This is a genomic window from Ignavibacteria bacterium (assembly GCA_025612375.1).
Lineage (GTDB): Bacteria > Bacteroidota > Ignavibacteria > Ignavibacteriales > SURF-24 > JAAXKN01.
Genome location: JAAXKN010000002.1, coordinates 173,014 through 288,356 on the forward strand (window position 1 = coordinate 173,014; position 115,343 = coordinate 288,356).

At 42.9% G+C, this 115,343-nt stretch carries 91 protein-coding genes, 1 tRNA gene and 2 pseudogenes (2 of these 94 only partly in view); 49 read left to right on the top strand and 45 right to left on the bottom strand.

What is annotated here, in order from left to right:
* The 4 genes in view from HF312_02505 to HF312_02520 are tightly spaced (at most 17 nt apart) and all read left to right on the top strand, a layout consistent with a single transcriptional unit that may run on beyond the window.
* A protein-coding gene (locus HF312_02505; protein MCU7519058.1) for a D-alanine--D-alanine ligase crosses the window boundary here: on the top strand, positions 1 to 249 show its final stretch. It extends 825 nt beyond the left edge of the window; 249 of the gene's 1,074 nt are visible here — the last part of the coding sequence; the start codon falls outside the window, past its left edge; the stop codon is at positions 247 to 249.
* Positions 246 to 1,304 (top strand): ATP-grasp domain-containing protein, encoded by a 1,059-nt coding sequence (locus HF312_02510; protein ID MCU7519059.1) that lies wholly within the window; start codon positions 246 to 248, stop codon positions 1,302 to 1,304. Before HF312_02505 ends, HF312_02510 begins: the two co-directional genes overlap by 4 nt.
* The gene (locus HF312_02515; GenBank protein MCU7519060.1) at positions 1,282 to 1,752 is read left to right on the top strand and encodes a GNAT family N-acetyltransferase; all 471 of its coding nucleotides are present in this window, start codon (positions 1,282 to 1,284) and stop codon (positions 1,750 to 1,752) included. Before HF312_02510 ends, HF312_02515 begins: the two co-directional genes overlap by 23 nt.
* A gap of 17 nt (positions 1,753 to 1,769) precedes the next feature.
* Positions 1,770 to 3,002, top strand: a complete 1,233-nt coding sequence (locus HF312_02520) for a KamA family radical SAM protein (GenBank protein MCU7519061.1) — start codon at positions 1,770 to 1,772, stop codon at positions 3,000 to 3,002.
* A 49-nt stretch (positions 3,003 to 3,051) separates the two neighbouring features.
* On the opposite strand, the gene HF312_02525 is transcribed toward HF312_02520, so the two are convergent.
* The 9 genes from HF312_02525 to HF312_02565 all read right to left on the bottom strand — a co-directional run bounded on the left by HF312_02525 (position 3,052) and on the right by HF312_02565 (position 13,192).
* Positions 3,052 to 3,612, bottom strand: a complete 561-nt coding sequence (locus HF312_02525; protein ID MCU7519062.1) for a thioredoxin family protein — start codon at positions 3,610 to 3,612, stop codon at positions 3,052 to 3,054.
* Positions 3,613 to 3,636: 24 nt separating this feature from the next.
* On the bottom strand, positions 3,637 to 4,524 hold the full coding sequence (locus HF312_02530) for an NAD(+)/NADH kinase (protein MCU7519063.1): 888 nt from the start codon (positions 4,522 to 4,524) through the stop codon (positions 3,637 to 3,639).
* 59 nt (positions 4,525 to 4,583) lie between these two features.
* Positions 4,584 to 4,844 carry a DUF1844 domain-containing protein gene (locus HF312_02535; protein MCU7519064.1) on the bottom strand — a complete coding sequence of 87 codons (261 nt, stop codon included), beginning with the start codon at positions 4,842 to 4,844 and terminating at the stop codon, positions 4,584 to 4,586.
* Between the two features lie 57 nt (positions 4,845 to 4,901).
* On the bottom strand, positions 4,902 to 6,047 hold the full coding sequence (locus HF312_02540) for an FAD-binding protein (GenBank protein ID MCU7519065.1): 1,146 nt from the start codon (positions 6,045 to 6,047) through the stop codon (positions 4,902 to 4,904).
* A gap of 19 nt (positions 6,048 to 6,066) precedes the next feature.
* A complete protein-coding gene (locus tag HF312_02545) occupies positions 6,067 to 6,750 on the bottom strand; it encodes a methyltransferase domain-containing protein (protein ID MCU7519066.1) in 684 nt (227 codons plus the stop codon).
* Positions 6,750 to 7,841: a type III polyketide synthase gene (locus HF312_02550; protein MCU7519067.1), complete on the bottom strand. Its 1,092-nt coding sequence runs from the start codon at positions 7,839 to 7,841 to the stop codon at positions 6,750 to 6,752. The genes HF312_02545 and HF312_02550 overlap by 1 nt, the downstream gene beginning before the upstream one ends.
* A 174-nt stretch (positions 7,842 to 8,015) precedes the next feature.
* A complete protein-coding gene (locus HF312_02555) occupies positions 8,016 to 10,145 on the bottom strand; it encodes an ammonia-forming cytochrome c nitrite reductase subunit c552 (protein MCU7519068.1) in 2,130 nt (709 codons plus the stop codon).
* 451 nt (positions 10,146 to 10,596) lie between these two features.
* Entirely contained in the window at positions 10,597 to 11,817 is a 1,221-nt protein-coding gene (locus HF312_02560; GenBank protein MCU7519069.1) for an Nramp family divalent metal transporter, read from the bottom strand.
* A gap of 157 nt (positions 11,818 to 11,974) precedes the next feature.
* Positions 11,975 to 13,192, bottom strand: a complete 1,218-nt coding sequence (locus HF312_02565; GenBank protein MCU7519070.1) for a magnesium transporter — start codon at positions 13,190 to 13,192, stop codon at positions 11,975 to 11,977.
* Positions 13,193 to 13,998: 806 nt separating this feature from the next.
* Here HF312_02565 and HF312_02570 point away from each other — a divergent pair.
* Both HF312_02570 and HF312_02575 read left to right on the top strand, forming a co-directional pair.
* Positions 13,999 to 15,630 carry an ATP-binding cassette domain-containing protein gene (locus HF312_02570; GenBank protein MCU7519071.1) on the top strand — a complete coding sequence of 544 codons (1,632 nt, stop codon included), beginning with the start codon at positions 13,999 to 14,001 and terminating at the stop codon, positions 15,628 to 15,630.
* 304 nt (positions 15,631 to 15,934) lie between these two features.
* Positions 15,935 to 16,006, top strand: a tRNA-Asn gene (locus HF312_02575).
* Here HF312_02575 and HF312_02580 read toward each other — a convergent pair.
* The 4 genes and pseudogenes from HF312_02580 to HF312_02595 all read right to left on the bottom strand — a co-directional run bounded on the left by HF312_02580 (position 15,968) and on the right by HF312_02595 (position 19,597).
* A complete protein-coding gene (locus HF312_02580; protein MCU7519072.1) occupies positions 15,968 to 16,831 on the bottom strand; it encodes a hypothetical protein in 864 nt (287 codons plus the stop codon). The genes HF312_02575 and HF312_02580 overlap by 39 nt on opposite strands.
* A gap of 306 nt (positions 16,832 to 17,137) precedes the next feature.
* Positions 17,138 to 17,590, bottom strand: a pseudogene (locus tag HF312_02585) (recombinase family protein).
* A 79-nt stretch (positions 17,591 to 17,669) separates the two neighbouring features.
* Positions 17,670 to 17,822 (bottom strand): hypothetical protein, encoded by a 153-nt coding sequence (locus HF312_02590; protein ID MCU7519073.1) that lies wholly within the window; start codon positions 17,820 to 17,822, stop codon positions 17,670 to 17,672.
* 389 nt (positions 17,823 to 18,211) lie between these two features.
* Positions 18,212 to 19,597 (bottom strand): ATP-binding protein, encoded by a 1,386-nt coding sequence (locus HF312_02595; protein ID MCU7519074.1) that lies wholly within the window; start codon positions 19,595 to 19,597, stop codon positions 18,212 to 18,214.
* A 249-nt stretch (positions 19,598 to 19,846) separates the two neighbouring features.
* Here HF312_02595 and HF312_02600 point away from each other — a divergent pair, with 249 nt between their 5' ends.
* The 4 genes from HF312_02600 to HF312_02615 all read left to right on the top strand — a co-directional run bounded on the left by HF312_02600 (position 19,847) and on the right by HF312_02615 (position 23,829).
* Positions 19,847 to 20,296: a helix-turn-helix transcriptional regulator gene (locus HF312_02600; protein ID MCU7519075.1), complete on the top strand. Its 450-nt coding sequence runs from the start codon at positions 19,847 to 19,849 to the stop codon at positions 20,294 to 20,296.
* Between the two features lie 38 nt (positions 20,297 to 20,334).
* Positions 20,335 to 20,628, top strand: coding sequence for a hypothetical protein (locus HF312_02605; GenBank protein ID MCU7519076.1), 294 nt, complete (start codon positions 20,335 to 20,337; stop codon positions 20,626 to 20,628).
* Entirely contained in the window at positions 20,594 to 22,639 is a 2,046-nt protein-coding gene (locus HF312_02610; GenBank protein MCU7519077.1) for a hypothetical protein, read from the top strand. The genes HF312_02605 and HF312_02610 overlap by 35 nt, the downstream gene beginning before the upstream one ends.
* Before the next feature lie 668 nt (positions 22,640 to 23,307).
* The gene (locus tag HF312_02615) at positions 23,308 to 23,829 is read left to right on the top strand and encodes a hypothetical protein (protein ID MCU7519078.1); all 522 of its coding nucleotides are present in this window, start codon (positions 23,308 to 23,310) and stop codon (positions 23,827 to 23,829) included.
* A 301-nt stretch (positions 23,830 to 24,130) separates the two neighbouring features.
* On the opposite strand, the gene HF312_02620 is transcribed toward HF312_02615, so the two are convergent.
* From HF312_02620 to HF312_02645, 6 genes are all read right to left on the bottom strand, one after another.
* Entirely contained in the window at positions 24,131 to 24,814 is a 684-nt protein-coding gene (locus tag HF312_02620; GenBank protein MCU7519079.1) for a hypothetical protein, read from the bottom strand.
* A gap of 104 nt (positions 24,815 to 24,918) precedes the next feature.
* Entirely contained in the window at positions 24,919 to 25,440 is a 522-nt protein-coding gene (locus tag HF312_02625; GenBank protein MCU7519080.1) for a hypothetical protein, read from the bottom strand.
* A gap of 58 nt (positions 25,441 to 25,498) precedes the next feature.
* Positions 25,499 to 25,906, bottom strand: coding sequence for a hypothetical protein (locus tag HF312_02630; GenBank protein MCU7519081.1), 408 nt, complete (start codon positions 25,904 to 25,906; stop codon positions 25,499 to 25,501).
* Between the two features lie 52 nt (positions 25,907 to 25,958).
* Positions 25,959 to 26,186, bottom strand: a complete 228-nt coding sequence (locus HF312_02635; GenBank protein MCU7519082.1) for a hypothetical protein — start codon at positions 26,184 to 26,186, stop codon at positions 25,959 to 25,961.
* Between the two features lie 242 nt (positions 26,187 to 26,428).
* Positions 26,429 to 26,581 (bottom strand): hypothetical protein, encoded by a 153-nt coding sequence (locus tag HF312_02640; GenBank protein MCU7519083.1) that lies wholly within the window; start codon positions 26,579 to 26,581, stop codon positions 26,429 to 26,431.
* 1 nt (position 26,582) lies between these two features.
* Positions 26,583 to 26,954 carry a hypothetical protein gene (locus tag HF312_02645; protein MCU7519084.1) on the bottom strand — a complete coding sequence of 124 codons (372 nt, stop codon included), beginning with the start codon at positions 26,952 to 26,954 and terminating at the stop codon, positions 26,583 to 26,585.
* 129 nt (positions 26,955 to 27,083) lie between these two features.
* On the opposite strand from HF312_02645, the gene HF312_02650 reads away from it, so the two are divergent.
* Entirely contained in the window at positions 27,084 to 28,178 is a 1,095-nt protein-coding gene (locus HF312_02650; protein ID MCU7519085.1) for a hypothetical protein, read from the top strand.
* A gap of 165 nt (positions 28,179 to 28,343) precedes the next feature.
* On the opposite strand, the gene HF312_02655 is transcribed toward HF312_02650, so the two are convergent.
* The 9 genes from HF312_02655 to HF312_02695 all read right to left on the bottom strand — a co-directional run bounded on the left by HF312_02655 (position 28,344) and on the right by HF312_02695 (position 36,062).
* Complete coding sequence (locus HF312_02655) at positions 28,344 to 29,333, bottom strand: ATP-binding protein (protein MCU7519086.1); 990 nt, start codon at positions 29,331 to 29,333, stop codon at positions 28,344 to 28,346.
* Between the two features lie 32 nt (positions 29,334 to 29,365).
* Entirely contained in the window at positions 29,366 to 29,620 is a 255-nt protein-coding gene (locus tag HF312_02660) for a hypothetical protein (protein ID MCU7519087.1), read from the bottom strand.
* 149 nt (positions 29,621 to 29,769) lie between these two features.
* The gene (locus tag HF312_02665) at positions 29,770 to 30,144 is read right to left on the bottom strand and encodes a hypothetical protein (GenBank protein ID MCU7519088.1); all 375 of its coding nucleotides are present in this window, start codon (positions 30,142 to 30,144) and stop codon (positions 29,770 to 29,772) included.
* A complete protein-coding gene (locus tag HF312_02670) occupies positions 30,110 to 31,162 on the bottom strand; it encodes a hypothetical protein (protein ID MCU7519089.1) in 1,053 nt (350 codons plus the stop codon). Before HF312_02670 ends, HF312_02665 begins: the two co-directional genes overlap by 35 nt.
* Before the next feature lie 201 nt (positions 31,163 to 31,363).
* Positions 31,364 to 32,278, bottom strand: a complete 915-nt coding sequence (locus HF312_02675) for a restriction endonuclease (protein ID MCU7519090.1) — start codon at positions 32,276 to 32,278, stop codon at positions 31,364 to 31,366.
* Positions 32,279 to 32,492: 214 nt separating this feature from the next.
* Positions 32,493 to 33,401: a hypothetical protein gene (locus HF312_02680; GenBank protein MCU7519091.1), complete on the bottom strand. Its 909-nt coding sequence runs from the start codon at positions 33,399 to 33,401 to the stop codon at positions 32,493 to 32,495.
* Positions 33,402 to 33,683: 282 nt separating this feature from the next.
* On the bottom strand, positions 33,684 to 34,493 hold the full coding sequence (locus HF312_02685; protein ID MCU7519092.1) for a hypothetical protein: 810 nt from the start codon (positions 34,491 to 34,493) through the stop codon (positions 33,684 to 33,686).
* Between the two features lie 148 nt (positions 34,494 to 34,641).
* Positions 34,642 to 35,604, bottom strand: coding sequence for a hypothetical protein (locus HF312_02690; GenBank protein MCU7519093.1), 963 nt, complete (start codon positions 35,602 to 35,604; stop codon positions 34,642 to 34,644).
* A 20-nt stretch (positions 35,605 to 35,624) separates the two neighbouring features.
* Positions 35,625 to 36,062 (bottom strand): hypothetical protein, encoded by a 438-nt coding sequence (locus HF312_02695; protein MCU7519094.1) that lies wholly within the window; start codon positions 36,060 to 36,062, stop codon positions 35,625 to 35,627.
* 745 nt (positions 36,063 to 36,807) lie between these two features.
* Between HF312_02695 and HF312_02700 the strand changes: the two genes are divergently transcribed.
* A complete protein-coding gene (locus HF312_02700; protein MCU7519095.1) occupies positions 36,808 to 37,065 on the top strand; it encodes a GIY-YIG nuclease family protein in 258 nt (85 codons plus the stop codon).
* Positions 37,066 to 37,175: 110 nt separating this feature from the next.
* On the opposite strand, the gene HF312_02705 is transcribed toward HF312_02700, so the two are convergent.
* On the bottom strand, positions 37,176 to 38,147 hold the full coding sequence (locus tag HF312_02705; protein MCU7519096.1) for a fatty acid desaturase: 972 nt from the start codon (positions 38,145 to 38,147) through the stop codon (positions 37,176 to 37,178).
* A gap of 284 nt (positions 38,148 to 38,431) precedes the next feature.
* Complete coding sequence (locus tag HF312_02710) at positions 38,432 to 40,288, bottom strand: cellulase family glycosylhydrolase (protein ID MCU7519097.1); 1,857 nt, start codon at positions 40,286 to 40,288, stop codon at positions 38,432 to 38,434.
* A gap of 539 nt (positions 40,289 to 40,827) precedes the next feature.
* Here HF312_02710 and HF312_02715 point away from each other — a divergent pair.
* Positions 40,828 to 41,340, top strand: a complete 513-nt coding sequence (locus tag HF312_02715; protein ID MCU7519098.1) for a hypothetical protein — start codon at positions 40,828 to 40,830, stop codon at positions 41,338 to 41,340.
* Between the two features lie 42 nt (positions 41,341 to 41,382).
* On the opposite strand, the gene HF312_02720 is transcribed toward HF312_02715, so the two are convergent.
* A complete protein-coding gene (locus tag HF312_02720; protein MCU7519099.1) occupies positions 41,383 to 41,523 on the bottom strand; it encodes a hypothetical protein in 141 nt (46 codons plus the stop codon).
* A 210-nt stretch (positions 41,524 to 41,733) separates the two neighbouring features.
* Here HF312_02720 and HF312_02725 point away from each other — a divergent pair, with 210 nt between their 5' ends.
* Together HF312_02725 and rsgA are read left to right on the top strand one after the other, a co-directional pair.
* Positions 41,734 to 44,226, top strand: coding sequence for a T9SS type A sorting domain-containing protein (locus HF312_02725; protein MCU7519100.1), 2,493 nt, complete (start codon positions 41,734 to 41,736; stop codon positions 44,224 to 44,226).
* A 168-nt stretch (positions 44,227 to 44,394) separates the two neighbouring features.
* The gene (gene rsgA, locus HF312_02730) at positions 44,395 to 45,477 is read left to right on the top strand and encodes a ribosome small subunit-dependent GTPase A (protein ID MCU7519101.1); all 1,083 of its coding nucleotides are present in this window, start codon (positions 44,395 to 44,397) and stop codon (positions 45,475 to 45,477) included.
* Between the two features lie 23 nt (positions 45,478 to 45,500).
* On the opposite strand, the gene HF312_02735 is transcribed toward rsgA, so the two are convergent.
* The gene (locus HF312_02735) at positions 45,501 to 46,118 is read right to left on the bottom strand and encodes a LysE family translocator (protein ID MCU7519102.1); all 618 of its coding nucleotides are present in this window, start codon (positions 46,116 to 46,118) and stop codon (positions 45,501 to 45,503) included.
* Positions 46,119 to 46,650: 532 nt separating this feature from the next.
* Between HF312_02735 and HF312_02740 the strand changes: the two genes are divergently transcribed.
* From HF312_02740 to hrpB, 13 genes are all read left to right on the top strand, one after another.
* The gene (locus tag HF312_02740) at positions 46,651 to 48,240 is read left to right on the top strand and encodes an ABC-F family ATP-binding cassette domain-containing protein (GenBank protein ID MCU7519103.1); all 1,590 of its coding nucleotides are present in this window, start codon (positions 46,651 to 46,653) and stop codon (positions 48,238 to 48,240) included.
* A gap of 111 nt (positions 48,241 to 48,351) precedes the next feature.
* Positions 48,352 to 48,987, top strand: a complete 636-nt coding sequence (locus tag HF312_02745; GenBank protein MCU7519104.1) for a flavodoxin family protein — start codon at positions 48,352 to 48,354, stop codon at positions 48,985 to 48,987.
* Between the two features lie 11 nt (positions 48,988 to 48,998).
* Positions 48,999 to 49,301, top strand: a complete 303-nt coding sequence (locus tag HF312_02750; GenBank protein ID MCU7519105.1) for a YciI family protein — start codon at positions 48,999 to 49,001, stop codon at positions 49,299 to 49,301.
* Positions 49,302 to 49,514: 213 nt separating this feature from the next.
* A complete protein-coding gene (locus HF312_02755) occupies positions 49,515 to 49,898 on the top strand; it encodes a DUF4440 domain-containing protein (protein MCU7519106.1) in 384 nt (127 codons plus the stop codon).
* On the top strand, positions 49,895 to 52,054 hold the full coding sequence (locus tag HF312_02760) for a TonB-dependent receptor (GenBank protein MCU7519107.1): 2,160 nt from the start codon (positions 49,895 to 49,897) through the stop codon (positions 52,052 to 52,054). Before HF312_02755 ends, HF312_02760 begins: the two co-directional genes overlap by 4 nt.
* 141 nt (positions 52,055 to 52,195) lie before the next feature.
* Positions 52,196 to 52,504 carry a hypothetical protein gene (locus tag HF312_02765; GenBank protein MCU7519108.1) on the top strand — a complete coding sequence of 103 codons (309 nt, stop codon included), beginning with the start codon at positions 52,196 to 52,198 and terminating at the stop codon, positions 52,502 to 52,504.
* A 41-nt stretch (positions 52,505 to 52,545) separates the two neighbouring features.
* On the top strand, positions 52,546 to 56,205 hold the full coding sequence (locus HF312_02770) for a DEAD/DEAH box helicase (protein ID MCU7519109.1): 3,660 nt from the start codon (positions 52,546 to 52,548) through the stop codon (positions 56,203 to 56,205).
* 134 nt (positions 56,206 to 56,339) lie between these two features.
* Entirely contained in the window at positions 56,340 to 57,353 is a 1,014-nt protein-coding gene (locus HF312_02775; GenBank protein ID MCU7519110.1) for an aldo/keto reductase, read from the top strand.
* A 94-nt stretch (positions 57,354 to 57,447) separates the two neighbouring features.
* Positions 57,448 to 58,524 carry a protein DA1 gene (locus tag HF312_02780; protein MCU7519111.1) on the top strand — a complete coding sequence of 359 codons (1,077 nt, stop codon included), beginning with the start codon at positions 57,448 to 57,450 and terminating at the stop codon, positions 58,522 to 58,524.
* Positions 58,525 to 58,617: 93 nt separating this feature from the next.
* Complete coding sequence (locus HF312_02785) at positions 58,618 to 58,974, top strand: hypothetical protein (GenBank protein MCU7519112.1); 357 nt, start codon at positions 58,618 to 58,620, stop codon at positions 58,972 to 58,974.
* A 3,109-nt stretch (positions 58,975 to 62,083) separates the two neighbouring features.
* Positions 62,084 to 62,485 (top strand): T9SS type A sorting domain-containing protein, encoded by a 402-nt coding sequence (locus tag HF312_02790; protein MCU7519113.1) that lies wholly within the window; start codon positions 62,084 to 62,086, stop codon positions 62,483 to 62,485.
* 340 nt (positions 62,486 to 62,825) lie between these two features.
* Positions 62,826 to 64,085, top strand: coding sequence for a DEAD/DEAH box helicase (locus HF312_02795; GenBank protein ID MCU7519114.1), 1,260 nt, complete (start codon positions 62,826 to 62,828; stop codon positions 64,083 to 64,085).
* Between the two features lie 193 nt (positions 64,086 to 64,278).
* Positions 64,279 to 66,801, top strand: coding sequence for an ATP-dependent helicase HrpB (gene hrpB / locus HF312_02800; GenBank protein MCU7519115.1), 2,523 nt, complete (start codon positions 64,279 to 64,281; stop codon positions 66,799 to 66,801).
* 2 nt (positions 66,802 to 66,803) lie between these two features.
* Here hrpB and HF312_02805 read toward each other — a convergent pair whose 3' ends face one another.
* Entirely contained in the window at positions 66,804 to 67,310 is a 507-nt protein-coding gene (locus tag HF312_02805; GenBank protein MCU7519116.1) for a hypothetical protein, read from the bottom strand.
* 248 nt (positions 67,311 to 67,558) lie between these two features.
* On the opposite strand from HF312_02805, the gene HF312_02810 reads away from it, so the two are divergent.
* The 7 genes from HF312_02810 (at position 67,559) to HF312_02840 (ending at position 79,384) form a co-directional block, all read left to right on the top strand.
* Positions 67,559 to 68,326, top strand: coding sequence for a hypothetical protein (locus HF312_02810; protein MCU7519117.1), 768 nt, complete (start codon positions 67,559 to 67,561; stop codon positions 68,324 to 68,326).
* 108 nt (positions 68,327 to 68,434) lie between these two features.
* Entirely contained in the window at positions 68,435 to 70,348 is a 1,914-nt protein-coding gene (locus HF312_02815; protein ID MCU7519118.1) for a HAMP domain-containing protein, read from the top strand.
* 140 nt (positions 70,349 to 70,488) lie between these two features.
* On the top strand, positions 70,489 to 71,997 hold the full coding sequence (locus HF312_02820; protein ID MCU7519119.1) for a tetratricopeptide repeat protein: 1,509 nt from the start codon (positions 70,489 to 70,491) through the stop codon (positions 71,995 to 71,997).
* A 77-nt stretch (positions 71,998 to 72,074) separates the two neighbouring features.
* Complete coding sequence (locus tag HF312_02825) at positions 72,075 to 73,550, top strand: hypothetical protein (protein MCU7519120.1); 1,476 nt, start codon at positions 72,075 to 72,077, stop codon at positions 73,548 to 73,550.
* A gap of 143 nt (positions 73,551 to 73,693) precedes the next feature.
* Positions 73,694 to 74,146 carry a peroxiredoxin gene (locus HF312_02830; GenBank protein ID MCU7519121.1) on the top strand — a complete coding sequence of 151 codons (453 nt, stop codon included), beginning with the start codon at positions 73,694 to 73,696 and terminating at the stop codon, positions 74,144 to 74,146.
* Positions 74,147 to 74,343: 197 nt separating this feature from the next.
* Positions 74,344 to 77,133, top strand: coding sequence for a PAS domain S-box protein (locus HF312_02835; GenBank protein MCU7519122.1), 2,790 nt, complete (start codon positions 74,344 to 74,346; stop codon positions 77,131 to 77,133).
* Positions 77,134 to 77,296: 163 nt separating this feature from the next.
* On the top strand, positions 77,297 to 79,384 hold the full coding sequence (locus tag HF312_02840; protein ID MCU7519123.1) for a T9SS type A sorting domain-containing protein: 2,088 nt from the start codon (positions 77,297 to 77,299) through the stop codon (positions 79,382 to 79,384).
* Positions 79,385 to 79,387: 3 nt separating this feature from the next.
* Here HF312_02840 and HF312_02845 read toward each other — a convergent pair whose 3' ends face one another.
* Positions 79,388 to 80,971 carry a glycosyltransferase family 39 protein gene (locus tag HF312_02845; protein MCU7519124.1) on the bottom strand — a complete coding sequence of 528 codons (1,584 nt, stop codon included), beginning with the start codon at positions 80,969 to 80,971 and terminating at the stop codon, positions 79,388 to 79,390.
* 527 nt (positions 80,972 to 81,498) lie between these two features.
* On the opposite strand from HF312_02845, the gene HF312_02850 reads away from it, so the two are divergent.
* The 8 genes from HF312_02850 to HF312_02885 all read left to right on the top strand — a co-directional run bounded on the left by HF312_02850 (position 81,499) and on the right by HF312_02885 (position 97,248).
* Positions 81,499 to 83,340: a hypothetical protein gene (locus HF312_02850; protein MCU7519125.1), complete on the top strand. Its 1,842-nt coding sequence runs from the start codon at positions 81,499 to 81,501 to the stop codon at positions 83,338 to 83,340.
* Positions 83,341 to 83,703: 363 nt separating this feature from the next.
* Positions 83,704 to 85,662, top strand: coding sequence for a T9SS type A sorting domain-containing protein (locus tag HF312_02855; protein ID MCU7519126.1), 1,959 nt, complete (start codon positions 83,704 to 83,706; stop codon positions 85,660 to 85,662).
* A gap of 94 nt (positions 85,663 to 85,756) precedes the next feature.
* Complete coding sequence (locus HF312_02860) at positions 85,757 to 88,597, top strand: TonB-dependent receptor (GenBank protein ID MCU7519127.1); 2,841 nt, start codon at positions 85,757 to 85,759, stop codon at positions 88,595 to 88,597.
* A gap of 26 nt (positions 88,598 to 88,623) precedes the next feature.
* Positions 88,624 to 92,199, top strand: a complete 3,576-nt coding sequence (locus HF312_02865) for a hypothetical protein (protein MCU7519128.1) — start codon at positions 88,624 to 88,626, stop codon at positions 92,197 to 92,199.
* Between the two features lie 141 nt (positions 92,200 to 92,340).
* A complete protein-coding gene (locus HF312_02870) occupies positions 92,341 to 93,372 on the top strand; it encodes a PorV/PorQ family protein (GenBank protein MCU7519129.1) in 1,032 nt (343 codons plus the stop codon).
* A gap of 136 nt (positions 93,373 to 93,508) precedes the next feature.
* A complete protein-coding gene (locus HF312_02875; protein MCU7519130.1) occupies positions 93,509 to 94,144 on the top strand; it encodes a M15 family metallopeptidase in 636 nt (211 codons plus the stop codon).
* A gap of 10 nt (positions 94,145 to 94,154) precedes the next feature.
* Complete coding sequence (locus HF312_02880) at positions 94,155 to 96,419, top strand: T9SS type A sorting domain-containing protein (GenBank protein ID MCU7519131.1); 2,265 nt, start codon at positions 94,155 to 94,157, stop codon at positions 96,417 to 96,419.
* A gap of 97 nt (positions 96,420 to 96,516) precedes the next feature.
* The gene (locus HF312_02885) at positions 96,517 to 97,248 is read left to right on the top strand and encodes a hypothetical protein (protein MCU7519132.1); all 732 of its coding nucleotides are present in this window, start codon (positions 96,517 to 96,519) and stop codon (positions 97,246 to 97,248) included.
* An 86-nt stretch (positions 97,249 to 97,334) separates the two neighbouring features.
* On the opposite strand, the gene HF312_02890 is transcribed toward HF312_02885, so the two are convergent.
* From HF312_02890 to HF312_02910, 5 genes are all read right to left on the bottom strand, one after another.
* Positions 97,335 to 98,264 carry a DUF3667 domain-containing protein gene (locus HF312_02890; GenBank protein MCU7519133.1) on the bottom strand — a complete coding sequence of 310 codons (930 nt, stop codon included), beginning with the start codon at positions 98,262 to 98,264 and terminating at the stop codon, positions 97,335 to 97,337.
* Positions 98,265 to 98,372: 108 nt separating this feature from the next.
* Positions 98,373 to 99,290, bottom strand: a complete 918-nt coding sequence (locus tag HF312_02895) for a putative sulfate exporter family transporter (GenBank protein ID MCU7519134.1) — start codon at positions 99,288 to 99,290, stop codon at positions 98,373 to 98,375.
* Between the two features lie 88 nt (positions 99,291 to 99,378).
* Entirely contained in the window at positions 99,379 to 100,281 is a 903-nt protein-coding gene (locus HF312_02900; protein ID MCU7519135.1) for a LysR family transcriptional regulator, read from the bottom strand.
* An 81-nt stretch (positions 100,282 to 100,362) separates the two neighbouring features.
* Positions 100,363 to 101,313, bottom strand: coding sequence for an L-histidine N(alpha)-methyltransferase (gene egtD / locus HF312_02905; protein ID MCU7519136.1), 951 nt, complete (start codon positions 101,311 to 101,313; stop codon positions 100,363 to 100,365).
* A gap of 124 nt (positions 101,314 to 101,437) precedes the next feature.
* A complete protein-coding gene (locus tag HF312_02910) occupies positions 101,438 to 102,787 on the bottom strand; it encodes an ergothioneine biosynthesis protein EgtB (protein MCU7519137.1) in 1,350 nt (449 codons plus the stop codon).
* A 220-nt stretch (positions 102,788 to 103,007) separates the two neighbouring features.
* On the opposite strand from HF312_02910, the gene HF312_02915 reads away from it, so the two are divergent.
* The 4 genes from HF312_02915 (at position 103,008) to HF312_02930 (ending at position 106,524) form a co-directional block, all read left to right on the top strand.
* A complete protein-coding gene (locus tag HF312_02915; GenBank protein ID MCU7519138.1) occupies positions 103,008 to 103,658 on the top strand; it encodes a cyclase family protein in 651 nt (216 codons plus the stop codon).
* A 17-nt stretch (positions 103,659 to 103,675) separates the two neighbouring features.
* Positions 103,676 to 104,671: a decarboxylating 6-phosphogluconate dehydrogenase gene (gnd, locus tag HF312_02920; GenBank protein ID MCU7519139.1), complete on the top strand. Its 996-nt coding sequence runs from the start codon at positions 103,676 to 103,678 to the stop codon at positions 104,669 to 104,671.
* A 2-nt stretch (positions 104,672 to 104,673) separates the two neighbouring features.
* Entirely contained in the window at positions 104,674 to 105,552 is an 879-nt protein-coding gene (locus tag HF312_02925) for an oxaloacetate decarboxylase (GenBank protein ID MCU7519140.1), read from the top strand.
* Between the two features lie 150 nt (positions 105,553 to 105,702).
* Entirely contained in the window at positions 105,703 to 106,524 is an 822-nt protein-coding gene (locus HF312_02930) for a hypothetical protein (protein ID MCU7519141.1), read from the top strand.
* A 98-nt stretch (positions 106,525 to 106,622) separates the two neighbouring features.
* Here HF312_02930 and HF312_02935 read toward each other — a convergent pair whose 3' ends face one another.
* The 5 genes from HF312_02935 to HF312_02955 all read right to left on the bottom strand — a co-directional run bounded on the left by HF312_02935 (position 106,623) and on the right by HF312_02955 (position 111,410).
* On the bottom strand, positions 106,623 to 107,150 hold the full coding sequence (locus tag HF312_02935; GenBank protein ID MCU7519142.1) for a transposase: 528 nt from the start codon (positions 107,148 to 107,150) through the stop codon (positions 106,623 to 106,625).
* A gap of 206 nt (positions 107,151 to 107,356) precedes the next feature.
* Positions 107,357 to 108,133, bottom strand: a complete 777-nt coding sequence (locus HF312_02940) for a slipin family protein (GenBank protein ID MCU7519143.1) — start codon at positions 108,131 to 108,133, stop codon at positions 107,357 to 107,359.
* A 37-nt stretch (positions 108,134 to 108,170) separates the two neighbouring features.
* Complete coding sequence (locus HF312_02945) at positions 108,171 to 109,454, bottom strand: nodulation protein NfeD (GenBank protein ID MCU7519144.1); 1,284 nt, start codon at positions 109,452 to 109,454, stop codon at positions 108,171 to 108,173.
* A 118-nt stretch (positions 109,455 to 109,572) separates the two neighbouring features.
* The gene (locus HF312_02950) at positions 109,573 to 110,046 is read right to left on the bottom strand and encodes a YbaK/EbsC family protein (GenBank protein MCU7519145.1); all 474 of its coding nucleotides are present in this window, start codon (positions 110,044 to 110,046) and stop codon (positions 109,573 to 109,575) included.
* Positions 110,047 to 110,264: 218 nt separating this feature from the next.
* Positions 110,265 to 111,410: a saccharopine dehydrogenase gene (locus HF312_02955; protein ID MCU7519146.1), complete on the bottom strand. Its 1,146-nt coding sequence runs from the start codon at positions 111,408 to 111,410 to the stop codon at positions 110,265 to 110,267.
* A 279-nt stretch (positions 111,411 to 111,689) separates the two neighbouring features.
* On the opposite strand from HF312_02955, the gene HF312_02960 reads away from it, so the two are divergent.
* Positions 111,690 to 112,433 (top strand): thioesterase, encoded by a 744-nt coding sequence (locus HF312_02960; protein ID MCU7519147.1) that lies wholly within the window; start codon positions 111,690 to 111,692, stop codon positions 112,431 to 112,433.
* Positions 112,434 to 112,930: 497 nt separating this feature from the next.
* Here the strand turns inward: HF312_02960 and HF312_02965 are convergent.
* Positions 112,931 to 114,202, bottom strand: a pseudogene (locus tag HF312_02965) (DEAD/DEAH box helicase).
* An 830-nt stretch (positions 114,203 to 115,032) separates the two neighbouring features.
* On the opposite strand from HF312_02965, the gene ilvD reads away from it, so the two are divergent.
* Positions 115,033 to 115,343: the start of a dihydroxy-acid dehydratase gene (gene ilvD, locus HF312_02970; protein ID MCU7519148.1), read on the top strand. Its footprint extends 1,399 nt past the window's final position; only the first 311 of its 1,710 coding nucleotides appear in the window; its start codon is at positions 115,033 to 115,035; its stop codon lies beyond the right edge, outside the window.

Genomic DNA, 115,343 nt, shown 5'->3' on the forward strand with positions numbered 1-115,343 from the left:
GAGAAGATCAAGAGTGCTGCATTAAATACATATAAGACTCTGCGCTGCCGCGACTGGAGCCGTATTGACGTAAGGCTTGACGCGGAAGGTGAGCCGAACATTATTGAAGTAAACCCTCTGCCGGGTATACTGCCCGACCCGAAAGACAATTCCTGCTTCCCGAAGGCAGCACGTGCCGCAGGAATGAATTATGAAGAGATGCTAAACCGTGTTTTATATGTTTCAGCTAAAAGGCATAACCTTATATGAGCAGTGAAGCTAAAATATTAGTCTGTTATAATGAACCCGCAAAGGTATATAAGAACTATGTAGGGAAAAACATTTCCTCGGATGATGAGAATGTCGACATGTCTGAAACGGGAATGCTGGAGCATATAAATGATATTGTAAGCGGGCTTCAGCTTTACTTTAAGAACGTGGATACTTTTGCATTCAGTTCAGACGTTGAACGTGCCATCACCTCAATAGTCGCATATTCGCCGGATGTGATCTTTAATTTTGTGGAGTCTGTTGAGGGCAAGGCGAACTATGAAGCCTACACGGCAGGTCTTTATGAGCTCCTGGGGTATAATTATACGGGCAATGTTCCATTGTGCCTGGGGCTGTGCCTCAACAAGGCAAGGACAAAGCAGCTTCTTCAGTCCGGAGGGATCAAAACCCCGGGCTTTTACATAGCAAAGTTTAATGGTGTCATAGATCCTGAAAGTTTTGGCCTGAAATTTCCGGTTATACTGAAACTTCTTAACGAAGATGCCTCGATAGGTATCTCCGAGTTCTCGGTTGTAAACAACATTGATGAAGTAAACAGGCGCCTCGGATTTTTATTTAAGACTTACAGGCAGGATGTAATTATTGAAGAGTTTATCAACGGCAGGGAATTCAACGTCTCGATCTTAGGAGGAGATGTCCTGCCGATATCTGAAATTATTTTCAACGGTTTACCAAAAGGTTTACCAAAGATTGTTACTTATGAAGGTAAGTGGTCTCCTAACAGTACTTATTACAAGTATACGAATCCGAACTGCCCGGCAGATATTGATGATGAGCTTAAAGAAAAGATTGAAACTGCTGCCCGGGAAGCTTATGAGCTGATGAACTGCCGTGATTATGCGAGGATAGATATTCGTCTTAGCAAAAGCGGTGTTCCGTATGTAATTGAGGTTAATCCGAATCCGGATCTCTCACAGGATGCCGGGTTTGCAAGAGCTGCAAGAGCCAAAGGTCTTTCGTATCCGGAATTGTTATACAGCATAGTCAGCCTGGCATTGGAAAGGAAGGAACATGATACGAAAACTGAAGCCTGAGGACAGGGATACAATAGAGGAAATGCTGCGGCGTATAGAGCAGTTTAATCCGCAGGAGGTAGAAGTTGCCATGGAACTGGTGGATGTGGCTATACTGAGGCCCCTGCAGGAGGATTATCTCATTTATGTTTACGAGCTGGATGGAAAAGTAAACGGCTATCATTGCACCGGAAGAAGACCTCTAACTGATGGAGTTTTTGACCTTTACTGGATTGTGGTGGATCCATCCATCCAGTCGAAAGGAATAGGGCGTCAGCTGTTGAAGCATGCCGAGGGCATTGTTTCAGAGAACAAAGGCAGGTGGCTTCTGGCTGAGACCTCCTCAAAAGAGAGTTATCTGGCTACAAGGAGTTTTTACATGAAAAACGGCTATTCCGTTGTGGCAGAAATAAAGGATTTTTATTCGTTAAAAGATAACCTGGTAATCTTTGGTAAGTACTTTCAATAATTTAAAGGGTTAATTAAATGGAACTATGGCAACAAATGCTTAGAGACAGTGTCCACACCGTGGATGAGCTCGTCGATAAATTTCAAATCGATAGAGCAACTGCCGAACAAATAGACCAGTTTTTTCAGGCCCGAATCAATCCTTATTACATGAGTCTGATAAAGTATCCTGGAGACCCGATCTGGAAGCAATGCGTTCCCGACAGGGTTGAACTGGAAGACTTCGATGCCTTTGAGGACCCGCTTAATGAAGATGCTATGAGCCCTGTTCCAAACATTACCCACCGCTACCCTGACCGCGTACTGTTTCTTGTGACAAGCCAGTGCGGAATGTATTGCAGATTCTGCACAAGAAAAAGAAAAGTTGGTAATTCCGACAAGATTTCCATGAAAGGGCTGGAATCGGCCTTCAAATATATCGAATCGCATACTGAGATCCGTGACGTCATCCTTTCGGGAGGCGATCCTCTGATGCTCACAGACTTAATGCTGGAGAAAATACTTGCACGCCTGCGTCAGATACCTCACGTGGAAATAATCCGCATAGGCACCAAAATGCCATGTGTGCTTCCGCAGAGAATTACACCAAAACTCTGCAACATGATAAAAAAATACCACCCTGTTTATATAAATACACATTTTAACCATCCCTGGGAAATTACCGCTGAAAGTTCACGCGCATGCCAGATGCTGGCCGATGCAGGATGCCCCGTGGGATGCCAGACCGTACTGATGAAAGGCGTTAATGACGACCCCGACGTAATTAAGGAACTGATGCATAAACTCCTTATGATCAGGGTTAAACCTTACTACCTCTATATGGCAGATGAGACCAAGGGGGCAAACCACTTCAGAACATCCATCAGAACGGGCATTGAGATCATGGACAAATTAAGGGGACATACGAGCGGACTTGCAATTCCCTACTTTGTAATTGATGCCCCGGGCGGCGGCGGAAAAATTCCGATTCTGCCGGAATATGTCCTTCATCATGACGATGAAAAAATTATACTCAGAAACTATAAAAATCAGATCTATGTCTATAAGGATGCTATAGATAAAAACCATCCCGAAGTAAAACACCCCGTGGAGGTGCCAGCTAAGGAAAAAGTACACCTTGCTGTACCCGTAAACGGGAATGGTAAAAACGGTAATGGAAAGAATGGAAACGGTAAAAATGGCAAGCATCCTGAAGAGATAACTAAAATTTCATCAAAAGAAATTAAGGAGATGACGATTATAGACAACTGATACTTTAGAGACAAAAAAAGGCGCTCATTTTTGAGCGCCTTTTTTTTACTCATTTCCCGCCTGTTTCAGTACTATCCTTGTCCCCTGATTCATTTTCCTTTTTTGCGGCTCCCGTAACTATGTTATAGGTGTCTTTTTCCAGCGTTTCCTGCGGGGCCTCTGTAATACGCCCTTCTTCTTTCCCGTCCTTATAGAAAATAATTGTAGGCACAAGTTCAATATTCAGGCTGTCCGATTCTCCGGTAAGGTCCTTCCTCTTTTTGTCTACAAGTATCAGCTTTAGCCTGCTCCCCGGAAACTTCAATGTATCCAGTATCTTATAGAACCTTGGTATTTCGCGGTGGCTGTCGCTGCACCAGGTTCCCATTACAATTGTAATATCGTAATCTTTAATTTTGTCTGAAAGGCCCTCAAGGTCCTTTGTCTTTACGCGGTAGTTCTCATATTCAGGGTCAAACCACCTGGAGTAGCTCGTATCCCGGAAAGCGCTTCTGTCTGCAACTCCAACAAGCATAGGCCTGCCGGACTTCTCGTCGACTACAGTTCTTACTTTATCCTGTGCATTGAGGCTAAGCAGAGCTGCAAAAAACAAAATAACAAATGTTTTCATTTTATCTCCCTTAATTGGGCAATATTATGGGTGCATTATTCTTCTTAAGTCCATTCCCCAGAAGAGTTTTTCTCTTAAAGTCTTAAAGTAATTGGTGGAAAATGTATGTACAAGGCGGACATGCTTTTTGCTTTTCCTGACCGTAATATCTATCGGCGGAGTGTAGTTATAAACCCTCTGCCCGTCGCAGTTGATCTGAACCGAAGTATGCATTGAGCTTACATGTATATTAATTGTATGGCTGCTGGCAAGAACAAGAGGGCGCATTGTAAGGCTGTGAGGCGATATTGGGCTCATTGTAATAACGTCGGCCTGCGGGCTTACAATGGGGCCTCCGGTTGAAAGAGAGTATGCCGTTGAACCGGTGGGGGTTGCAAGTATAAGGCCGTCGGCGGCAAAAGTAGTTACATAATCATCATCCACTTTAAGCGAAAGCTCAATCATCTTGGGCCAGCCGCCCTTTTCAATAACAATGTCATTTATGGCAAACAAGTACTTGTTGTCGCAGCCTGAACATTCACCTTCAAGCACCATGCGCTCGTCAATTGTAAACTTGCCTTCTTTAATTTCCTTTAAGAGCTGGTCCATGTGGTTAATGTCAAACTCCGCCAGGAAGCCCAGTTTACCGAAATTTATACCAAGAATTGGAGTTTCCCATTTTCTTGCCTGGAAGGCTGTATGAAGCATTGTGCCGTCGCCTCCTATGGAGGCCACCATGTCGCAATGGCTGAAGATCTCTTCAACGTCCATATACTCACAGCGCCTGAATTCATCAGGGAGTTCTTTTAATGAATGGTTAAAGTTGCTGCTGATTGCATAATCAAAGCCATTCTCCCTCAGGCTTTTGACCAGAATTGCAACTACTTCTGCAATATTCTCCTTTGAGGTGTTTGGCAATATACCAATAGTCATATTTTTACGATCTGCCCGCTATTTGAAAATTAAGCCTCACGGCATCAAGGGCCTGAAGGCTATTTACTCTCATTAACATAATTAAGTTTTAAGTCTCTTACAACGTCCTGTATGAATTTTTCTTCATTCGGGCTTAGGTTCCCCTTCGTTTTAGTGATAAGCATATCGAGCATGTCGATTGCCAGCTTGGCCTGTTCCAGATTTTTTTCAGTCTTATTGGAAACAGGATTCATTATTTTTCCCAAACCCATCATGCCAAGCTGCTGATTCTGGTAAATTAGCTGCATAAACAATATTTCGTTAAGCTGATTTGCTTCCATTTAGCATCCTTTTTTGTTTTACGCAAGATACTAAATAACGGTGTATTTTTGAAATCTTTATCCTCGTGTGGAGTTTATGAGGTATTGTAAGATGCCCGGGAACATTTTCCCCGCGGCATACGCAGGAAGAGATAATGCGGAATTAAGAACAGCTTTTTGGATAAGCCCTGCGTGCCTGATGCGCCTGGAGAACGTCCTCTTCCACATCAGGCGGTAGAATTCCTCTGCATGGGGCACGCTTAACTCCTTTCTGTGCAATTTTATCAGTGCCTCCGAGGCGAGCCCTGCGCTTTGAAGTGCCATTGCAATGCCGTCGCCGGCAAGGGGTGCAATTACACGCGCCGTGTCCCCGGCCATGAAGACGCCATGTTCAACAGAATTCCTTCTCCCGAAATAAATATTCCCGGTTCCGTAAACAGGAAGTGAATCTATGAGGTCAAAGATTCCGGGAGAGAAGATTTCCTTAAAGCTGCCATTTTGAATTAAGAGATCCTTAAGGTGCATTTTGGGGGAGGCCTCATATCCCCTTCTGTCTTCAAGAAAGCAGACTGTTAATATTCCGTTATCCACCCTGTTTACCCCGCAGTAGATTCCGCTTCCGGCATAAATATGAATTTCATCTTGCGGGAATCCTGGAGCGTACTTTGCCGGGATGTGCAGCTTTACCCCGTTAATGCGGCTTTTTATTCCGGCGAAATCGCGGTTGAGGACCCGGTCCAGTGGGCTCTGCCTGCCATAGGCTGCGATCAGATGGGATGCATGGAGTTCTTTCTGGCTTTCCCCGGAAAGTGCAAGGTGGAAGAGCTCATTAAGGCGCTTTACATCTTTTACTTCCATAGGCTGGAAGCATGTTGCCCCTTCCTTAACGGCCTGAGTTAAAAGAAAGTTATCAAAGGCTCCGCGGCTTAAGCCGTATGCTGTAAAGAAGAGCGGGGCTTTAAGCGTCTTTCCGTTCTTAAATATAAATTTCAGGCTATGAATTGGATTTGGACAAAGTGCCAGGAAGCCATCCCAAAGCCCCAGCTCCTGCAATATAGCTACAGCCTCTTTTGAAATAAATTCCCCGCAGAGTGTCTCTCTGGGGAAGATTTTCTTTTCAATAATTGAGACATTAAGTCCTGCCCTTGCGAGGTGCAGGGCTGAGGTTGAGCCTGCGGGGCCTCCGCCAATAACTGCGGCATCAAATATTTGTGTAGTGTCCATTTTTATCCTGCAGCCTGGATTATTCTTTTATGCAGTATATGAGCCACCTGAAGGCCCATTTGCGCCTTATATGGACCCTGCATTGTTTTATTCCGGAAAGAATTGCCATAAGCTCACTTTTGATAAATCCTCTTCTTACAGAAAGCGGCCCGTCATTTTTCACCATCCGGCTTTTGGAAAAGAGCTGAGTCAGGATTTTAATTCCGATAAGGGCAAAGACCGAACGCCTGAGGTCGTTTATTATTATTCCATGTCTGGCAATTAAACTGCACTGCCTTAAAACCGCCGCCATATCCTCCTCTTTGAAGTGATGAAAAAATAGAGAGGCGTGGATTATGTCAATTGTACTAACTTTGAAGGGGAGTTTTTGGGCATCGCAGCAGACAACCTTTGCCTCCGGGTGTAGCAATTTAGTATAACGGCATGCCCGGATATTCATGTCGGCACTAATGGGCTCCACGTTTCTGCCCTTTATCTTCATCTTAAAAAACAGGTCGGATCCTCCCGATCCTATGTCCAGAATTAGCGGAGTATTCTTAAAAGTGCAGGCCCGGTTTATAGCTGATAAACCAGCACGGCTTACAGAATTTCCCCCAAGGAAGAAGTTAATAACTTGTAACTCATGCAGTGCAAGGTCCAGGCGTTCATCAGTAATCGAAAGATCGTCAATTATTTCTTTGGCATAACTTCTTTTAAGAAGCATCAGACTCCTCTGAAGAAAGCCGCTTCCATTGTAAGTCCGGGCCCGAAGGCAGCAGCCAGGAGTATATCCCCTTTTTTTATTTCGCTGTTTTCAAGCAGTTCTTTCATGACAAATAGTATTGAGGCCGAAGACATATTGCCGTAGTTTTTAAGAACGGTTCGTGAAGGTGTCATTTCTCTATCTGTCAGGCCCAGTCCCGTCTGCATGGCATCCAGAATTGCGCGTCCTCCGGGGTGAAGGGCCCAGTGTTTAATTGAGCTTTTACTGAGGTTCATGCCGTCAATAATTCTTAAGAGGGCCGGGGCGGCCTCTTTGAGTATAATATTCGGAAGTTCGGAAGAAAGCAGCATTTCAAAGCCGTAGTCGCCAATTTTCCACCCCATGAGCTCATCTGAGTTATCGAAAAGTACCGACCTGGTTGCCAGGAGTTCCAGGCGGGGATTCCGGGGTAAGGTGCTTAAATCAGAGAACAGTGCGGCAGCGCATCCGTCGGCAAAAATTATGTTTGAAAGGATGTTATCCCGTGAAGCTTCTGTCTGAAGGTGCAGGCTGCACAATTCCACCGATACCAGGAGTGTATTTGGTGCAGGGTTCCCCTTTTGGGAATTCATGGCTTCAAGTACTGAAGTAAACCCTATAATTGAAGCAGCGCATCCCATAAAGCCTATATTCGTTCTTTGTGTGCAGGCCGGCATTCCGAAGGTTTTCATCAGGTGGTAATCCAGCCCGGGAGCAAAAAAACCAGTGCAGGAGATAGTAATAAGGCGCCCGATATCAGAAGGCTTAAAGCCTGTCTTCTCAAAAAGGTCTCCCGCGGCTTTTACAGTCAGCTCTTTTGACCACTTCTCATACTCCTGCATTCTTTGCCTGGTGCCGGGGTGCGGGACGTCTTTTGCATAAAATCTCTTCTGGGGATTATCTTCGGCGTCGGGCACAACAACGTACCTTGAGTCAATGCCTGAGTGTGCGGCAGCCATATCTATCATTCTGGCAACTGCAGGCCGTTCAGCCATTCTTTTTTTTAGTTCCTCAGCCGCCTTTGACTGGCTTACTTTGAACGGGGGAAGTGCGGTTGCAATATCTATCAGCATAATATACCTGAAGTATTAAAAATGTCTTTTATCCAATTTAACACATCCGGGCATATAGTCAACGAAGGAATATTTGAACATGGGAAATGGAGCCTTGAGGCTGGGGAAACGTTTAAAAACAAAAAAGCCGGTCTTTTCAGACCGGCTTTGAAAACACTTCAAAGAAAGAAACTCTTACTTTGTAAGAACCATCTTCTTAGTCATGTTGAAGTTCTGACCGTTCTGGCCAACGCCTTCGATGCGGTAGAGATAGATACCGCTGGCAGCCATTGAACCGCTCATGTCTCTTCCGTTCCATGTAGCAGTATAGTTGCCGGGAACGAATTCACCGTTAACCAGTGTAGCAACCAACTGGCCTACGATGTTGTAAACATTCAACTGAACACGGGCTGCAGAAGGAACGCTGAATGCAATCTGTGTTGAGGGGTTGAACGGGTTAGGATAGTTCTGGCTTAAATCGAATGATTTAGGCATTTCGTTATTTCTAACTGCAACGCCAGTTGGATTAAAGCTAGCAATAGCTGCTCTTAAAATGGCAGTTGTATATTTAGTATTGTGCATACCGCCAGATTTATCATTCAGAACATACAGGTAGTCGTAAAGAGCGCCCATAACTTGTTTGCTCAGTTTTATTCCTGCTGTATCAGCAACGTTAGCAATAACATCACCGTTCTTCTGAGGCAGTTTAGCTTTCAGTGTAGCCATCATGTTGGCAACTTCAGTCTTAACGCCTTCAACTTTACCGTTACCATCATAATCCAAGCCCTTGATATCACCGAATTCTTCAATAGAAGAACCATGGCATCTCTGGCAGATTTCAACTCTATCCTTACCCTCGCTGGTAGTCATAGTCCATTCATGGTTAGTGATTGTAGCGCCGGCTTCAGTACGTTCCTGCATATGGCAGGTAGCGCAAGCATCATCCATGAAAGCGTGAGTTGTGTAGTTATCCATAGTCTGTCCAAACTGATAAGCATTCTGTCCGAAGTACATATCAGCCTGTGGGTTTCCGTGAGGGCCATAGTGAGCTGCAAATCCGTATAATGGAGCCTTGTCTGTAACTTTAGTAGCAACGTCATAACGTGAGCTATGGCAGTTCATACAGATAGCGCCTTTACCGCCGCCGTTAATGACGAATCCGTTCTTAAGAGGAGGAGTTGACATGGTACGGATCTGATTCGGGTTGCCGTTTCCGTGAGGATCGTGGCATGCAGCGCAAGTTAAAGCAACGTTACCTTCTTCAACACCATTAGTGCTGTACATGGATTTATCTGTCATAGCAGGTTTGCCTTTATCAACCCATTTCTGGAATGCAAGACCGCTGTGGCAGGGATAGCAGCCAGTCTGGGCTGTGTGTGAACCGTTCTCCCACATAGCGTGAGCTGAAGCGTTGTAATAGTAACCGAGTCTGTGATGAGTCATAGCGTCGTGGCAGGTTAAGCAGACGCCGGCGTCGATTGAGTAAGAGATCTTGTTCACGTTGCCGTTATGATCAGCGCCAGCGCCGTGGCAGCTTTCGCATCCGATAGTGGCAACGCCTTCCATGTTAGGGTCCATTGCTTTCATTGAGTTCCAGTTGGTCAGATCACCAGAAGTTGTCCAGTAGTCACCGCCTCTGTATTCAAGAGTCTTGTACCATGTGGTATCGAAACCTGATTTATGAGCAAGGAAACCGAAGTTACCGTTATCAAGTGTCTGGTCATAGCCCTCTGTATGGCACTTGAAGCAATTGCCGCCATAAGCGCCTTTGCCGGCTTCAACTTCCAGCTGACCAGAAATACCGCGTTTGAAAATAGTAGCGTGGTTTGTCTGTTTCCATGCATCATACTTATCCTTGTGGCAGGTACCGCATCCGGGCTGGATATTGCCCTCGGCGTCAAGGAGCCTGCTATAGAAAGTACCCATAAAGGTGCTGACAAAGAAAGTATCTATGGCAGTTTTTCCGGCACCTTCCAGTTTCACAATATAACGTCCGATAACATCGGGAGTGAAAACGGTCGGCTTTCCAGCTGCGGAAATAAAATTAGCCTGTGAGCCATTAGGTTTTTCAACGAAAGACCATGTAAGGCTGGGAACTGTACCGGTTGTGTCGGCATTTAAGTAAATGTTCTGACCCTTTCCAACAGTACGAAGGCCGGTGTAGACCTGGAATGTACCGGCAGGAGCCTTACCAGGAGCATAAAAGGCAGTAAGCCCGGTAGAGGACATAGGTACTCTCTTAATCTTTACTGTCTGAGCGAAGCTTTCCATTGTAAAGAAGCTTGCCAGCAGTACGATCGTACATAAAAGTATCGATCTTTTCATAAAACGAACCTCCAATTAATTAAAGAAATAATAACCATGCGCATGTTATTAGACAGAAAGCCTGAAGCTTTCCGTTCCTGCTATTTATAAATAGCTTCTATGGTCGTGCTTACATCCTCAAATTGCATACCAGTGCCCCAATTGGGAAAGTGTTGAATATTGAAATAGATCTTTCCAACTATTCCCAATATTAGTAAAAACGGGTTCTTCTTTCTGGAAAAAATTGTGTTAAATGTAAACAGTCAAGTGTTGAAAAACTAAGCATTTACGCAATGGAGTGAGGTGGTGAAGTGCTTAGAATGTTTACAGGGGAAGAACGTGGGAAACAGGACGAAATTATGCATGGAAATTCCTGTCCCTTTGGGCTTTTCTAAGAATCGGGAAAATCTTGTTTAAGATTGCGAGGTAACGGAGAAAAACTCTGCCGGCGTATTGGCCGGCAGAGTAAAATTCAAAAGTTTATGATCGGTTCGAGTGTGAGTATAATGGTCAAAATTACCAGTATTGTTATTGTTGACCATCCTATAAAATTCTTAAGCGGGGTATTTGTAAGTGCCCCCATGATTTCTTTCTTATTGACAATGATCATCATGGAGATCAGTACTACGGGCAGAAGAATGCCGTTTATCACCTGTGTCCAGATTGTGATCTCAATTAATGGAGCGCCCGGGATCAGGATTATTAGCACCGAAATAATGATGATTGAGGTAAAGAAAGTGTAGAATTCAGGGGCCTCTCGCGGTTTTTTATCTATTCCTGCTTCAAAGCCGAATGCCTCGCAGATATAAAATGCTGTTGCAAGGGGCAGAATTGTAGCGGCAAAAATGGAGGCAATAAAAAGGCCGAAAGCAAAAAGCTGGCTTGCAAAGGCTCCGGCCAGAGGGGCCAGGGCTTCTGCGGCATCCTTGGCGTCGTTGATCTGTATGCCCTTCTGATGCAGTGTGGCGCCGCAGGCAACAATTATGAAAAATGCAACAGCTACCGTTGCAATACAACCGATAACCACGTCCCAGAGTTCGTACTTGTACTCATCGAGCTTGATGCCTTTTTCAATTACAGCCGACTGCATGTAAAACTGCATCCATGGGGCAATTGTGGTACCTACGATACCGATCACCATCCCGATAAAACGGGTATCCATATCAAATGATGGCCTTGAAATGGCTGTCCCTATCGCAGCCCAGTCGGGCTTGGCCAGCACGGCGGAGACCACGTATGAAAGCAGGAAAACACTGAAAACGAGAAATATTTTCTCGGCCGACTGGTAGGTGCCGTGAACCACAAAGAACCATACCAAAAGTGCAGAAACCGGTACCGAGATATACTTACTGACCCCGAATATCTGGAGGCTTCCTGCAACACCTGCAAATTCAGTTGTCGTGTTGCCTATATCGGCTACAATAAGGCCCAGGAAAATAAAAAATGTAACCTTTACGCCAAAATTCTCGCGAATCAGGTCGGCCAGTCCTTTGCCGGTCACTATACCCATTCTGGCATTCATCTCCTGAACTACCAGCAGGACTACAAAGGCTGGAATTAAGGTCCACAATAGCCTGTAACCATACATTGCGCCGGCAACCGAGTAAGTTGTTATTCCTCCGGCGTCATTATCAACACTCCCGGTAATAATACCGGGTCCCAGTATGCTTAAGAATACCAGCAGTGTAGAAATCCACCCTTTTTTCTTTCCGTTTTTTTCGACAGTCAGAACCTTTATCCTCCATCTTTGAAGTGCGGAAACCAGTGATCTCCGCCCAACCAGCCCAAAAAAATCATTTACTTCAATTTCTAAAACCAGCAGCCCTGCGGGGCTATTGCCTGAAAGGATCTTATCTTTCCTTCAGGATTTCGTACATAATATCGTTAATAACAACGTTTCCCACCAGGTTCATTTCCTTGTCCACAATAGGAATTGCAAACAGGTTGTATTTTGTAACGATCTTGATCAGTTCCTCAATTTCATCATTATCATACATAAAGATTATATCCTTATGCATAATGCTTTTCAGCGTTACGTTGGGGTCGGAGATAATAATATCTCTTAAGGAAACTTTACCAATCAGCTTATTTTTCTGGTTTGTAATGTAAATATAGCTTGTTGTTCCCTCTTCGGGCTTCTGTTCCCTTATGATATTTATAACCTGTCCCACGCTTGTGTCGCTTCTGAAGGCAACAAACTCCGTGCTCATAAGGCTTCCGACAGACTTTTCATCGTACTCCATGAGTTCCCTAACCTCATCGGAAGCTTCTTTTTCCATATTGCTTAAGAGTTCTTCAACCCTTTCCTTGTCCATTCCGTCCAGTATGTCTGCCACCTCATCGGCAGGCATTTCTTCCAGGATATCGGCGGCCTTATCGGTAGAGAGGTTCTCCAGAACTTTAACCTGTGTTTCCTCTTCCATTTCCTCTAAAACGTCGGCGCCGCGGGCCGTATCCAGGTGTGCGAAGATGGTCATACCGGTCTTCGTGTCAAAATCCTCAATAATATCGGCCAGGTCCGACGGGTGCAGCGTGGAAAGTTTATTATATGTCTTTGAAAGGACTATATTTTCACTTCCCGAGAACACGGTTTCAACGTCATTCCACAAAATGAGCTTTGAGGGGACTTTAATGCCGAGCTTAAGGATCGGTTTTGCAATTCCAAGGCGTCTTAAAAGTCCCTCGGTGCCGATATCTACGGCGACCACAAACATTCCGGCAGAAAGAAGAGCAAGCCTGATATCATTAACGCGGACGACCTTGCGTCCGTTGACGTCAATAATCTGTTTATCCATAACCTGCTTATTGAGCATTATGAGGTCCTCTATAGGGATTTCCTCCAATTTTGCGCAGGAAAGGTGGTACTGACCGTGTTGTTTGGTAAGGGTAATATAGTCCCAGTTAATGAATTTTATTCCGTCTTTGGTTTTCACCTTAGCGGCTCTCACGCGCGGATTTCTGACATCGTTAGTAACTGCCACATCTTTGAGCTTACCAATAATCTGGTAATCGTGAGAAAAGATATTAATGTCTAGTATTCTGCTGAAATCAAAACTAATAAACTGCATTTTAACCTCCCCTTTAGAGAGAAATTAAGCGTTAAGAAATAAATCCTTGTCATTTAATCCATGGCATTGATACACCGTATCCCGGCTTAATTACAAAACCAATAGCAGCAAGAAAAGGCACTGGAAAACAGGTTCCCAATATGTCTTTTTAAGCAAAACGCCTGGAGACAGAAGAGATGTTACACTTGTAAAAATTGGAATTGGAACAAAAAAGATTATTCCTGCTCCGAAATTTTGATAGATGCAATCTTTACAAATTCGCTGGAAGCACTAACCGGGGATTAAAATAGGGAGTTCAGAAAAAGATCAGCCTCAAACCCGGAGATTGTACTTCCCTGGAATATCGGGATAAATTCTTCGAGCAAAATAAGCAACGCTTATCACCGCCAGAATCGTCCACAGTATCTCCTCTGTTTGTTGCTAAAATTTTTTTCCTGCATGTAATTTTAATTAAAATATTAAGTTTTGTCAATTATTTTTTGAAGCAATGCGGAATAAAATTCACGTTCGCAACAAAAAATCCCGGTCTGGCAGACCGGGAATCCGTAATGCAGTGAATTCCGGATTGTAACCGGGTGTAATATTTAGTATTTTAGAACTGCAAATTTTTATAGTCTGCGCGATTAGCAAATGAATTCTGGTTTTTCCCTCTTCATTTTTATAGTTGACCTGGCCTAACCTGCTCTTAATCCTCTTTGCAGATAATCTAACATGCAAAATTACCTGGTGAGAAAAAGTTACCAAAAGCTATGTGCTGATCAGTATGAACAAACTATCTTTAACCTTAAATACAACAGAAAAAATATATGATAAGTACTAGTAATCTGTCACTCAGATTTGGTAAAAGGGCATTATTTGAAGAAGTTAATCTGAAATTTACTCCCGGCAACTGCTACGGCATTATTGGCGCCAATGGCTCAGGCAAATCCACCTTTATTAAAATCCTTTCAGGTGAGATCGAGCCAAGCTCAGGAGAAGTCATTATTACTCCCGGGGACAGGCTTGCCACATTAAAGCAGGACCATTTCCAGTATGATGAGTTTCAGGTAATTAAAACCGTACTGATGGGGCACCAGAAGCTGTTCTCAATTATTGAAGAAAAGGACAAACTGTACGCTAAGGCTGAATTCAGCGATAAAGACGGAATAAGAATTTCAGAACTTGAATGTGAATTTTCAGAATTAAACGGCTGGGAAGCTGAATCCGAGGCGGCTGAACTGTTAAATGGACTTGGGATCGGCAATGACCTTCATGAAAAACTCATGAAGGACCTCTCGGGAAATGAGAAGGTAAAGGTCCTCCTGGCGCAGGCATTATTCGGGAACCCCGATATACTGCTTCTGGATGAACCTACAAACCACCTTGATATTATTTCCATACAGTGGCTTGAAGAGTTTCTTGAGAAATTTAAGAACACCGTTATTGTTATTTCGCACGACAGGCACTTCCTTAACCAGGTATGTACGCATACAGCCGACATTGATTTTGGAAAAATTCAGATGTACACCGGGAATTACGATTTCTGGCTTGAAAGCAGCCAGCTTGCGGCAAAGCAGGCCAGGGATGCAAACAAAAAAATTGAAGCAAAGAGGGCTGAACTTCAGGAGTTTATTTCCCGGTTCAGCGCCAACGCTTCAAAGTCCAAGCAGGCAACTTCCAGAAAAAAGCAGCTTGAAAACCTTACACTTGAGGACATAAAGCCCTCCTCGCGCAAGATGCCTTATATTGCTTTTAAGCAGGAACGTGAAGCCGGAAACAACCTGCTCGATATTAAGGATCTCACCAAATTCTACGGCGAAGAGATACTTCTGAATGATATTTCCTTAAAGGTGGATAAGGGGGATAAGATTGCCCTTGTGGGGCCCAATGACCTGGCAAAAACTACGCTGCTTAATATTCTTATGGAGAAAGAAAAAGCTGATAAAGGCAGTTTCGAATGGGGAACTACAACCAGACAAGCCTATTTCCCCAAGGACAATGCTGATTTTTTTAATGTTGATTTGAACCTCATCGACTGGCTGCGCCAATACTCGGCAGAAAAGGAAGAGACTTACATAAGGGGATTTCTTGGACGAATGCTTTTTAGCGGAGAGGAATCCTTAAAAAAAGCCAATGTACTCTCCGGAGGTGAGCGAGTACGCTGCATGCTTGCCAAAATGATGCTTACAGGCGCAAATGTCCTGCTGCTTGACGGCCCGACAAATCACCTTGATCTTGAATCGATCTCTGCATTGAATAAAAGTCTGATAGATTTTCCCGGGACCATCCTTTTCAGTTCACACGATCATCAGTTTATTCATACAATTGCAAACAGGATAATTGAAATCATACCAACCGGAATTATTGACAGGAACATGACATTTGACGAGTATTTAAATGACCCGGAAATCAAAAGGCTCCACATTGAAGTATACCAGGCTTCTGCGATTGACCTCTGAGAAACAGCTGGTCATGTGCTTAACGGCAAATATTCCGGGAAAACAAAATTTTTCAATAGATTCTAAAGAAAAAAATAATTAGCTTAAATTTATCTGAAGAAAATTGGGATTAATTAAAAAATTAATCCTTTTATAGCTTGACAAGTAGCGATTAATTACATATTTTTATAACTCAAATTTTTGCTCGACATAAAATTTGATTTACACTCCGCGATAGCTCAATGGCAGAGCATTCGACTGTTATCCCGAAAGCTTTCGGGATGCAGGTTCGAAAAGCGGAAAACATAGATTTTGATTTTTACACTCCGCGATAGCTCAATGGCAGAGCATTCGGCTGTTAACCGAAGGGTTGCAGGTTCGAGCCCTGCTCGCGGAGCACCAAGGGATTTATGGTGATAGAATCACTGTAAGTCCCTTTTTTTATTGGTACTTGCACAGGTTCGAGCGGACTGTTTTCAGCCTCATTACCCTTTAGTGAATCATTGATTTCTTTTATCAGCAAAATTGGTTTTTCTAGCGAAATTATAAGCTTTCTGTCCTTTAAGAGGAGGTTCGAGCCAAGTGACTTTAAAATCATACGCTTCTGTTCAATCGTCCCATTTTTAAATGCTTCGTTGGCTGCCTGGCCAAACCTCATCAGACTTTCTACCGATTCCATATCGGCCGATTCATCCTTCTCAAGCTTACTAACCAAAGCTTGCAGCTCTATTTCCCTGTCCTTAAACTGCGCCTTTTTCTGCAGAAATTCTGAGTCACTGAGTGTCCCGCTTAATTTCAGATCAATAAGCTTATCCACATTTCTCTGGATAACTGATAATTCAGTGCGATGGGCCTTAAGCAGATTCTTTCTGTCACTTATAGACTTCATAGCATCCTTTTTTAGCATTTCCATAGCCCACGAGATGAAGTCCTCTGGAATAGTGATGCTTTCAAGCACATCAGAAATCTGGGCTTCAAGGCTTTTTACTTCAACCGTCTTCTGCGAGCAGTCTGGTTTTAACTTCTTGGTGCAGTGATAGTATGTATAGCTGTGGACATTCCCGTTTTTCTGGTGCTTTACTTTGTCCTCGGCTGTTATCGATGATCCGCATTCTGCACACTTAATAGCACCTGTAAAAGCAAATTCTTTTGCTTCTGGCTTCTGCTTGTATCTTTGATCGAGAAGCCTTTGAATTTTGTCGAATTCTTCTTTTGTAACCATAGGTTCATGTTTTCCCTTTATCCAGTTACCGCTTTTTTTGGGGTATTCAAAGTAGCCATAATAGAAGGGATTCCTTAAGATCTGATAAACAGTTGTTTTACCTATTTTCCTTCCGAACCTGTTTCTGAGCCCCATTTCGCTATCGACCAACCTTACAAGCTGTGATGGCAGGTAGGCTCCTGTCAGCATCAAATCAAACATCTTTCGCGTGGCATCAAATGTAACGGGATCTTTAACCATTTCTTTGTCACCTTTTCTCTTTAGGGGATTATGCAGGTAGCCAAGCGGAGGTTGCGCGGGGTACCATCCGCGTTCTGCTTTTGCCTTAAGCCCCCTTTGGGTATTTTTGCTCAGGTCTCTTATAAACTGGTTTGCCATTCCCTGCTCAACGCTCATCAGAAGAACATTGTCCTCTGGGTAGTAGCTTCTGTCGCTGCACTGTATGTGTTTTATTATACCCTGCTGAAGCATCCAGCTTATACTTCCAAAATCAATTGGGTTTCTAAATAGACGGTCCAGTTTCCAGCACAAAATTCCCTGGGCCTCTCCTGCGTGAACTCTTGCAATCATCTTGTTAAAGACTGGACGCCCAGGCGCCTTAGCCGACTTTGATTCTGTCAGGACGTCAGAAATTTCAAGCCCTCTCTCCTGTGCAAGTTCTTTTAGAACTTTTAGCTGCGAATCGATGGACGCTACCTGCCTGTCCTCAGTTTCCGAGGACTTACGGGCATATAAAAAATATTTTACTTTGTTACCCATTTACTTTTCTCCCACATACTTTTATTGAAATTTTAATTATAAGGTGATGGGCCGCTCAAAAACCCATCACCTAATTCAATTACAGAGCTTTGTTCTTTGTGGAAACAACCGCCTTAAGGAGGCTTAACAATTTTGAAGCCCTATCAGTTGCTTCTGAAGCGGAAATTTCTTCACCAAAATATTTTTTATATAATTCCTGAAATTCCCTTAGCTCATTATCCTTAATAATCATTGTTGTCTTCTGGAAATACCGTCAGTATAAGTGCTATCTGACTCCTGTATAATGACGGCCCATTTGTAGGCGCTATGACTATCCGCACTTATCATAATGCACCTGGGTTCTAAGCTGGTCTTTTTCTTTCAATGCGGCGATAGCACAAAAAAGCCAGCCTATCAGGTTAAACTACTTTCTTTATTTTAACCCTGCGAATAATAGCCAATTAAAGGTTACATCTAAATGAAAAATTTTATATTGTACTTTTATAACATATATCCTCCTTACGATTACTGTACATAAATGAGTCCTTTAGTTTAAGTTCTTACCGAAAAGAGCATAGAATTCCCTTGTAGAAGCCTACCAATTTTTCAAACAGAATATTTTAATGTTACTTGAAAAGGGTTTTAAGCTACAAGATCAACTGGTACCCTGTAGACGATTACGGCATCTGGGAAATTAGGAGCAAACCGCTGTCTGGAAGACTGTATCCCTGCTCTTTTCAAGGCTTTTGTCACATCTGCCTGGTGTGTGTAAGAATTCACTTTGTCTTTCTCAGTTACTTCGACGGTAAACTCCTCTGCCAAGACATAGTAAAAGTTGCTGTCCATTTTGGGGACTTTATTTACATCGGTCTTGTTCGACTTAATAAAGTCAATTATCACGCATTTGCATACATTTTCAGGTTTAGTGGCCTGGGCCTCACTCTTTTTCATAATTATCTCTCTCGCATAGTTATTCAGCATGGCGAGATAATCGTTTCCTGGAGAGCTTAAGATCTGTGACAAGACAAGCAAGGGAAACCATTTATCCAGGTCTCTGTTTTTAATTAGGGGGTTAATATAGATGCCGCTCTGCAAAGTTGAGTGCTCATAAACCGCCTTCCCATTTTCTTTTAGCCACGAATAGATAAAGGCTTTTATTTTGGTGGTTTCTGCCTGATCTGCCGCGGTGTTAAGAAATGGTTTGATCTGGGCCCCTTTAGCCGAATGCATATTTAGGATATGGCACCTGTCTTCGATTGTAGGGATAAGGCGGGCTATTGCTCCCAGTATTTTGGGGCAGTATGTCGAGAACTCGACTGTATCGCCTTTTATGGTCCTTACCGCCTTGCCATTTTTCTCATACCCAGAGTTGATTATTTGGAAGGTCTGAAGGTTGGTGCTGACATGGCTGCCTAAATTTTCCACCTCATCTAAAAACAGGGTTGGCTTCTGCTCATTAACGACTCTGATAATTGAAGCGTCGGTTGTATTAGAAAAGAATTGCGGCTTTGCAACTAACAATCCCATAACGTGCATAAGTGTGGTCTTGCCTGTGCCCTGTTCTCCAGTGATGTTCAGATATGGAATGCGATTGAACATTTCAAAGCAGTAAGTCAGCACCGAATAAACAGAAACCAAGAAATACTCTTCCTCTCTTTCGAGATAAACGTACTTTTTAATGAAAGAGGCAATCATCTGAAGTAAATCTTTGCCGTCACTTTGATCAGTTCCATCTTTGTCTTCAATGTCCGATGCCTCCTGCCCTGATGCTTTTGATAAAGACTTTGCATATTCCATCGCCGAATCATGGTCGCTGAATTCTTTGTCGATTGTAATTACCGACTTATACTTTTTTACCCCGCTTCTAACCGTCACATGGAACGGCACCCCAAATAACATTACCAGAGAGGCCTCTTCGGGAGATTCCTCCTCGGCAGATTCTTTCTTGGCAGATTCTTCCTGAGGGTTCTTATCTTTCTGTTCATCTGAAGTTTCATTCAGATCATCGGTAGTAAAATTATCACTCATATGTTCTCCTTTCTTGTACAAGCTGTACACTTGTACAGATTTGTGTTGTTATGTTACTATCCCTTCATTACAATCAAATTGATTTTGCGAACGATAGTTTTTGAATTAAAACGTTCAACTCACATGTACATAAGCAATATTTTTATTGAAATAGTTTCATCGATTTAAAAAATATTTAAAATTTTATAAATGTGCTTGACACATTCATAATAATTTATTATATTTATTAAATAAACATATAAAAGTTCTATGTCACTAATGACCATAAGAAAACAGAGAAAGCTGACGGGCGAGCAGGTAGCAAAACAGCTCGGCATTTCAAGAGCGCACTATACTCATCTTGAGAACGGTACCCGACCTCTTACTAATGAGCTTATTGCAAAGATAGCAAAGGTGCTTGAGGTTAGTCCTAAAATTGTCAGGGCCGAGACAGAAGTTCAGAGGTTGCGCAATCTTGTCCCGAACAGTTGGATTTTTAAAATAAAAATAAACGGGCAGCCTTTCATTAAGGCCTTCCTTGAATACTTAAATGAGTCAGGCAGGTACTCATCCTTAAATAATGATGAGCTTTCCGAGAGACTCATTAAATTTATTTTTCTTCACATTGAGCATTCCTTAAGCCAGGAGCTCATGGAGAACAGTGAGATAATTGGATTTATCTCTCGAAAGTTAGGGCACAACCAAAATACCCCTAAATAACCCGAACAGGGTTTATTAACTTCTAATCAAAATCACAGATGGAAAGACACTTCGTTACGCAGGATTTCTACCTGGCCGCGGCGGCAATGGCCAAAAACTACGACCTGGTAGATTATTACCGTGAAGGCGGTTTTACCACCTTCCTATTCAGAGAGACACCAGAGCTCCATCAGTTTATAAAGGAATATTATTCCGAACTGACTACAATTGAGCCCGTAAAGCATGCAAGAGCAATAAAATCCTTAAAATCTCTTTGCCACAGTCTCTCTTTATCAATATCTAAATCAACATCTAACAATGAATTACACAACAAAAAGAAAGGATTCAATTGAATTATCTGTAAAAGAAAAAACATACGACACATGGGATAATATTCATTTTAAAAGTGAAGTCACCCCATATTCAGATCTGGAGAAGACTTTCAAATCGAAGAACTTCAGCCCAATAATATGGAATGGAACAAGGGCGCAGGGCAATTACTCTTATGCCACGGCTTTCGTCGTCGACATTGACAAGCACGGCTGGACAATCGAAAAAGCCGAGCAAATTCTTAAGGACCACAATCTAAATTATGCTCTTATCACGAGCAAGCGCCACACAGATGAAGCACACCGCTTCCACATTCTCCTACCATTTAGCAGACCTGTATTCACACTAAAGAATTATGAAGAAATAACTGCAAGGATCTACAAAGACCTTTTCCCGAAGTCAGACGACCAGGTTCTAGGTGGTGAAAGATTCATATTCGGAAGCAGGGAGGACTCTTATTATTCAGCCCATTTCAGCGGAGAGAATTATCAGGTCGATGTAGGACCCCAAATAAATAATGCCTGGGATGACGAATTTGAAGTGACTCTGCCTACGGGAGAAAGCAAAAGGGCAACAGACATTGAATTAGCCGACGGTGAAACAAAGCCCATTTACTGCCCATTCCACGATGACAACAGCCCCTCGGCATTTCTGGCATATTCAGGGGACAGTTTTAATCACTTCATTCATTGCTCATCCTGCGGAAGAACTTACTGGAAAATACAGAGCAAAGATATAAAGGAATTAAGGTGCCGCGATTTCTGGTCCACAGGTACGGGAATTTTTGAAGCTGGCATCGTGAATGATACCTTTTCACTGGAGCTAATCGGGGAAAAGAAATTCTACAGCAAGGTTAAGGTAAAGACAAAAGAGCAGAAAGACAGCTATTATGATTATCTGGTTCAAAACAAAGACCTTCACCGCCTGGACCGCATTGACTATGTGGGTGATCTCACGGTAGATGAATCGGAATATTCAGCTGATGCAGGATCGGGGATTTTTACGGTGAAAGTTAAGGCCATTGCTGAAAGGACAAGAGATAATCAGTTTATTGAGAACTATCTTGAAGAGATGTTTGGTCGGCATAAACAGTTCATCAAAGAATGGCTGGCTGTATTCTGCTACACTAATTATGAAAAACTTCCGACCATTATCCTGACTGGTCCGCGCGGCGCTGGGAAAAATACCTTTGCTGAGATGATACAGGCAATTTATCCGACGCTGTCTACCGTGGCTGGCGACATTAAGGGCAGTTTCAATCCCTTTGCAGAAAAAAAGTTCGTCTACATCGATGAATCTGCTTCCGACGGTAAAGTCCAGTACCAGATGCTGAAAAAATTCTCGGGACAGGGTTTCGTTGAGGTGAATAAAAAATATATACCGCAGTATCTGGTCAGAAATAATTTGAATATAATGCTTCTGTCAAACGATGATCTGCCCATTTATGTCTCACGGGATGAACTGCCGACAGACGAAAAAAATAATCAGTTCTTCGTCTTTCAGGTTAAATCCAGAAATACATTTGATCCGAGAATAAAGGAAAAGCTAATTGACAGGCTGGGGTATTATATTCGCACCGAACTGAAAAATGTCTTTGAGAATCTAAGCACAGGAGGTTACAGGTACTCAATTAGTGTGCCGATTACAGATGAAGAGAAAAAGCTCTTCAATAACAGCCTTACTGACATTGAAGCAGAAGCTGACAGGGTGATAGACCTTTTTGAAAGCAGGATAACTGACCCGTCATGGCAGTACAATGCCTTCATAAAATCAGGGCTAATTCCTTCAGAATTCTTTGATGATGCCGTCAGGAATTATAATGTAAATAAGGTAAAGGTAATCCAGTACTTTCAGAAAAAGCAGTATCTGGCAAATGAAAAGGCTGACAAGTACCAGCAGATAAACGGAAGGCGCCCTTATTCATACAAACTGGGGAAGATTTGGTTGGATTTAATAAGCAGACAGCCCAACTACCAAACCCCTAAAGTGCCTGTTGACCTTTTTACCGACAGGCATCTGAACGGGCAGTCATAGCCATAACAGGCGCCAACGCAACAAAAAGCGTCTGAAATGTGCCTGTCCTGTCTGCTGAAGTGCCTGCCTATTAGGTGACGGGCAGGCACTTTATGCTTTGAAAACATGTCATATTCAAAGAATTTACCTAAAATGCCTGTTGTGCCTGTTGAAATACATAAAAATGGGAAAAAGTAAAATATGTGTATTTAATGGTGAAAATAAGAGCAAACAATATAGTTATAGAAAGGTTCCACTTTTGGACAGGCACTATAGGCACTTTGGGTGCGCTTGTTGCGCAGGGAAAGCAAGCCGATGCCGATGATGCACAACAAAACCCCCCTATTAATGACATGTACAGCTTGTACAGCGTGTACATGGGTTAGCAGGTATTGACCATTTAAGGCCATGGAAAAGATAATTCTTACCATGGTAAATTTTTTGAGGAGGTAAATAACAATGAAAAAATTAGATTTAACACCCAAGCCTTAAACAGCAAAGCTGAACAGGCTTACCTTAAACTTAAAAAACTTTACAACCGCCCGCCAGACTTTCAGTTCGGCAGCATGGAGAGCAAGGTGTCTCAGTATGCAAGGGCGGAAAAAGAGAGAGTAGAGGAACAAACAAACACTTCTACTCCAGAACTTATACATGATTGGATATACAACAAATAAAAGGAGGTAAAATGAATGGTACTGGCAGAAGCCTATTCGGTCATAATAAGAACACACGCAATAAAAACTAATTTCAAGGGAGGCTATGAAGCTTTCCTATACAACCTACCCAACAAAACCCACTGCTCGGATAGTGACGAGCTGGATCGTATTGGATTTATGGTATGGGATGACATGATGATCTACGTGAAATCCCTGGTGGAGAATAATCTTTCGCTCTCAGCCGACTTTACATTATTCCACATGTTAGATGGTCCGATCATAAAAGCAGACTGGCTTGAATGGGCAAGACTAGCATGGTTTGAAGAGTCTATTGATGAATTCACCTTTGCATGGTTAAGCCCAAATTACGGCGGCGAAGAGGAACTTCTCTTTGCATACCCAAACGACTGGACGCCCGAGAAGAGCATCAAAGCGACGGACTACACGCCAGAAGGAGAATTAAGGAAGAGATTCCAACTGCTAAAGAATGATAAAGGATTCTGCACTTACTGGGATCCATTGTCAGGAAAGGTCAGATATGTCGGACGGTCATAGGTAAAAGGCTTTGTCAGAATTTACGCTGGCAAAGCCGAACTTTTCTTTTGCGGGAATTGTGAAGGGGTACCCGTACCTTCTGTTTGCACCTGAGCAATCAAATGGAATTACATACCCCCTATTTAGCTCCTCCAATTTTTTGGTGCCCTAACATTTTTGTCTTCTTTTAGCGCTCCAGCAAAAGTTACTGTGGTTTTAGGATTATAAAACCCAAATAGAAAATTTTTTAGGTGATCATAAAATGTCTATATAGAGCTCAAAAATAATTTAGATTACGGTGAATTCAATTTCAGGGATTATTTCACTCACGAATTATTTTACCTCTGGTGGATGGATCTTTATCTATGTAATCTGTTAAATTTTTTAGTAGGGATATTTCATGAGTATCCAAGTTAGGGAAATTTGAAAAATAAAACTTGTAATCGATTAAATCGGTTTTGTACAAATGTTCCATCTTTCCTAACCAGGAATTGTTACTTTTATCACATTCACCATATGTGAGCTTGAAAGCCTTCTTTAGAACATACTGTATTTGGGTTTCAAGATATTTAGCCACTTCTTTAGTCTTAAAGTTTTCATTATTCTCTACAGGGCACACCCAAAGCTCTACCTTTGATAGAAAGTCATTTATTTCCTTTCTTTCCCAGTCCCCGAAGGTATGAGGGTAGGCGGGAGAATATAACTGTCTTTGATGGACTAATGCAAAAAAATCACTTCCAAGTTTTTTATAGTATGTATATGGGTCCTCAGTTTCAACTAGTCTGAAAAAAGATCCTAATCCAAAGTAAGCATTCCCCACATGCTGTGCGGTCCTACCTCTGAAGCCTAAACCTGAACATGCTGTCCCTACATAAATGATCCTGTTTGGGTTCCCTATGTAAATCCATAAATAAACCCCAAATTTGTTAAACAATGGATCTGATGTTATGGGATTATTAAGAGTGCCAAGAGGGTGCCAGGCAAGGTTAAAATTATGAATTGACATAGAAACTCCTTGTAACTAAAAGATAAAACGTGAGAGGAAGATATTATTTTAAGGATATTAAAGCAAGAATACTGCGTTTATTTATGTTTAACACTCATTGCTGGTTATAGCTCTTTATTGTATGCAGCTCTTATCAGGTCATACATGCAGGCATCAGGAATAATCTTCTCATGGGTTTTTCTGTTAATCACCGCCGAATAGGTGTGATAACCTAACTCGGGGGATAGTGAGCCTAACCAGAAATTCCCTATGCGTGTGCGGCAGGAATGTTGTTCGGCGTACCAGTCCTGAATCTTATACTTCTGGAGCAGATAAGTGATGACCGCCGCCTGCAAAGATCCATACCCTAGGCAGTTTACATTTCTGGTCTGCCAGGCAAGGTTCGGATTGCGCACTGAAGAAGAGTATCGGTAGCTTAGATGCTCCGATACAATCTGGTTGGAGAAGTCACAAATGTCTTCAATGCCAGCAAGCTGTTTCCCGTGGGCCTCCTTTTCGATCCAGGCTATGACCTCGGGGCTTATTTGTTGTGCAGGGTAGGTTTTGGTGTGCTGGTAGTTTACTTGGCTTAAAATGAGCCAAATGCCAGGCGGCAAGAGAAGTAAGAGCAGAAAAAGCCTCTTCATAAATCCTCCTTTTATAATTATAATAAAAAAGAGCAGGAACTATCCTGCCCTAAAGTCATCATCTGGACTCAACCAATTTGCCCTGCCAGGACTTTGGCTCCTCGATAATACGATCCAAGAGTCCGTCATAAATGAAGCTTTCTATACTGTGAAGTGTATCATTTTGCTGGGGACCAAATATGGCAATGCAGGGGCTGTTCAGGTGATAAGCATTGCTTTTAACACCAGTGCCTTTGGACCCATACGCCCAACAAATGTCATATTGTGAGACATCGAGTGCCCTTTGATATATTTCTTGGACTCTCCTGGTAATGCGGTTTACCTTAGGTCCGCCAATTGAGATGATGAAATATCCGTTTGACCTGTAGCTTCTAATAAACTCCTCGTCTGTTATGACAGAAGCTTCAATGTTTCTTTGTCTTAAGCTGTTGCATACAAGTTCAGCTGCATCCACATCACAATCCATATGTCCGTGAACGATTAAAAAGTGCATGTTAAACCTCCAGTCTTTTTATTTATTATTTCCAGATAGAATCGCTATCAGTATCTCGATTACGATAGTAGTCATCGGGCGGATTATATTCCTGCAATCTATTCTCATTTTTAGATTTCCTTTCTTCCAGTTCATTTTCTACGACGGTCAGGACCGCCTTAATAATTCTTATAACTACGAGTGCCATTTTCACTTCTACTTCCTCTAAGCTTTCCCAGGTATCCTTTGGCGGCCTCATAGGTTGAAGCTGCAAGGGGTTTACCTGCTTCAATGATACACTCACCTAATTTGCGTAAAGTCTGTTTTAAGACCTTCGGCATTGGCTGATAAATACACATATACATTCCTTTCTAAAACCTTAATAAATCCGTTAACTAAATACCAGTATATACAATCAGTCCAGGCGGAAATCTTCTGTCCACTCCTGAACAAGATTCTTATACCAAATCTGGGGTAAAGGAAAGGCGTGTGGGCCTTATCCTTTACCCAGTATTATTACTTGGGACCGCCCTTCGATTTATCCTCTTCTCTCTGGATATACTGTTCTATTGCCTCCTGGACTAATTCTGTAATGGGTTTTTTCTTCGTCTGTTTTAGCTGGTACAATTTTTTAAGCAATTTTTCATTTGATATTTTGGGTGAATACATATTACTCCTCCTTACATGATTTTAGAAACTGGTGCGCTGCATCAAACATTCCTGGTATTCCCTCCAGACCAAATGGACGTATAAGGAAGAGTATGCTGCCCGATGCCTTTTTGAGTATGCTATTAAACCCAACTGCCTCACATAGTATTATGGTTGGGATGGACCTGATATAAGGGAATATTTCAAATCCAGCTTGCATGACAATGCCGTCTCCGACCATCAAAAGTGAAACCTGCTCGGATTTAATTATCTCAAGAGCTTCAGTAGCTGAGTTGCAGAATATTAAATTAAAAGGCAGTGCCTGGAAAGAAGTTATTTCTTTTAACATCGTATTATTTGCTATGCTGTCGAGTATAAGAATGTTAGAACCCAAGTTATTCTCCATTGTTTGTTTACTAATTCTCTTATACCGAATACATTAGAGGATTTTACTAATGAGAGCAAATAAGTTTATGTTTTTTATAATAAAATATCTAATTTGGGTTCAAAAAGGAGAGGAAGCATGGCGACGTTTCATATTTTACCTGGCCAGACTTTAATTGATGACTCCTGGCTTAACAGGATGAATGATTTTGAGCGGACAGAAACTATTAAACAGTGTGAATTCAAGGAAAAGCATTTTGGACAAGTCTCGTACGGCAAATTTATTAAGAAGCCAGAGCATTTTTATCCACATATATTGCCCGATGGATATGAAGATAAAGTTTATTATGGAAAATATGAGGAAATTGAGAACTATTTTAAGACAAATAACATTGAATTTCACAGCGAGTCTCTGAACCTTAGGAGTTCCCAGGTTTGCTGCATTAACTTTCTGTTTCCATTATTCCTTGATCATAATTTAGCCACCAAGTCCCTTTCTAATCTATCCCAAAGTCATAAGAATATATTTACAAATATTAAAAATGTATCAAGAGTTGAATTTGAGTATACAGGAGACAATAATGAATATAAGATTCTTGGAGAATCAGACAATGGCAAGAGAGGACAGAACAGGACAAGTATCGATGTCGCCATATTTTGGACGGATGACGCGAAAAATCATCTGACATTAATTGAATGGAAATATACCGAGAAGAATTTTGGAGGTTGTAGAGCCTGCGCCGACGCTAAAAAGAAGGGAAATTACGCCTGCCTCAAAGTTGACGTATTAAGTAATCCCAGTAATAATTGTTTATTAGTAGGTAATCCTCCTTTAAGAAATCGTACTTACTGGCAAATTATGGACAAAGCTGGAATTGATCTTAATAAGTTAGTATCTGATAATGGCTGCCCGTTTCAGGGACCATTTTATCAGCTGATGCGGCAGTATCTTCTGGCTTATGCGATAAAACAAAGCAACCCAACACTGGAAATTGATTTAATCTCGATCGGATTTAAGAATAATATAAGTTTGCATAAAGTTCCAGATCATTTATTAGAATTACAGCAGATAGTAGGCAAGAAGACAGACATAATCAATTTATGGAACAATTGTTTAAGTAATGTTGCTCCACTTCAACATATCTATGTAGAGGATCTTACTAAAGCTATCGAACAAACTAAAGCTTTTGATGATGATTGGAGAAAATATATTGCCGCAAGATATTCCCTTTGAAAGGAGAATAATGTAGTCATATTTATGATATTTGCATTAAAAAGGAAATGTAAAAGAATACAGAATGATTTCCTAATCGGAAACATACTATAATCTACTGTTCAATAAACAAGGCAGGTTGGTAAATTTCCACCTGCCTTAACAACTTAAATTATTTCATAGAAGTCATGCCGTTTCTTTTTTAGTCCGCCTTTCATTGCGAAATTCTTTTCTTAGTATTTTTAGAATGTGGGGCTTTCTCTTTAATAAATTTTGTATACGACTCAAAAATTCTTCCGTATACTTATGGAGACAAGATTTTTTACCAGCTTTAATTTTAGTATGGTATTTGGGGTTTCCTTTTACTTTATATTTCCAAATAATCGCTTGAAAATCATACTGATTGATTTTGCATTTTTCTTGAATGTCATTTGAGCTATATGGATATGCTTTATCTGGGGGAAATATTGTCTCAGTATTAACCAGGCCTGATATTTCACCCATTAATGTTAAGGTAGGAGCCCCACCTTTTTCAATAAAATGGCCCTCCTTGACAAATTTTATTTTACTTAATAACTCTTCTGAAAGGAGTATTTTTTTGTTGTCAGTTAAAATCTCACCATTATAAGTGTCTAAAAGATTAATATTCTGTGGCCCTATCCTTGCAATTCTTTCAATATGCTGCATCCATAACAGCCGTTCCTTTTCTCTTTCTTTGGCTAAAATATTTATTAATTCGGGGTACTGGATTTCTCTTGTTTGTCCGCGGTAGCGATAGTAAATTGCACTTTCACGTAAAGTATTATCGCCATTTTTCTTACATACAACAGGCTTGGTAGCAGCTTCCTCAACGGACAGACTTCCAAACTTCTTCCCCTGAAATTCCACAGTATTCATTTCCCATTCAAGTGAAGGTGAAAAGTATTCAAGTAACAAAGCGCTTATTTTGGCTGGGTCACAGGTTACAAATTTATCATTGGTCATACCAACAGGAATTCGGGGCTTATCTTTTATTCCGAAGATGATTCTCCCACCATGATTATTTGCCATTCCGACTAATGAGCGAAGGTATTCAAGTAGGTTATTCCCAAGATGAAAATTTTCCTTGAACTCCAAATCATCAGATTCCCTTCTTTTGATATAACCCTTTTCATTTGTTTCTAATCTTAGGGGCATATTATTTTATTAAATTATTGGATAAACGATTATTAAAGTTCATTTTCTTTTCCAGCATTATAAACCATGCAGAGAGAGGATATTAACTCAATAAATCTTTCAGACGATGCAATTGGTAATTCAGCACCAAGATGCAAAGAATTATCCTCGTTATTTCTTTTTGCCTGAATACGTATGACATCACATCCAGCCCAGTCCCGATTGGGTGCTCTATCTTGAGATGGAATATAAGTAACTCTTATGTTATCAACCTCTAAATAAAAATGGTTTTTACTGTCTCGGTCCATGCTATTCTCCAGTAGAACGAGGAGGATGATCTGTTGTTTAATTTGCAAAATGCTATTGTTTAGAAAAACTCTTATTCATCCAACATAATTGTAAGTACAAGAAGACTTTTGATATAAGGGAAAATCAATTTAATTAAAAAATTACTCCTTTATAAAAAAATTATTGCCAGAATTATGATTACAATAATTCCGATAACTGTTACTATGGGGATTATAAATTTTGTATCTCCACCTCTCACCTTAATTTCAATTTTCCCTGAGCCAGTTTCAACAGTTTGAGAATGAGTATAATACCTGTTTGTTGCCGTCAGCCCCTCTAAATTATCTTGGCCGATTTTCAAGTCGTGCTCAGCAACACGACTTTTAATTACTTTTTCATTCTTTATTCTTTCCAAGTCAACATTATTTTGAAAATGCTTCTCAATGATTTTATCTTGTTTCTCTTTATCAAGCTTTCCAATTAATGAATCAAGTGATGAAGGGATTTCATCAATTCGCTTTAATTTGTTCTTGTTTTCTTCCATAAATTATGGCCTCCATCCTAAAAGTTTTTGCGTTATTATATTCAGAAAATACTTGTATTATTAAAAGTATTGCTATGATAATATATAAATAGTTTAATCCGCCGCTATACTTGAAAGAATTGAATTTGAATAATAAATAAATCTCCAAGACAAATCCCGATAAGGACGCTATCGCTTTACTTGTACTCAGAACGAAATAATGTTTTAGCTTAGCCCTTGATTTCAATTGAATTCCAATTGAAAAAACCCCACCTTTTCCTTTAAATTCCGATGATATGTGGGCCTCCTTATCATTTAATAATAATTCATTATATTGATTGTAAAGCAGCCCTAGATCGTTCCGACTAATTTCCTGGTTTATATTGCCTAACTCTTGGATATACGTTAATCTTAATATTTCATCAATTAGGTGGGATAGCATCCATTCATCCATATCATGAGTTAATGTTGGTGCTGAGATGCCTTTGGTTATTAACTGCATTTTAATATCAGGAAAATTACTCAAACTTACCTTAGCTTTAAAGAAGTCAATTGCATAATATGCACTTACAATTCCAAGCGATATTTTGCTAATTTCTGAATATAAGATGTGCAGATCACTTTTTACTTGGTTATATGACTGTTCAAGTTTCTTCTGTACAACATATTTTGAAATTTCAACATATGTATCGATTTCAACTTTTGTAAAAACATCCTTTACGAACCAACGTAAATCTTCCTTGGAGAAGGAACCTATAGCATTACCGAAGTCCTTATAAAAGCCATCAATATTATAGTAACTAATAGATCTGTTTTCAAATCTTTTTTGTTGGCGATCAATGAACTGAATAATCTCAGACTTCAGAATAAACAATCTTTTCTCTTTTGAAAGGAATTTGGGGACACATTTAAGGATGCGAGCCATAGTTTGATCTGAGACTTTTCTTTCCCCCTTCTTCCAATGGTCATATGCCTCAAGTAAATAGCTGTATGGCTTTTGACCATAAAGAGATTTGTACAAATCTGCAATTTGTAGCAAAGTAGTTCTATCTACATTAAAAAATTCTCTACGTACATAGGATTGAATTTCATCACGATACGAGGTATAAGTATGTGAATTGTAATATGGTTTATTTCTATAGTGGTATTTTGTCATTTCTTTAATGATAAATGAGAAAAACAGATATTCACAAAAACAAAAAATACTTCTGAAAACTAAGAAAACAATCCAAGCCGCATCCTACATTTCAAAATAGTCGGAGTCGATCTTTTTAATTTCAAAACTTTTAACAGTAGTAACACCGACATTATACTCAATCATATACTCTGCTAATTTTTGGCCATCAATCAGAACTATTTTAGTGTCATTTCTTGGAATGTAATTTAGAGCGTCATTTGAAAAGCAGGAAGTGGTAATAAAAATTCCTTTGTTTGCACCCTGCCCAGCAAGAGCCCCCACAAACTTCTGTATTTCAGGTCTTCCAACAGAACCCTCCCATCTTTTTGCTTGAACATAAATAACATCCAATCCGAGCTTATCCTCCTTTATTATCCCGTCGATTCCCTCATCTTTTACTTTCCGTGTCGCCCGCCCTGCATCTTTAAGTGAGCCTCCATATCCCATCTTTACGAGTAATTCAACAACAAGCCTTTCAAAAAAGTCAGACGGAGAGCTTTTCACCTTTCCTAGTAACTCTTCTGCCAAAGAGGTTTTAATTTCCTGATAAGCATATTCTAAAGCTTCCTCGGGAGTATTATCTGATAATCTTTCTTCGTTTTTACCTGTGGTCGAGTGGGATCCATTCTTCCTGGCTGGTTTTGTAAATTCAACATATTCGGGGAACTGGCGAAGAAAAGCCATGTTTATTATTGGGGGATTACTCTGAAGGACCTGTTTCCCTCTTTCAGAGATAGTAAATACTGAACGCCGCGGAGAAAAAAGCAGGCCTGCCTTTGAGAGGTGGGTTTTTGCCCAACCAACTCTGTTATCAAAAATTGCCTGGCTTCCGCTGGGTAATAATTCTGTTTTCTCTTCTTCGGTCAAATTAAATTCTTTTGCTAAGCAGTCACTTGTTTCCCGCAGGGTATGTTCTTTATCATCACTGGCATATTTCATCAAGGGAAGCATTACGGATTGAAAATCAGGAATCGGCATTTTCTTCTCTCTGATTATTGTTTTGATAGGTGCAATTTTCGAAATAATAAGCTTTTTGTCAACAAATATTCCTTGTAAATGTAGTCATTAGGTGGACTATGGCGGAAAATATCCGTCATAATAAAATTTTTGTAACAAAAATACCCTTGGAGCTCGGCACAGTTGCCTAAGGATAAAGAAGCTAAGGCAAATGCACTTAGCGCATATAATCAAACTAATTATTATTTTTCATACCCCGCTTTAGGAGGTCATCTTCAATGGCTATTTGGATCTTTGGTCGGGGTTGGAACCCATAATATTCTGAATTACTTATATTTTTGATTGCCTGATTATATTCGTCGACTTTCTTATTATACGAATCTATATTGCTTTTGATTTCCTGAATAACCTGAACATATTGATTCCAAAGTTTGGTAAATTTAATTTTTTGCGGGTTTGTAAGTTTAGAAAAGAAATTATCGGCTTGTGATTTTGTGTCCTGATAACTTCTCATGAATTTATTAAAATATTCAGAGTCGGAGAAAATTTTCACTTTCTTGCTTACGCTTCGACTTACTACAGAACCATACCCACCTTCATAAAATTCCGAAAGGCCTCCATCTGGAAAACCTGAATATTCGGGATCATATCCAGTACTATATCCTGTATAATTGCAATTATAATATTGGGTATTAAGAAAATATCTTAAACTAAAAAAGCCGTAATCATATAGGTCGGCCCAAGAATAGTAAATTTTTTTTTCTAATCTTAATAACGTTGAAACATTTTCTGCATCGGCATCATCTATTCGTACAAATTTAGTTGTAATTTCCTTCTTTGTCTCTTTTGTTACTAGATTAGTTTTATTCACCCAGATTTTAAGTAATTCATTTTCCAAACCAGATGCTGCCTTTACAAAAACTTCATCTTTACTTATAAAATTATATTTGGCAGAAAGTAGTTGTTTCTCAGGAGCATCAAAATTATCGATCTGAATCAGCAACGTCCCCTCAGATGTAAAATGGACAATTTCTCTCCCATTAATTCTTTTCCATTTGCCGATAATTTGCTCTTTAGGCTCTTTTGTACAGGAAGAAAGAAGAAGTAAACATAGGAGAATACCGAATAGGTGCAAGTTTTTCATTTTTACTCCAAATTAATTAGAATCTATTTAGCTTTATGGAATTAACATATTACCTGTTCTGATCTGGCAACTGTCCTAATGGAAGTTTTGTTGCCGATTATATTTTCTCTTCAAGAAATACTTCTATGACCAATAGGGCTCAGCTTCTAAAACTATTATTATAGGCTGTACAGCCTGAATATTTCATTCAAGGAAGCTAAGCCTCAGCTTGAGAAATTATAACCTGTGTCAATAAACGGGGCTAAATTCATATATTCTGGGGTGATTATATAAATACATGCTTTAATTAAATACCCTAATTCCCCAAGTTGGAGAAGCCTCAGCGATCTTTTTACCTGTTAAATCATCAATAAATTGTATTTTAGTTGCCTTTTTTTCTATAACTGCATGTGCATCTGCTACTGATTGCATCAGCTGATATCTTTTGTCAGAGTCTGCACTTTCCCATAATTGGTGTATAATGTAATATTTGTCTGCCCCTCTGTCTATGCGGGAAGTTAGCACTTCCATACCACTTAAAATTGACTTAGCGTCATCTATTTCTTGTAATTTTTTATCATTCATTGATTTTTCAGCCAAATATTTTGATTTATTCTTAAGATAATCCCCATATTTAACTACCAAGCTGTCTTCAACCATAACAGGTATCTGCTCCAGCTTTTTACTAAGTGAGTTATATTTTAATTCTCTTGAGGGATCATCTGATTTTCCCATGCTAATGTAGCTGTTTACTTCATCAATTTCTTCTGGGAGATAATAACATTCATGGAGTTTATGATGTTTCCCTTTTATGCCGATAAAGGGACAATTTAAATTTTTTGAGTTTACTTCATTCTCCCAGCGATAATAATCGGCTTCTCTCATGCTGGCTTCACTTTGCATCTTTTCAATGGGATCTAAAACTAATGGTTTAAGCACCATATAGAAACAAACAATGGCAGCGATTGCCAGAGGAATTTTTGCTTCGTAAGTTAGATCTTTAAATCTAAACAATAGCACTAATCCTAGCGGTGGGAAAATAAATGATAATCCTAAAATTATAATTATGTTATCATACCATCTTGATTTCTTTTCGAAAGATGAATAATTCATTTTTACCTCCTGAAATTCCTTGTTGAAAAAGAGAATTAAATTGGGAAATGAAACATTAATATAATACCCAAATCAAAAGTCAGCATGATTAAATGCTGGGAAAAGCATTTTGACACTCCAAGATGTACAAAGGTTCTGATAGACGCCATTAGTTTTCATGGCTAATAGTATTTTTCTCTAAATCAACTATGTAAGGATCATCTTCAGACTCGAACATCTTAATAATATTATCAGATACAAATTTTACATTTGGAAGCCAGCTATATGGGTCTTCGGGAACCCAAATCACAAAATAAGATTTTTTGATTTTATCATATCCAATTATATTGTCTTTGTAGAACGAAATTATGATGTATTTGGAGTTTTCTATTTTATCCCAAATATCGCCATGCTTCACTGTATTAAATAGGTCCGCGGTATAATGAGGAAAAACGATTTCACAAGTACCTTTTATGGAGGTTAACAAGGAATAAATATGTGAATTCTTAATCCTCCATTTTTTTTTATAGTTTTTGAAATAATTAATATCAAGCTCAGCAGCAGACTTCTTATGAAAGATTTTGGATAAAGTAACTTTTTTTTCTAAGTATCCTAAAAGCTTTTTATTATTTTTTAAGTTAGGATCTATTTGGGACATTTCATCATATTCACCAATATTTTCACCCAAAAAGTCTATCGAATATTCCTCCATTTTCGGAATAGAAACCAAATTAAAATCAGCAAAACATCCTCCTTTAGTACACCCAGTTGCGCAATAATAAACGTATTCAACGTTACCTAGCTTTACTATTTCGGCATCCTCAATTTTAGGAAGATCCAATAAATCAATGCATATCTCTTCTTGCCAATTATTAGCAAATTCTGTCAATATAATTAACTTTTCTCGTAAAGGTTCGGGGTTGATAACAGCAATTATCGCTCTTTTTAAACTTAAGTTAGATATAAAAACCGTATCAGGTTCACACTCATATTTGTTTTCAACAATTTGTTTTGCTACTTTATATGTTATATTGAGGGAAGCAGATGGCCGTTCAGCAGACTTTATATTTTCACTACCTGATATAAAGAAAAATAGAAGTGAGATTAAAATAATGTCCAGTTCTTTTCCCATTGTTTGCTCCCTTATTTGTTTTAGTTGTTTAGCCAAGTTAAAAGCGCAGATATTTGTGTCTCGTTTATAACACGACCTTTTCTACCGATTATTGAGAACACATCTGGAGCTTTAGAATTAAATACCTTCTGAAGTGTAGGTAAAAAGTACCTTGAAAGATGCTTTATTTCCTCATTTTTAAGTAATCTAGAGTGAGTCTTATCTCCAACAATGTAATAGTTTTTTATGCTCTCAAACCGATCTTTATGGATACCTTGATCATAGTCATTATAATTCCCACGAATATCTGTTATAATGTTCCCGTTTGGATTCTTGTTCCTCATTCTTTTGTTGGGGAATCTTTTGAAAGCTTCACAATGTGGAATATTTTCAACTATCTTAATATACCCGTAAATCATTTGAGGAAGTTTAATATTTTTAGGTAGGACAAAAAATATATAGTCGTCTTTATTTAGCATTCTTCGGAAATCTGTTCTACAAATACCCATGTGGGTGGATTTGACCAAAAATGAGGATCGTTATCGAGCCATTCATTGTTTGGTTTACATTTGACGTAGTTTAGATTAGTGAAAGCACCCGAAATATAAATTCTACCCTGCATAATAATCCATAAATGAATATCAATAATCAAAAAATTAAGCTGGGGCTGTGATGTGCATCTGTAGCTCAAAATGTAAGTATACTTCTCGTAGCATTGCGAATTGACAATTGCAATTTTATAAATTATTCTTTTATTGTCAACAATCATTTCTTTTGGCCTGTACACCCTGCACGGGATGTACAGCGTGGACTTTTTATTGTCACTACCCAGCTTCAGTCTTGCTAACTATAACGTGAGATCGTCAAGTAACTGGTTCAGAGAGTGCATATTTGGTCTAAGACATGAATGCATTATAAATGGGGTTTTCTGCTCAAAATCATAGAATTTAAAATATATTTATATGGCTTAAAGTCCTTGCTGGTCATAAAACAGGTTCTAATTGCTTTCAGTTTGCGGAGCTGATATAAAGCCCTGAATGCCATCAGGGCTTTTCTCTTTTTAAAGGGGCAGAGCATTCGGCTGTTATCCCGAAAGCTTTCGGGATGCAGGTTCGTGATCCCTGCTCGCGGAGCGATTAAAGCCCTGAGATTTTCTCGGGGCTTTTTCTTTTTCAAATGTGAGAGATATCAAGAGTTTCTGGTGTTGAATCATTATATTCAGGTATGGCATACTACCTGTATATATTGAAATCCCGGTCTGCAGAAAAATTCTACGTCGGCTCTTCGGAACATCCCCAAACAAGACTCACTTATCATAATACTTTTGAAAAAGGTTTTACTTCAAGATACAGGCCGTGGGAAATTGTTTTCACAAAGGAATATTCCGGCAAGTCTGAAGCACAGAGTGCTGAAAGAAAGGTCAAATCCTGGAAAAGTTCTATTATGATCAGGCGCTTAATAAATAATGAGCTTCAGATATAGTTTATTTGGTACGTCAGAACCTTCGGCTGTTATCCCGATTAATCGGGTTGCAGGCGCCCAGCCCCTGCCCGCAACACACTCAGCACCTGGTTTTTGACGGTGCCTTTTTCTTAAATGCCCCGGTGTTTTAATTGCCTGAAGCTGATAAGTTTTTTCTGCTCCTCATCCCAGAGGTGAAGCATCATACTCCTGAAGCTTTTGCGGATTGTTAATACCGGAGCCTTCTGCAGCGCGGGAGTCTTCCTGTAGCACTTCTCCAGCAGGTAATTCGGTATCCCGGGGTTTAAGTGATGGATATGATGGAATCCGATATTTCCGGAAAACCATTGCAGGACTTTGGGCAATTTGTAATATGAACTGCCCTGAATGGCTGCTTTTGAATAATTCCACTCTTCCTTGTTTGCCCAGTATGTTTCTTCGAACTGATGCTGGACGTAAAACAGCCAGTTGCCAATGGATGTTGAGATGAAAATTATGGGAAGCTGAATAAGAAGAAACATTTTCAGGCTGACCAGCCATATCATTGTTCCTACAAGCAGTATAAGCACCAGATCTGTCCAGTATACATTCGGCTCAACCTTTTTTAAGGCTTTATTTTTCGAAGTCGGAAACCTGTACCATATAATAAAAACAATTGCCGGAATAAAAAGGAATAAAAATAAAGGATGGCGGTAAAGCCTGTACTTGATCCTTTCCCATTTGGACTTCTGCAGATATTCTTTGACTGTTATGGTATAAACGTCCCCAATGCCTCTGCCCTCAAGATTGCCGGCATTGGCATGATGGATGCCATGACCTTTCCGCCAGTAAAAGTAGGGAGTCCAGGTAAAGAAACTGCAGAAGAGGCCTACAATATTATTTGCCTTCTTTGATTTGAAAAAAGATCCGTGGCCGCAATCGTGCTGAATTATAAAAATACGCACCAGAAAGCCGGCCTCAGGTATTGCCAAAAGCAGTGTCAGCCAATAGCTGTATTCAACAGAGAGAAACATAAGATACCAGGTAATGAAAAAGGGGATAAAGGAATTTAGAAGCTGCCAGACACTTTTGAGTGTATGAGATGTCTGATAATTCGCGAGCATATTTTTCCAACTCCTGGAGTCGGTATTATCCATATATGGAAGACCTTATAAAATTAATAGGGTAAAAACGAAAAAAGGCGTCTTGTTGGTTTATTAAAACTATTTTAATTCGTTTATATCCGTATAGTATAAGGACTTGAGCCAGGAACAGCAAGCCACTTATCTATGACCATGAAGCAAATGGACTTACAAAGGGCTTTGTATTTTGAAAATGGCAGAAAATCCGGCTATGATCCCGGAAGCTCTCGGTGTCAGGCTTTATTCCGCAGAGCAGGCAAGTTAACTTATTGAATAATTATCTTTTGTGTTAATGGCTTTGACTGATTAATGACAGCTTTCAGGAAGTAGACTCCCTTTGACAGGTTATTTAACTGCAATGTCGTAGTGCCGCCATTCAGCTTATCCCTTTTTACCAATTCTCCTAAAATGTTATAAAGCTCAACTGTCCCATCATTAAACGTGGAATTAAACCTGACATTTAAATGATTTCCTGCCGGATTAGGATAAACGCTAAACATAGGGACCTGGGCCTGCTCTTCATTTACTGAAGCATCCGTATCCGAAGTTATAACAAACCGGTCGATATTAAAAGAGGGCACTGCAACTAAGCTTAAACGCATTATCTGCAGCCCTTTGCTTAAATTGGCCTTAATACTCACTGGCACAAGGGTTGTCCAGCTGCCTGTTTTGGGTACGGCCAGAGCCTGTGTGGCAGTACCCCCGAATTCAAACCGGAATTTCCCGCCTCCATCCATGGACGCGGTATAAGCCGTAATTGTATAAACACCAGCCTGTTTGACATTCAGTGTATATTCAAGCCATTCTCCGGCAGCAACGTAAGCAAGCTGATATCCGCCCGGACGCGCTTCTATATCCACACCTTCCGAAGGCCTGTAGGCGCCTGGAACATTGGCGGGATCAGTGTCGTGATAGGTTAAGCCCTCGCCGCCGATATCGTAATCTTCTGCTTCAATTGTGCCGGGTGCATCAAAGGGGATTCCTTTATAGGAGCTTCTGTTTTTGGGAATTATAGTGACTTTAACAGGATAGGAATACATATCCGCCGGGCTGTTCGAGATGGTAACTACCCGGTAGTAATATGTTTTCCCGGGTTCTAATCCAGTGTCATTAAATGAAACAGCATCAGGACTTAATGCTGCAATTCCGGTAAACTGGCCGGCATCAGTCTTTCTCTCGATTCTTATTCCGCTGCCCGAGCTCGTCCGGTTTGTCCACTTCAGAGTTACATTTGTATCGTTTACAACTGATGCAGTCAATGCTGTGGGACCCTGTGGATAAGTTTTTGTAAGAATATCTTTTATTTCATCCCACGAGCGGCCGCTTCTGTTATACAGCCCGAAATCCCCGCCGTCATCCCAGGCCTGAAAAGCTATTCCGTTATTCAGGGCTTCCGAGACATAAGTTGAGTAATGATACATGCGGCTGTTGTAATCGCAGGATTTTACGGCGCCAAATTCACTGATCATTACAGGAATGTTATTTTTAGCTGACCACTGAGCAACAGTTTGAAACATGGCTTTTATGCTGTTTACGTCTGAGGCAGTGCCCCAGGTGCCCTGTCCCAGGCCTGCAAAGTTCCATGGATCATAGGAGTGAAAGTAGCCCATGATGTAATTATCCTTTGGAATGGCTGCAGCCATTAATGCACCTGAAGGGGTATAATCATTTCCTGAATAAATGATAATACGTGTGGGGTTTGTTTTACGGATTATCGGAATAATTCTCTGATTAAGATCATTGACCTGCTGGACAGACATCCCGAAGGGTTCATTAAGAATTTCAAATAACAATTTATCGGATTTGTCCTTAAACCTGAATGCTACCTGAGCCCAAATGCTGTCGAAGCGGTCCCTGTAGTTTTTAATCGAGTAATTTTGCTTCAGCCAGTCCTCATGATGTGCATTTATAATTATATAAAGTCCGCGCTGCAGCCCCCAGTCTACAACCTGTTCAACTCTTGCCAGCCACGCCTGGTCCACTGTGTAAGGAGCGTTTTCCATTGTATGCTTTTCCCACCTGACGGGAATACGTATGCAGGTAAAACCAGCACTTTTATAATCATCAAAGTAATACTCCTTTACGGCACTGTTATTCCACCCGCCTTCAGTGGGAGGTTCCATTGTGTTCCCGATATTGATGCCGCGTTTAATCTGTTTTGCAGCTTCCTGCGGAGTGATTTGCGCCTTTGCTGTAAAATTAATAACAAAGAGAGATAATAAAAGCAAGTGCGTCAGGTTTAATCTGGCAATGTTCATGGTTATAATATTATTAATGTGTTAAAAAAGAATTTTCTTATTTGATCCCATGCCCCACATTTAGTGCCAGAATGACAAGCGTAAATCTCAGATTCAATTTATTGCGGCTTTACAATTCCCATCCGCAAAATTCCGCATTAAGGAATAAAACGGCTCAATAAGGCCGGGAAACGTCTTCAAAATTGAGCTTTTTCTTCAAAAACCCGTTTTTTTGAGCGGCTTTAATTTTTATCTTCTCAGATCTGCATATTCCAGGATGGTTTCATTTTTATTAAATCAATAATTTCTTTTATTAAATTAATAATAATATGGGGCAGCAGAAGGACCTGCTGTCCGTTTAGCCTTCATGAAAATATGGGATAAAATAGCTATTTTAGATTACGAAAATTAATATCTGCTATTTTATGGAAACAGAATTTGAAAGCGTCTTATTAAGCTTCTACAGACCTGATATGATTTCCTATATGGATAACCATCCCGAAGAGTTTGAAGAAGCAATTCTTCTTGCTGTTTCAGGCAAACAGCCATTTGCATGGCGGGCAGCCTGGCTTTTAGGCGTCTGTATGGAAGAAAACGACAAGAGGATTAAGGCATATACGGGATTTATAATAGGCTCCCTGGCAGACAAAACCGAAGGCCACCAAAGGGAACTACTTAAGATACTTTCAAAAATGGAATTAAATGAAGATCAGAAAGGGCTCTTATTTGATTTCTGTGTTAATTTGTGGAAGGATATTTATAAACAGCCCTCTGTGCGTTCTACAGCGTTAAAAATAATTGTTAAAATAGCGAAACAATATCCAGACTTATACAAAGAGGTCACGTTACTTACTAAAGACCAGTACCTCAATACATTGTCCCCTGCAATAAAAAAATCAGTCCCAAAAATCTTAAAAGAATTAGGACAAAAAACCTAAATCTGCAATCCATGTATTTAAATAATGAATTCAGGATCTCAATCATATGAGTGTCGGGAAAGCATTAAGCTGCCTGTTGGTTAACTCGGGATGATTCCAGATGTAAATGCCCGTTGATATTCCCCCGCCAAAGGCAATTCCATAAAGCAGGCCTTTGTAAAATGATTCTGTATACAGCACCATTTGATCCAACTCCCAGAGCATGACAAGACTGTATCATGATCATGTGTATTATATTGAAATTGCAGCATATCACAGCCGAATCCGGATTCCGGAAGGTTTTATTTATGATCATAAAACTTTTATTTTTGAAGCAGATATTTGCAATTGATTTATGTGAGTTCTAAATTATCGGCGGTTGATTTGAGAACTAATCATAATGCAGGACACATCATGAAAAAACTTCTACTTTTATTTTTTCTTTCATTTACATTTTACTCTGTACTGAATGCTCAAAGACTTGATACTCTTTCGAGCCGTTATGTGGGACCCGGTGTGCTTTATTCAGATATTATTGCACGGGATGTCCCCTGGACAATCAAGGTTTTGAGAGTTAACCTAAAAAACCCATTCATTTCGCTCGAAGCCGTTAAAGCCAAGGAATCTTACTACGGCTATGAAAGGACCAGTGCGATGGCACAGCGCAGGACCTCTCCGGGCCACTTTGTTGTCGGCGCAATTAATGCCGATTACTACGACACGAAAAACGGAGCAATTACCAATATACAGATCGGAAAAGGCCAGATATACAGGGGCCCGATTGTATCAACACTTATCGGCTTCGACACAAATAACAAGCCTATGATGGATATTTGTACGTTGAACTCTTTTGTCGTCAGCGGCGATTCATTACTGAAAATCAATGAGGTTAATCAGACGCGCGGGTCAGACAAGCTGATCCTTTATAACTTCTACATGGGAGCTTCCACGGGAACCAATGCTTATGGCAGTGAAGTTCTTGTAACGCCTACTACCGAATGGCTGGTAAACGACACGCTCAAATGCGTGGTGGAAAAAGTTGAAAAAAATGTTGGAAATATGGCTATCCCGGCGGGAAAAGCTGTACTTTCGGGCCACGGAATTGCGGCTTCTTTTATAAATAATAATTTTCACGTGGGCGATACTGTAAAACTGTACATGGGGCTTAGCACTGACCTGAAGAAAATCAAAGAGCTCGTTGGCGGTCACCCCAGGCTTGTTAAAAACGGTGTCAACTACCTTGATGAAGCCCTCAAAAGAGGAGAACCGGGTTCAAGCACTACAACAGCTGCACCCCGCTCCATAGCAGGTATTTCAAAGGACAGTACTTATCTCTACCTGGTAACCCTCGACGGCCGTCAGACAAGCAGCGCCGGAGCCATACTTGATGACCTGGCTAATCTTATGATCAGACTGGGCCTTTACGATGCCTTTAACCTTGATGGCGGCGGATCTACCACGATGGTTGTGAGAAATTCTGTAATGAATTCTCCATCCGATGGCAACGAGCGTTCAGTGGCAAACTGCCTCCTCGTTGTTTCTTCTGCTCCAAAGGTTCCGGAGACGCTGGGCAAAGTGGCTTTTACTTACAATTACAACAAGTTTCTTATCTACTGCGCACAAAAGCTTCAGCTGAGCGTGTATGCAAATGATATTAATGATAACGAAGCCGCAATTGATGCTACGCAGCTGAGTTTCAGCGTGTCTCCTGAACTGGGTACAGTTGACAGCAAGGGGCTTTTTACCGCCTCCAAAACACCGGCCAATGGATACCTGTACCTCAGGTATAAGAATTTCTCGGATTCTTCTTATGTCAGCTTAATACCTATAAACAAACTGTCAGTTACGCCGAAGACCGCGGTTATTGACGGTTCAACTCCTGTAAAACTGACTGCCACTGCTTATGCCAGCGATCTGACCGAAAGAACTCTTTCTATATCTGACATCAGCTGGACATCCCTTGATACCAGTATAGCTACCGTCAAGGCTGATGGATCGGTACTTGGAAAGAATGAGGGAAAGGTTAAAATCGCCGCTTCTTTTCTTAGTAATGTTACCGATACTGCAGAAGTAACCGTCATGATCGGAAGGGGAACTCCTGTGGTTGCACAGATGGACAGCCTTACGGGCTGGACATTTGCCGGCTCTTACCTGGATTTGGCAGCTTCAAAGCTTGAAGTATCAAATGACATTAAATCCGAAGGAGCAGCTTCATTTAAGGTCGGTTTTAACTATGCATATAATACGACTTACAATAACCTCGTTTACCTGAACTGCAATATTCCTTTTTACGGCCTGCCGGATACAGTATTTATAGATGCCAAATCGGATACTTCTGTATCTTCCGCCTTTCTTATTGTGGTAAACGGACAGAATAAATCATTCAAAATACCCGCATCTTCAGATATCTCGGGCAGTGATAAATTCAGGACTATTGCCTTCCCATTCAAGAATAATATTCCTCTGAACACTGTCGCACTGACATATCCTGTTAAGCTGGCAAGGATAGTTGTTCAGCCGCAGTATAATGATACGCGCAGAGTAGCCGGACAAAAATATTCCGGAACATTTTATCTCGATAATATGAGACTGCATTACCCCGCAGAAGTAACCGCAGTTGAAGAATCCGGTACGAAAATGCCGCAAGGATATTCCTTAAAGCAGAATTACCCGAATCCCTTTAATCCCTCGACCATAATCGAGTTCAGCATAATGCAGGAAGGGAATACTTCTCTTAAAGTATTCGATTTATTGGGAAGGGAAGTGGCAGTACTGTTAAACGGAAGACTTAACGCCGGAGGCCACAGGGCCGTATGGAATGCATCAGGAGTTCCAAGCGGAATTTATTTCTACAGACTCCAAAGCGGAAACTTTGTTGAGACTAAGAAAATGATGCTGGTAAGATAAAACAATAATACAGCTCTAAATTCTTAGGCCTGGCAGTGAGTGACTTCACTGACAGGCTTTTTTATTTTTAAAGCTTACCGCTATATCTTTTTATGATTTTCTGTGTATATTACCCTCGTACAACTGGTACTGTAGAGCACATAAAACATGAAGGACCGGAGGTGACATATGAATACAGAGCCTGGAAAAGCTGAAAGGCTGGGCTTTGATGAATGGTTCAGAAATAATCAGGCTTCCCGGGAGCCGTCTGATACTTCTGTGGCCAGAGTTATTTCTGTTAACAAAAATAACTTTATTGTCTCGGATGGCAAAAATGAAATCTTTGCAGAGCTGGCAGGCAGGTTTATGTATGAGGCGGATTCCCCGCTGGATCTTCCTGCCGTTGGCGACTGGGTAAGCGTCCGTTTATTCAATGATGATACTTTTGCGGTTATATTTGATATCTTTCCGAGGAAGTCACTGTTAAAAAGAAAAACAGCAGGCAGCAAGGTTGAATACCAGCTGATTGCCGCAAATATTGATGTAGCCATAATTATCCAGGCGCTCGATTCAAACTACAACATTAGAAGACTGGAGCGATACCTGGTTATGATAAATGAGGGCGGAATCAAGCCTTTTGTCTTTTTAAGTAAGAGCGACCTGGCTTCCCCCGATGAAATTGAAAAAAAGAAATCGGAGATCCTTCGGTCTTTCCCGGGCCTTGACATTCTTGCCTTCAGCAACCAGCATGCTTCTGATATGGATTCGATAAAGGGAATATTAGCTCCCCGGAAAACCTACTGCCTGCTCGGCTCTTCTGGAGTCGGTAAGACCACTTTAATAAATAACCTCATCAGCGAGGATTTATTTAAGACTCAGCCGATTAGAGAAAAAGACGGAAGAGGAAAGCATACTACTACACGCCGCGAGCTGATTGTCCTAAATAACGGGGCTATTATTATCGATAACCCCGGAATGCGTGAGCTTGGTGTTATCTCGGCTGAAAATGGCATTGATGAGACTTTTGGTGAGATAGCGGAACTCTCAAAGCAATGCCGGTTTTCCGATTGCACGCACACTGTTGAAAAAGGCTGTGCAGTCTTAAACGCTCTGGAAGAAGGAATAATTTCAAAAGAACGCTACTCCAATTACATGAAAATGCAAAAGGAATCTTTATATCACGAGATGTCTTACGTGGAAAAAAGACAAAAGGATAAAAAGTTCGGGAAATATGTGCGTTCTATATTGAAATATAAAAATGATAAAAAATAAACGCTGGTATCTTTAGCCCGGCTCTAATCCAGAAGCAAGCTGGCAAAGGCGTATATGCCTGCAATAAGTACCAGCACCCCGGCAATTTTGTTTGCCAGTCGCATCTTAGGCATATCCAGTTTGTGCTTCAAATGCTTAATGACATAAGTAAGCACTATGAACCAGATAAATGAACCGATGAAAACCCCTGAAACTATGGCAAGAGCATGAATACGGCTATACTCATGTGCAAGACCAACTGTGGCAAAAAGGGCAAGAAAAGCAAAAATTGTGATCGGGTTTGTAAATGCAATTACTGCCGCAGAAAGATATAACTTAAGAGTCCCGCCGTTGGGAACGTGATTTTTCGGGTCGGGCGGTTCGGCACGGAACATCCTGAACCCCATAAAGAAAAGAATTATCCCGCCTATAATATGAATCCATAATCTCTCGGCTATTAAGAAATCTGAAATTATAGTAATGCCAAAAGCAGCAACTGAACTGTAAAAAAGATCTCCTGTTGAAGCCCCCAGACCGACGGCAAGCCCGCGCAATTGCCCCGCTGCAAGTGTCTCGCGAATACACATTATTGTAAGGGGCCCGATGGAAATAGTCATTGCAAGGCCAATTAGAAATCCTTTTACGAAATAGGCTAATATCATTTAATAATCCTTTTATATACTCTGGCTTTTTCAGAAGCTGTAATAATTCCCTTAAACCAAACTCCTGAATATATAAAACTGAACCGTCTTTTTCTCTAGTATAATTTAAGAAAAGATTTTTAAGAGTCCGCGGGCAGAAATTTCAAATATTGATTAATTAGTAACTATTTTTTTTCAGTGCCAGGCTCTTAAGAAAAGAAGAGATAATAAAATAGCTTTGCTGAATAATGACAGAAGAATCATACTGTCTTAAATCAATTGACTTGTCAAAGGTAATCTCGTAATTTGTTAGCACATGAAAAACGATTTATGGCGCTCTGCCGTAAATGATTATTCACCAGACTTCAGAAAAATGAAATTTTAATCTCCTTTCAAATATGCACCTTATCTTAAAAGGTGCCGGTTCTTATCCCCATACCGGGGAAGTCTATACATATATTAAATTTCAGCGGCCTCAGGCAGTTCAGATAGTGTTGCTTTTATTGCATGTTTTGTCTGCCGCAATGCCGCCCATAGACGAAAGGAGTATTAAATGTCTCAGATATCATTAAATAATGTAAGCTTTCATTACGACACGCCTTTTCAGGAGGTCTTCCGCTCATTTTCAATTGTAATTGACGATAAATGGAAAACAGCACTTATAGGAAGAAACGGAAGAGGCAAGACTACCCTTTTTAAGCTTCTGTCGGGAATGCATTTGCCCTCTTCAGGACAGGTGCATGTGCCTTTTGAAATAAAATACTTTCCCTACTTCCCGGCCGATTCAAATGAAATTACTCAAAGAGTTATAAAGGAATCAATAGCACCTTTTTCTTTCTGGGAAGAGAAGATGACGCTCCTGCTCGAAAAGGGGGATGAGGATAGCCTGAAGGAGTATTCAGCTTACTTCGACCTCTTTATGCACTTTGAGGGATACACAATCGATTCGGCAATTGAAAAGGAAGCCGCAGCTATAGGCCTGGACATGGAGGTACTCTGCAGGCCGTTTAATACCTTAAGCGGGGGAGAAAAAACACGTGCCCTTATTCTGCCCCTTTTCATGAGGCAGGATACTTTCCCTCTTCTTGATGAACCGACGGACCACCTGGACCTGAACGGACGGGAACACCTGGCTGAGTATCTTTCCGCAAGTAAAAAGGGGTTTATTGTTGCCTCGCACGACAGGTATCTTCTTGACAGGTGCACAGATCACGTCATCTCAATAAACAAGACTGACGTAAAAGTAATGCAGGGAAATTATTCCACATGGCGTTACCAGACCGGTATTGAGGAAGAGTTCGAACAGAGGCGCTATGAGAATATTCAGCGTGATATCCAAAGCCTTGAAAAAGCAGCACAGCAGAAGAGAAAGTGGTCAAACAAAAAGGAAAAGGAAAAAAACAGCGCTGCTGACAGCGGCTTTGTTTCGCATAAAGCCGCAAAGCTGATGAAAAGGGCTACTGCAATTGAAAGGCGCATTGAAAATAATATTGAAAGCAGGAAAGACCTCCTTAAAAACAGGGAATCTGAACACACTCTTAAAATGAAAGGGAGCAGTAAACTCCCTGAGCGGCTTATTTCCGTAAACAACCTGGCCGTAAGCATAGAGGGCAGGGAAATCATTTCGGGAATATACCTGAATGTGTTTAAGGGTGACAGGATTGCAATTACCGGTGACAACGGGACGGGCAAGACTACACTTCTTAATGCAATTGAAGGGACTATTCCGATTACAAACGGCGATATATTTACCGCACCCAACTTAAAGATTGCACGCGCTTATCAGAGCCCCCTGTGGCAGACCGGATACCTTAAGGATCATTTATATGAAGCAGGCCTGGAGGTAACAAATTTCCGCTTCATAATGTCTGCATTTAAGATGACGGGCGAGATATTTGACCATCCGCTTGAGACTTTCAGCAAGGGACAGCTGCGGAAAATAGACCTCTGCCGGACTATTGTTTCCTCACCGCAGCTTCTAATATGGGATGAGCCGCTTAACTATCTCGATATCGCTTCACGCGAACAGCTGGAGGATTTTCTGCAGAATGATGAGCCGACAATTATTTTTGTCGAGCACGACAGGTTCTTTATTGAGTCTGCTGCAACGGAAATAATAAGGCTTGAAAAAACTAATGTATAGTGTTTTTACCTGAATCTTTTTATTTTCCGGTTGCCGGCAATTTCAAAGAAATACTATATTTTGCTGTCGGAAAATATTGTTTACACAGATAACAAAAAACGGTTAAATAAAATGAAAGTAATAGCAATAAACGGAAGCCCCAGGGCAGACGGAAATACTTTTCACGCCCTTAATCTGGTGGGGAATGAACTGAAGGCTGAGGGAATTGATTTTGCGATCCTTCACATAGGCCACAAAGCAATCCATGGATGTCTTGGATGCAACAAGTGTGCTAAGAATAAAGATGAGAAATGCTCAATTAAAACAGATGACCTGAACGGTTACATACAGGCATTAAAAGAAGCTGATGGAATTATTATCGGCTCGCCTGTTTATTATTCGGGCGTTGCAGGTACAATGAAATGCTTCTTAGACCGCGTGTTTTATGTCTCGGGCTCTAATGGCAATCTCTTCCGTCATAAAGTTGCCGCAGCCGTAACAGCTGTAAGAAGAACAGGAGGCTCAGCCACACTTGACAGCTTATATCATTATCTGACGTACTCTGAGATGATTCTGGCTACAGCCAATTACTGGAATGTCATTCATGGCAGAAGTGAAGGCGAGGCTCTCCAGGATACAGAAGGCAGCCAGATAATGAGCGTACTTGGAAAGAATATGGCGTGGCTTTTGAAGATGAAAGAAGCTGCATCATGCACTGTTACGCCGCCTGAGAAACAGAAAAAAGTAAGCATGAATTTTATAAGATAATAAGGAATAGTATGCATTATTTATTGATTTACGAACTGACTCCTGACTACCTGGAAAGAAGGGTAGAATTCAGGGATGAGCATCTAAGGCTTGCCTGGGAGGCACACGATAATGAGGAGCTGATCTTAGGAGGCGCACTTTCTGATCCTGTTGATGAGGCGATACTCTTGTTTAAGGGTGAGACGCCTGAGGTGGCAGAGAAGTTTGCCCGCGTTGATCCATACGTTAAAAACGGGCTTATAAAAAAGTGGCAGGTCAGGCCATGGACAACTGTCGTAGGAAGCCTGGCTTCAACTCCTGTTAAACCTGCATGAGTAAAATTAAGATATACGTAAGCTTTACGATCCCGGCCTGAAACCGGGATCTTTTGTTTTTGCCGGCTCACAATTCAGCATTAGCCAGTGCTTCTTTTTGCATTGTAGATGGTTCCGAAGAATGGCAGGAATATATTCTAAACTCTGATTATATTAAGAAAAATGCAGCTTTAATTAAGTCTGCAGTATTTCTTAACATTTAATGGCAGAAGCATGAAAAAGCCCGAAGAAGTTCTGAAAGCCTGGATTGAGACTGTTAACAAAAGAGATATTGAAAACATTCTTGCCTTCTATAACCGGGATGCCGTTCTGATCCCGACATTTTCAAACAGGATACTCGACACCCCGGTAAAAATACGCGGTTACTTTGAGAAGCTGGGCTCAAATGAGGAGCTTAATGTTAAACTGCATGAAAATACGGTGAAGGTGCAGAAGGTATCGGCAACCGTTTTTGCCCTTTCGGGAATATATCTCTGGCGTTTATCTGTTGAAGGGGAATTACTTAATTTTGAAGCAAGGTTTAGTTTCGTGCTGGATCTTAACTTGCAGGGAGCAATCATTCAGCATCACTCATCGCAGATTCCGCGGATGCTATGATGTACATAAGGAAAATTGCACTTTTAGCAATTATCAGCTGCTTACTATTCCAGTTGTCATATGCGCAGCCGGAAGGCTCAGGAAAAAGGGTAAAGTCCGATTCCACAGTATACTACTTAAATCAGATTACCGTATCTGCAGCCCGTTATCCTGAAGAGATTATGCGGATTCCTTATGCGGTCACTGTCCTTGGCAAAGAGCAGCTTAAGACCAGCAGGGGCTACGGCTTGGATGAGATATTAAGAACCGTGCCGGGTGTACTGGCACAGTCCAGATACGGCAGCCAGGATGTGCGCCTTACAATCCGGGGCTTCGGGGCCCGCGGCGCAGGCGACCGCTCCAACTCCGGGACTTCCAGGGGGGTGAAAATACTGGTTGACGGCATACCCGAAACTGAGCCTGACGGCAGGACGTCCTTTGATCTTATCGACCCGAATATTGCCGAGAACGTGGAGGTCATACGCTCGAATGCCTCAGCGTTGTGGGGAAATGCCTCCGGGGGAGTAATAAACATTTCAACCGTGCCTGACTTCAGTAGTCATTTTATCACGGCCTCAGAAACCTTCGGAAGCTACGGGCTGAATAACTTTATTTTAAGGACGGGTACGCCGCTGGGGCAGGGAAAGCTTTATGCGTCTTTCTCAAACGTCAATTTCCAGGGCTGGCGGAGGCATTCCCAAAGCACGAGGTCGCTTGTGAATATCGGAATTTTGACAAAGCCTGATGAGTCTTCCGCTTTGGGAATTTTCATCGCAGGTGCCTCAGACGTATTTCATATACCGGGACCTTTAACAAAGGCACAGTTTGATGCCGATCCTCAAATGGCAAATCCCACCTATGAGGCAAGGGATGAACGCAGGTTTAACCGCCTGGGCAGAATTGGGGTTTCTTTTGAAGACGATTTAAGTGAGTCCAACTCAATATCGGCGCTGGCTTACATAAACCCCAAGTATCTGCAGCGCTCGGAAAGAGGTACCTTCAGAGACTTTACGCGTTACCACACGGGGGGCAATTTCATTTTCAGAAATGCTTTTAATCCGGCAAATGAAATTGAGAACAGGTCCTCTATCGGTATGGATGAAGCTTACCAGGATGGAGCAATTCTTTTTTACAGCCTGTCTGCCGTAAACGGGCGCGGAAGTGAGCTGAGGGATAATAAAAGAGAAGGTGCAAACAGTTTTGGCGCATTCCTGCAGAATGAAATAACTTTCTTTGGAAAGCTCAGTCTTACACTTGGAGGCAGGTACGACAACATAACATATTTCAATGAGAACTACCTGGCCCAGACAAATAACTACCAGAAAAAATCTTTTGAAAAATTTACTCCCAAGGCGGGATTAGTTTACAGAATTACGCCCCTGCAGAGCTTCTATGCAAATCTTGGAGGAGGCATTGAGGTCCCGGCGGGCAATGAAACAGACCCGGCAGGAACATACGGGCAGGATACAGTCTACCTCATAAATCCTCTACTCGAGCCGATCACATCAACAACTTTTGAGGCGGGCACAAGGCACACTCTCCCTTTAGGCGGCTTTATTACTTCAGTCACCTATGACTTGGCATTCTATCATATCCGTATAAAAAACGATATCATACCTTACAGGGGAGGAAGGTTTTTCTTTACCGCGGGCAGGACCCACAGAACCGGTGTGGAAGCAGGCACCGTCTTAAATTTCTTCCGCACACTGGTCTTACAGGGGAGCATCAGCTACTCTATAAATAAATATGATGAATATAAAGTTGACTCGGTGCACTATAATCTGTCCAAGGCAGGAAAGTTCGCCGACTACTCCGGGAATAAAACAGCCGGAGTGCCTGATATATTTTACAATGCCGGAATAACCTGGTCGCCCGCCTTTCTTATGGGCATTTACCTGAACGTTGATTTTATGGGAGTTGGCAGATATTTTGCCGATGACGCAAATAAAACTGAGGTGCCGGCCTATAACACATTAAACGCATCCATAGGATTTGAAGATCTGAGAGTCATTGGCAGCCTGAGCCTTAAGGGGCGGGTAAGTATAAATAATCTCACGGATCAGAAATATGCCGCCTCGGCTTTTGTAAATCCCGACGTCGTCGGGGGGAGTCCCGTTTACCTGGAGCCCGGACTGCCGCGTAACATATCAACATCCGTTTCCATTGGCTTCAACTGATCCGGATAGGTCAGGTATATGCAAATAATCCTCATTCGCAATTTCCAAAACCAGGCGAAAGGATATTGGTGAAAAAAACGTGCTGCAGATGACACTTTCTTATTGCATAAGAGTTCTGCATTTTAGTACTCATATATTAATGTGAAAATATTAAAGTATAACATTATGCGTTCTTCAGGGAAAGAAAGCGGAAGGCTTGCCGGAAAAGCCATTCTTGAAGTAGGCGATAACCAGCTAAGAGCCGGGGATCCTCCAGAGACACGGGAAACATTCAATCGTTTGCTTAACGAAGGTTACTCTGAAAATGAAGCAAAGCGTCTGATTGCCAATGTTGTTTTGTCAGAAGTATATGATGTGCTTAAAGAGGGAAGAAAGTCGGATCCTTTCAAATATACCAAGCGACTGAACAATCTTCCCGCAATGCCCTGGGAGACCGAAGAAGACAAGTAGAAGCCATTTAACCGATATTTAATAGAGGATTATTTCAGACTATGGGTTACGGGAAAATATACGGCCGGACATGGTGGGGGCGTGCCTGGGTCGAAGCTCTTGAGAGAATAGACTTTGGCCTCAACAGGCTCCCCAGGGGAAGAACCTACGCCAACACCGGCAGGGTCAGAAGTATAAACATTGATCCCCGAGGCAGAATCAAAGCGAGCGTCCAGGGTTCGCGCAGAACTCCCTATAGTGTTGAGATTGAAATGAGGAAATTTTCAGCCTCTCAGATTTCAGCAATAAAAAAACTTATTGGGTCAAACCCGGTCATTTCCTCAGAACTCAGTCTTGGCATGCTGCCCGAGGCTCTGCTTGGATTGCTGAATAATATGAAAATACGCCTGCTTCCAGACAGATGGAAGGAAATCAGCGCGGATTGTTCATGCCCCGACTGGGCCAACCCTTGCAAGCACCTGGCGGCTGTTTATTACATTATTGCCAACGAAATAGACAAAAACCCTTTCATACTTTTCAGCCTGAGAGGCATTCCTCAGGAAGCCTTTGCAACCCTTCAGGACTCCCCTGCCGGAAGTAAGCTGCCTTATGGAGAAGATGGCGATTTTGTGAATTCCTATTCGTATAAACCGCGTGGGACAAGTATTTCTTCTGAAGATTTAGATCTTAACTTTCCAGTGCTCGATATTAATTCAATATTTACTATCGTTAAAAGTGATCCGCTTTTTTACAGCATGGGTGATTTTAAGGCAATGCTGCTGGAGAAGTACCATTATCTCGCTTCAAAAGTGGATTCTATAGAGGTGCTGGATGAGGGAAGTGCTGTTGACCTGAGGAATATCTTTTTTCATCTGGCTTTCAGAAAAACCGACGGCAGGACGTCAAAGACTTCCGCTCAGGCAAAGGGAATTTATGACAGGACGTGTATTATTGCACATGGTTTTTCAAATGACGGCGGCTTTAAGAGCGCTGATATTTTCAAGAAAGCGCAAAAACGCGTGAGCTTTGATGTTCCAATGATCTCAAAAGAGGAATTTGAAATAAAAAAGGTACCTGCTGTTTTAATAAACCCGTCTGCAGCAGTTGCCTTTTTTGTATCTCAGCCCCTGTCCGGCAAACCTGAAAAATTAAATCCTTCGGCTCTTTATTTCAACCTGGCTTCTTCAATTGCACTGGCCATAATTAAGTCACATTCATTTATTCCCGAAGTTGCATCTTTCGGCAAAGGAAGTTTTGGCATACATTACATTCCTCTGCTGCACAATGAGAAGATAAAAGGCGCAATTGAGTATCTAAGAGGGCTCAATCCTGGGAACCTTATATTCAGGGAAAAAGACGGAGCTCTCTTTAATGGGGATACGGAACTGTTTATCCTCTCTTTTTTTATTACCAATATAATATCTGGTTTCATACGCCTTCCGGACCCGCATGAGAGTGTGCTCCCCGACAAGGTATTCAAGGCATTCTTCTTCGGTGAGATTTTCGTTCCGCAAAGGTTTGAGGAGAACAACACTCAAAAAGCTGTAACGGACTGGCTTGAAGTACTCTCAATAAGAACAAAGGACATTTCTCCCGTAATAAAAATTGACGACATTGGAAATGAGAGTTTCAGTGTGGGGCTGGAGCTTGAAAATAAGAGGGATCCCCTCGCAGGCACTGTTCCATTTTACGAACTCTTCAGTCCCTCGGGCAGGCTCTTCAACCAGGATGCCGGCCTGATAATGAACAGCATACTGAGGCAGACAAAAATTGCTGCAATGTACCTGCCCGTGCTGGATGAGGTGGTAAGCAGCAGGGGGCAAAAAGAAGAAATAATTACGCTTCAGGGTATGTATGGTGTTCTAACCGGCTCTGCCGGTGCCTTAAGGCTGCTTGGGATAAAAATCATTATTCCAAGGGCACTCAGGAATATACTTACTCCGCGAGCAGTACTTACAGCTTCGGGCAAAAAAACAGTGAAAAACGTAAGCTATCTGTCGCTCGATGACCTTGTAAGCTTCAAATGGCAGATAGCAATAGGTGACAAGAAAATCTCCAGAGAGGAGTTTCTCCAGCTATCCAAATCCGCAGGGCGTCTGCTGAAGTTCAGGGATGAATACATCATGCTGGATCCTGAAGAGGTAAAGAGCATACTGGGACGTATTAAGTCAGGTTCCCCCAGGCTCTCAGGCACAGAGATCCTGAAAACCCTTCTTACGGGTGAATACTCAGGTATTAGATTTGACCCGGATGAAGCCGTAAGAAAAATAAGGGAAGATTTAATAAAGTCCGGGCAAATCCCTGTTCCTGGGGACCTGGCGGCAGCACTGCGCGCTTACCAGGTAAACGGCTTCAGGTGGCTATATTCAAATGCTGCAAAGGGATTCGGCTCCTGCCTGGCAGACGACATGGGACTCGGAAAGACGGTACAGGTTATTTCACTGCTCCTGAAGCTCAAGGCCGAAAAGAGGCTTGAAAAACCGGCACTGGTGGTATGCCCAACAACACTTCTGGGCAACTGGTACAAGGAGTGCGCCAGGTTTGCCCCATCACTTAAAACCTTTATCTATCATGGACAGTCCAGAAAACTTGAAACTAAGAATATTGATCTGGTTATGACCACCTATGGGACGCTCAGGAGTGACAGGCAGAAGTTCAGCAGCCTGGAATGGGGAAGCCTTATTGTTGACGAGGCGCAGAATATAAAGAATTATCAGACCGACCAGAGCCGCGCAGTCAAGGATATAAAAGCCTCAAGCTATATTGCCATGACAGGCACTCCCGTGGAAAACAGGCTGAGCGAGCTTTGGAGCATTTTTGATTTCCTTAACAGGGGATACCTGGGAAGTTTTGAGTATTTCAGGAAGGAGTTTTCCAACCCTATAGAAAAATACAGGGATAAGGAAAGCATTGAGAAATTAAAAATGCTGACTGCCCCCTTTATTCTGCGCCGTCTTAAAACCGATAGGAACATTATCAGCGACCTGCCGGAAAAACTTGTATTTGATGAATATTGTTATTTATCGCCGGGCCAGGCGGTGCTATATGAACAGACAGTCAGAAAGATGCTGGATGAAATAAAAGGAAGCGAAGGCATCAGCCGCAAGGGACTTATTCTCAAGATGATTACATCACTAAAGCAGATATGCAATCATCCCGTACAGTTTACTAAATCGGGCAGTCCCGAAGTTAATTACTCAGGCAAATCCGAAAAGCTGATAGAACTTCTCTTAAGGATTATCGACAGTAAGGAGAAAGCTCTCATTTTCACCCAGTATAAAGAGATGGGGGAACTGCTCGTGAAAATGCTCCGGAGCCATCTTCAGGTAAATACACTTTTCTTTCATGGAAGCCTGCCTAGAATAAAGCGCGATAAAATGGTTGCGGAATTTCAGGCAGGGGATAAGGCTGATGTAATGATAATTTCACTTAAGGCCGGGGGCACGGGCTTAAACCTGACCGGGGCCTCGAATGTAATCCATTACGACCTCTGGTGGAATCCTGCCGTTGAAAACCAGGCTACAGACCGCGCATACAGGATCGGGCAGAAGAAAAATGTATCTGTTTACCGCCTGATTTCACTAGGCACGTTCGAGGAAAAAATCGACGAAATGATAAAAAAGAAGCAGGAACTGGCAGACATAACAGTTTCTGCAGGGGAAAGCTGGATAACGGAACTCACGGACAAGAAACTGAAGGAACTGTTTTCTTTTAGGCAATGAAGCATGCTCCCACTGCAAATTAAAGCAGGGCCATCTCCGAAATGGCTCTGATCAGGGTAATTCGTTTGAATTTGCTTATTTTGCAGCTTATCTTAAATTTTATTTCTATAGGTCCATAAAATTCCGGAGTCAGTATGAAAATTAAAAAACTTGGTCGTACTGGACTTAAGGTAAGCGAAGTATGCCTGGGAACGATGACCTTCGGCTACCAGTGCGATGAGACAACGTCTTTTCAGATCTTAGACCGCGCCTATGAAGGAGGCGTAAACTTTATCGATACGGCAGACGTCTATCCCCTGCCTCCTCAGCTTTCAACTGTAGGAAGAACTGAAGAGATAATAGGAAACTGGCTAAAGGCCAACCCAGGAAGGCGCCACGAGACAATCCTTGCAACCAAATGCAACGGAAAGATGGGTCCCGGTGTAAACGACCAGGGGCTTTCAAGGCGTCACATAATGGACGCAATTGATGCAAGCCTTAAAAGGCTTAAAACAGATTTTATTGATCTTTACCAGGTGCATTTCTTTGATGGCGAAACTCCCCTGGATGAAACCCTGAGGGCTTTGGACGACCTCGTAAGATCAGGCAAGGTGCACTACATAGGGTGCAGCAACTACCAGGCTTACCAACTTGCAAAGGCCCTCTGGGTGAGCGACAAGCTTTCAATATCGCGCTACGATTCAATTCAGCCGAGGTATAATCTTCTTTTCAGGGAATTTGAAAATGAGCTTTTCCCTCTCTGCAAGTCGGAAGAGGTGGGAGTAATAGTTTATAATCCGCTGGCCGGAGGGTTTTTAACCGGCAAGCATGAGCGCGATAAGGAGCCCGAGGAGATGGGACGCTTTAAGCTGGGCGATTCGGGGAAACTCTACCAGGCACGCTACTGGCAGGATGCACAGTTCGACCAGGTTGATTTAATGAAGGAATTCTTTAAGGACAGGAACAAGTCCCTTACACAGGTCTCCCTGGCCTGGGTATTGTCGCATTCTTATGTCACTTCGGCAATTGTCGGGGCCAGTAAGTCCAATCAGTTAGATGAAAGCTTGCCGGGGGTGGATTTAAGCCTGGATGAAGAAGAAATGACATTCTTAAACGGACTGTGGTATAATCTGCCGCGTATGCAGGACCCGAGAGTTGCCCTAAGATAATAGGACCGATTTTTGGCGTTTGGATTTATCATAAATTTATGATATTTGCAGGGCTCTTACCGAGCCCTTTTTTAATTATAAGAATTCCGGACAGATGACCAGATTAAATTTAAAGTATGTTTTAGGCTGTTTCCTTCTGATTATATTTCTTTCGCCGCTTAAAGCTCAGGCTCAGGAATGCAACTACTGCGGTAAAAAGATCACGGGCAGATATGTTGAAGCCGACGGGAAATATTTCCATCCCCGGCACTTTATATGTGCCAGGTGCGGAAAAGTAATTACAGGCTCCTTTGCCGAAAAAGACGGCAGGTTCTTTCACCCCGACTGTTATGCCGTAAAAGAAGGCCTCGTTTGCGACTACTGCAGCAAAATAATTAGAGGGGAGTATGTTACCAGCGAGGGGAAAAAGTATCATCCTTCGTGCTATGAAAATTATGTGCTTCCCAAATGCTCCGTATGCGGGAAGCCTCTTGACGGGGAATATACAATTGATCCTTACGGTAATAAGTACCATTCCTATCACAGCCATGAGCTCTCCAGATGCGATAACTGCAGCAGGATCATCTCCAATAAGACCACAGGCGGGGGAAGAGAATATTCCGACGGGAGGACTATATGCAATCTGTGCTATAAAGAGGCGGTATTCGATAACTCCCGGATAAACGCTCTTATGGGTAAGGTTATGCAGAGGCTTAAAAGCCTGGGGCTTAGCTTTAATGAAAGAACCATTTCCATCAGGGGAGTGGACAGAAGGGAACTTAAAAAAGCTGCCGGAAGCAGGTACGACGGCAATATGAAGGGGATCTGCAATACCAGTTCAAGAACTGAGTACATAAATCAGCGTGCATCAAAAAGCTTGAAGAGGCATGAAATTTTTGTTCTTAACGGTGTGCCTGCTCTGAATATTGAATCGGTAATTGCCCACGAGCTGATGCACGTTTGGCTTAATGATAATACAAAAGACGATCATCCGGATTTTCTCCGCGAGGGGAGCTGCAACTATATATCTTATCTTTACCTCAGGTCTGTAAGCGGCTCAAAGGCACGCGAGCTGATGAAGCAGCTTGAAGATGACGATGACGATACATACGGTAAAGGGTTCCTGAAAGTGAAGTCGGAATTTGGTGATAGGAGTCTGAATCAACTCCTGAGTTATTTGAAAAGGTATTAGAGAGATACTAAATCCCGGGGAATTTAGTTATCTTTACAAATCCGGATCCCGGGTGTTATTTGGGTCCGGTTTATAAACCATGAGGGAAAGAAAATGGTGAAAGGAAATAAACTTACATTCATTGTATTTGCAGTAATATTCCTTTTTATCTCACTTGGGATAGATATGAGGAATGTTATTTCAAATGGCGAGATCTTCAGGATGAACGGGGACTTTCTGGACCAAATACATTTCTATCTTCAGATACCGGGAGCCATACCGGTGTTTCTGGTTGTCGGGCTATTCTTTAAGGACTCGCACGCCTATAATTTCTATTCCCTCTGGTCCCTTACACTCCTCTTGAACTGCCTTTTCTATGGTTTTGCAGGCTACTGGATATATCCGGCAGTTAAGAATTTATTTGGGCGTAGACAGAAAAACGCCGGTAAGAGTGGTGAAACACGTGCCTGAATCAAGAATATTGTAAAAAAGCGGGTTAATAAATCTCCCACCTCAGGTCCAGTTTCCGGGGTGTATATTTTTCAGAACTATCTGTAGCTCAAGAAGGCCACTTCTCCAAATTACTACAGGAAAAACCGGGTAAAAGAGGAACTTTCCCTGGCACAGATTATGCGGCCCAAACGGTATATCAGGAAAGTGAAGGGTCTACTAATTTTACCTTCAATAAAAAAATAACTTTCCAGGAGAAAATTTTCCGAAAACGCCTTACGTCACCATATATATATATATATATATATATATATATATGGAATCCCTTTTCAGTTTGCATGAAATCAGCGGTTTTCATTTTAAATATTATTTTAACTAATTCTCAAAATTTAAACTATCCGGGGGCATGCCAATGGTAATTAGAAAAAAACAGTTCCTTTCGGCTTTTCTGCTCTTCTTTATTGCTCTCACTGTTCTGGCTTATGCAGGTGATAAACAAGGCAAAAATCATGTAAGCACAAACAATGCTTCACTGACCTTTACAAAGCTAAACCTAAACAACCTTTCCACATTTATTTATAATAATGGTTATTCAGATTTTAACCTTTCCGGGAAATCGGGTTTGGCGTTTCCACGGGGAGGCGAGAAGACAGTTGCATACCAGTCGGGGTTCGTCTGGGGCGGAAAAGTTAATGAAAACATACGTGTAGGCGGTTCCACCTATGGGTCGGGTCTCCAGCCGGGAAGGATAATCTCAACCGGGGTGGCTGAAGATACAAACGCCGCAAAGAGTAAATTATTCAGGGTCAGGCCGGATTATAAAACAGCCGACCTGACAATTGAGGCAGCCGAGGAAGAAAAGACTCAAAGTGAGGTCAGGGCAAAATATGAAAAAGACTGGATGGAATGGCCGGCATCTGAGGGGGCTCCATACTGGGACCAGGATGGCGACGGGAAATATGACCCTGCTAAGGATATACCGGGAGTCAAAGATGCCGTTCAAACCATATGGTTTGTAGCAAATGACCTGGACACGGCTAAAACCTGCGCACTTTACGGATCACTTCCAATGGGAGTGGAACTTCAAACTACAGTCTGGGCATACGACAAGGACTGGATCCTGAATAATACGTACTTTAAGAAGTTTAAGATTATCAATAAAAGTAACAACGAATTTAAGGACTTTTATCTTTCTTTCTGGATAGATCCTGATATTGGTGATGCAAATGATGACCTTGCCGGATGCGACACCCTGCAAAACATGGGGTATGTTTACAACGGCAACGTAATGGATCATGTGTATGGAAATTTCCCTCCGGCAGTGGGGTTCAAACTCCTTCAGGGGCCCCGGGTTAACGCTACACTTTCAGATACTGCATCCTATGACGGCAGGAAAGTTCCCGGTAAGAAAAACCTTCCTATGACAGCTTTTTACTATTTCATCAACGGCAGCGATACATATGCTGATCCTAAGCTCGGCCAATATTATGAACTAGGAACTATGTCTTTCTACAGGTTAATGCGGGGGAAAATGAGTACAAAGGACGAAGAATTCCCGATACCTTCAAACTTGGGCGGAGGCCTGACAAAGTTCCCTCTTTCAGGCGATCCTGTTGCGGGTTCGGGCTACCTGGATGGCAGACTTTTCGATCCTGGTGACCGCAGGACCGGCCTGTCTTCGGGCCCTTTCAATATGGCTCCCGGTGACACGCAGGAAGTTGTAATTTCAGAGATGGCTGCACAGAGCAGCAGTAATATTAATTCCGTTAAATTGCTGAAATTTTTCTCGGCAGAAGTTCAGAAGAAGTACAATAATTACTTCAAATTCCAGGAAATCCCGGCGCCCGAGGCTCCTAAAGTAACAGGTACATACTCCAATAACTCTTTAACAGTTAAAATCCCTGAAAACACCCAAATAGAAAACTTTGATAAAGAGGGTTATCAATTCCAGGGCTACAACCTCTATCAGCTACCTTCAGGTGTGCCCGAAAAAAAGGGAGCAGTATACCTCGGCACTTACGACAAAATTGACGGAGTTAAATCCATTACAGGCCTTGGGCCTGATACTCTTACAGGAAATGAGATCAGTCTCATTCAGCAGAGAGGAACCGATTCGGGAATATTAAGAGAAATTACTTTTTACAGGGACTCGCTTACTCATGCACCTTTACTTGCCGGGAAGAAATATTACTTCGGCATCTCGGCGTATACTTACAGAAATGACCCGGAAAATAAACTTACAAATATCGAAGGTCCGCTTGGGGTTTGTTCAGTCATTTATCAGGATAGTCTTATCGGTCCCAAATATAATGACGTTCTTAGCCTTGATAAAGTTTCAGGCCATGGGGAAGGAACAATTACTCCTATAGTAATTGATGCTTCAAAATTAACAGGGCATGAATATCAGATCGGTTTTAACGGCGAATCAGGAAGTGCGGTAATGTATCTGAAAGATCTCACACGGAATGGATTAGTACAGGATGACCAGTCTGCAATGTACGGTAACATTTATTCTCCTGTTTATGATGGGATTTATTTTAAGATAAATGACGTTAAGCCCGGAATGAAGGAATGGCAGATTCCTCAGGGCACTCTCAAGTGGTCATGGTCAGGAGCATCTCTTTCTCTGGAAGGATTCAGCGGTTCAATCGGCTATGCTGGCGGCTGGCTTACTTCATCTGCAGGGCCTGAGAAACTGCATGATGTTTTAATTAAATTTGCCGCAACTGACAGCAGTGGAAATGTACTTGACCCGAGTGACCCTGACGTCTCTTATGCTTACCGCTACTTAAGAGGTGCTTCAAACTATCCGCAGATGCCTGAGTTTATTCCTTATATGATTAATAAAACTTCTGGTTATCCATATCAGGATTTCAAGAAGAACTTCCCGTTTGCAGCCTATGATGTGGAAGATCCTGCACATCCAAGGCAGCTTGCAGTGGGCTATCTTGAAAATAACACCCCGAAAGGGGCTGTTGACGGCAAATACTGGCCTCCGCAAAAGGGGCTGGATAATGTAGGGGCAGGGAGTCCAAGAGAATGGTTTTTTATATTTGATGTGAATTACAGAGAGACAGCTGATGCTTCTTTGCAGGGTGATCTGTTAAATGGAGAGCTGCCGGTGCTCTGGATGGGTACTCCTACAGTAAACAGCAAATTAGAGTCAAACGACCAGTTCCTGATCATTAGAAGTCATCCGTTTACTTCTGAAGATGTATTCAGGTTTACGGTAGGAAAACTTTCCAGAGTTGAATCTGGGAATATTCCATCAACATACGAAATGTCTCAGAACTACCCGAACCCGTTTAATCCTGTAACAACAATAAGCTACAGTTTGCCTGAGGTCTCAAAGGTGGAACTGAAAGTCTATGACATACTGGGCCGCGAGGTAATGACGCTTGTTAACAAAGAGCAGAATGCGGGCAGGTACAACGTTCAGTTTAATGCCGGAAGACTCAGCTCCGGAATTTACATCTACAGAATCTTGGCAAAGAACTTCACAAGGACCAATAAAATGGTTCTGCTGAAGTAACCTTATGTAAAAAGGGCAGAATAAGAAACTATTCTGCCCTTTTTCTCTTTAAAATACATCCGTTGTTAGTTAAGGCTTTAATTCGTATATTTGTGCCGGAGTTGTTATTAAATAAAACAATTCCGTATAGAAAGCTTGCATTATCAGCTTGGATTGCTTCCGGTGAGTCCCTTCAACACTAACGTGTTCCTTTTCATCCGAATAAACAAGAAATAAGAAGATTTTGATTTCATGATCAGGTCGGCAGGTGAATCTAATAACAGAAGATCAATTGCTGACTAAGCGGAATAATTCCATTCCGCCGCCCGTGATTTTTAAATACGAGAAAGGAAACTTGTTTATGTCGTTCGAAAACTTAAATCTTATTGAACCTATTCTGAAAGCGCTTAAAACTGAGGGCTATACCGCCCCTACCCCCATACAGCAGAAGGCTATTCCTGTTATCTTGGACAGGCGCGACCTGCTTGGCTGCGCACAGACGGGAACGGGGAAAACAGCCGCTTTTGCCATCCCTGTTTTACAGATACTTTATTCTGAAAAGCAGCCGGAGAAAAAAGATAAGACCATAAAGGCACTCATATTGACCCCTACACGCGAACTTGCCATTCAGATAGGCGAGAGCTTTAACGCATACGGAAGACACACCGGCCTGCGCCACAGGGTTATCTTTGGAGGGGTTCCGCAGAAGGCCCAGACAGATGCCCTGCGAAGCGGCGTGGATATTCTTGTTGCAACCCCCGGAAGGCTGCTTGACCTTATGCAACAGGGCTTTATCAGCCTTCAGAATGTTAAAATGTTTGTCCTCGATGAGGCAGACCGCATGCTTGACATGGGTTTTATAAATGACGTCAAAAAAGTAATTGCAAAGCTTCCATCTAAAAAACAAACGATGCTTTTTTCTGCAACTATGCCGCAGGATATCCAAAAGCTCTCTTCTACAATACTGGTAAATCCTTCACACGTTGCAGTTACCCCTGTCTCTTCAACCGTGGATATGATTAAACAGTCGGTATACTTTGTGGATAAATCCAATAAGAAGTCTCTTCTGATTCACCTGCTGAAAGATACAAAAATAGCTTCTGCACTCGTTTTTACGCGTACCAAGCACGGCGCAAATAAAGTTGCCCAGGACCTTGCAAAAGCAGGTATCATTGCCGAAGCCATTCACGGCAATAAATCGCAGAGCGCACGCCAGAAGGCTTTAAGTAATTTCAAAGCCAAAAGAACCAGAGTACTGGTTGCAACCGATATTGCCGCAAGAGGAATTGATGTTGAAGACCTGTCGCACGTAATAAATTATGAAATGTCAAATGTTGCCGAGACTTATGTCCACCGCATCGGGCGTACAGGAAGAGCCGGGGCTGCAGGAACAGCGCTTTCTTTCTGCGATGCTGAAGAGAAATTGTACCTGAAGGATGTATGCAAACTTATTAATAAAACTATACCTGTAGTTGAAGACCATCCGTTCCCCATGAAAAATCAGGAACCTGTAAGTACCCCCCGCGAAAATATGGGTCAGAATACCCAGGGCTCGGAAAGAAAAAGAAGTTTTTCTTCCAAAGACAGGAACCGGAGATGGAAAAGAAAGTTAAATCACTAAGGTTTGCAATAGATTTTAATCCCGGCATAAACCCCGGGATTTTTGTTTTTAAAGAAAGACAAAAAATCATTTCCTGATAAGCCTCTGATCATTCCTTAATTTTCTTTTGTCTTTTTCATGACTACGCTTAAGACAGGGAAATTTGAGTCATATGGAATTCAATCGCAGCTAAATATAATTAGGCTTATATTTAATACTTAATTTATATGTAGTTGGAATTATAACACTGGAAAGAAAAGTTTATCCCATAGAAGAAGCCCTCCCGCGCCTGAAGGCGGCGCTTCATGAAAGTAACCTGTGTATTCTTGTAGCCCCTCCGGGAGCAGGTAAAACGACCATCGTGCCCGTGGCGCTTATGGGTGAGGAGTGGCTTCAAGGCAGGAAAATATTAATGCTCGAGCCGCGCCGCCTGGCTGCAAGGCGTTCGGCTGAATACATGTCCTCACAAAGAAATGAAAAATGCGGCCAGACAATAGGATACCGCATAAGGACTGAGGCCTGTACGGGTCCAAATACAAAAATTGAAGTTGTAACAGAAGGCATACTTACGCGCATGCTGCAGTCTGATGCCGAACTGCCTGAGGCCGCGCTCGTAATATTTGATGAATTTCATGAAAGGAGCATTCATGCCGATACCGGGCTTGCATTCCTTCTGGACGTACAGAAGAACCTTCGTCCTGACATAAAAATCCTTATCATGTCGGCAACGCCGGACATAGAAAAGCTTTCTTCCCTGCCGGGCAATCCTCCCGTAGTTGAATCTCTTGGAAGGGCTTATCCCGTTGAAACGCATTACCTGAGGCATACAAGTGATAAAAGACTTGAAGTTAAAACTGCCGAGGCCGTTCTTAGTGCAATAAAAAAAGAAGATGGCGACCTGCTTGTTTTCCTGCCCGGGAAAAAGGAAATTAAACGTACATCTGAACTTTTAATTGACCGCTTCCATGGAAGTGACGTTATACTGCATGAGCTCTATGGCGAGGCCTCCAGAGAGGAGCAGGAGGCCTCACTGCGTCCGGCCCCTATGGGCAAAAGAAAAGTTATTCTTTCCACAAGCATTGCCGAGACGAGCCTTACAATTGATGGCGTCCGCATAGTAATTGACGCAGGGCTTTCACGCCTGTCTTCTTTTGACGTTAAAAGAGGAATGCCGGGGCTTATAACCGTCCCGGTCTCCAAAGCTTCGGCCGATCAAAGGCGGGGGCGTGCCGGGCGCCAGATGGCAGGCGTCTGCTACAGGCTGTGGACAAAAGAGGAAGAAGAGTTTCATCCTCCCTTTACACAGCCCGAAATACTCTCGGCTGACCTGGCCCCTCTGGCCCTTGAGCTTGCGCAGTGGGGAACGCCGGAAGGAGAAGGGCTTATGTTTCCTGATGCTCCTCCCAGGGTAAACCTTCAGCAGGCAAGATCAATTCTTTTCATGCTGGGTGCCGTGGACAAAATGGGAAAGCTTACATCATTCGGAAAGGCTATGTCGGGGCTCCCCGTACACCCGCGCCTTAGTGCAATGATCCTGCACGCGCGCGAAAAACGCCTGGAGGCCGAAGCATGCCTTCTTGCATCGCTTCTTGAAGAGACCGCTGCCGCGGGAAGAGAGATAAACCTCTACGGGCGCTGGCACCAGTTGGAAAATCCAAAAGATGACAGGCAGGCACAGCATTCTAAAAGAATATATCAGCACGCGCGGCGTCTTATGAAGATAGTTCATGCTTCTGAAGATAAGATAACGGGGGAGAATCTGGGAGTGCTGCTTGCTTATGCATACCCGGAAAGAGTAGCCGTAAAGAAGTCTTCAAATCAGTACCAACTGGCACAGGGTACAATGGTATCGGTTCCTGAAGGGGATCTTCTTTTAAGAGAGGAATTTCTTTCTGTAGCCGATGTGGATGCTGCGGGTGCAGTGGCAAAAGTATTCCTTGCTGCACCAGTTTCAAGGGACGAAATTCTTGAGGCCTTCAGGGATATCATATCAAATGAAGAAACTGTTGAGTGGTCGGGCACCGCAGTAAAGGGGATAAGGAAACTCAGGCTGGGATCCATATCAATTCAGGAAAAGGAATTCAGCCCAAATGAAGAAGAAATTGAAAAGGCAGTATTAGATCACCTGCGAAGTGAAGGCATTAACTCTCTGCCGTGGGATAAAGAAAGTGTGAGTATAAAAGAAAGGTCCGAATGGCTGAGGCTTTATGTAATGGATGAAAATGACCACAGGTTCCTTAACTGGCCTATACTGACGGATGAGAACCTGATTGGTACAATAGACTATTGGCTTAAACCATTCCTCAACGGTGTTAGAAAGCAGAAGGATATTGAAGCGCTTGATATGGCTTCAATTATAAAATCCATTTATTCTTATGAACAGTTAAACTTGCTTGAGGCGCTTGCGCCATCGGCAGTTAAAGTCCCGGGCGGATCCAATATAAGACTGAAATATGACGAGGGTGAAAAGCCCGTTCTTGCAGTAAGGCTCCAGGAGCTCTTCGGGCAGACAGATACACCAAGGATTGCAGGAGGGAAAATTCCTGTGCTCATACACCTGCTTTCCCCGGCAATGAGGCCGCTTGCCATTACGCAGGACCTCAGGAGTTTCTGGGTAAATACATATCCTGAAATATTAAAGCAGATGCGCATAAAATATCCCAAACATGTCTGGCCCGATGATCCGCTTAAGGCTGAGGCTACAAATAAGACCAAAAGAGGGAACACGCTAAGATAAAACTACCTGAGTGTCTTTGTCAGAAGATTTACACTTGAGGCGGAGAAAACTGTAATGCTGTCTATTCTTATATATGCGGGCTTTGGTATGTCTTCAGGACTGTTTATGGAATTTGTTTTCTGAAGCCTTTTGAACGTTTTCTCCCGGTTTGTGTACCAGATAAAAACAGTGTCATTTATCCGGCTTATGTCCAGAAAGACTTTCGGCTTTTCAGCGTAATAATTCCCGTATGAGACAAATAATTTTAGTCTTGTGGAATCCGTTGAAGCTGCAATAACGGAGTAAGGAATGTTTTCTTTCAGCCTGGGAGCCAAAGGGATCTGTTCAACTACAATGTTTACACTTCCCGAAAGCGTCTTAAAGGCAATTTCATCGGTGTAATTCCCCTCATAAAAACGGGAGCTGTCGTCCTCAGCATTCTCTTTTGTGCATGAGGTGAAAATTACGGCAAAAGGAATTAAAAGGATGAATAATAGTAAGCCTGCCGGCGCGTTTTTCTTTAATTTCATTGTTATGCCTCTTCTACGTTAAGTCCCGTATTACCTGAATACAATATAATACTTCCAATATTACCCGCAAAATGACAATTTTCTCCTTAACTTTTGACAAAAACAGAAAAGGGCACTAAATTGCAACCTCGCTTTATACGATAATGGAAATGGCGTTTTATAATTTTCCTGAAATCCGTTAAAACGCCGGCTTTTAAGATAGAAAAAGATATATCACTAATCTCCACTACAATTATTGGGGGAATTAAATGCGTTCGAAATTCTATTACCTGCCTGTAATTTTATTTATTTCATTATTCCTTGGCCCCTCAACTCTTCCGGCTCAGGAAGCAGAAGATTCAACAAAAGAAGAGTCAAAACCATATTCATTTAATTTTGGCGCAGACGTCGTAAGCCGCTATGTATGGCGCGGAATTGAACTTGGAGAGTCCATGCCGCAGGTCCAGCCATACGGTTCATTTGACCTGAGCCTTAATTCTGCGGGAAGTCTCAGCCTGGGGGTCTGGGGATCATACGGTTTTACAGGAAATTACGCTGAAAATGACTTTTATCTGAAATATTCTTATGAAACCTCAGCCGGCACATTCTCGGCTACGGCAACAGATTATTATTATCCCTATATCGATACCCTGAAGCTCTCTGACTTTAAGAATAACGGTGAAGGAGCCCACACGATGGAAGCCTCCTTCCTTTATAACGGTCCTGAAAGCTTTCCCATTAGTTTTACACTGAGCAGCAACATTTATAACGACCTGCCTGAGAATAAGTCGCTTTATGTAGAAGTTGGCTACCCGGTTAAATTTAACGGGACCTCGTTAAATTTCTTTGCCGGAGCTGCCCAGGGTCCGAGCGTCTGGCACTGCGTTACAAGTGATAAATTTGAAATAATTAACCTCGGCTTTAATGTCTCAAAAGATATTAAAATCACACAGGATTTTAACCTGCCTGTGGGGCTTTCCTTTGTTATGAACCCACACGTAAAAAATACATATATAGTATTTAAGGTCAGTTTATAAATATTTAAAACTTTTTACGGCTTCAGGCTGTATAAGCCTGTGCTGAGCCGGAACTTTAGTTCCGGCTCAGAAGCCGTTTTATTACAAACTATTTGAGGGGAAAGTTTTATGTTCCGAACTATCAAACACAAGTTGAGCAACCTCCTGATTCGTGACAAAATAATGCTCCTGATCTCATTGTTCGGGTTCGTTATGATAGGCTTTTACACCTATTTCTCATACAGCAATGAAAAAGAAATTTTATCCAAATCTATTGATGAAAAACTTATAGCGGCTGCATACGGCGTTTATTATGCATTCGGGGATGCATACCATGACAGCCTTACAGGGCCTAATTCCGTCTCGGAAGCACAGAACCTCGAGAACACCAAGAAACTCAACATCATTACAAAAAAGCTTGGTCTTTCTTATGTCTATACCATGGCGCAGACCCCGGATGACAGCCTTCACTTTACTTCATCCAGCGCAACAGACGAGGAATTAGCCAAGGGAGAATACTCCCCTTTCTTTGAAACCTATCCTGAGGCTTCAGAAGCGCTGCATAACATCTTTCATAATAAGAAGATGTATTTTGAAGATACAAATGACAAATGGGGCTCACTGCGTTCAGTGCTCATACCTTTTACAACCCCAAACGGTAAGACCTATATTATTGGGGCTGATTATTCCTTGAAAGATATTCATTCGGCCAGGGTAAGAACGTTCCTTACAAATATCGGTTCAGGAGCTGTATTGTATATCCTGTTCCTGCTTCTTACCTCAATGGTGGTTAAAAAGATTACCGGTCCCATTAACTATCTTGCACAGACTGCAAAGAAAATATCCGATGGCGACCTCGGTTTGTCTCTTGCCGTTAACAGTAAAGATGAAACACGTCTGCTTTCGGAATCGCTTGCCAAAATGGTGGGAAATATCAAAGAAAATCTGGAAAACCTCAAGTCTGAAAAAGCAGGAGTGGAAAAGAAAGTTGAAGAAGCCGTAAGAGAATCTGAAGCCCAAAAGGGATATCTTGCCAGATCGGTTGAGGAAATTCTCCAGGCAATGGAAAAGTTTTCAAATGGCGACCTGACCGTAAGGCTTCACAGCGATAAGGACGATGTAATCGGCAGGCTGTTCAAGGGCTTTAACTCTACGGTTGAGAATTTCAATTATATGGTTTCCAACGTTGCACAGGCGGTTAGTGAAACTGCCGGTGCAAGCAGCCAGATCTCCTCAAGCACTGAGCAGATTGCCAAGGGAAGTACGAGCCAGGCAGAGCAGGCGGCAGAAATTGCCGCGGCAATTGACCAGATGACAAGAACTATAATTGATACAACACAGAACACTTCACTTGCCGCTGACACTGCAAAGCAGGCAGGAGAAAAAGCACGCGACGGCGGAAAAGTAGTAAAAGAAACTATTTCCGGAATGAATAAAATTGCCGATGTTGTCCTGACTTCTGCAACAACTGTTGAGGAACTGGGAAGAAACAGCGGACAGATCGGTGAGATAATTCAGGTAATTGACGACATTGCAGACCAGACAAACCTCCTTGCCTTAAATGCCGCAATTGAGGCTGCCAGGGCCGGTGAGCAGGGACGCGGTTTTGCTGTTGTGGCAGACGAAGTGCGCAAGCTTGCAGAAAAAACCACAAAGGCCACAAAGGAAATTTCACTTATGATCAATCAGATCCAGAAAGATACTGCTGCTGCAATAGACTCAATTTCCAAGGGCACTTTAGAAGTGGAAAATGGGAAAAACCTTGCAAACCGTGCCGGTTCTGCGCTGGATGAAATTATCAGGGGAACTGAAAAGGTAAGTGAACTTATTCTTCAGATCGCTTCAGCCAGCCAGGAACAGTCTACAGCAAGCGAAGAAATAAGTAAAAGCGTTGAGGCTATTACAGACGTAACGCGCCAGTCCTCTTCAGGACTTCACGAAGTGGCACAGGCTGCCGAAGGGCTCGAACACCTGACACTCGACCTGCAGACACTTGTAAATAAATTTAATACCGGTTCTGAAGTCCCCGTCCACCAGCGTTAAATCTTAATCCCCCGGTTAAACCTATGAAAGATTAGCAGACTAAAAGAAGCATTGTTTCTTTTGCTGCTAATCTTTATTTTTTTTCACATCAGTCAAGACTCCGAACTTTAAGATAATTGCTTTTATGAATGTGGTTTGTAATGATGAAGTGGAAACGTTTTATACCGCTGCTTGTTTTTCTAATATTTGCCGGGAATTCTGCTGCACAGGACTCTGCCGGGATAGGTGCGCCAAATTGCCTTAAAGTCTTAAAGGCTCTTTCCCTTGAGGTCGGCCGCCTGGAAAGGCAGTATAACAGCCCCTCGGCAAAAAAGATTGTTGAGGCCTCAGATAAGATTTCTTCAGGTGAAATAACGGATAACTCCCCGGGTGACTTCGACTCAATGCTCGTGGAAATTGAGAATACTCACCTTCCCGGTGATGCACTGGCGGTATACTCATCTATATCAAATGATTTTATGCCGGAAATTTCTTTTTCGGAAGCCGGCTTCCGCATCCTTAACGCGGTTCAAAAACGGCTGGAAAACCTTTTCCAAAGTCTGCGTTCTGACAAAAAAATGGTAAGCTTGGCCATTTTTGCCACCACGAACCTGGATGTAAGCCGTATGAAAACCGCCCTTGTGAGAAGGCAGATCAGGATACTTTCCGAATGCGGGAAAAAAGAGGAGCGCATGCGCTGCTGGCTTGCCGTAAAAAGAATGCTCGGTGAAATAGACATCCCTAAATCTGAAAGCGGTAACATGGTTGTACAGAACAGCCCGTACGGCATTCAGATACTTCCGGGCGAAATCCTGGCAAAGCTTAAGCCTCTTTCGGAAAACGAAACTGATGATGATGTACGGCAATATTCTCTGGGGGCAATTAAAGCGGTCGAATCGGCACCTCCCAGGTATAAAGAAGGTGTGACGCAGATTGCACTTAATGAGCTTGATGGCTATAACGCCAAAGACCGTCTTATTAAATCAGATGCCCTCAGGCTTTTCCAAAAAGCCGACAGCGCCATTGGCAGGAGCGGGAAAATATCGCTTTATACAGATGCCATAAAAATGGACCCGCGCTTTACCGCAGCATACAGCAACCGCGGAAGCCTGTTATATGAAATTGGGGACTTTAAGCATGCCGAAGAGGACTTTCAAAAAGCTCTTTCTCTGGATCCGGGCTACTACACGCTTTATAAATATCTTGGCAACTGCAGCTATAAAATGGGCCGCCTTGAAGATGCCGTGAAGAATTTCTCTGAGGCCCTGAAGTATGAAATTACAGACACGCTCTTAATTAACAGGGGAATATGCTTAAGGAAATTAGGACGGACAAAGCAGGCGGCAAGCGACTTTTCGGCAGCAATAAGGTTTAACTCCAAATCGCTTCCGGCCCGTATAAACCGTGTGCAGTGCTATATTGCACTTAAAGAGTATAATGAGGCCGCAAGGGATTACGAGAAACTCATAGAGCTTCAGCCCCAAAACAGCAGCTACTATTATAACCTCGGGTGCCTGTATTCAATTCAGAAGGACTGGAATAAAGTGGTGGGAATATGGGAAGAGGGGCTCCGGGTGAATCCTCAGGATGAAAACATACTGAAAAACCTTCCAAAAGTAAGAGCCCGGCAGTCAGCAAAGGCTGAAGAAGAGAATAAGGGTGAAAAATAATGAACCTCAAATCCATCTTATCCGTCTAAAACATTAAAATAGCCCTATTTAACTCATATTGTCTTCCGGAGGTAACAATGAATCTGCGCATTCGGTCCGTTTTGTTATCTTTTATTCTTTTCACCCCATGCTGTTTTATAAGAGCCAATGCTGCCCACTCAGGTAAAGGGGGTGCCTTAAATGAAAAGGCGGTACTCGACAGCGCAATTGTAAAATTTCATTCCGGTGAACTTAGAAAAGGGCTCCTCTTAATTGACAGCCTCCTTAAGGCCGGGTGCAGCAGTCCATATGCTTTATATCTCAAGGGTGAATGTCTCCTACTTTCGGGAAAAGAAGAAACCCTCGCGCTTATTGATACACTAAGAAAATTAAATAATCATGAGTATGCCGGCGTGCTGGATCTTAAGACGGAGCTTTTTCTGGGGGACTCGGAATTTCCTGCGAAATTAAAAGAAATGAAGGAAAAGTACCCCGCCAACCCTGAAGTGGAGCTTTCGGAATGGCTCTTCAGGCTGGATCATGGTGAATTTGAGTGGGCAAAGAAAAAAGTTGATGAAGTTTCAGATAAAGTTCTCTTCCGGTTCCTGCCTTATGAGGCTTTCTATTTTTTAGCCGTAAATTCGGATTATGAGGCTGCTTACTCAGTAATAAAAAAGGCAATGGATAAGAAGCTCTTAAAAATGACCAAAACTTTCCTTCAGCAGGAAGCGCTTCACAGACTCCCTGTTTCCACCTCTGAAATTTATGTGGCTGAAATCCCTTATGCCGAATGCGGGCCTTACTTCGGAATTGAGCTTGAAGACACTTCAGGCAATAAGATAAAGGCAAGCCTGGATACCGGAACAAGCGGCAGATATCTGTCAATTCACAAAAAGCTTCTGGGAGAAAAGATCCCGGGCGGAAATGCAATCTGTATTGAAAAAGGTATTCAATACCGCTATATGAGTGCTCCCAGTGATGCATTTATAAAGGCGGCATCGCTGAAAACCCCATCAGTAAAGGACTTCCCCGTATTGTACTTTGAGGGCAGCCTTACTTCCTCCGACGGGGTCTTCTCCCCCTTTGCCTTTAAGGACCTGGCTTTAACTGTGGATCCGGTAAACAGGAAGTTTACGCTCAGGAACGAAGCCGCCTTAAAAAAATACTATTCAGAAATGAGTAATAAGTTTGAGGAAATAAACTACATCGAGCGCTTCGGATGGATTTTTATTCCATGCAGGCTTCGGGGCAGGGAAGTTCTCATGATGCTTGAAACAGGCTCGAGGGATGTCAATTTCAACTCCCTGGCGGCAAGGAAATACAAAATTCCGGTAGCAAAGAGTACCACCTTGTGGAATGGTAAAGAATATCCGGTTACACGCCCGGATCTGACAATCAGGATAGGCGGCATGGATTATAAGCCTGAAGACGGTTTTGTGGAAGATTTTGTAATGGGAAACAATATCTACGGACTTGCCTGTGCAGGGGATATAGGACCTGAATTTCTAAGGAATTACAGATTTACAATTGATCCTTTTGAAAAAAAGATCGTACTGGAAAGGCAGCCCCGGTAAATCTGAAGATTCAACGTTTATTCCAGAAGAACTTTTTTACTCATAAACTGCGTTATTATTATAACAGTTTAAGAGGAAATAATATGTTAAGGCTATTCATGGTTACACTCATAAGCGGACTCCTTTTTGCGTCTTCCGGGAGCATTACAACGCTGAAGGAAGGTGACAAGGCACCCGACTTTACGCTGAAGGATGCTTACGGCAAAAGCTACACTCTTTCATCCTTCAGGGATAAATCTCCCGTTGTCCTCTACTTTTATCCAAAGGCCGGAACCACGGGCTGCACAAAGGAAGCCTGCGGCATCAGGGACGATATGAGTAAATTCAGGAAAAATAATATTACAGTTCTTGGCGTCAGCGTGGATTCTAAGGAAGCCATTAAGAAATTTATAGATGATTACCATCTTAATTTCCCCCTCCTTTCCGACAAAGATAAAAACATCTCCAGGGATTACGGAGTATTAAATAAACTTGGGGTGGATAACAGAATTACTTTTATAATTGATAAGAAGGGGATCATTAGCTCCATAATCCGCGATGTCGACGTAACGACACACTCAGAACAGGCGTATAATCTTGCTTCAAAACTGCTCTGAAAGCTTTAGAGAAATGATTTAAGTCCTGCCCCTTAGTGGCCTATAGTCACGCTCAGGGGCGGGAGGCTTTCGCTCCCTTGCTATTATGCCCTATTTCCGTTATTTTTTGCTTGTCCGGGCTATTCCTGAGTTTATGTGCATTTTACGGAAGTCCGGCAATTTTTTTTAAATCAGTCCCATTTGGGAGAAGTCCTTTTATGGAAAGAAGTCATATTGAAGCACCTTTAGGGGATCAGAACCTGCCAGGAAGTGATGGGGAATTATATGCTCTTTTTGAGAATCTTCCGGAGCCTTTTGCCGTAATCTTTCCTTTACATGATTCACCGGAAAATGCAATTGGGAAAGATTCAGCTGTCTACAGAGTAAATTTTTTAAATGAAGCTGCCATAGAGAGTCTGCAGCTTGACAGGGATAAAATAAAAGATCTTAATTTATCGGATCTCTTTTCTGAAAAGCAGAATGTAAAGCTCTTTAATGCAATCCGTGAGGCTTTGAAAAAGCGCCTTCCTGAAAAAATTATATCGCTCCCATATAAACTTAAAAATGCCCGCAAGAAGGGCAAAATTGATATCAGTATTTCACCTTTCGATAAAGGCCTTGCCCTGAGCTGGAAGGAAAAAATAGCTGGAGCTGAAGTGAGCAAAAAGCTCATGCAGACTCTTGAGCTCGAGCGTGCATGGTTTAATTCCATAATGGCCCAGATGCCCTCCGGCGTCTCAATTGCCGAGGCCCCCTCGGGAAGACTCATTTATCATAATGAACAGGGAGTTAAACTGATCAGGCATTCAATGCTGCAGGTGGAAGACTTTTATGATTACGCAAAATACGGCGCAATGCACGACCCTGAAACTCCTTTCCTTTCTGAAGAGTACCCGATTACAAGGGCCTTAAGAGGAGAAACTGTCTTAGGTGAGGAGATGCTCTACCTCAGGGGAGACGGGACCTATACATATCTTTCAGTTAACGCTGCACCCGTTAAAAATGCTGATGGAGAGATCATAGCTGCGGTAAGTACATTCGATGACGTGGGTGAAAAAAGACGGACAGAAGCTGAATTAGAAGAAAGTAAGCGCATACTTGATGCACTTATGGAGTTTGTGCCTGAAGGCATTACGATTGCAGACGCAAAAAATGCAAATATCCGGATGGTCAGCCGCTACGGAGAAGAAAAGCTTGGCGGAGCTCACCGCGGCCTGACGGCAAATGCGGTTGCGGAGAAGTGGAAGGTTTATTACCCGGATGGTGTAACTGAAATGGAAACGGAGAACCTGCCTCTTGTACGTGCAATTGAAAAGGGGGAAGAGGTAAATAATGCTGAAGTAATTCAGGTTAACTCCAAAGGCGAGGCGCTCCATCTGTTGTGCAATGCCGCCCCTATAAAAACCAGAGAGGGTGAAATTACAGGCGGTATTGTTGCCTGGAGGGATATTTCTGAACGAAAAGATGCCGAAGAGGCGCTGCGCGAGAGTGAAAGGCGCTATAAGGAACTTTCCGGAACTCTTGAAATTGAACGCGGCAAACTGGCTGCAATTATTGAAAACCTGCCCGCGGGCGTTGGTGTTAGTGATCAGTCAGGCAAAATAATCTCCTTTAATAAGGCGGGTCTGGCCATGCACGGCTCACAGGGTGAAAGTATTTCCTCCGATTTCAATGAGTATGTACAAAAGTTTGAGCTTTTCTATCCCGGCGGGAATGTGATGCCCCTGGAAGAATGGCCCATTTCAAGAGCAGTTAAAGGTGAATTTGTAAAGAATTATGAGCTGCGGCTGCGGAACAGGGCTAACGGCATTGAAAGCATCCTTTCCTATTTTGTCGAACCCGTGCGTAACAGCCAGGGAGAAGTTGTACTGATTATCTATGTTATTCTGGATATTACAGAGCAAAAACAGGTGGAGGAATCACTCAGGGTTGCGCTTCAGCATTTGAAGTTTCACGTCGAGAATTCTCCCCTTGCCGTAGTTGAATTTAACAACGAGTACAAGGTGACAAGCTGGTCAGGGAAGGCCGAGGAGATCTTCGGCTGGAAGGCCGAAGAGGTGATCGGCAAAAAGATCGGGGAATTCAAATGGGTTCATGAGGAGGATGCTAAGAGGGTTTCGGATCTCAGCGCTGCAATGTTTGCCTCGAAGAAAACCAGCAACCTCCATACAAACCGCAATTACCGCAAAGACGGCTCGGTGATTACGTGCGAGTGGTACAATTCGGCCCTCGTGGATGCAGATGGAAACCTTGTCTCTGTGCTTTCACTGGTGCTGGATATTACGCAAAGAGAAAAGATGATGCGGCAGCTGGAGGAGACGCTCAGAAACCTCAGGCGTTCAAATGAGGAACTAGAGCAGTTTGCCTACGTGGCCAGCCACGACCTGCAGGAGCCTCTTAGGATGGTCTCTAATTGTACACAGATGCTCTCAAAAAGGTATAAGGATAAACTTGACGCAAGCGCCGACCAGCTGATTGAATTTATAGTTGAAGGCTCCATCAGAATGAAGTCTCTTATTCAGGATCTTCTTTCATTTTCACGGATTACAACAAAAGGCGAAAACTTTGCGCCAACTGACTTGAACCTCCTTATGCAGAATGTTATAGCCGACCTGAAGGTGGCAGTTGAAGAAAATAACGCAAAAATCACATACGGGAAGCTTCCGGTAATAAACGCAGATACAACGCAGATACGCCAGGTTTTTCAGAATCTCATCTCCAATGCCATTAAGTTCAGGGGGGCGGATGACCCTGAAATCAGTATCGGCGCAGAGAAAAAAGCCGGGCAGTGGCTCTTTTCAGTAAAAGATAACGGGATTGGGATTGCTCCGGAATTCTTTGACAAGATATTTGTAATATTCCAGAGGCTGCATGAAAGGGAGGCTTATCCCGGGACCGGAATCGGCCTTGCTATATGCAAAAGAATTGTTGAACACCACGGCGGCAATATCTGGGTTGAATCCGAAGAGGGTAAAGGCGCAGCCTTTTATTTCACACTTCCTTCTTAAATATTAAACATGGCCAGGCAAAGTGCCCGGCCATGTTTTGAAATTTCCTAAACCTCAATTCTTCATTCCCCCCGAAAAATAAATTTTATTTTTGTTCTGATTTTAGCCTAAAAGTCTTAGTTTTACAGGAAAAATATTCAATAACTTCAGGACTAAAGCAGCAATGGGTATAAGATATTTTTTCTGTTTTTTCTTCATCTTGCTTTCTCAGGTTTTATCCCCTGTATCAGTAAAAGCACAGACTACTGACGGAAGGCTGAAGGGATTTATAAAAAGCCCCTTTTTTAACGAGCAGATACTGAACTTTAGTTTCAGTCCTGAAGTCAGAATTCAGATCAATGTCCCCGGTGAGGCTTCCTTCGATATAAATAAGCCCACGGGACTCATTTTCTTTGCACTTCCTAACGGCAACACGATAGAACAAACCATCGGCAAGAAATTAGCCCCGGGGGACGACTGGCACTTTGACATCCAGCATATAGGCGCACAGACAAGATTTCTCCGCCGGATGATGAAAGATTATAACGCCGTTGTAATTTACCTTCAGACCGATCAGAAAAGCTGGCCATCATGGAGGAGTAAACACCCGGATAATGCAATTCTTGTTAAGAATATTGTAGATTCGGTGAAAAACATTTTTAAGGATTATAATCCCTTTGTTATCCTAACGGGCCACAGCGGGGGCGGCGGCTTTACTTTCAGCTTTATGAACGCCGTGGATTCAATTCCTGATTACGTCAAAAGGATCTCTTTTCTGGACAGCGACTATAACTACGACGACACATATGGCAGGAAGCTGGCACAGTGGCTTAAATCCTCAGAGAGCCACTTCTTAAGCGTTATAGCCTATAACGACAGCATTGCACTTTATAATGGTAAGCCTATAGTCAGCGCAACGGGCGGCACATGGTACAGGACAAAAATGATGCAGAAGTACCTCGCAGGTTATTTTAATTTCACAGTCCAGGCAGATACGTCATTTATAAAGTATACAGCTCTTAATGGAAGAATTAAGATTATTCTGAAGGAAAACCCGGGAAGGCAGATATTACATACCGTGCAGGTTGAACTGAACGGGTTTATTCAGACTATGTCCTCTGGCACCCCGTATGAAGGTGCAGGATACAGCTATTTTGGCTCAAGGGCCTATACGGATTTAATTCAGGCAGAAGTCTACGTTCCCAAAATGCTTAATCTTCCTCCGCGCTCCTTAAACAGTCTTACAGGTTCTGCCTTCATGCAGAAAGTTCAGTACATGACATTTGAGCAGAGGGAAACGGAAATATATAATGAAATTTCAAGAGGCAACGTACCGGACTTTTTGAGAAATCTCGTTACAATTAGTACTACGTTAAAAGACGCCGCGGGGTTAAACCACTCTGTTATCTACGATGTTGCGCCCGATTACCTTGCAATCGGCTCCAATCAGGACTTCTGCCGCATTCCGATGGGCCCAATAACGGCACAGAGGCTTGCAAATCTGATAGGTGCAGCGATGCCGACAAGTAAGCTTGTGGATGACATTTATACCCACTCTGAAGTAAAGCTTGCCCCGGTTACTTACTATCCCGTTGGGAACGCAAATGAATTGGTTCCAAAGTTTATTGAGCACAATAAGGCAATTGATTCGGAGATGGTTGCTGCAAAAGGAAGCCTTGGGCAGTTGACCGGAGGAACTAAGAAAGACGTTGTTGTAAGCAATAAGATCACCGATCCCTCCAGGCCGCGCCACGTGGTTATCTACGGATGGCACAAACCGGACGGGTCGGCTATTCAGCCTCTTACCAATATACATATAGATACATATGTGGATTACAGCCACGGCATCCGTCTTATTAATTCGGATATAATAATAGATGGAGTAAGCTATAAGACAGACAAAGTTCTTACCGATCCTGCGCGTTACAGTATAATCAGCAAAGAAAGTGCCCCGATGACGCAGCCGGGCTACTTAAGTACCACAAGCGTGCCTCAAAGCACCCCTTCGGGCGGCTACGGGCTGCTTCAGAATTACCCGAATCCCTTTAATCCGGAAACCGTTATTCCCTATCAGATTCCTGAGGCCGGAAAAGTTGAGATAAAGATAATTGATGCTTTGGGGCGCGAGGTGGCTGGCCTTCTAAACCAGGAGATGACGGCAGGGAAGCATGAGATCCGCTTTAACGCCAAGGATCTTCCGGGCGGGATATACTTCTGTCATCTTAAGTCAGGCAGTTATACTGAAACCCGGAAGCTTGTTTTTATAAAGTAACTCTCAAATAAAGTGCTTCTCTGACCTCCAGATCACTTCAAGCGGTATTTTGAAACCTTTTCCTATAAAAACAGGGAGGTTATTTTCATACGGCATGGCGTACCGGCTTTTAATTGTCCCTTTTTGAGTTGCAATTTCAAGCGCCTTCAGGTGGTCTTCAACCTGCCCGCCTATTATAATTGCTGTCTGGTAGCTGATTTTCTTTGTCGTGTCTTTCAGCTCTTCCCACTCCCAGACCCAGAAGCTGTTGTGGGGAGATATTACCCTGGGAATAGGGTATTTCTTACTATAGTATTCCAGAGCCGAGGCTTCGCCGTAATTCTGGGCAAAAACAAACGCATTTTTTCTTTCTTCCTGCGGCAGCAAAAGATATACCTCAGACACCGTCTTTGCCATATCCTCCCAGCCGAACATATCTGCGTAAAGCTGCGGGAGTTCCGAGACCTCCTTGCCCTCATGCCCGTCAGGCTGAAATCCTGTCATTTTGCTGTAAGCAATATATGCTTTAACCGGCAGGCAGGGGATGATAAAAGGTGCCAGGAGGATTCCAAAAAGGACAATAAGAAAGGGAAGCGCATACTTAAGCCAGGTAATTGCTCTTTTTCTTAAAAATTCTTCAATAAAAACGCTACCGCCTGCAAAAAGTACCGGGTAGGAGGGCGCGGCGTATTCAGGCTTGCTGTGCCAGTTGATAATAAGAATGGCGATGGTGGCAGCATATATAATTCCTGCGGCGCGGAACTTCTTTCCTTTTTCGCTGAAAAAGAAATAGTATATACCGGATGCCCAGACAGGGATGCTTATTGGCAGGAGCATCAGCAGCTGCCCTGAAATAAAATCAACCGGCGTTACCGAGCTGTATTTAAGCCCCGAGGCATTGCGCATAAATTCAAGATGCGCCAGAGAGTGCGTAATGTTCCATACGATAAAAGGGAGAAAAAGAATAAAAGCCGTTAAAGCTGCAATATAAGGCCTTGGAGTTTTAAGGTAATGCCTGTACTGCCGGGTCAGAAGCGCCAGGAAAAGCCCCCCTCCAAACCACATCATGCTTATTTTATTCATCAAACCAAGTCCAAGCACAATTCCAAGCCAAATCCAGTATCTGGCATTTTTCCCCTCCGTATCCCGGCCCAGGATTAAAATCAAAATGTAGAAAGCCAATGTCCAGAGAAGAATATCTATGGCATTCATAGAATAGATATTATTCATCGCCAGGAAAATGGGAGCGGCAATGTAAGAGACTGCAGATAAAACCACGGCATACCGGCCCCCTCCAAGGCGGCGCACAGTGAGTCCCGTAATAAAAACAGATAAGGCTCCCGAAAGCGCGGGCAGTATCCTGATTGAAAAAAGTGAATCTCCGAAGGTCAGGCGGCTTAAGCCAAGAAGAAAGATTGATAAAGGGGGCTGGTCAACGTAGCCCATTGCAGGCCTTCTGCTGCATGCGATATAATAGAATTCATCGCGGAAAATGCCGAACTGGGTAAAATAATTAGTAAAGAAGTGTATTAAAAGTGTTATAAGTGAAAGTATTAGTAAAATAAATGTGGTATTTCTATCCTTTTCTTCAGCAAACGCTCCGGTCATAATAGCCTCCCTCCCAAAAGGTTAATTATAGATGTAAACTTAGTGAGAAATAATGAAACATGCACCTCAGGCGTTATCCGGTTAAATAGCAGCCGGACTTTGTGCCCTGTAATATTCCCTAGAATTTCGGTGCGAATAATCCGGATGCTGTATCCGCTTAGCCTCGTGAGGGATATTAAGTAATTTTAGATAATTCCGATAATTAGGTATTAAATTTTGTTTAATAAAGACTGACATCTTGTCCGGAATCCCGGGCGGAAATAAGGCATAATATCCATAAAGGAACAATTTAAGTGCCTTTTCTAACGGGCTTATTTGCTAATGTCTTACGGCAGAAAAGTATTTTCTTGTATTCGGTGTATTTGTATATACTGCCTGTTGATTTAAAGATTTTTTTTAGTAAATTTGACCTGAAATTTTTTTCAGGGATGGTTGGGGGAATAGTTAAGAGCAGTATATTCTATTATGTGCTGCGCCATTTTATCACCTTATGAGTTCTTTTTGAGGCTCTTTGCTTTTTGTGCGGAATGAAGAAATACTTATTAATTGCAGTCCTGTTCAGTGCCAGCATCAACATCAGTGCTCAGGCCGAAGATCAGGTTGTTGCGAAGGTTGGTAATACCACTATTAATGCTTCGGAAATAAAAGAGCGTTTTGCTCTTACCCCGTGGCCTAAAGGTGAGAAGGGAGAATATTCACAAGATCCCAAAACCGATTTTCTATATACCTTAATTGCTGAGAGACTCCTGGCTCAGAAGGCGAGTGACCTTGGTTACGATACTTCTGCTGTCATGAATTCTACTTTTAAAACGGTAGAGAAAATGTATGTCAGGGATGCCCTCTACAAGCACGAGATCAGCAGCAGGGTCAATATTACAGATGCTGCACTAAATCAAGCCGTACAAAAGAACAGGTACAAACTAAAACTCGACTGCCTGAAGGCCCCGGATGAAAAAGGGGTGCAGGATCTCGTTAATTCCCTGAAAAAAGGCGTTCCTTTTAATTCTTTGCTCGAAAATAACTCTGCTCTGGCGAAAGATTCTCTCCTTGAGGTCTCCTTTGGTGAGGTGGACAGCTCACTTGAAGAAACACTCTTCAGCCTGCAGCCTGGAAAGTATACGGAGCCGGTCCATTCACTGGATGGGTGGCTCATATTCAGGCTTGCTAAGCGCATTGACAGGTATTCCATCTCAGCTGAGGAAAGGGAAAAAGTAGTAAGTGAGGCCAGAAAGATCCTGAACAATAAAGCCAACGATGCTATATATCAGAGTTATTATAAAAGCTTCTTTGCCGGCAGGAAAGTCAACGTCGATGGCTACATATTCTGGAGTTTTGCCGATAAGGTGATAAAGATCCTGAATGAAAAAAAGCAGGACTCTAAAGTTCCGGAAAAAGAAAAGCCTTTTGTCAGCATCCCGGACTTTATGAGGGTTGAAAAAGAGTTCGGGCCCGACAGTCTTAAAATGACGTTTATAAGCCTGGATTCCAATCCGGTTTCTTTGAAACAATTTATTGACGATATTGCCTTTGATGGTTTTGTAAGCGCTTCGGCTGAGCCGAAAGTGCTCAGAGCAAAGCTCCAGCACAGGGTTAAATATTATATAGAAAATGAACTCCTCGCGCAGGAAGGCTTCAGAAAGGGCCTTCAGAATCTGCCCGAGGTTAAAAAATCCATCCATATGTGGCGCGACAGCTATCTGGCCCAGCTCCTTAAATCTAAACTGATGGATTCTGTAAAAACTGCTCCCGGGGAACTGAATCCGGCACAAGACCAGATTCAGATAAGTGAGTCGTCTCCGGCACTTACAATGGTTAATATAGTTGAGGTCCTGACAGACAGTCTGGAAACAATTGAAAAAGTGTTCGATGAGCTGAAAAATAATAAAGATATTCATGAACTCGCGCGCAAGTATACCAAAAGAGAATGGACAAAAGAAAAAGGCGGCGAGTTCGGATTTTTCCCTTCCACAATGTATGGAGAGATCGGCAGGATTGCCGCAGTGATGAACGTGGGCGATGTCTACGGCCCTCTTAAAACTGAAGACGGGTATTCCGTCTTTAAGCTGATCGGCAAGAAAAAAGAAGATGCTGCTCCTGAAGATGGAAAGGGCGCTAAGAAAAACAGCATGACTGCTAAGGATCTGAAGACACAAAAATACCTTCAGAAACTTACTAATTACACCGCTTCGCTGGCCAAAAGCTACGGCGTAACGGTTAATGAGGATGTCTTAAATTCAGTTGATGCATTAAATATGAATGTATTTGCCTACCGCTACATGGGATTTGGCGGCAGGCTTATGGCCGTTCCGCTGACAGTGCCTTTTTCCAGCTGGGTTGAACAATGGAAAAAGCAGCTGAATATGCCCTAAGAGAGGATGTGCCATAAAAAGGCTTAATTAAGCCTTGGATTGTTTTACTTTTTACACTTTTATGATTTTTCTGTTTCCGGCATGATCACGGTTAAGTGTGTGTTATGCTCTGATTTTATGTTTGTACGTTTTCGTTTTTAAGTTCTAATAGTTCGTTTCCTTGTGTTTCAGGTTAATGATTAATGTCTGCGAACAATATTTTAAAGAAATATTACTAGGCTTTTTTCAGGAGTCGACCGGAATCTTTTTTGAGAGGCCGGGATGCTCCATTTATAGATCAGATGGACCTGGTGTGGAAGACAGCAGCGGTGAAGGCCGCAAACTGTCATTTTAATTAATTAACCCAAAACAAAAGGAACAGTTATGAGAAAAATCTACTCGTTTCTACTGGTTACTTTAGTTCTATGCGGCATAGTACGGGCACAGAATCCCATTACTATGCAGTCTATGTCCGTGTATAACGCAGCTTTTTCTACTACTCTCTCGGATTCAATTAAGACAATCCAGCCATATGGTATGGATCTGGGTGTAAGAAGAGTTATTGTTGCGGATGCAAACAAGGACGGGAAGCAGGAAATTATTGCAACTGACTATTCCAATGGTGGAAGAGTTCACGTTATTGCTCCCTCAGAGTCAGATCCTTCAGTTCTCGAAGTGATCTGGTCCTCTCCTGCGTTATACAAAAAATCAAGCACTAACCCAACCCCGAGATTCCCTCAGGTTGGTGACTGCGATGGAGATGGAAATCCTGAAATCATCTTTGAACGTTACGGTGATTCAAGGATCGTTTTCTACGAATGGAACCCGGATACAAAAACCTGGGGATCAGATCCAAGCGGCGAACCCGATTTCTATATCGACGATGCCGGCTATAAGGCTGCAGGCTCACTTGAGGCCCTCAGACTTACCAGGGAAGATTTCCTTGTAAAGGATATCGACGGTGATGGCAAGAGCGAAATCATAGGCCATGGCGGATCTCCTGGAAGAGACGTTTATATCCTTGGTGTTGACGGTGATATTCCTGCTTCATTCGGTACTAAGGTTGTTATCGAAGGCGGCGACCCGACAAAAACTATGAACGGCAGAAACTGGGTCGGCGGTTCATACTGGAACACAATTCCTGCTGATATCGACGGCGACGGAAAGCTCGAACTCGTTAACCACCACTGGGATATGTACGGCTTCTGGTCAATCGACGTTAACGGTCACGATAGCTATACCTATCCTGATACCAACAATGTTAATAAGAAGTCGATCTATACTACATACGGCGCTGGCGATGCAGTTTCTTACTTCGGTGCAATTGCTGCCGATGTAAACGGCGACGGCAGAAAAGAAATCGTTGGTACCAAATACGGCGATAACTTCGATGTTGAACTCCTTAGCTTCACAAAAGCAGATACAGGCGTTTATATCTGGAAATCAGATTCACTCAGCAAGGCCAACAGAGCAGGCGTTATCGCTTCAAAGAAAGATCTTGCAGCTCTTGCCGGCAAGACTGCAGCTGAATTCTGGCCATGCGTAAAGGGCGACCTCAACAAAGACGGTAAAGATGAAATCTATACCGGCGGCGGCACAGGACTTAACCTGATTGCTATCCAGTACAAAGGCCAGGGCTCGCTGACAGATTCCAAGAACTATACTTCAAACCTCGTTTACACTGGTGCTGGCGGCGGCGTTTATGCTAAATACAAAATCTACCACGGCCAGATCGATACTATAATTACTGCTACAGATACTACTTATAAACTTAATACTTCAAAGATCGATACAGTCCGCGAGGAAGTTCCCTTTACATCTTATATCTTTGCTGACAGCGTTGACCTTAACCACAATGGCAAAATGGAAATCGTTCTTTCTGAACAGAGCGTTTACGACTCAATTACAGTTGAAAACTACGCTTGGGTAGACAGTCTGCACTCATGGGCCCTCGACGGCGCAAGATCAAAGATCATTAATCCTTACCGCAAGACTATCCGTGTACTTGAGTACACAGGAGCAACAGGCGTAAGGGATCAGAACTATTCTATAGTTTTCCCTGAAGACTATAAGCTCGAACAGAACTATCCGAATCCGTTCAACCCGACTACAACCATCAGATTTACACTGCCTATAGACAAGAAGATCTCTCTTAAGATCTACGATATGCTAGGCAAGGAAGTAGCAAGCCTGGTTCAGGACCAGCTCTACAAAAAGGGTAAATATGATGTTATGTGGAACGGCATGACATCAAGCGGACAGCACGCCGCAAGTGGCAACTATATTGCCAGACTCGTTTATGGAAACTATTCTCAATCAATAAAGATGACATTACTCAAGTAATTATTCTTGAATGCAGGAGCCGCGGATAAGTCCGCGGCTCCATTTTTTAAGCTTAGTATGCGGGAAAGTGTCTTAATATTCACATGAGGCTTTAATGAAAATTAGAAATTTACTTACTCTTTTGATTTTTCTAAGTTTTGCAGTAACAGGCAGCCTGTATTCGCAATCCACCGGCAAGATCATGGGTAAAGTACAGGACAAGGCTACCGGCGAGGCTGTGCCTTTTGCAAACGTTGTCCTGGAAGGTACCTCGCTCGGTGCGGCTACAGATGCCGATGGAAACTTTGTTGTGCTGAATATCCCTCCGGGACTTTACAGCGTGACCGCATCTTATATCGGTTACCAGAAAACAACCGTTAAAGATGTCAGAGTTAATGTGGGCTTTACAACAAGGCTCGAAATCGGCCTTTCTTCGGGTGAAATTACTCTGGGCGCGGTTGTCGTTCAGGGCGAAAGAAACCCTCTTATAAGGCAGGATCTTACAAACCCTACAGTGGCTATTACTTCGGAATCGATCCAGGTTCTCCCTGTAGATAATATTACAGACGTTATTAAATTACAGGCCGGCGTTGTTACAGGTGATGATGGAAGTATTCACGTCAGAGGCGGCTATGGCAATGAAGTTGCTTATTCTTTAAATGGCCTTTCAATGAACGACCCTTATGGAAACAGCAGATCCGTCGGCATTGCAACAAATGCCGTGCAGGAAGTTTCCGTTTCAACAGGTACATTCAGCGCCGAATTCGGCAATGCCCTTTCAGGCGTTGTTAACTACATTACTAAAGAAGGAAGCGATAAGTATTCCTTCAGCGTGAGAGGTTACGCAGGTGATTATGTTACAAGCAGAAAAGATCTGTTTTATAACCTCGACAAGATCGATCCGATGAACCGCGGCAGGGCGGAAGCCACCTTGGGCGGACCTGTTCCTTTCCTCGGCGGAACGAACTTCTTCATCTCAGGTATATTTGAAAACTTTAAGGGTTCCTATTACGGAATCAGAAAATACAACACTACGGACTCTTATCTTTCACCTGACAACTTTAAATCAACTGACCCCAGGTATGGAAGTGCCACAAAGGCTTATTTCTTTAATCCTTATACCACGGGCAGTAACGGTTTACCAACAGGTGACGGTGCAATTGTTCCGATGAACCCGTCTGAGAGCTGGAACATCCAGGGCAACATCAGCCACAGGTTCGGTCCGCTCTTCAAAGTAAAATATGAACTGGTGCTCGATAAGGGGCAATCGAAATCTTTCGACAGGGACTATAAGTACAATCCTGACGGAATCGGAACCAGCTACAGCAGCGGTTACATACATTCACTTGACATTACACACACTGTAAGCAAGAGCACCTTCTATACGTTAAAAGGTTCTTACTCATACAATCAAGGTGAATATTACCTTTATAAAGACTGGCAGGATCCGCGATATCTGCCCAGCCTTTACAGCAGGGCTCTTGTTGGTACGGGTTTCCTGACTGGCGGAACTGACAACGGTCTGTCTTTCAGACATACAAAAACCATGAGCCTTAAAGGCGACCTCGTTTCACAGATGTTCGGAATCCATGAGGTCAGAGCAGGATTTGAGCTAAGGAAACATGAAGTTGACAGGCTTGGCTATTCAATAGACTTCAAGAAACTTTCCAATATAAACGGCGTTCTTACAAGGACTTCACTTAACGTAAGCGACCTGCTCTATGCCCAGAACCTTACTCTCGTCAGGGATACCATACAGAGTGCTTCAACTTATAACAAGAAGCCTTATCAGATTGCTGCTTATATGCAGGATAAGATTGAGCTGGATAAATCGCTTATACTTAACGTCGGCTTGAGATATGAATATTTCGATCCGAACACACTTTATAACCCTGATATCTCTAAAAACCTGAGCGAGGCACAGGCCGGCTACATGACCGAAAACCTTCAGCCGGTTAAAGGCAAGCACATGGTATCACCCAGGTTCAGCGTTTCTTATCCTATTACTGACAAGGGTATAATCAGATTTTCCTATGGGCATTTCTATCAGATCGGTTCTCTTTCAGAACTCTATCTGAACGACAAGCTATACGTTCCAAACGTAGCTTCTGTTCCAACTTTCGGTAACCCGAATGTAAAACCGCAGAAGTCTGTCCAGTATGAACTTGGCCTTCAGCAGCAGCTTACTGATGACCTGAAGTTTGACCTTACAGGTTATTATAAAGACGTTCGCGACTACATCTTTACGCAGACTGTCTATACAACAAGCGCAAGACAGTATAACATTCTGACAAACCTTGCTTACTCAAACGTAAAGGGTATTACACTTTCATTCCTGAAAAGAAGGTCACCGGACAGCTACTTCTCAGCAACACTGGATTACACATTCCAGATAGCAGAGGGGAACAGAACATACCCGACAGAAGACCTTTTCTTCAGTGAAGCTTCAGGCAAACAGAGTGAAACTTTCCTCGTGCCTCTCAGCTTCGACAGGCCCCACCTGATCAACGGTACAGTTACTTTCTCAGACCCGGAAAGCTGGTCGGTTGGTATTATCTATAATATACAGACAGGTACTCCATATACTCCTGCTCTGCCGCCTTCGCTTTCACCGATCACTTATACACAGAGTTCAGCCCAGAAGCCTATGAACTGGAATGTCGACTTCAAGGCTGAAAAATTCTTTAAGCTCGGAAGCATAAGCTATTCAATATTCCTGCAGGTTGAAAACCTATTCGATACTGAAAATGAAAGATATGTCTATGCCTCATCAGGAAGAGCTTTGTCAAACGTTGAACAGACCTTAAACGCAATACAGTTTAATGAAATCAGAAGAAGAATCGCCAGCGATGCCGGAATGATTCCAATGTCTGAAATTGATAACTACTACAGAAGGTCTGAAAACTTAAGTTCTCCGCGCGAAGTCAGGTTAGGTTTCTCACTATTATTCAATTAGTATTTGTCAGAGGTATAAAAGTAATTATGAAAAAAAGTTTAATCTTAATTTTAACATACGTGCTGGCTTTTACCTGCTTTAGCTTCGCCCAGGAAAAAGACTCCCTAGGTAATTATAATCTGAAAAAACTCTCCCATGAGGATTACCTGAGGATCTTTGGCCCCATAACGGGCACAAAGCTGAACAAGGTTACCGGCGAAAAACGTGAAATAAAAGATATCGTAATAAAAGGTAACAAGATCACCACCATTCTTTACAATTACGGATCGATCTGTTCTCCTAACGCTATGGGAGGCATTAATGATCTTGTATGGAACGGCTTGGGCTACGGATTTGAATTCGGTGTCCTTGCTGGTGCCGAAGTTACTGACGTGGATGGAAATCCATTGCACATTGTCAGTGATTCTCACGTAAATGCCAAAGAGGGTGATTATGATTCAAAAGGCGAATTAAAATGGGGCTGGCTGCCAAAAAGCGGCTATTCAGACCCAAATCAGACACATATAGCGTCTCTGAATGCAGAGGATAAAAATGGCGACGGAAAGCCCGACTCATGGCCTGAAAGCTGGTTTTCAGCAGGTGCAGGAAAGTACCTGTGGCCGGCATTTTTAGGTGATATGTCAACCGCACCGGATGAAGAAGTTTATTACGTTATGGATGACTATACAAACTACGAATTCCAGGGCAAGTATGCTCCTTTCCAGAGTGACCCTACAAAGGGTGGTCTCGGCCTGGATGCTTCTGTAAGAATCCTTCAGTTCAATAACCCGATGGCCGAAGACATTATATTCTCGGTTTATCAGGTTACAAATGCCAGTGAAAAGGACCTCGATAATCTATACTTCGGTATGTACGGAGATCCCCACATTGGCGGTAACCAGGATTACGCTGACGATATGTCGTTCTTTGTCCCTCCAACAGGAGAAAGGGCAGACAGTTACGACCCGCGCGCAAGAAGCATGGTGTTTTCATGGGATTTGGATGGAATCGGTATGGGCGGAAAAAAACCGGGTTACTTCGGATGGAAATTCCTGGAATCACCATCCAGAGCTAACGACGGTTTTGATAATGATGATGATGGTATTGTTGATGAGAGCCCATTTAACGGAAAAGGCGAGTTTATAGACGGCGTTACCAAGCCTCTTACATACGGAATTGATCCGACTAAGGTTGAGCAATATACAAAAGTATATGGTGCTCCAAAGCCGAGATGGTCTGGCGATGAGGATGGCGACTGGGACGTGGCAAAGCATGACGTCGGTATCGACGGTATTGGCCCTGACTCCAAGAACTATCCCGGCCCCGATTTCGGCGAAGGCGACGGTATGCCGACACAGGCATGGTATAACGACCTGAACGGAAACGGCGTCCTGGATCCTGAAGAAAAAGGAACTCTTACTGAGGAAGCTCTTCCCGGCTACAAGTGGGCCGGCTCTGAGCCTAACTTCGGTTACAGGGACATTTCTGAATCTGACCAGATAGGTCTTACCGGCTTTACGGCGGCTACTTACTCGGCTGCAAACGCGCCGAAGGAAGACGAACTTATGTGGCAGTGGTTCACAAAGCCAGAAATCGATCCCGAACAGCCACTTCTGCAGAATGCCGGCGACAACATCTTCTGCTTCTCTACCGGCCCAATGGCACTTGCAAAGGGTGAGACACAGAGGTTCTCAATGGCAGTCATAATGGGTGAAAACCTTCAGGATCTCGTTCTGAATGCTGTAACTTCAACCAGGATCCTGGAAGCAGATTACCGCTTCGCTCAGCCCCCGGCAAAACCGATCGTAAAGGCTGTTGCGGGTGACCATAAGGTTACACTCTACTGGGATTCAAAGTCAGAAGAATCAGTTGACCCGCTGACAAGTGAGAAGGATTTTGAAGGCTATAAGATCTACAGAAGCCGCGATTATAACTTCTCTGACGTCTATAAAATTACTGACGCTAACGGAAACCCCTTCCTGGGCCAGCCGTTCTTTAATTCAAAGACTTCGACTTATGCACAGTGGGACCTTGTTGATGACTTCAAAGGTCTTGCTGAAAAAGAATATGACGGACGTGGTGTCAAGTACAACCTTGGATCTAATACCGGTCTTGTTCATCAGTACGTCGATTCAACTGCAGTAAATGGTATTACCTATTATTATGCAGTAGTTGCCTACGACAGGGGCTCTATAAACAAGATCACAAAGCTTATGGACCTGCCTCCGACAGAGACCCAGGCTGTAATTCAGCAGGATCCTCTTACAGGCAAACTCATGTTTGACGTTAACACTGCCCAGGTTACTCCTGGACCAGTGTCAACAGGAATGGGAACAGCTGAGGCCGGAGTAAACGGACTTCCAAAGGTCCTTTCCGGTAACAGCACCGGTTTGGTTACAATGAAAGTTCTTGACAACCTGTCGGTTAAAGATAAACTTTATAAGGTCGAATTCCCGGATACACTTTCTTACAATGTCCTCGACTCAACAGGAGTCAGCGTAAGCGTTATTTCAAAAGACACTGTGCTGGTTTCCTTAAAGAACAGCAACATTATCAAGGAAAGCGTACATGTATTCGATGCTTCAAATACCGAAGTTGATGCCTCGAAGTACAAAGTTAATCCTCTGCTGGGTCAGATTGGCGGCGCTTCTGCAGGCAGCCTGCCTAAGGGCAATGTCTTTACGGTTCAGTTCAGGTATTATCCTGTATTTAAGAGTACCTTCCTCAATTCTGAGGACGGTAACCCGACCTTCGACGGAGTCAGGGTTTTTGTTCAGAATAACAAGCTGGATGTTGACAAGAATGCTACAAAGTTCACTAACGATGATGCAGTGAATATAAAAAACGCAATCGTATATCCGACTATAGTTCCGGCAGTTAAGAAATATGTTAAGCTCGATTCCGATTATGAATTCACCTGGCTCGGCTCTGAACAGAATTCAAACGGAACCTGGAAAGCTTATGATTCCGTGAAAATGGTAGATGGGAAATATGCAAAGCTTCCGTTCAAGATAACGAACGTTACGAAAAATCTTCCTGCAAATATCTACCTCTTCCAGCCAATAAGCGGATTGGATAAGAATGGTCAGTTCGACTGGGGTGAATCCATAGTTCTCTTCGACGAAAAAGATACAAAGGGAGTTTACGGTTCATACCAGCTTACTTTCTCAATTGATACATCGAAGCACCCGACTGTATTGCCTAAGGCTGGAGACGTTTTCCTTTTGAAGACTTCCAAACCTTTCAAAAAAGGCGATGCTTACCTTTTCGAAACAAAGAAGGCCGAGTATTCTCCTGAAGACGCAAAACAGCAGATAAACGACATATACGTAGTTCCTAACCCGTATGTGGCTTATGGCCTATCTGAAAATCCCGGCCGTACCTCCACAAAACGCGGCGACAGGGAGCTTCAGTTCAGGAATTTACCTTCTAAATGTACAATTAGGATATATACATTAACAGGTGAACTGGTTGATACTATCAATAAAGATGATATGACTAGCACTGCATCGTGGGATCTGTTAAGTAAGGAAGGAATGAGAATCGCCTACGGCGTATACTTGTTCCACGTCGATATCCCCGGCGTAGGTGAAAAGATAGGTAAATTCGCTGTTATTAAATAATAATGTGGTTTAACAATGCTGTTATTTTATAACAGTATAATTACAATCTGATTTTTTTCGTGGGCGGAATTTTCTTCCGCCCCGGTTAAAAACAGAAATTCGAAGATACTAAATGATAAGAGAATTTTGGAGAAATCAAGCATGAGAAAATCACTTTACTTAATGATTTTACTTGCAGCCTTCAGCTTCGGCCAGGTAAATGCCCAGATCTTCAGGGACATTACCAAAGTCGGTACCACAGCGGCTCAGTTCCTGAAAATAGGTCCTGGTGCCAGGGCTATCGGTATGGGCGGCGCCTATACGGCTGTAAGTAATGACATATATTCCACGTACTGGAACCCTGCCGGTATTGCTAATTCCGAAGGGTCGGGACAGGTCGCCTTCAACCATACTCAGTGGCTTGCTAATGTGAGCTATGACTATGCTGCAGGCTCAATTAATCTGCCTGAAGTTGGAACCATGTTCGTAACACTGACCTCACTCGGCGTACCGGAGGAAAAGGTGAGAACTTTCGAAAATCCGGAAGGCGACGGCAGATACTGGGATGCAGGTTCTCTGGAACTGGGCTTCGGCTTCGCCAGAAAGCTTACTGACCGTTTCTCAATCGGTTTCCAGGCAAAGTACATCAAGGAAAGCATCTGGAATTCAAGTGCAAACGGCTTTGCCCTTGACGTCGGTACTTATTATATAACTCCTTTTAACGACCTCGTTATCGGTGCAAGCATTTCTAACTTCGGTTCAAAGATGCAGCTCGACGGACGCGACATACAGTTCAATATGGATCCTAACAGCGACGGAAATACTGGGCCGAATAACATACCTGCAAAATATGAAATGCAGGGCTATGATATACCTCTTAATTTCAAGATCGGCCTTTCTATGGATGTTATTAAAACCAGGTATATCCGCCTGAAGACTGCGGTTGATGCAACGCATCCTAACGACAATACTGAATACGTCAATGCAGGTGCTGAATTTGCATACGATGAAACATTCTTTCTCCGCGGCGGTTATAAGTCGCTCTTCCTCACAGACAGCGAACAGAGCTTTACTCTGGGCGCAGGCATTAACTATGAGGTAACCCCCGGATTTAAGATTCAGGTTAACTATGCATATGCCGACTTCGGCAGACTGAAGAACATTCAGTACATTGACCTTGGAATAAGCTTCTAAGCCAGATGTGACATAGAGAAACTAAAAAAGCGCCTGCGGGATTTCCTGCGGGCGCTTTTTGCTTTTAAAGGGGGCAAATCGTTATATTTCTCAGGCATTTCATGATCACTTTACCAATAACTCATTCAGGATTGAAATGAAAAATATTTTACTTTCTTTTTTGCTCCTTCCTGCACTCTTACTGGCACAATCATCTTCAAATGAACTCATCAGGGTTAAGGACCTTATTCCAGATATTGTGCTGGACCTGAAATACAACACCACTGATAACTTTACCCATCAAAAGCTTTATACAACAAATGAATGCTACCTGCTTTTAGATGCGGTAAAAAGACTTAAGACGGTGCAGGATAGCCTGAAAAAAATTACAAGCTTTAACGGACAGTCTTTTCCACAGGGCCTGGCAATTAAAATCTGGGATGGCTACAGGCCAAGAGCTGTTCAGTATTTAATGTGGGACATTTATCCCGATCCTTCATTTGTTGCAGACCCGAATAATGGCTCAAACCATAACAGGGGAGGTGCAGTGGATCTTACACTTGTAGACCGCGCAACAGGAAAAGAACTTAAGATGCCCACCGGATTTGATGATTTTACTGATGCTGCCAATCATAATTTTGACAGACTCATGCCAGAGGTCAAGGCCAACCGGGCTTTCCTTCTTAATATGATGGTTAACGTCGGGGGCTTCGATAAGTACGATGCAGAATGGTGGCATTATTCCATTCCGGGCGCAGCAACATATCCATTACTTGATTTTCAAATGAAGTAGAGAAAAGCCGATGAAAAAAATTATATTATTACTTCTATTCTTTACATGCAGGGCGTTTCCTCAGGGGGAATTCCTCGTAAATACAACAACTGATTCCACACAAAGAGCTCCCAGAATTGCAGGGCCTGACTTAAATGGAAATTATGTGGCCGTTTGGCAATCCTTTAATGAATCCAATGATATCTATCTTCAGAAGTTTGATAAGTATAATAACAAAACGGGTCCCGAAATAAGGGTTAATGATATCACTGACGGTGAGCAGGAGCGCCCTGCCGTTGCAATGAATAAAAACGGGAGCTTTGTTGTAGTATGGGCTTCAGGTGAAAACCTTGAATATATGTATGACATAAAGGCTAAAGTGTTTCTGCCTAATTCCTCTCCCTCGCAGGAATTCCTTGTAAATAAAACAAGACTTAACACTCAGACCTCTCCTGATGTGGCAATTGATGAAAATGGAAATTTTACTGCTGTATGGGAATCGTGGTTCCAGGATGGGAGCGACAGGGGAATATATGCCCGCAGATTTCTCTCCACAGGCACAGCTCAGGGGGACGAATTCCAGGTTAATACAACTACGCAATTCAGCCAGGCAAGGCCATGCATCAGATATTTTAACGACGGAAGATTTATAGTCTCCTGGGAGTCGTGGACTAACAGTCAGGGTTATGATGTTTATGCGCAGGTTTTTAATAAGGACGGCGCAAAAATTAATGGCGAGCTGAATATAAATACCACTAATTCAGACAATCAGTGGTACTCAAACATTGCCGTAAACAGTGATAACAGTTTTACCATCCTCTGGTGCAGCTGGGAGCAGGATGGTGACGACGGCGGCATATATCTGCAGCGCTTTAAGCCTGATTATTCAAAGTCAGGAGGCGAAATTAGGGTAAATGCCACTACAAAATATTACCAATGGCTCCCGAGGGCAAAGTACATGCAGGACGGCAAACTTGCCGTCGTATGGTCAAGCTGGCAGACGGACCTGAGCCGCGAAGGCGTTTACTATGCCGTGCTTGACAGTGAAAACAGGCTTCTAACCAAAGAAAGAAGAGGAAATTATTATTTTATAAGCTTTCAGTGGGAACCTGATATTATGATTACCAATGAGGGAAACCTCGTGCTTCTGTGGTCGACATGGGGCCAGTACAATAAAGATTATGACGTCGTGAGCAAATTCATTACTCCCCTTTACCCGGAAGAAGTCGTAAAGCCTTCGGCTCTTGGTCACCCGGAAGGACAATCCAGTACAGAACTGATTGTTCATGTGCTGGATAAAACGAAACTCACCGGCCACAGCTATGAGGCATCCTTCGACACAGTGTCGGGCAAATATCTCAGGATGAAGTTAAAGGACATTACCACTGGTTATTATGCAGGTAACGGCATTTTGTTTTCACTGGGAGAAAATGTTTTCTATATGACTGATGAGTTTGACGGCCTGGCAATTGAGATTAAGCCCAGATTCCGCCTGGAGCTTGATACATTAAGTGCACACGTTGTCCCTTCTTCAAAAACCAATGTCCGTTTTACTGCAGGACTTCCTAAGGTGGGATCCCCGCTTTTAAGCCCCATAGATGCGGCTATTATATGGGGGAAAACTGATACTCTCTCAGGGGGCGCCTACGCAAGCCCTTCTGATACGGCCTTGAATGCTTCGTCAAAGAAAGTAGTCCTTGTCCCGTTTAAGGCCTGGAGTATTACGCAAAATAAGAAATTGGACCTGCTTGTTATGGAGAACACGGCAACCAAAAACAACAGGTGGGATTCCGGCGAGACAATTATAATTCTGACTCCGCAGGAATACAGAAAAACCGCTTTAAATACACATGCGCAGCTAACTTCATTTCAGGGCACTCAAAACGTAATTATGCCCTCAGAAGGTGATACAATGTTTATCCGTACACTGAAACCCCTTTCAGGTAACGATAAATATACGTTTACTGCGCTTCAGGAAAATTTAACCCTTGGTGTTTCAGAAAGCGGAATGAATCCTAAGAAATTTGTTCTCGAACAGAACTATCCTAATCCCTTTAATCCTTCAACAACAATCCGCTTTTTTATGCCTGAAGATGGAATTGCTGAACTTAAGATTTACGACATGCTGGGGCGTGAGGTGAAGACATTAACAGAAGGATTCTTAAAAGGAGGAATGCATTTCTTTAAATGGAATGGATTGAACAGTGCGGGAACCCCGGCTGCTTCCGGAATTTATATCTACCGGATGAGGACGGGCAGCTATTCACAATCAAAAAAAATGATTTTGACAAAGTAGAGAAATGTATTTAGTTTTGATCAGGGCTGCCTTAAGTTTAACCAGTGCAGCCCCGCCACAATTTAAATAATGCTAAACTCAAAAACCGGTTAAGAAAATGAAACGTAAATTATTCATTGTTCTTTTTCTAGTTCTGACCTTCGGCTGCATGGGATGCATGCAGGAATCGGTCCTCTCAGACGTGGAGATTACAGATCCCACTGTTATCCGACCTGAAATAACGTTCGCTAAATCAAAAGAGGGTGGCTCAATCACCCAGTCTATCTACGCATGGATAAACGACAAGAACAATAATCCCGTTGAGCTTAAAAACGGGGGAGTATCCATCAATGGCAAAGCCATGCCGGTTAAAAATATGATGGGCCTTCCGTACTATTCAGGGCTTGATGTTGTCTCAGATATACGTCCGGGCTACACATATGACATCTCAATAAAGCTTAACGCAGAAAAAACGTATAATGCTTCTATTAAAATACAGGAAAAGGACCTTGCAACCCTTACGCTTCCTGCTTCTCATAACCGTTTTGAAGATATGAATATAAGCTGGACGGAAATAGACCCCAACAGGGAGCTTAAGCTTGAAATGCTGAACTATTATAAAAATAATAATCAGGAGACGACTGAGGCCTTTACGATGTATATCCCTCAGCAGAACCTCGCTGCGGGGAAGTTTTCCATCCCTTCAACTTACTTTCAGAGCACGCAGAATATTTTCAAGACAAGGATAACTTTAAGTTCAAAGGTAAGCGGCACAATATACGAGGGCTTCAGAAGCGGCAGCAGTATTGAATCCACTCTTTCGATTTCCAAAACCTGCCAGATATACTAACCGGTAAAAAAGATTCCTTGGAAAAATGGTCCTGGTTTTATATCAGGACCATTTTCTAACAATCCACTAAGCTTTTCCTCATTCACTTACATCAGCATGACGCTTACTATCAGTGTGACAAGAAGGCAGACAAAAAGCGTGAAACCGTAGATGCCTATAAGCGAAAATGCCTTCCACAATACAGAAGAAGTTTTCTGAGGAAAAGCGTTCTTCATTGAAATAATAAAGTAAACAATTGAAATTACACAGGCGGCTAAGATAAACCATCCCGAATCGTAAATTGCCATAGCACCCAGAAAGCAGCTGAAGAGAAGAAAAAGGAAGCTGTGAAAGTGTATGGAATAAATAAGGAATTCATAATAGTAGTGTCCTTTGCGGACATTAAATAACATCACAAAAGACGCAAAAAGAGGCATCAGAATGAACATAAGATAGGAAATGTTCTTCAGTACCGAATGGGAAAATTCCTTTTCGCCAACCTCTTTTCTTTTATTTACCTGAGAATTTATAAAACTCCCAAGGGCCGAATTCTTTACTTCTTTTGAAGCCATTAAGGAATCCAGTTTTTGTTTTGCCCTTAAAGCCTTCAAAGAGTCCTGGCTGTCTACCGGAACAACATCGGAATCGGAAGGGCCGATTTGTATAATAGTTGTTCCCTCTTTGTCTTTTGAAGTGTGCTCTTTCCCCTCAGATTTATGCCCGGACATAAGTCCCACGAGAAGGAAAAAAATAAAGCTCACAAAAACATAAATTCTAACAGGGGGGACGTATCCGGCCCTTTTGCCCGTATTAAATTCACGTGTTAAATATCCCGGTTTGAAGAGCAGGAATTTGAAAGTCTGGAAGATCTTTGTGTCCAGGTGAATTGTTCCTTCAAGGAATTCCAGGACAAGGTGCTTAAACGGCACCTGGAGTGAATGATTCTGCTGCCCGCAGCTGGGGCAGTAGTTGTTTTCATCCTTGAACTCGTAGCCGCAGTTAAGGCATACATCCGATTTAGAGTGATTGTGGCTCAAAGGTTACATCCCAATTTTTGAAACCTCAAAATAGGATGTAATTTGATTTTTTTCAAGGACAGGTTTGAAATGTCACAGGCCCCAGGGCCCGTGACATTCCAGGAAAGATCATACAAAAAACAGGGTAATGGAGGAAACTGCAATCCACAGTATAACACCCATTACAAACGGCCTTACGCCAACGGTTTTCAGAGTCCTGCGCGAGAGATTTGCACCGATGAGAAAAAGCGTCACAACAAGTCCTCTTTTGGCAATCTGATAAATTACTTCGGAAACAGGAGCAATAACAGGAAAGTAGGTGTTAAGCACCATAGCTACAAAAAACGCGATAATGAAGTATGGTATTTTAACCTTCTTTACGTCACTCCGGAAGGCAAGGCCCGACAGCAGGGCAACGGGAATAATCCACAGCGCCCTTGCAAGCTTTATTGTTGTTGCCGTTGCAAGCGCGGTTTTGCCGTACTGGGAGGAAGCCCCTACAACAGAGCTCGTGTCGTGAATGGCAATTGCCGACCAGAGACCGAACTGCCCTTCCGTAAGGTGAAAGTGATGCCCTATGGCAGGAAAAATAAGAAGGGCAATGCTGTTAAGAATAAAAACAACTCCAAGCGCAACAGAAGTGTTTTCGTTTTTAGCGTTTATGACCGGCGCTACGGCAGCAATGGCGCTTCCGCCGCATATGGCAGTCCCGGCCGATATGAGGTAGGAGGTTTTACGGTCAACCTTCAGTATTCGTGAAACGATAAAACCGAATGTAAATGTGAATAAGATTCCGGCTACAGTATAAATGAGCCCCTTTTTACCGGCATCCAGAGCCGCCAGGGCATTCATTCCGAAACCGAGCCCGATTACGGAGTACTGAAGAAGTTTGTGTGTCAGCTTTCCGGTTTCCTCCTGTAAAGGGTTGCCTGTAATGATTGAAAATGCAATTCCCAGTAAAAGCGCCAAAGGGGCGGGTACAAGGGGGAGAATACAAAGCACAATGAGCAATATGAACGAGATCTTTGCGTAAAACTGTTTATTCATTCCTTTAAAATCCAATTTGTTGAACTGTAAATTATAAGTTTTACCGTTTTAATTCTAATGAATAAAAGTTATCCGGTATAACCTGATGTTATACCTGTACGGTGTAGCGGTTCTTAAGGAATGATACAAAGCTGCTCACAAGTTTTTCGGAAGTCCCTTTCTCATGCACAAAGTAAAAATTTCTGAAGATCCTTCCTTCCTCCAGCTCAATTACCTTGAATTCGCCCCGCATGATTTCTTCCTTCATGGCCTGAATGGAAACAACTCCAATTGCATCGGCATGCTTAAGAAAAAGCTTAATGCTTTCGGTAGAGCCAAGCTGTATGAGGGTGTTCATATCGTTCAGGCTAAGGCCGTATTGCCCGATAAAATCCTCAAAGACTTCGAGCGTGCCTGAGCCTTTTTCGCGCAGGACGAGATCCGACTTTCTGAGGTCATTTAAGGAACAGGCTTCAAGGCGGTAATAAATGCTGGCCTTATGTGTAATTAAAACCAGTTCATCCTTAATAAAAAGGGTATACTGAAGGGCGTTATTTTTAGGAAGGCCCTCAATTATCCCCAAATTTATCTCGTGCCTCTGCAGGAGGTTTTCAACGGTCTCGCTGTTCTCGTTTAATAAAGTCAGCTTCAGCGAGGGGTTAGCCTGGCGGAACTGAGCCAGTACCGGAGGCAGCACGTACTGCGCAATTGTTGTGCTGGCACCAATTGTAAGTTCTCCTGAGACCTGTTCGCTTAAAAGTGACATGTCATTTTTAAGCCTTTTGAACTGGGATAGTATTACACCCGCATGCTCAAGAAAAAGTTTTCCTGCTGCGGTAAGGACGATTCCCTTGTTATTCCTCTCGAAGAGTTTGATACCCAGTTCATCCTCAAGGGAGTTAATCTGCTTTGTAACCGCGGGCTGGCTTACAAAAAGGTCCTCGGCAGCCTTTGAAAAACTCCCCTCAGTTGCAACTTTATGAAACACCAGAAGTTTAAACTCATTCAGCATCGCAAGTGCTCTTTCCGGAATTGTTAAGATTCATAAAAGTAACAAATTACTTCAAAAGGCGCAAAAAAAGTGGAGAAGCGGCTACCTGGCGCTCATGTACCAGATGCTGAAGTAGTTTTTCTCATCAGTCCACAGACTTTCTTTCCTGAAGCATTCATGCGTCATGCGTTCAAATTCGTCCGGGTCGTACTTGTATGAGTATTCCGTAAGTATCTTGTCTCCCCTTGTCAGATATATCTTTTTGCCGAAAATATGAACTGTCTGGACGAGTTTGCTTACCAGATACATTTCAATTCTGTCTTTAATGTGATTGTAGACTGCCTTGTGCTCAAAATTGGAAATATTAAAGTCGGCGCCAAATTCCCTGTTGAGCCTTTCCAGGATATTAAGGTTGAAAAGAGCAGTAACGTTCTCCCTGTCGTTATACGCCTTCTGCAGAATTGAAGGATCCTTTTTAAGGTCGGTTCCAACCAGGAACCCTCCGCCGCGCCCGAGGAAGTGTGCAGCTCTTTTTAAGAAATGCTGAAGCTCCCGGTGAGTGAAGTTGCCAATGCTTGAGCCCGGATAATAAAGCACTTTATGGTAATCCTTCGGGATTATGTCGAAAGAGGATTCAAACTCTTTTGTGTAATCACTGACAACAGGAATAACTTCCAGTGAGGGATAATCGAGCCTGAGCTTTTCAGCGGATTTTTTTAAGTGTTCTTCGGAAATATCTACCGGCACATAAAGGGGCAGTTCCTTCATATTGTCGAATAAGAGGCGTGTCTTTGTGCTGCTTCCGCTCCCGAATTCAATGAGGGCAGTCTTTGGCCCGGCTATATAATTTACAATCTCCCTTATATTGTCCTCCATTATCCGGGTCTCTGTCCGGGTCAGGTAATATTCATCAAGCATGCAGATAAGGTCGAAGAGTTTTGATCCTCTTTCGTCATAAAATAATTTGCTTGGCAGCCTTCTGGATTCTGCAAGCAGGCCTTCAAGTATTTCTTCGTGCAGGCCTGGTTCTTTAACGAGCTGGTTTTGTAACATAGAACTTTCCTCCGGTTGATATTAATTGAAATACCAGTGCTGTTTTAATTATCGGGTCGTGAGAATCACCAAAACATTAAAGGGCGCCACCCACCGAAGCCGGTGGCGCCGGAATAACTTAGTCTTAAAGAACCGGTGCGTCTTTAGCAAGGCGTATACCTGTAAACTGCCATCTGCTCTGCGGATGGAAAAAGTTCCTGTATGTCCGCCTTATATGCCACAGGCTGGTTGCGCAGGAGCCACCGCGCAAAACCATCTGGTTCGACATGAATTTCCCGTTGTACTCGCCCAGCGCGCCCTGAAGTGGCCTGAAGCCGGGATAAGCCACATAAGGGCTCGAAGTCCATTCCCACACGTCCCCGTACATCTGATGAAGAATGGGGGATGTAATATTGTGCATTAATGGCGAGGGATGGAAATGCCCGTTTTCAACAAAATTTCCATCCATCGGGTGGTCCGATGAGGCGGCTTCCCACTCCTCTTCTTTAGGCAGGCGGAAGCCGGCCCAGCGTGCATATGCATCCGCCTCATAAAAGCTTACGTGGCATACAGGTTCCGAAGGATTCAGCTTCAATAAGCCGCCAAGCGTAAAGTTGAACCATTCCCCGTCTTTTCTCTGCCAGTAAAGGGGTGCCTGCCAGTTTTCCGTTTCTGCAGCTATCCAGCCGTCCGAAAGCCAGAGCTCCTGATGCCTGTAGCCCCCGGCCTCAATAAAATCCAGGTATTCGCCGTTTGTCACAAGGCGCGAAGCAAGCCTGTAGGGCTCCAGGTAAACATTGTGGCAGGGCAGCTCGTTGTCAAAAGCAAAACCCTTTGCTTCGTGCCCAATGCGGTAAATTCCTTCATCAAAGCTGAGCCATTCAATTGGAGGTATATGCACAATCTGAGCCTCTTTGGCCGTGCTGTATACCGGATAAAGGGGATTAAGCGAAAACATATGCTTAATATCTGTAAGTATGAGCTCCTGGTGCTGCTGCTCGTGGTTAAGCCCCAGTTCAATTACCGGGGCTATCTGGTTCAGCTCCTCATCTGAGGCCCTGTCCAGGAATTCAAGCACCTGTTCATCGACGTGTTTTCTGTAATCCCAAACATCTGAGACCGTGGGGCGCGAGATGAGCCCCCGCATTGAACGCGTGAAGCGGTCCCCCGCCTGAACGTAATAGCTGTTGAAGAGATAATTGTATATGGGATTAAATGAACTGTAATCCTTTTTAACTTTATTCAGCACAAAAGTTTCAAAAAACCAGCTCGTATGAGCCAGATGCCACTTGGCGGGACTTGTATCCGGCATTGACTGTACGACATAGTCCTCAGTTTTAAGAGGATTGCAGAGCGTTTGGGTGAAAGAACGCACCGACTTAAAATTCTGTGTAAGTTCTGTCCTTTTTGTAAAGACACCATCGGTCCTTACTTTATTCTCAGTTTCACTTCTATTTATTTCCGGCTGAGCTTTTGATTCTGCCTGTTTCTTCATATCCGTCCCTTAAACTTTATAAAAATTAAGTTCCCGGTAAAATTGTATCTAAGGATTATTAATAAATTATCCGCCCTAATTCAATCGATGGAAATTTAATTGCCCATGCCCAAAAGAACAGCCCCTCATGCTTAGAATCGGCTTAATGCCTTGATTTTACCCGGGCAGTGTTTTTTCTTGAAATTATAGGCGAAGTTAAAAACATTAAGGGACGCAGCATTTGGACAACAACCGCACATCAGACAGCCCTTGGATTGACGTCAGTGCCCCCGTTCATAGCGGAATGGTGCACTGGCCCGGGGAGCCCGAGGTTTCAGTCTACAGGATCTCAAGCATAACTGAAGGAAAAGATGCCAACGTTTCGGGGCTTTCAATGAGCGCTCATACGGGAACACATATGGACGCACCGTTCCACTTTATTAATAACGGTAAGGATATCTCGCAGGTACCCTTTGAGGCTCTCATAGGAGAGACTCTGGTTATTGATGTGAAGAACCCTGAGGTTGTGGACCTCCAGGACCTTAGAGATTTCGATATAAGGCCTAAAGACCGCGTGCTCTTTAAGACTAATAACTCCAATAGGGAGTGGTTCAATATGAATTTCAGCACCAATTACACAGGGCTTTCAGCCCGTGCGGCAAAATACCTGGCCGAACGGAAAGTTCAGCTTGTAGGTATAGATTTCCTTTCTATCGGCACTCACGCAGAAGACGAGGAAGTTCACAGAACACTCCTGGGTCAGGGTATCTGGATCATTGAAGGTCTCTATATGAAAGACATAGCTGAAGGCGCCTATGAAATGATTTGTCTGCCCTTAAGGCTCATCGGGTGCGATGGTGCGCCGGCAAGAACGGTATTAAGAAAAATATAAGCAAAGGAGAACTTTTAATGGATGATAAAAAAATGATGTTCGGAATAATCGGACTCGGGAAAATGGGCGGCAATCTGGCGCTTCAGGCAATGGAAAAGGGTTACAAGGTTGCAGGCATGGATAAATCGGAGCTTTCACAGGAACTAAGGGAGTCGGCTATTCAAAAAGCCAAAGATGTAAAAGGACTGATTGAAGACCTTAAAAGGCCCCGCGTTGTATTCCTTTATGTCCCGGCCGGGAAAGTAGTGGATATAGTAATTGATGAACTTTCCCAGGTAATGACCAAAGGCGACATTATTGTTGATGGCGGCAATTCGTACTGGGGCGATTCAATAACGCGCGCCGGAAGACTAAAAGAGAAGGGTTTATATTTCATAGACTGCGGCACAAGCGGCGGCATCTCAGGCGCAAGGCATGGTGCCTGCTTTATGGTAGGGGGCGAAACTGAACCGGTTAATATAATTGCCCCGATATTAAAGGACCTCGCGGTTCCTGAGGGTTTCGTCCATGCGGGGCCATCCGGCTCGGGCCACTTTGTAAAGCTCGTCCATAACGGAATCGAGTTCGGAATGCTTGAGGCCATTGGCGAAGGCATGGACATGCTGGAGCGCTTCAGGGAAAAGCTCAATATAAATGAAGTCCTCCACGCCTGGAATCACGGAAGTGTCATCAGGTCATGGCTTGTTGAGCTGATGGAAGAGTCATATAAGGATCTTAGAGGCATGGAAACAGTTCCGCCGTATGTTGAAGACACAGGTGAGGTCAATTGGCTTGTAGAAGATGCCTTGCATATGGAAATTTCGATACCTGTAATAAGCCAGTCGGTCATGCAGCTATTTACTTCACGTGACAATCAAAAGAACTGGGCGCGAGCAATTGCCATGATGCGCCATGGCTTCGGCGGCCATCCGTATGGTGAAAATGAAGGGATTAAAAACGAAAGACGATTTGGAAGAATAGGCGGATACCTGATGGAAGATGAAAAAATACGACCAGCTGAAAAAAGGAGATAAAGATGAGGGATATATCAGTAAAGCGCCCTTCATGGAAGGAGGTCTTAAGGGAGGAAAGGGTCCTGGTGCTTCCCGCGGCGCACGATGCACTGACGGCAAGGCTCATTGAACGCGCTGGTTTTAAGGCCTACCAGATCGGAGGCTTTGCACTTGCAGGCGTGATGCATGCCGTTCCTGACGTGGACCTGGAGCACTTCGGAGAAAAAAGCGAGGCTGCACGGAGTATTATTCATTCCACAAAACTTCCGGCCCTTGTCGACTGCGACGACGGATACGGGGATGTAAAGAATGTTAACCGCGTAATCCGAAGCTATGAACTCATGGGAGCCGCGGCTGTTTTTATTGAGGACCAGAAGGCACCAAAGCGCTGCGGGCATATGGCCAAAAAAGAGGTAATCCCTGTTGAAGACATGGAAAAGAAAATAAGCGCTGCCGCCGACGCAAGGCGGAGCCGCGACTTTTTTATACTTGCCAGGACGGATGCAATTGAGCCCAATGGCCTTAAGGATGCCCTTAAAAGAGGGGACCGTTACCTGAAGGCGGGCGCGGACGGGCTTTATTTTGACGGCGTTGAAAGTAAAAAAGAGCTTAAGAAAATTGGCTCTACATTCGTGGGCGTTCCGCTTGCAACAAGCGTCCTTGAAAGAGGGGGGAAGACACCGGCCCTGAGCCCGAAGGAATTCCGGGAGCTGAATTTCTCAATGATACTATATCCCACAACAATACTTTTCCGCTTGACGCGACAGATCGAACGTGCGCTTCAGGACCTGAAGGCCGGGCGCCAGATGCCTGAAAATGAATCAGTTGATATGAAGCAGTTTGAAGACATTGTGGACCTGCAGTACTGGGCTGAACTGGAAGACAGATATCATACACGCTGAAAGCCGGGCTTAAATAAATATTTTTTTCCGGGGCTGGTGCCCAAAGAAACAGCAGCCCGCATGCACCCGCCCGGGAAGAGGGGATCTATTCCTTGCTTTTCATATTTACTACCCCTATATTTCCTCACAACAAATCACCGGGGTCAATTCATGAAGAAAAAATACTTTATCATTCCCATGTTATTCCTTTCATTTGGTTTTCTTGCATACAGGGTCGCAGATCATTCAATCGATTCAATACTTCAGAAGCTTCAGATGACGAGCGAAGACGCCAAAGAATACGCCTGGAGCGACTGCTCGGGCTGCTACTTCGGCCACCCGATGCCGGGGGAGCTTAAAGATACTCCATTAAATGAACGCCCTCTTATAGTTAAAGCTGTCGGGGAATTTGTGAAGCTTTATTCAAAGTCTGAAGACTTCAAAAGGCGTTACCTTGAGCAGCGTGATGTTAGTAAGCCCCAGCCCCCGGAGTCTCCTAAATCCATGGCCGAAATTAAGAAAAATGATAAAGAACAGATGAAAAAAAGCCTTCAGGAGATGGAAAAGGCAAAAGCCAGCCTGCCTGCCTCGCAAAGGGGTGAATTTGAAAAGATGATTCAGGAGTTGAAGCAGCAGATGGCTGAAATGGATAAACAGGATAACGTGGCTTACAGCTCAGAGACCGAAGAGTACATGAAGCAGGGTTACGAAGCCGAGATGAAGGAGTACCAGGAAAGGCTTAAGGAGTGGGAAAGGGATTACCCGAACGAGCCTGACATGATGATAAGAAGGTGGCTCGAGGAATTCCTGAAGGCCTCGTCCGATGTGGATTTTGATGCACAGGTAAGTACAGATGAATTTGGCAAAAAGAGATTTGTAAACGCTGACTATGAGCATAAACCCGACATTTGGAAGCTCTGCTTCAGGGCAGGCCGCCAGACCACGGAAGCCGGGCGCAAATTTGCCGAATCGTGGCTTAAAGAATTAAAATAAATAGTTGAATATCTCTTCTGCATGGTGGATGGACATTTCTTCTGTAGGGGCGCACGGCGGTGCGCCCCCGCCTCTGGCGTTGGCGTACCAATACGGGTTTACTCACGTAAATAATATCTGTCAAGTTCCCATTTTGCTGGATTTGTGACTATATAATTCTGAATTGTATATAGCTCCTTTTCATTGCGGATAATATGTTCATAATAGTTTCTTTGCCAGACAGCCAAATTAAACCCCGCAATATTACGTGCTTTAATTGTAACAGTGGATTTAAAACCTGAGATAAAAGAGGAGAGTGATTTTGAGAGAAATCCAGGAGGTGCTGGGTTTACCTGAATCGGTGGTTTTATCTTTTCTTCATGTATAAGATGGGGGTTATCTATTATGACAATACCATGTATGTGATTGGGCATTATTATGTACTCATCATAAGAGATTTCCTTGCGAATCCTGGCGGAATTTTCCCATTCCTCAAGAACAATATTTCCCAGATTATTCAATTCTACTTTTTCATTTTGTACATACCCAAACAAATTTCTACGTTCGAATGCACAAATTGTAACAAAATAGTATCCGAATGATCTATAATCATAGTCTCTAAGTCTGATTGAGTGTCTTTCCTCCATAAAAGTCTTCCCTGTAAGGATTAAAAAACCATTCTTTTGTAGGGGCGCACGGCGGTGCGCCCTGACGGGAAAAAACAATTTGACCAAAATTGAAAATTCCCCTATAGGAGTTATTCGGATTTGTAAAAATATCTAACGCATAAAAGCGTCCGGGCGCACCGCCGTGCGCCCCTACAGAAAAAATAAAATAATAGCAATCATATATTCTACATTACCTCGTGCTCGTGATGGGCGTGGTTTTTGAGAAACGGGGTTAAAAGATCTATCGGGACAGGGAATATTGTTGTTGAGTTCTTTTCCGTTGCAATTTCCGTCAGGGTCTGCAGAAATCTCAGCTGTACTGCAACGGGATTATTTGCAATTACTGTTGCAGCCTCATAAAGCTTCTGGCTGGCCTGGAATTCCCCGTCGGCGTGTATTACCTTGGCCCTTCTTTCGCGCTCTGCCTCAGCCTGCTTTGCCATTGCACGCTTCATTTCTATCGGCAGGTCCACGTGCTTAACCTCCACGTTCGAGACTTTTATTCCCCAGGGCGATGCCTGTGCGTCAATTACCTTCTGCAGCTCGGCATTGATCTTCTCCCTTTCGGCTAAAAGCTCGTCCAGAAGCGACTGACCCAGTATGCACCTTAAAGTGGTCTGCGAAAGCTGTGAGGTTGCCTGCACGAAATTCTCCACTTCCACTATTGCTTTTTCGGGATGGAATACCCTGAAATAAACAACTGCGTTTACCTTCAGTGAAACGTTGTCTTTTGTAATTATGTCCTGCTCCGGTACATCAAAAACCACCGTCCTAAGGCTTACCCTTACCATCCGGTCCACTATCGGGATCAGCAGAACAAGGCCCGGACCCTTGCTCCCGATCAGGCGCCCAAGGCGGAAAACGACTGCGCGCTCATATTCACGCAGTATTCTGATGGCGCTGAAAAGAATAATCAGTGCAAAGAAAACCAGTACCGTCAGTAATGCCGATGCGGTTTCCATACTTCCTCCAATTGTTGTTAATACTTATGCTTAAAAATTATATGCCGTGATTCTCTTTCCTTACTTTCAGATTCATACCTTCTACATTCTCTACAATTACCCTTTCACCTTTATTTATTCCCCCTTCCAGGCTCTCGGCCGACCAGATCTCACCGTGTACGTGTATCTGCCCTAAAGGGCTGAGGTCCGAAATTGCCACGCCTTCTTCCCCTATTATACCCTGCACGCCCGTTGAGGTCTTAAGCTTCTGCGCCCTTATTCCCATACCGATTACAAAGAGGAAGAAAATGACAGTCATAAGAACGATTGAAACTACAATTTCTTTTGAAAGCATCAGAACCTCCAGAAAAGAGCTGGTCTGAAAGAGCATCATGGAGCCCAGGAAGAGCGCTGCGGCCCCTCCAATTGTAAGAAGTCCGTGGCTTACTATCTTGATTTCAAGGATGAATAAAATAACAGATAAAATAATTAAGCCGATTCCGGCGTAGTTAATTGGAAGCGTGTGCATGGCGTAAAAGGCAAGTATTAAGCTTATGGCCCCGATTACGCCGGGGAATATGGAGCCCGGGTTATAAAGCTCAAACATGATTCCGTACATGCCGAGAATAAGCAGTATGTAGGCTATGTTAGGATCGCTTAGAACCTTAAGCATCTTCTGCTGGAATGTCATCTCTATATTAACAAGCTTAACGTCATTTGTTTTAAGCGTCTTTTCACCCATGGAGGTCCGGACTTTCATGCCGTTAACTTTCTGGAGCAGATCCCGCGTATCCTTTGCAATGAGGTCTATTACTCTGGTTTTCAAAGCCTCGGTTTCAGTAATGGAAAGGCTTTTGCGTACGGCGTCTTCAGCCCACTGTATGTTGCGGTTTCTTTTCTCGCTAATAGATCTGATGAATGCCGCGGCGTCATTAGTGGCCTTTGCCAGCATTACGGAATCTGCCTGCCCCTGCAGCGTTACCGGATGCGCGGCTCCAATGTTGGTGCCCGGAGTCATGGCGGCAATGTGGGCCGAAAGTGTAATAAATACTCCTGCTGAAGCTGCCTGCGCTCCCTCAGGACTTACAAATACGATTACGGGAACGGGGGAGCGGAGGATTTCCGAGACCATATCGCGCGTGGATGAGAGGAGTCCGCCCGGAGTGTTAAGCTTTACTACAAGGCACTCGGCGCCGTTTTCTGAGGCTTTCGAAATGCCCAGCGCAAGGTAATCTTCTGTTACCTGTGTTATGGCCCCGTCAATTGAGATAATATAAACCTTAGCCTGCTGGGCATTTGAAGAGGCGGCAAAAAGCAATAGTATAATAACTAATACTTTCATGGCTTAACCTGGTTTTTAGTTTATTTCCAGAAGCCAGAATATTTCCCCCTTAAATTTAACAGGGGGAAATTGAAAAGTTCAAAAACAATAAAATATCTTTTCCGCTTTAATCCCTGCCCTAAACTTTTATCTTTTTTGTAAAGTTCAGTACTATAGGGTTTACAATACGGCTAAATTCATCCATCGTCAGCTCAATTGCGTCTGTGTGGCTGCCGGCATTAAAGAAAATTTCCTTATTGTTCAGAAGGCTTTTTGACATGTAGACATCCATGTCGTAAAGCTTCCCGAAGGGCGGCATTGCGCCTGCCTCGCAGTCGGGGAATTTGCTCCTGAATTCAGTTTCGGTGCAGAGCCTTACTTCACCGGCATCGAGTATGCTTTTAAGGAGTTCAAAATCAATTCTCTGCGATGCCGGAAGCACAGCCATTGCAAGCTCGCCGTCAATCCTTATCATTACCGTCTTGGCAAACTCCTTTCCCTTGATATGAATTGAGGCCGCCGTTTCCTGTGCCGTAAATGCCAGCGGATGGTTAATGTTTTTGTAGCGGATTTCAGTGTTTTCTAAAAATTCCCTTACTTTGCTGGTAACCATATATACCTCTTATAATTAATTATTTATAATGAGCATATAAAGAGCAGTATTTTCAGTATGTTAAGAAAATTCGGTTTCCCCCATTTATGGGGGCAGACTCACAAATAGCCTGTCCTTCCATTCCCTAATCAGTTTAATAAAAAGCCCTGACTAGCGCAATACAGAATCCTGTTTTTTTATAAAATTGTCAAGCCATTTAAGCTGATACAACGGTGAAGCTAAACCGCAATGCCCGGGCTCACCAGCTGCTCGGAAAACTTATAGTGCACGTTTCTTTTTCCAAGGTACTGAAGAATTTTTGTATAGATCCTTTCCTCCTTGCCAAGCGCCTCGGGAGGTATAATTCCCATTGCAGAAATTTCACCCTCAAGTATAAGGTCTGCTGCAGCCGTGCAGGTGTAGCCTGTAGTGCGTGCCATAGATGAGACTTTCTGCCCCGGGTCCCCCTCGTCATAAAGCAAAGCTGTAATTTCTTTTTTCCCCTCGCGCGCTGCGGCCGAGATAAGTATTTTCATTACGGTAAATTCCTTTTCCCCCGGCTCCTGTTTCCAGATCGGGAAAAGGAGCTTTGTTGTAAGGTCAATGGGCCTTACTTTATGGCTTCCCAGGTCTATAAAATTACGGCTGAAAAATCCGGTGTCCCTCAGGGCTTTAATTACTTCAAGGTGCCCCGGGTACCTGAGCGTCTTTTCCGCCATATCGGGGATGTCCATTGTTCTTATCAGCGTGCGCAGGCCGTCTGTATTAAAGGCTTCAAGAGTGCCGATGCCTTTTACGTCCACAAATTCAGGCTCCGAAAGAGCCTCCTTTATCACAAGTTTTCCCCCTTCAACTATTCTTGCCGGGCGTGTATATTCCTCTATGACATCGACCGGGGAAAAAGGAGCCTTGTACTGGTAGGGGAATGTCCTTTCCGAAGGGAGCCCGCCGACCATGCATTTATAGCTTTCCACTTTATACTTCGAGGCGTAATGGCCGAGTATTATGTTACCCATTCCCGGCGCAACGCCGCAGTCAACAATAGCCGTAACATTATTGTCCTTTGCCAGTGAATCCAGAAGAAAAGGATCCTCACTGAAAAAAGATATGTCGGCAGCGTTTTTGCCTTCTGAAATAACCGTCTTTAATGTGTTAAAACCTATAAAGCCTGGCACTGCGCCTATTACGAGGTCGGCATTCCTTATTACCTTCTTCAGCTCCTCAGTATCCCTTAAGTCCATGGCAATTGTATGAATGCCGAGGTATTCCAGCGGTAGGAGATTTTCTTCAAAGAGGTCGACTGAGGTAACCTTATACTTTCCTGCCAGGTCCTTTGCCATCACGCTTCCAATCATACCGGCTCCAAGCACAGTAACATTTTTCATTTTTTATCTCCTCTGTTGAATTTCTTCGTCATAAGAATATATTATTTAATAAGAGGGTGAAATTATATTTCCTGATAATACCGCAGGCCTTAAAAAATGGGCCGTTTACTGATTTATGTGACCGTTTGTTTATAACAATTTTATTTAATGGAAAAAATGGATTTTTTACACTGATGCTTCTTCTTTTCTGCTTTTCAGGGTTCAATAAGGTGCAGCATTATAATTATTATAAAAGATTTCCGTAAAGCTCCAATAGTGATAAGATAAAGGAGGGATGTTATGTACTTTAACGGAAAGAACCTTGCAGACAAAAGGCTGATCTGTTTTCCGTATGCCGGCGGGAGCTCTCACATTTTCAGAAGGTGGCATGAGGCTCTTCATCAGCATGTGGAGGTTGTTGCCGTTGAACTTCCCGGCAGGGGAAGGCGCTATACGGAAAGGCTTTACAGCAAGCTTCCGGAACTTGTTGAGGATCTGAAGGAAAAAATTCTGCCGTACCTGGACAAGCCATATTATTTCTTCGGCCACAGCATGGGGGCTCTCATAGCATTTGAAATGACACAGGCACTGAGGAAAAGCTACCTGCCTGAGCCCGATCACATTTTTGTCTCGGCCCACCCGGCTCCAAACTTTCATAAAAGAGAACCATCAATGCATAATCTGCCTGAGGATAAATTTATTACGAAACTCAAAGAGATGAACGGCATGCCCGGGGAGGTTCTGAAAAACAGGGAACTGATGGAGCTCATGATGCCGATTTTAAGAGCAGATTTTTCTGTCTGCGAAACATATACGTATAAACCCGTCCCTAAAACCGACTGTCCTATTACTGTTTTCGGGGGGCTGGCTGATGACGGCATTAGTCTGGAGGAGCTTGAAGGCTGGGCAGAGATGACAAACTCATCATTTGAGCTGAATCTTCTGCCCGGCGATCATTTTTATATTACTAAATCTGAAGAGATGCTTTTGAAAATCCTTTCTGAAAAGCTGGCCCATTACAGCGTGGGTGTCAGCCTTAAATAGAGGACTTGAGGGAAATATTACAGCCTGTCCTTGGCAACTTCAATGCTGATTTTCTTGCCGCGGATCTGGTTGTCCTGCATTACCTCAATTATTTCGCCGGCGTACTTTTCAGGGACGTTGACGAAAGTGAACTTGTCGAACATATCGATCTCGCCTATGATTTTACCGGGAAGTCCGGTTTCACCTGCAATTGCGCCAACAATATCGCCCGGCTTAACCTTATCTTTCTTCCCGACATTAAGGAAGAGTCTTGCAACAGGGCCATCGCCTTTGGAAAGGTTTCCTTTTTTGGAGCGGTCCTTTTTGCCCGTTTCTCCCCAGAAGTCGTCCAGCCTGCGGTTTTCCTTTTTCCGGTCTTCAGGTCTTTTCCTTTCTTCCTTACGGCCTTCTTTTCTGCGGCCGTCTTTTCTGCGGTCTCCCCTTCCTGTATCTTCCCAGGAGAATGACTCTCTTGCTTCAGGCACAAATTCAGGGGTTTCCATTTCGCTCTGGAAATTCATCTTCATCATTGCGGCAGCAACGTCAAGTGAGCTGTTTTCCTCATCAATAAGCTTTTCAACAAAGCGGATGTACTTTTTAAGTCCGCCTTCTTTAATCGTCTTTCTGATCTCATCGAGGAATATGCCCGCCTTAACTTCCCTTACGTCGTCAAAGGTGGGAACGTCCATGAGTTTCATTTTTGTCTTTGTGTACTTCTGTATATCCTTCAGGCGGTAGAGGTCACGGCCGGTTACAAAAGTAAAGGCGCGGCCCGATTTGCCTGCGCGGCCCGTTCTGCCGATCCTGTGTACGTAGTACTCTTCATCCTGCGGCATGTCGTAGTTAAAAACAGCCTCAACGTTTTCAACGTCAAGCCCGCGTGCTGCAACGTCGGTTGCAATGAGTATCTCGATAATGCCTTTTCTGAATTTTCCCATAACTTTTTCGCGTGTAGCCTGCTTCATATCGCCGTGCAGAGCGTCTGCGGCGTAGCCGCGTGCCTGCAGGTGTTCTGTAAGCTCATCAACGCCGCGCTTGGTATTGCAGAAGACAAGTCCCAGTTTAACGTTATAAAGGTCTATTACGCGCGTGAGGACTTCAAGTTTATTTTTCTCACGCACCTCGAAGTATATCTGTTCAATGCTGGGCACGGTTAAGACCTCGTGCACGACCTTGATATTAACAGGGTCTTTCTGGTATTTTTTTGCGAGGTCTTTTATAGGCTTTGGCATTGTAGCTGAAACCATTACGGTCTGCCTGTCTTCTGGTGTATGCTTTAATATCAGTTCAATATCGTCCCTGAAGCCCATATCGAGCATTTCATCTGCTTCGTCAAGCACAACCATCTTTACATTATCAAGCCTGATGGAGCCTCGTTCCATATGGTCCATGACCCTGCCCGGAGTTCCGATTACGATCTGCACGCCTCTGGAAAGGATGTTAAGCTGACGCTCTATCGACTGTCCCCCGTAGACCGGAAGGAGGGAGAATCCTTTTTTATATTTTGCAATTTTACTTATCTCTTCAGAAACCTGGAGCGCGAGTTCGCGTGTAGGGCAGAGTATGAGTGCCTGTATGTTCCTGTCGTGAGGGTCCAGCATTTCCAGGGCCGGAATTCCGAATGCGGCGGTTTTCCCGGTTCCTGTCTGTGCCTGCCCAATGATGTCATGCCCCTCAAGGAGGGCCGGAATAGCTTCTGACTGGATTGGTGTTGCCTCTTCGTATCCAAGGTCAGTAATTGCCTTTTGAATTTCTTTTGATAAGTTTAGTTCTTCAAACCTTTTGTTCATTAAAATCCCGTTTTTAATAAAATATAATGTATTAGCGGCTACTTTTCAGCACATCAATCCCTGCATCATAATATATGAGCAATGGTTCATTTTTTCAAATGCAGAAGATGGAAAACTAGTGGTATCAATTCAGCAGTCTAATTTAAGACATACTGGCCTGGCGGCAGCCGTTTTTACGCAAGATGATATATACAATTGGCTCTAACAAACAAATTGCACGGAGACAAAGACCGGATTAAATTACAACCTGAAAGGGGGAATAAAATCATACTACTCTTTGAGTAACAACGGAAAAGTAAACCGTTTACAAGAATACCGAAATAAACCTTAGGAAACAAGTTAAACTTTGTGCCGGACGCCTTTTTGCCGCACCACTGCCCCGGGGTGGAAAAGTGAAGAAAATTAGAAATTTGAAAAATATCTTCGGGGAAAGCGAATAAATAACGAAAAAATGTGAACATTAATGCAAAAAATTCACAAATAACCTTGACAAAGCGGGTTCGAGGGCCTATATTGCAAACAATAATTAAAAATTTATGAAAGACATAACAGTAAATATTTCCAGAGAAAAAGCTGCCGTGCTGCACGGAAGCCTGGGTTATGTCTTGCCAGGTACTTCAATCAATAACATTTCTTTAGAAATTCTCCTCCTAGGGATTAGCATTATTATCGTAGTGCTCGGTATTATTATTAGCATTCTAAGCTAAAAATACTTGTCAATCCCTAATCAAAAATCAAAAAATTACACAAGCACAAATTAAAAGATCAGATCAGGGGTTGACCTGAATCCAAAAGGTATGTTTCTGAAGAGAGAAAATTCAGAGGAAAACGTGAGATCTGATTTAATTAAACAGGGTTTCGATAAGGCTCCCCACCGCAGCCTCCTGAGGGCTACGGGAGTAGTCAAAACCGATGAGGACTTCAAGAAACCTTTCATCGGCATCTGTAATTCGTACGTGGATGTAATTCCGGGCCATGTGCACCTCCAGGACTTTGCCAAAATAGTGAAAGAAGCCGTAATTGAAGCCGGCGGCGTTCCTTTTGAATTTAATACCATAGGCGTTGACGACGGCATTGCAATGGGGCATATTGGAATGCGCTACTCACTGCCGAGCCGCGAACTGATTGCCGACTCGGTTGA

What these genes read in the sequence shown, in the direction of transcription:
- HF312_02510 (MCU7519059.1), top strand. Translation starts at nt 246, where the DNA reads ATGAGCAGTGAAGCTAAAATATTAGTCTGTTATAATGAACCCGCAAAG.
- HF312_02515 (MCU7519060.1), top strand. Translation starts at nt 1,282, where the DNA reads ATGATACGAAAACTGAAGCCTGAGGACAGGGATACAATAGAGGAAATG.
- HF312_02520 (MCU7519061.1), top strand. Translation starts at nt 1,770, where the DNA reads ATGGAACTATGGCAACAAATGCTTAGAGACAGTGTCCACACCGTGGAT.
- HF312_02525 (MCU7519062.1), bottom strand. Translation starts at nt 3,612, where the DNA reads ATGAAAACATTTGTTATTTTGTTTTTTGCAGCTCTGCTTAGCCTCAAT.
- HF312_02530 (MCU7519063.1), bottom strand. Translation starts at nt 4,524, where the DNA reads ATGACTATTGGTATATTGCCAAACACCTCAAAGGAGAATATTGCAGAA.
- HF312_02535 (MCU7519064.1), bottom strand. Translation starts at nt 4,844, where the DNA reads ATGGAAGCAAATCAGCTTAACGAAATATTGTTTATGCAGCTAATTTAC.
- HF312_02540 (MCU7519065.1), bottom strand. Translation starts at nt 6,047, where the DNA reads ATGGACACTACACAAATATTTGATGCCGCAGTTATTGGCGGAGGCCCC.
- HF312_02545 (MCU7519066.1), bottom strand. Translation starts at nt 6,750, where the DNA reads ATGCTTCTTAAAAGAAGTTATGCCAAAGAAATAATTGACGATCTTTCG.
- HF312_02550 (MCU7519067.1), bottom strand. Translation starts at nt 7,841, where the DNA reads ATGCTGATAGATATTGCAACCGCACTTCCCCCGTTCAAAGTAAGCCAG.
- HF312_02555 (MCU7519068.1), bottom strand. Translation starts at nt 10,145, where the DNA reads ATGAAAAGATCGATACTTTTATGTACGATCGTACTGCTGGCAAGCTTC.
- HF312_02565 (MCU7519070.1), bottom strand. Translation starts at nt 13,192, where the DNA reads ATGCAGTTTATTAGTTTTGATTTCAGCAGAATACTAGACATTAATATC.
- HF312_02570 (MCU7519071.1), top strand. Translation starts at nt 13,999, where the DNA reads ATGATAAGTACTAGTAATCTGTCACTCAGATTTGGTAAAAGGGCATTA.
- HF312_02580 (MCU7519072.1), bottom strand. Translation starts at nt 16,831, where the DNA reads ATGGTTACAAAAGAAGAATTCGACAAAATTCAAAGGCTTCTCGATCAA.
- HF312_02590 (MCU7519073.1), bottom strand. Translation starts at nt 17,822, where the DNA reads ATGATTATTAAGGATAATGAGCTAAGGGAATTTCAGGAATTATATAAA.
- HF312_02595 (MCU7519074.1), bottom strand. Translation starts at nt 19,597, where the DNA reads ATGAGTGATAATTTTACTACCGATGATCTGAATGAAACTTCAGATGAA.
- HF312_02600 (MCU7519075.1), top strand. Translation starts at nt 19,847, where the DNA reads ATGTCACTAATGACCATAAGAAAACAGAGAAAGCTGACGGGCGAGCAG.
- HF312_02605 (MCU7519076.1), top strand. Translation starts at nt 20,335, where the DNA reads ATGGAAAGACACTTCGTTACGCAGGATTTCTACCTGGCCGCGGCGGCA.
- HF312_02610 (MCU7519077.1), top strand. Translation starts at nt 20,594, where the DNA reads ATGAATTACACAACAAAAAGAAAGGATTCAATTGAATTATCTGTAAAA.
- HF312_02615 (MCU7519078.1), top strand. Translation starts at nt 23,308, where the DNA reads ATGGTACTGGCAGAAGCCTATTCGGTCATAATAAGAACACACGCAATA.
- HF312_02620 (MCU7519079.1), bottom strand. Translation starts at nt 24,814, where the DNA reads ATGTCAATTCATAATTTTAACCTTGCCTGGCACCCTCTTGGCACTCTT.
- HF312_02625 (MCU7519080.1), bottom strand. Translation starts at nt 25,440, where the DNA reads ATGAAGAGGCTTTTTCTGCTCTTACTTCTCTTGCCGCCTGGCATTTGG.
- HF312_02630 (MCU7519081.1), bottom strand. Translation starts at nt 25,906, where the DNA reads ATGGATTGTGATGTGGATGCAGCTGAACTTGTATGCAACAGCTTAAGA.
- HF312_02640 (MCU7519083.1), bottom strand. Translation starts at nt 26,581, where the DNA reads ATGTATTCACCCAAAATATCAAATGAAAAATTGCTTAAAAAATTGTAC.
- HF312_02650 (MCU7519085.1), top strand. Translation starts at nt 27,084, where the DNA reads ATGGCGACGTTTCATATTTTACCTGGCCAGACTTTAATTGATGACTCC.
- HF312_02655 (MCU7519086.1), bottom strand. Translation starts at nt 29,333, where the DNA reads ATGCCCCTAAGATTAGAAACAAATGAAAAGGGTTATATCAAAAGAAGG.
- HF312_02660 (MCU7519087.1), bottom strand. Translation starts at nt 29,620, where the DNA reads ATGGACCGAGACAGTAAAAACCATTTTTATTTAGAGGTTGATAACATA.
- HF312_02665 (MCU7519088.1), bottom strand. Translation starts at nt 30,144, where the DNA reads ATGGAAGAAAACAAGAACAAATTAAAGCGAATTGATGAAATCCCTTCA.
- HF312_02675 (MCU7519090.1), bottom strand. Translation starts at nt 32,278, where the DNA reads ATGCCGATTCCTGATTTTCAATCCGTAATGCTTCCCTTGATGAAATAT.
- HF312_02680 (MCU7519091.1), bottom strand. Translation starts at nt 33,401, where the DNA reads ATGAAAAACTTGCACCTATTCGGTATTCTCCTATGTTTACTTCTTCTT.
- HF312_02685 (MCU7519092.1), bottom strand. Translation starts at nt 34,493, where the DNA reads ATGAATTATTCATCTTTCGAAAAGAAATCAAGATGGTATGATAACATA.
- HF312_02690 (MCU7519093.1), bottom strand. Translation starts at nt 35,604, where the DNA reads ATGGGAAAAGAACTGGACATTATTTTAATCTCACTTCTATTTTTCTTT.
- HF312_02695 (MCU7519094.1), bottom strand. Translation starts at nt 36,062, where the DNA reads ATGCTAAATAAAGACGACTATATATTTTTTGTCCTACCTAAAAATATT.
- HF312_02700 (MCU7519095.1), top strand. Translation starts at nt 36,808, where the DNA reads ATGGCATACTACCTGTATATATTGAAATCCCGGTCTGCAGAAAAATTC.
- HF312_02705 (MCU7519096.1), bottom strand. Translation starts at nt 38,147, where the DNA reads ATGCTCGCGAATTATCAGACATCTCATACACTCAAAAGTGTCTGGCAG.
- HF312_02710 (MCU7519097.1), bottom strand. Translation starts at nt 40,288, where the DNA reads ATGGAACCTCCCACTGAAGGCGGGTGGAATAACAGTGCCGTAAAGGAG.
- HF312_02715 (MCU7519098.1), top strand. Translation starts at nt 40,828, where the DNA reads ATGGAAACAGAATTTGAAAGCGTCTTATTAAGCTTCTACAGACCTGAT.
- HF312_02720 (MCU7519099.1), bottom strand. Translation starts at nt 41,523, where the DNA reads ATGGTGCTGTATACAGAATCATTTTACAAAGGCCTGCTTTATGGAATT.
- HF312_02725 (MCU7519100.1), top strand. Translation starts at nt 41,734, where the DNA reads ATGAAAAAACTTCTACTTTTATTTTTTCTTTCATTTACATTTTACTCT.
- rsgA (MCU7519101.1), top strand. Translation starts at nt 44,395, where the DNA reads ATGAATACAGAGCCTGGAAAAGCTGAAAGGCTGGGCTTTGATGAATGG.
- HF312_02735 (MCU7519102.1), bottom strand. Translation starts at nt 46,118, where the DNA reads ATGATATTAGCCTATTTCGTAAAAGGATTTCTAATTGGCCTTGCAATG.
- HF312_02740 (MCU7519103.1), top strand. Translation starts at nt 46,651, where the DNA reads ATGTCTCAGATATCATTAAATAATGTAAGCTTTCATTACGACACGCCT.
- HF312_02745 (MCU7519104.1), top strand. Translation starts at nt 48,352, where the DNA reads ATGAAAGTAATAGCAATAAACGGAAGCCCCAGGGCAGACGGAAATACT.
- HF312_02750 (MCU7519105.1), top strand. Translation starts at nt 48,999, where the DNA reads ATGCATTATTTATTGATTTACGAACTGACTCCTGACTACCTGGAAAGA.
- HF312_02755 (MCU7519106.1), top strand. Translation starts at nt 49,515, where the DNA reads ATGAAAAAGCCCGAAGAAGTTCTGAAAGCCTGGATTGAGACTGTTAAC.
- HF312_02760 (MCU7519107.1), top strand. Translation starts at nt 49,895, where the DNA reads ATGATGTACATAAGGAAAATTGCACTTTTAGCAATTATCAGCTGCTTA.
- HF312_02770 (MCU7519109.1), top strand. Translation starts at nt 52,546, where the DNA reads ATGGGTTACGGGAAAATATACGGCCGGACATGGTGGGGGCGTGCCTGG.
- HF312_02775 (MCU7519110.1), top strand. Translation starts at nt 56,340, where the DNA reads ATGAAAATTAAAAAACTTGGTCGTACTGGACTTAAGGTAAGCGAAGTA.
- HF312_02780 (MCU7519111.1), top strand. Translation starts at nt 57,448, where the DNA reads ATGACCAGATTAAATTTAAAGTATGTTTTAGGCTGTTTCCTTCTGATT.
- HF312_02785 (MCU7519112.1), top strand. Translation starts at nt 58,618, where the DNA reads ATGGTGAAAGGAAATAAACTTACATTCATTGTATTTGCAGTAATATTC.
- HF312_02790 (MCU7519113.1), top strand. Translation starts at nt 62,084, where the DNA reads ATGGGTACTCCTACAGTAAACAGCAAATTAGAGTCAAACGACCAGTTC.
- HF312_02795 (MCU7519114.1), top strand. Translation starts at nt 62,826, where the DNA reads ATGTCGTTCGAAAACTTAAATCTTATTGAACCTATTCTGAAAGCGCTT.
- HF312_02805 (MCU7519116.1), bottom strand. Translation starts at nt 67,310, where the DNA reads ATGAAATTAAAGAAAAACGCGCCGGCAGGCTTACTATTATTCATCCTT.
- HF312_02810 (MCU7519117.1), top strand. Translation starts at nt 67,559, where the DNA reads ATGCGTTCGAAATTCTATTACCTGCCTGTAATTTTATTTATTTCATTA.
- HF312_02815 (MCU7519118.1), top strand. Translation starts at nt 68,435, where the DNA reads ATGTTCCGAACTATCAAACACAAGTTGAGCAACCTCCTGATTCGTGAC.
- HF312_02820 (MCU7519119.1), top strand. Translation starts at nt 70,489, where the DNA reads ATGATGAAGTGGAAACGTTTTATACCGCTGCTTGTTTTTCTAATATTT.
- HF312_02825 (MCU7519120.1), top strand. Translation starts at nt 72,075, where the DNA reads ATGAATCTGCGCATTCGGTCCGTTTTGTTATCTTTTATTCTTTTCACC.
- HF312_02835 (MCU7519122.1), top strand. Translation starts at nt 74,344, where the DNA reads ATGGAAAGAAGTCATATTGAAGCACCTTTAGGGGATCAGAACCTGCCA.
- HF312_02840 (MCU7519123.1), top strand. Translation starts at nt 77,297, where the DNA reads ATGGGTATAAGATATTTTTTCTGTTTTTTCTTCATCTTGCTTTCTCAG.
- HF312_02845 (MCU7519124.1), bottom strand. Translation starts at nt 80,971, where the DNA reads ATGACCGGAGCGTTTGCTGAAGAAAAGGATAGAAATACCACATTTATT.
- HF312_02850 (MCU7519125.1), top strand. Translation starts at nt 81,499, where the DNA reads ATGAAGAAATACTTATTAATTGCAGTCCTGTTCAGTGCCAGCATCAAC.
- HF312_02855 (MCU7519126.1), top strand. Translation starts at nt 83,704, where the DNA reads ATGAGAAAAATCTACTCGTTTCTACTGGTTACTTTAGTTCTATGCGGC.
- HF312_02860 (MCU7519127.1), top strand. Translation starts at nt 85,757, where the DNA reads ATGAAAATTAGAAATTTACTTACTCTTTTGATTTTTCTAAGTTTTGCA.
- HF312_02865 (MCU7519128.1), top strand. Translation starts at nt 88,624, where the DNA reads ATGAAAAAAAGTTTAATCTTAATTTTAACATACGTGCTGGCTTTTACC.
- HF312_02870 (MCU7519129.1), top strand. Translation starts at nt 92,341, where the DNA reads ATGAGAAAATCACTTTACTTAATGATTTTACTTGCAGCCTTCAGCTTC.
- HF312_02875 (MCU7519130.1), top strand. Translation starts at nt 93,509, where the DNA reads ATGAAAAATATTTTACTTTCTTTTTTGCTCCTTCCTGCACTCTTACTG.
- HF312_02880 (MCU7519131.1), top strand. Translation starts at nt 94,155, where the DNA reads ATGAAAAAAATTATATTATTACTTCTATTCTTTACATGCAGGGCGTTT.
- HF312_02885 (MCU7519132.1), top strand. Translation starts at nt 96,517, where the DNA reads ATGAAACGTAAATTATTCATTGTTCTTTTTCTAGTTCTGACCTTCGGC.
- HF312_02895 (MCU7519134.1), bottom strand. Translation starts at nt 99,290, where the DNA reads ATGAATAAACAGTTTTACGCAAAGATCTCGTTCATATTGCTCATTGTG.
- HF312_02900 (MCU7519135.1), bottom strand. Translation starts at nt 100,281, where the DNA reads ATGCTGAATGAGTTTAAACTTCTGGTGTTTCATAAAGTTGCAACTGAG.
- egtD (MCU7519136.1), bottom strand. Translation starts at nt 101,313, where the DNA reads ATGTTACAAAACCAGCTCGTTAAAGAACCAGGCCTGCACGAAGAAATA.
- HF312_02910 (MCU7519137.1), bottom strand. Translation starts at nt 102,787, where the DNA reads ATGAAGAAACAGGCAGAATCAAAAGCTCAGCCGGAAATAAATAGAAGT.
- gnd (MCU7519139.1), top strand. Translation starts at nt 103,676, where the DNA reads ATGGATGATAAAAAAATGATGTTCGGAATAATCGGACTCGGGAAAATG.
- HF312_02925 (MCU7519140.1), top strand. Translation starts at nt 104,674, where the DNA reads ATGAGGGATATATCAGTAAAGCGCCCTTCATGGAAGGAGGTCTTAAGG.
- HF312_02930 (MCU7519141.1), top strand. Translation starts at nt 105,703, where the DNA reads ATGAAGAAAAAATACTTTATCATTCCCATGTTATTCCTTTCATTTGGT.
- HF312_02935 (MCU7519142.1), bottom strand. Translation starts at nt 107,150, where the DNA reads ATGGAGGAAAGACACTCAATCAGACTTAGAGACTATGATTATAGATCA.
- HF312_02940 (MCU7519143.1), bottom strand. Translation starts at nt 108,133, where the DNA reads ATGGAAACCGCATCGGCATTACTGACGGTACTGGTTTTCTTTGCACTG.
- HF312_02945 (MCU7519144.1), bottom strand. Translation starts at nt 109,454, where the DNA reads ATGAAAGTATTAGTTATTATACTATTGCTTTTTGCCGCCTCTTCAAAT.
- HF312_02950 (MCU7519145.1), bottom strand. Translation starts at nt 110,046, where the DNA reads ATGGTTACCAGCAAAGTAAGGGAATTTTTAGAAAACACTGAAATCCGC.
- HF312_02955 (MCU7519146.1), bottom strand. Translation starts at nt 111,410, where the DNA reads ATGAAAAATGTTACTGTGCTTGGAGCCGGTATGATTGGAAGCGTGATG.
- HF312_02960 (MCU7519147.1), top strand. Translation starts at nt 111,690, where the DNA reads ATGTACTTTAACGGAAAGAACCTTGCAGACAAAAGGCTGATCTGTTTT.